Genomic DNA, 115,343 nt, shown 5'->3' on the forward strand with positions numbered 1-115,343 from the left:
CCATTCTTTTTAACATTTGAACTGTTACAGAATATACAGTTTTTTTATTCATAAGCTTTCAAATGCTGCAAAGGTAATGAATAAAGGACATTTGAGAGGTTTCAGCCTACCAAATGTCCATTACGCCTCCTTTTCCTGTAAAGGCAGCCGAACTTTTGGATTGGAAATCGTTAGCTTCGGTTAGCGATCCTATTTATTTAGAATATAAAAAAGATAACGACAATAAGACAACAGAAGGTTTAACAGCAATCCTTACAGAGACAAGAGCAAGTTCTGTAGAAGAACTACAGCGAAATATCTCTGCCATTCAAAAGGTGTTACAAAACCACGAGACCTATATACCTGTTCATTTCACCGATAAACCGGAAGAATACTCCAAGTTTTGGGCTATCCGTTCGGGCATCTTCCCTGCCGTTGGAGGGACTCGCAAGCCGGGAACAACCTGTTTGATAGAGGATGTAGCATTTCATATAGAAGATTTACCGAACGCAACAGCCGACTTACAGCAACTACTCACCCGACATGGCTATGATGATGCATGTATCTATGGACATTCCTTAGAAGGGAACTATCATTTCATTATCAATCAGTCTTTTGAATCGGAAGATGAGGTTAACCGCTATGAAAAGCTAATGACAGAAGTAAAAACGTTAGTGGTCGACAAGTACGATGGCTCTTTGAAAGCAGAACATGGAACTGGACGTAATATGGCTCCTTTTGTTCGTTATGAATGGGGAGATGACGCATTCGAGATAATGAAAGAAGTAAAACATTTGTTCGATCCGAATAACTTGTTGAATCCCGGAGTCATATTCAATGACGATCCGAAGTGTTATGTCAAAAACTTCAAACCGTTACCACTTATTCCACTTCCACAAGATAATCCTGTATCAAAAGTAAATCGTTGCATCGAATGCGGATTCTGTGAAGTCAACTGTGTATCATGCGGATTTACCCTATCATCTCGTCAACGAATTGTTATTCAAAGAGAAATTTCTCGGTTAAAACAAAGTGGGGAGAATCCGGACCGAGTTACGCTACTGGAGAAACAATTTGATTACTCGGGCAATCAGACTTGTGCAGGAGACGGTCTATGCTCTATGTCTTGTCCAATGGGCATTAATGTAGGCGACCTAACACACCTGATTCGAGAACAGCATCTGCCAAAGAATAGTTTCGGATATAAGATAGGTAATTATTTTGGAGTTCATCTATCCGAAATAAAAGGAGCACTACGCCCGATTCTTTCGTTGGCCAATTTCGGACATACTGTCATCGGGACGAAAACCATGACAGATATTACCAAAGGAATGCATCATTTAATAGGTATTCCCCTTTGGACTTCTGCCATGCCGAAAGCCTATTATAAAAAAGAAATCCCTGTTTCAAAAACAGAACCAAATAAAGTAGTATATTTCCCAAGTTGTATTAATCAGACAATGGGATTAGCTAAAAACTCCCCTGTAAAAGAACCTCTTATTAATAAGATGGTCACCTTATTGGAAAAAGGCGGATACGAAGTTGTTTATCCAAAAGGAATGCAAAATTTATGTTGCGGAACCATTTGGGAGAGCAAAGGTATGCCGGACATAGCCGACCGCAAGACTAAAGAATTGGAAGATGCTCTTTGGACGGCCAGTGAACATGGCAAGTATCCGATACTGTGCGATCAAAGTCCATGCTTGCACCGTATGCGTAAGAAGATTACAAAAATGAAACTATATGAACCGGTAGAATTCATTTATGTCTATTTAAAAGATAAATTGGAATTCACCCAGACCAACCGACCGGTAGCTATTCATATTACTTGCTCAACTCGTGAAATGGGATTAGCCGATATGCTTATCAATCTGGCAAAACTTTGCTCAACAAAAGTTCTTATCCCCGAGGGAGTCGGTTGCTGCGCATTCGCCGGAGATAAAGGTTTTACACATCCGGAACTCAATGCATACGCTCTTCGAAAGCTCCGTCCACAAATTGAAAAAGAAAAAATTAAAATAGGCTATTCAAACAGTCGGACTTGTGAGATAGGCTTAACTACTCATTCCGGAATACCTTATATATCTATAGCTTATCTTGTAGATGAATGTACTAAAACTAAAAATAAAAATAATATATCATGAAGATTTTCCAACCTTTTTTAACCTTAATGCTATCTGTAGACTTAACCGCCCAATCGCAAAATCACAATCTTGTGGTACAAGCCAATAAGATAAACGGACCAATCCAATCTACCATGTATGGGCTCTTCTTTGAAGACATTAATTATGCGGCTGATGGTGGTATGTATGCCGAATTAGTAAAGAACCGCTCTTTTGAATTCCCACAGAACTTTATGGGTTGGGTAACCTATGGAAATGTAAAACTAATGGATGACGGTCCGTTTGAACGTAATCCACATTACATTCGCCTTGGCAATCCTGGACATCGTGAAAAATGGACCGGTGTAGAGAATGAAGGCTTCTTCGGCATTGGAATAAAGAAAGATAACGATTATCGTTTCTCTGTCTGGGCTCGTGGAGAGAACCAGAAAATTCGCGTTGAACTGATTAAAAACAACTCTATGGAAGAAAGTCAAGTAGTGGTTCAACAAGAGTTGGAAATCAATACCACAGAGTGGAAGCAATACGAAGTTATCCTTCACTCTCCTGCCACAGAGCCAAAAGCTCATTTGAGAATCTTTATGTTAAGCCGAGAAAGTACGCTCGATTTGGAACATATTTCTCTTTTCCCTGTTGATACATGGAAAAACAGAAAGAATGGATTGCGCAAAGATTTAGTTCAGGTCTTATATGATATGCATCCGGGAGTTCTCAGATTCCCGGGAGGTTGCATTGTTGAAGGCACAGACTTCAATACTCGCTATCAGTGGAAAAATACAATCGGGCAAGTTGAAAATCGTCCATTAAATGAGAATCGCTGGCATTACACTTTTCCACATCGTTTCTTCCCTGATTATTTCCAAAGTTACGGACTTGGATTCTTTGAATTCTTTCAGTTAGCAGAAGACATCGGCGCTGCTCCACTTCCTATTTTAAATGTCGGGCTTATCTGCCAATATCAAAATGAAGAGAGTGCACAACCAACTATAAATCAAATTCAACCGTTTATTCAAGATGCACTCGACTTAATTGAGTTTGCCAACGGGGATACCAATACAAAGTGGGGTAGATTTCGTGCAGAGATGGGGCACGAAGCTCCTTTCAATCTAAAATATTTAGGAATCGGGAATGAACAATGGGGGAAAATTTATCCGGAACACCTTAAACCTTTTATCGAAGCTGTTCGTAAATCCTATCCGGAGATTAAAATTATAGGAAGTTCAGGTCCAGGTTCTGAAGGCGAAGACTTTGAATATCTATGGCCACAAATGCGTAAATTAGGCGCAGACTTGGTTGATGAACACTTCTATCGTCCGGAAAAATGGTTTCTTTCTCAAGGAAACCGTTATGATAATTACGATCGTAAAGGTCCGAAAGTATTTGCCGGAGAGTATGCCTGCCATGGGACAGGGAAAAAATTCAATCACTTCCATGCCTCTTTATTAGAAGCTGCGTTCATGACAAATTTAGAACGTAATGCCGACGTCGTCCACATGGCTACGTATGCTCCGCTGTTCGCTCATGTTGAGGGCTGGCAGTGGCGTCCCGATCTTATTTGGTTTGATAATCTGAATACGGTCAAATCGTGCAGCTATTATGTTCAACAGTTGTACAGCCTGAATAAAGGGACAAATATGGTTCCGTTGACGATGAACAAAAAACCGGTTAGCGGCCAGGAAGGACAAGACGGATTATTTGCTTCTGCTGTTTGGGATAGCAATGAACATCATTATATCGTAAAAGTAGTTAACACGTCGAATAAACCTCAACAGCTGACAATCAGCTTCAATGGTTTAAAGAAAGCACAGTTAAGCAATGGCAAAGTCATTACATTCCATTCCGACAATCCGGATATAGATAACTCCTTAGAAACTCCAGATGCCGTAACTCCGAAAGAGAGCCCTATCAGCATAGAGAATAATATATTGAATACCACAATAAAAGCACAAACTTTTGCTATCTATAAGTTCAAAAAGTAGTTGGCTACAAACGTAAGTACATAAAGACATTCTTCATTCTTTGTGTACTTACGTTCCTTTTAATCTTCCCACCCCATCTCAATAGCTTTATCGTGCGGATAAGTATAATAGATAGACTGAGCTGTCGTACAGACCTCGCCTTTACCATTGATTATCTCAGCATCAATAAAGGCAAGATTCCTTTTCATCTCTACCAAATGTGCCCGAATAATAAGCTGTGGTTCTAACGTAGAAATCGGTTTTAGAAAACGAACATTCAACTGACTCGTCACCCCTGTCGTTTTTAATTTATGAGTTACTACCCAACCACAGCACTCATCAAGCAAAGTACTTTCTATACCTCCATGCAAGGTATTAATCCAACCCTGATAATATTCCGAAGAATGCCAAATACAGACTACATTCTCTCCGTCTTCATTAAACTCCATCTTCAATCCCATCGGATTATCCGGAGAACAGCCAAAACATTTATAACCTTCTTTGTGTAACCAAGGATTCCTAATCTTTTTCATCTCAAACCTTTTTTATTGCGCAAGTTACAAAAAGATTCAATCATCACCAGACTATAAGATTACTTTTGTGTTCATTTGTCCGTTATTCCCACAATCCATATCAATACCTGAGGACATTGTTAATTTATCTAAAAACATATTCATATAATCATATTCCAACATGAATTCGATGAAATATATGTAACATCCTGTCAATAATTATTCGTTGACAGGGTGCCGCAAATTTGTTATCAAAAGATTGTGAAAAGTCAATACGTATAAACTGCCCAACTCATACGCATGAACCGAGCAACTCATACGCATGAACTGAACAACTCATGCGGATCATTTTAGCAACTCATACGCATCAGTTTTCACATTCATATATATCGAAATGTCGGTCGATATTGATTGGTTTGCCAAAAGGTATATATTCGTTTAAAAAGAAGTAATGATAAACAGCTCATACGATTACTATTTTATTTCGCAGGATTTAGACTATATCATTTGAATTATACGCATATATGCTTAACTTTGTTTAAATTACGTGAAACAAATATGAATACTATCTTTTCTTACTCCGATTACCACGAGTCGTCCCAACTGTTTTACGGATTGTTAATGAATGTCATGGGAACTCGCTTGGATGCTATTCTTTTAGGTAAGGATAAAAACAAATCTATTATTTGCTGGAATTCTATAGAACAAGAAATCATACGCTTGTCTAAGATATTCAATAAATTTGATGAGAATAGTGAGCTTTTTTTTATCAATCATCGTGCCTTTTCCGATCCTCAAAAAATAAGCGATGAACTGTGGGACATATTGAAAGAATGCCAACATCACCACAAATTAACAGAAGGTTATTTTGATATAACTATAGGACACTTTAACAGCCTGATTTTTGATGATGAACATAAGGCTATCAGCTTTATGAAAGAGAACATGGAGATAGACTTGGGGGCATTTGGAAAAGGGTATGCACTGGATAAAATTCGGAAAATACTCATTGATAACGGGTTTTCTTCCTCTTTAATAAATTTCGGCAACAGTTCTGTTCTGGGATTAGGAACACATCCATACGGAAATTGTTGGCCGATAGGAATCAGTAACCCGTTTAATTCAAAAAAACAAATCGGTGTAGTGGAACTGAACAACAGTACAATGTCCACTTCGGGCAATATGCCATCACATAAAAAGCATATCATCAATCCACACACCGGAGCATATAATGAACAACGTAAATTAGTAACTGTCAGAGCAGTAAGTCCCATTGAAGCTGAAATAATTTCCACTACGCTGATGGTACTCCCTCTTGAAATGGAAGAAAAAGTTCTTTCAAATTACCATATTGACAAGTATTGGAAATACAACTTATAAAAATAATTAATTATCGGTGTTTTAATGATAGTACTTTTGTATTTTTGCAATCTAATAAAAATAATTATCGAATAAAAACATAACAGGAGACCATGAACACTCAGAAGTTATCCAGAAGAGAATTCCTGAGGGATGTAGGAATTAGTGGAGGAGTTGTCTTATCATCTTTGCCCCTGTTCAGCGCATTCGCAAAGAAACTTTCGGAAGAAGCTAAAGGAGGTAAAGCTAAAATAGCAATCATTGGAACAGGATCAAGAGGTATGTATCATATCAATCACCTTCTGCAAATTCCACAAGCCGATGTTGTTGCTATTTGTGACATTTATCAGCCTCATCTTGATGATGCCGCAAAAGCATATCCGAAAGCAAAACAATATAAGAATTATATAGACGCTATTAACGACCCGAATGTGGAAGGCGTCTTGATAGCTACTCCTTTAAATATGCATGCGCCCATCACTTTAGCCGCACTCCATGCAGGTAAACACGCATTCTGCGAAAAAGCCATGGCACGCACCATCGACGAATGCAAGGAAATATACGATACGTATAAAGAATCGGGGAAAGTTCTTTATATCGGGCTGCAGCGACTATTCGATAAAAAGTATCTGAAAGCTATCGACATCATTAATAGAGGTGAAATAGGTGAAGTGGTGGATATCCGTAATTTCTGGTATCGGAACAATGATTGGCGACGCCCTGTTCCTGAGCCTTCGCTGGAGAAACTCATCAACTGGCGATTATATAAAGAATCTTCCGGTGGACTAATGACCGAGTTAGCAGCCCATCAATTGCAATTAGGAACCTGGATTTATAAAACTCTGCCTGATTATATTTGTGGATTCGGAGACATCATCTTCTGGAAAGACGGGCGTGAAGTCCCTGACAGCGTAAGTGTTATCTATCATTATCCGAACGGGAAACGAATGACATTCGAATCTATCATCTCGAACAAACGTTATGGAATGGATGAAGAAATACTCGGACATAAAGGAACAATAGAATTGGCAAAGGGCTTGCTTTACAAGGAAGAACCTGCGCCTGCCCCCGGAATTCAGCAACTCATCAATCAGATAGAGCATAAAGTGTTTGATAATGTCTCTTTTGCCGGACCAAGTTGGGTACCGGAAACAGCATCCAATACTAAGGGAGAACCTATTATGAAACATTTACAAGTCCATGATGGTTCAAATACTACAGGTGCCGATGTCGATGATGGATCAAAAGAATTAGTCGAAGCCTATTGCAATGCAGTTATTACCGGCAAATCGATGCCGATGTTGGTTGAAGAAGCATATTATTCAGGAATACTGGCATTATTGGGTAATCAGGCAATGGAACAGCGGCAGATAATAGAGTTCCCACAAGAATACAAAATCCCATATAATCACATTAAATAATGAAAAGGTGAAAGATATAAATATAAGATTAACAGTTAAAAGACAAAGAACAGAGCTTTTTATATGGTTTGTCTGTCTTGCCCTTGCTTTCGGATTGAACATATTCTCCATCATATATTATAAAACAGAATGGAAAGAATTGTTTACACAGATTTTCTGGGTCTTGGCACTCAGCTTTCTGTTTTATTTCATTTTCCTCGCATTCCGTTTAATCTTCTTTGGCATTCGCTATCTGCTCAAGAAGAAAAAGTAAATCGCATTTATAAAAGAAGAAAATATTTGTATCTTTGAGCCAATTAAATTCAAGTTAAAACCTTAAAAAGAATAGCACATGACAGTTAAATTCAAGTTGAGTTTGATGGGATGCATCCTATTAATGCTTTTTGCCGGATGCAAGAATCAGACGAATACGAAAGATCAAAAAACAAAAAAGAAACCAAAAGAAGAAGTCACCATCAGTTTGCCACGCAAACAGCCGAGTGAGAAATTCTCCCATGCCATGGAAGAGTATCTCAAAGCAGTTAAGAATATGGATGGCATGGACATTCATAGCATCATGGTACTTAAGAAAGGTAACGTGATGTATGAGAAATGGATGAGCGAAGGCAGTCCCAATAAACCACATGTACTCTGGTCGGTAAGTAAAACTTTTACTTCTATTGCTGTTGGAATGGCTATTGACGAAGGGAAACTCAATTTGAAGGATAAACTGGTTTCTTTCTTTCCTGAGGATCTTCCTGAGAATCCGAGTGAATATTTAAAAGAGATTACCGTTCGCGATTTGCTTACGATGAGCTGCGGACATGACACCGACCCAACAGGTAGTATTCTTAACGGCAAATCAGAAATAACTCAATGGAAAAAACATTTCCTTGCATATCCTGTGAAACATAAGCCGGGTACGTTCTTCTGTTATAATACGTTGGGCACATATATGCTTTCTGCTATTGTTCAGAAAGTTACCGGTATGACCATTCTCGATTATCTGGCTCCTCGTCTGTTCCTTCCGTTAGGAATAGAAAAGCCTAAGTGGGAACTTAGTCCGGAAGGCATTAACTGTGGTGGCTTTGGTCTATATTTAAAGACAGAAGATATGGCTAAGGTAGGGCAACTGCTATTACAAAAAGGAAAATGGAACGGCGAGCGCATTCTCTCCAAGAAATATATCAAAGCCATGAGCGGTAATCAAGTAAAATCTTGTCCTGCCGGAACAAGGCAAGACGAAATAGATAAAAACAGCCGAATTCAAGAAAACAGCGATTGGTTTCGAGGCTATGGATATCAGATGTGGCAATGTCGCCATGATGCATTCCGTGCTGATGGTATGCTCGGACAGTACATCATTGTCCTCCCAAAGAAAGACGCAGTTATCGTAGTTACCGCTAACGTAAACGACATGCAGAAAGAACTCAATATGATTTGGGATTATATTCTCCCTGTACTATAACTTTCAGGTATGATAAAAATATTACATTTCGCGAATAATCAAAAAAATATTTTCTATCTTTGGAAAATGAAAAACCTAATTTAATTTAGAGAACCATGGAAAACGTAAAAGAAATTAAAAAACAAAACCGATTCAAAGGTGATCTATCTCGCAGAGATTTCCTTTCTCTTTCGGCATTAGGATTGGCCAGTTTGACTATCCTTCCAAGTTGGAAAACAGCAACAGGAGAAAAAATTGCTCCGAGTGATCGAGTTGTAATGGGTTTCATTGGTTTAGGCCAGCAAGGATGTTATGACTTCCGGAGTTTCTCTGCCTGCCCCGGCATTCAAGTTGCAGCTTGCTGCGATGTTGACTCTATGAAACGCGAACGTTTCCGCCGTCATGTTGCTGCATGGCAACAGAAGACTAACCAGAACGAGCGATGCGACATGTACGAGTTCTACGAAGATCTTCTGGAGCGTAAAGATATTGATGCTATCGAAGTTGCTACTCCTGACCATTGGCATGCGCTGATAGCTATTCATGCTTGCGAAGCAGGTAAAGATGTCTATTGTCAAAAACCTCTGGCTTATACTATTACTGAAGGTTTGGCTGTTCAGAAAGCTGTTCGCGCTAACGACCGCATTCTACAGATGGGCAGTCAGCAACGCTCAAGTGCTGAATTCCAACAGGCTATTAAGTTAGTTCGCGAAAAAGCTATCGGGCACATTGATAAGGTATACGTACGTGTAGGCGATCCTCCCAAACCATTAGACTTACCGGAAATGCCTGTTCCGGCAAACTTAAACTTCAATCAATGGTTAGGTCCGTTAAACGATCCGAAGATTCATTATCATCCCGATCTTTGTCCTCCTATTTCTCTTGATCCGGAAGAGAGAGAGAAACTGTGGGGCGCATGGCGTTGGTATCAGGAAACAGGTAATGGTTATCCTGCCGATTGGGGTGCTCACATGTACGATATTGCACAAGCAGCGCTTGGCATGGATGGTTCAGGTCCTATTGAATTCATTCCTAAAGGATATGATGGACACGAACACCCAACCATGCTTTACGCTAACGGCGTAGTTATGACCGACCAACCTTTCCGCGAGGATAAACCGGACGATAAGGGTATTCAATTCATTGGCGATAAGGGTTGGCTGAAAGTTGCTCGTGGCTATATTGAGTGCTCAGATCCTTCTCTCTTAGCTAAAGAAGAAAAGAAGGTTGGCAAAGGTCAATACGAAATTAGTTCTCCACACATGCAGAACTTCATTGACGCAGTCCGTGCTCATGTCGATCCTATCGCACCGGTTGAATATGGTACAAGTACAAATACCCTTTGCTGTCTGTTCAATATTGCTCGAGAATTAAATCGCCCTGTTAAATGGAATCCGGCACTATTAAGCTTCGAGGGTGATAAGGAAGCTGCTCATCATCGACTGTACTACTACGAGTACCGTCGTCCATACAAACTCCCTTATCTGGAAACAAGAAACAATCTTTAATCAGCTATTTAAAGAAATCCCAAGGCTCAAAAAAGAGTCTTGGGATTTTTCTATTCATGAAAGATGAAACTCCATAAAAAAAATAGCAATTGAGTACGGCATCAGATATAGAATGTCATTATTGGCATGGTTCTTGCCATGATGTGAACTATTCGCCAAACCAAACTTTCTGCTCAATAAGTAACTTATGCAATTTCTCCGGATCAATGTCTCGCGGCCGAACACCATCCTTAACCGCGATAGCTGCACCGGCACCGGCTCCCTGACCGGTTACTAAGCACGTACCGATAATGCGTGCATCCTCACCAAGCTCACGTTCAAAACAGAAACAACGCCCTCCAACAATTAAATTATCAATATGTCTTGGAATAAGAGAACGATACGGAATATGCCAGAAAGGGCGTTCGCCCGGGAATACTTTCTTATTGTTATACTTCATCGTACACCACGAGCCGCGGCAATAGAAGCAGCGACTCCTGCAGGTCCGCCACCAACAACTATCACATCAGCCTTTGCAATTACTTTAATCCTTTTTGCCGGCTCAGTAACAAAATCATTATCGTCAAGAACAAGCTGCGACTGCCCACTCGAAGAATTCTTCTTCAAGTCAAAACTGATCAACGGGAATGCTCCTCCCATCATAATCACATTAGAAAGAAATTTACGTCTTTTCATCTCTTATTTTTTATCATATTCAAAAATAAAAATAATTCAAATACAAACAATTAATAACATAACATTTTATAATAAAAATCCACACTATGATGATTTTTCAAGACTTATCGTATTTCTTATAAAATAAAAAAGAAAGGTCATGCCGAACTTAATCCTTAGATAAAACGGCCTTGCAGCAGATTTAAACAGTATCTTCTTTATCTTGTCAGGCTAATTAAAGTTATCGTAAAGAGAGTAGAGAAAGTGATACGCATGAACCGTATAACTCATGCGTATGAATCGATCAACTCATCCGCATGAACCGATCAACTCGTCCGCATGAATCAACCAACTCGTCCGCATCACTTTAGCAACTCATATATATCACTTCACACATCCTCATAGACAGTTCAGTAGTTGCATACTGTTTGAACTCGTCGAACTCGTTTTCAATAGTATAACTTTTGAGAATAAGAAAAATCTTTTTTACTTTTGATCGCAAATAGAAAAATATGTTTAGATACCTCATTATAATCATTGCGCTCTTCACCATCAATGTTGGTTCATCCCAAAAGCGAAATAAAAGTCAAACAGCATTGCAGATGGAGAAGCTTGGCTTCCAAAACATCGCAGATAAGGACAGTACTATCGCCATCCGACTTATGTATGCCCGCTCCGATAATTTCACCGGAAAGGTGCTGTACACCGATTTACATGAAGCATATTTGCATCCGTATGCGATGAAAAGTCTGTTACAGGCTCAAAAGCTGCTAAAGAAATATCATCCCGGCTATCGATTAGTAGTATACGATGCTTCTCGCCCGATGCATATCCAACAAGTTATGTGGAATACGGTGAAAGGAACAAAGAAATCTCCTTATGTTTCAAACCCAAAGAATGGTGGAGGAATGCATAATTACGGATTAGCTGTTGATGTAAGTATTCTCAATGAAAAGGGGGATTCCATTCCAATGGGAACGAAAGTGGACTATATGGGTTCCGTTGCGCATATCGATAAGGAGGCATCTTTAGTACAACAAGGAAAAATTACCGGTCAAGCAAAAAAGAATCGTGAGTTACTACGTCGGGTAATGACCGAAGCCGGATTCCGTCCGCTCAGAACGGAATGGTGGCACTTCAACAGAGTAACCCGACCAGTCGCTAAAAAATACTACAAACCTATTCCTTAAACTTTAGCTGTCGAAATTTGTATTATACGCTCAAATTATAATTAACTTCATTTCTTATTATCAACAAACTTAAGTATATTTGCCTAATAAGAATCTATTATCACGAAAGATATGTATTTATTAGGCTATGATGTAGGTAGCTCATCGGTCAAAGCAAGTCTTGTCCATGAAGAAACAGGTATATGTGTCGCTTCTGAATTCTATCCCAAACAGGAAGCACCTATTAAAGCGCCACAACCGGGTTGGGCAGAACAAGACCCTGAAACTTGGTGGAGTTACTTAAAATCGGCCACACAATCGGTACTTAACAACAGCAACGTAAAGGGTGATGAGATTGACGCAATAGGCATATCCTATCAAATGCACGGTTTAGTTTGTATAGATCAGCATCGCAACATCCTTCGTCCATCTATTATCTGGTGTGATTCGCGTGCAGTCTCTTACGGAGAAAAAGCATTTCAAACTTTAGGAAAAGAACGATGCCTAAATCATTTACTTAATTCTCCCGGCAATTTCACCGCTTCAAAATTAGCATGGGTGAAAAAGAATGAACCGAGAATTTTTGATAAAATAGACAAAATCATGTTGCCCGGCGACTACATAGGAATGAAGTTGACCAATGAGGTATGTACTACGATAGAAGGTCTTTCAGAAGGAATGTTCTGGGATTTCAAAGAGAATCGTATAGCTAAGTTCCTTTTAGATTACTATGAGTTCAATCCAGAAATACTCCCTTCTATCCGCCCCACGTTCGGCGAACAAGGCAAAGTAAGCAAAGACGCAGCGAAAGAACTCGGAATAAGAGAAGGGATTCCTATCACATATCGTGCGGGTGATCAACCCAACAATGCATTATCACTTAATGTATTTAATCCCGGAGAGATTGCCTCAACAGCAGGAACATCGGGAGTAGTATATGGAGTACTCGGTGCTATCAATTATGATCCTAAATCGAGAATAAATACTTTCGCGCACGTTAACTACGGTACCGGCCAAACTCGTTTGGGCGTACTCCTCTGTATCAATGGTACAGGTATCCTGAATTCATGGATAAAACACAATATTGCCTCAGAGGAAGTATCGTATAATGAAATGAATGATGAAGCTGCAAAGATTCCTATCGGCTCGGAAGGGTTATCCATACTACCTTTCGGGAACGGTACCGAAAGAATGTTAGAGAACAAAGAGATAGCATGCTCCATTCATGGACTGAATTTTAATATACACAAAAAAGCACATTTGATGCGAGCAGCACAGGAAGGGATTGTTTTTTCTTTCCGTTACGGAATAGATATTATGAGACAAATGGGTATGAACATCAATAAGATACATGCAGGTAATGCCAACATGTTCTTAAGTCCTGTTTTTCGTGATGCATTGGCCGGTATAACCGGAGCAACTATCGAATTATATAACACAGACGGTTCGGTAGGAGCAGCCAAAGGCGCAGGCATAGGAGCCGGTATTTATAAAAACCATGAAGAGGCTTTTGCTACGCTCGAAAGAATAGCGGTCATAAAACCTAATCTTTCCGACCAGCCCAAATATGAAGAAGCATATACTCTTTGGAAAAGACATTTAAACATGTCCTAATGATACAAAATTAAAAGCAAGAACATAATAGAAATTGATAACTAAAATATATAAAATTATGGAAAGAAAAGAATATTTCCCTACAATCGGCAAGATTCAATTCGAAGGCAATAGAAGTAAGAATCCCATGGCGTTCCATTATTATGACGCTAACAAAGAGATTATAGGTAAACCCATGAAAGAATGGCTTAAGTTTGCGATGGCATGGTGGCATACACTCGGTCAGGCAAGTGGAGACCAATTTGGAGGTCAGACTCGTACTTACGAATGGGATAAAAAGAAAAATGCACTTGATCGGGCAAAAGACAAAATGGATGCCGGATTCGAGATCATGGAGAAGTTAGGCATTGAATATTTCTGCTTCCATGATGTAGACTTAATTGATCCTTCAGATGACATTGAAGAATATGAAGCCAATATGAAAGCTATCACCGACTATGCATTAGAGAAGATGAAAAGCACCAACATCAAATTACTCTGGGGGACAGCCAATGTCTTCAGCCATAAACGATACATGAACGGTGCTGCTACCAATCCGGATTTTGATGTTGTAGCACGTGCAGCTGTTCAAATTAAAAATGCGATTGACGCCACCATTAAATTAGGTGGAACCAACTACGTATTCTGGGGAGGTCGTGAAGGCTATTCTTCTATATTAAATACGGATCAAAAACGTGAGAAAGAACATTTGGCACAAATGCTTCGTATGGCTCGTGACTATGGAAGAGCTCATGGATTTAAAGGCATATTCTTGATTGAGCCAAAGCCAATGGAGCCGACAAAACATCAGTATGACGTTGATACCGAAACTGTTATTGGCTTCTTAAAAACCCATGGATTGGACAAAGACTTCAAAGTTAATATAGAAGTTAATCATGCTACTTTAGCCGGTCATACATTTGAACATGAGTTGGCTGTAGCAGTTGACAATGGAATGTTAGGGTCTATTGACGCCAACCGTGGAGATTATCAAAACGGCTGGGATACAGACCAGTTCCCCATCGACAATTTCGACCTCATTCAGGCAATGATGCAAATTATACGTAACGGAGGATTAGGCAATGGAGGAAGTAACTTCGATGCGAAGCTACGCCGTAACTCAACTGATCCGGAAGATATTTTTATCGCTCACATCTGTGGAATGGATGCTATGGCACGAGCATTAGAAAATGCAGCCGACCTGTTAGAGAATTCGCCCATAAAAGAGATGCTTGAAAAACGTTATGCTTCGTTTGATAAAGGAATAGGCAGGCAATTTGAAGATGGTAAGCTCACTATGGATGAATTAGTTGAATACGCCAAACAACATGGAGAGCCCAAACAAATAAGTGCGCAACAAGAACTCTACGAACGTATCGTAAGTTTGTATTGCTAACAAATGAACATCCTTCATCATCAGCTTCTTTCTTCGACGAAAGGAGTAGATGATGAAATTAAATCTATATCATAAAACATGGAACCCTTGAGACAAAATGAAGAAAAGATGACTAATTATCGTTGGATAATCTGCGTCATGCTTTTCTTTGCAACAACAGTGAACTATCTTGATCGCCAAGTTTTATCTTTGACATGGGATGAATTTATTAAACCTGAATTTCATTGGCGAGATACTGATTACGGAAATATCACCTCAATATTCGCCTTGGTTTATGCATTTACACAATTATTTGCAGGAAGAGTCGTCGACAAGTTAGGCACAAAAAAAGCGTATGCCATCTCCATTGCGGTCTGGTCGTTAGGTGCTTGTATCCATGCTCTTTGTGGCATTGCTACTGAAACCTATGTAGGAGCAACCAATCGTTTAGAACTTGTTCAAGCAACAGGTGATATGGCCGTTATAATTGCTACATTTAGCACTTACGCATTTATTTTTGCCCGATGCGTATTAGCGATTGGCGAAGGTGGTAACTTCCCCTCTGCCATTAAAGCCACGGCAGAATATTTCCCTAAAAAAGACCGAGCATTTGCAACTGCGATTTTCAATTCCGGTTCCTCTATTGGAGCATTAGTGGCTCCGTTAACTGTTCCCGTACTGGCTGCAGAATTTGGTTGGGAGATGGCATTCATCATTATCGGTGCATTAGGTTTCATTTGGATGTTTATCTGGATATTTGTATACAAGAAACCGAATGAAAACAATCTTGTCAATGCTGCAGAATTAAAATATATTGAGCAAGACAAACAAAGAGATGCTGTATTTGTCAAAGAAGTACAACAAAAGACATCCAACAAAAAAGTATCCATCCTTCACTTCTTCAAATACCGTCAGACTTGGGCTTTTGTCATGGGCAGATTTCTTACCGATGGTGTCTGGTGGTTCTTCCTTTTCTGGACTCCTTCTTATTTAAATACCCAGTTTGGGATCAAAACATCAGAGCCTCTCGGTATAGCTCTAATTTTTACTCTTTATCTTATATCCATGTTATCCATCATAGGAGGTAAATTGCCGGGATATTTCATGGATAGAACAGGTAAAGACCCGTATTCATGCCGTATGCGAGCAATGCTAATATACGCATTTATTCCTCTACTCGTTTTATTAGCTCAGCCACTCGGAGAATTCTCCCCTTGGTTAACCGTCATCTGCATCGGCATGGGCTGCGCAGCTCACCAATCATGGTCAGCTAACATGTATACAGTAGGTACAGATATGTTTCCCAAGCATGCCTCAGCAACTATTACAGGGATTTGCGGTATGGCCGCCGGAATCAGTTCTTTCATTTTTCAGCAAGTAGCAGGTCGTCTATTTGATTATTCTTCAGAAATCAATCTTTCTTTTATGGGATTTGAAGGCAAACCAGCCGGCTATTTCATCATCTTTTGTGTCTGTGCAGTGGCGTATTTAGTTGGTTGGACAGTAATGAAACTTTTAGTACCAAAATATAAATTAGTAGAAATATAATGAGTAGAATAAAACCTTTTATGGATGAGAATTTTCTCCTTCAAACAGAAACAGCAAGAATTCTTTATCATGAACATGCCAAAAACATGCCCATTATAGATTATCATTGCCATCTCGAACCCAAAATGATAGCTGAAGACTACCGATTCCGTTCCATAACTGAGCTTTGGTTAGGTGGCGATCATTATAAGTGGAGAGCAGAACGAACAAACGGCATAGATGAAAAATATATCACAGGTGATGCAAGTGATTGGGAGAAATTTGAAAAATGGGCGGAAACCGTTCCATACACTTTAAGAAATCCTCTTTATCATTGGACTCATTTGGAATTAAAAACAGCTTTCGGCATTTCCAAACCTCTTAATCCTATTTCTGCCAAAGAAATTTACGATGCATGTAATGAAAAATTAGCAACTAAAGAATTCAGCGCAAGAGGATTAATGCGCCATTATCATGTAGAAATAGTCTGTACAACTGACGACCCTGCTGATACGCTGGAATATCATAAAGCAATTAAAGCCAGTGGATTTGAAATAAAAGTATTACCAACCTGGCGTCCAGATAAGGCTATGGCAGTAGGAAATAGCAAAAGCTATCGTGCTTATATTGAACGACTTTCAAAAGTGAGCGGAGTTAATATCTCTACTTATAACGATCTGATTGAAGCACTACGCAAGCGGCAAGAATACTTTGCTTTACAAGGTTGCAAATTAGCTGACCATGGAATCAACTATTTCCCATGGGCAATATGTTCTACTGCAGAAACTAACCAATTATTCCAAAGAATATTGGATGGCAAAGCATTAAATAGCGAAGAAATAGAAAAGTTACAAACGTCTTTATTGCTCGACTTTGCTCGAATGAATGCCGAGAAAGGATGGGTACAACAATTCCACTATGGCGCGCAGCGTAACAACAATACCATCATGTTCAATGCACTCGGACCGGATACAGGATACGATTCGATTTTGTCATATAATTGTTCACAAAGCATGGCTCGTTTCTTGGACACATTGAATACTGAAAGCAGGTTGACAAAAACAATCCTTTACAACTTAAATCCTACAGATAATGCCGTAGTTGCTACTATGTTAGGTAACTTCCAAGATGGTTCATTCCCTGGTAAGATTCAATTTGGATCAGGATGGTGGTTCAATGATCAAATAGATGGAATGGAAAAACAAATGAACGATTTGTCGCTATTAGGTCTATTAAGCCGATTCGTCGGCATGTTAACAGATTCACGCTCATTCTTATCGTATCCTCGACACGAGTATTTTCGCCGAGTCTTATGTAATTTATTAGGAAATGACATCGAGAACGGATTAATACCGGAGAGTGAAATGCCACGAGTTTATCAAATGGTTGAAGATATCAGCTATAATAATGCTAAAAATTATTTTAATTTCTAATACCCAAATAGACAATGGAAAGAACATGGAGATGGTTTGGCAAGAAGGATAAAATAACACTTGCCATGTTAAAAGAAATAGGCGTGCAAGGAATCGTAACTGCCTTACACGACATCCCCAATGGAAACATTTGGACTAAAGAAAAGATACATGACTTAAAAACTTATATAGAGAGTTATGGCATGCGCTGGAGCGTGGTTGAAAGCCTTCCGGTATGCGAGAGCATCAAATATGCCGGACCTGACAGAGATCAGCTGATAGAAAATTATAAAATCAGTCTGAAAAACTTGTCACAAGAAGGTATTCATACTATATGCTACAATTTCATGCCGGTACTTGACTGGGCTCGCACAGATTTAGCTCACCCAAATCCAAATGGGACAACCAATCTATATTTCAGTCATGCAGCATTTGCATACTTCGATATATGTATTCTAAAACGTAAAGACGCAGAAAAGAGCTGGAATAAAGAAATCTTAGAAGAAGTAGAAAGATTAAAAAATACAATGACTCCTGCAGACGACCACAAGTTAGTTGAGAACATCATTGTTAAGACCCAGGGATTTGTCAGTGGCAATATTAAAGAAGATGATCAACATCCTGTTGAATTATTCCGTCAATTATTAAACTTATATAAAGGAAGTACAAAAGAGCAATTACGTGAAAACATGTGCTACTTCCTCGCAGCCATTATGCCAACTTGTAACGAATATGATATGTACATGTGCATGCATCCTGATGATCCTCCTTTTCAAATCTTGGGCCTGCCACGTATCGTTACAAACGATGAAGATATTAGCTGGTTCCTCCATGCTGTTGATGATCCACATAATGGATTAACATTTTGCGCAGGCAGTCTTTCTGCCAGTGTTCAAAATAATGTGGTTGATCTGGCAAGAAAATATGCTTCAAGAACCCATTTCGTTCATCTTCGCTCCTGCCATATCTTCCCTAACGGAGATTTCACGGAAGCATCTCATTTAGGTGGTCGAGCAGATATCATTGAATTAGCTCGGATATTTGAAAAAACAAATCCCAATCTGCCTATGCGTGTCGACCATGGTATGACTATGTTAGGTGATACAGAAAGAGGATATAATGCCGGTTACAGTTTCTTAGGAAGAATGTTCGCGATGGGACAGGTACAAGGCATCCTTGCAACCGTTGATAGGGAATTAGGACTTGAATATAAACAATCCGGTTTTTATGATTAATCAAAAGTATAAAACATATAAACTTATGAACAATTTATTTAATATTACAGACAAAGTTGTGGCTATTACCGGTGGGTGTGGAATTTTAGGTACTACCATAGGTAAATATCTCGCAGAGAATGGAGCAACTGTCATCATGCTCGACCGTGTTCCTGAAGAAGGAATAAAAAGAGTGAAAGCGATTGAAGATACAGGTGGAAAAGCAGATTTCTTATTAACTGACGTTTTAAATACTGACGTCGTAGAAAAGAATGTTGATGATATCATTGCTAAATATGGTCAAGTTGATGCTCTTTTAAATGCTGCCGGCGGAAACTTGAAAGGTGCTACCATTGCCCCCGATCAGACAATCTTCGATTTGAACCCGGAAGATTTTCAAAAAGTCTTAAACTTAAATTTAACCGGAACAGTAATTCCTTCCCAAGCATTCTTAAGGCCAATGGTAAAACAAAAGAAAGGTTGCATTGTCAACTTCTCTTCTATGGCTGCATTCCGTCCTTTGACGCGTGTCTGCGGCTATGCGGCAGCTAAAGCAGGCATATCGAACTTTACAGCCTACTTAGCTGCTGAATGCGCAAAGAAATTTGGTGATGGAATCCGTGTTAATGCCATTGCCCCCGGATTCTTTATTACCAATCAAAACCGTGCATTACTGACAAATCCGGATGGCACGTTAACCCCAAGAGGGCAAGATGTTATTCGCCAAACACCATTTGGCAGAATGGGAGAACCTGAAGAACTCTGTGGCACTATACATTATTTAATTAGTGATGCCGCTAAATTTGTATCCGGAATTGTTGTTCCTGTTGATGGAGGTTTCAATGCATTTTCTCTTTAAATTCTTATGACATGAGTAAAATAATTACTTTAGGTGAAATCATGCTTCGATTGTCTACTCCGGGCTATACACGTTTTGTCCAAGCTAATACATTTAACGTAACGTATGGTGGCGGAGAGGCAAACGTTGCCGTAAGTTGTGCCAATTACGGGCATGATACTTATTTTATTTCAAAACTTCCTAAGAATGAAATAGGTCAAGCCGCTCTGAATCATCTGAGACGTTTTGGGGTTCATACCGATTTTATTGCTCGAGGTGGAGAACGATTAGGTATTTATTACTTAGAATCAGGAGCTGCCATGCGACCAAGCAAAGTTATCTATGATCGGACACATTCCGCTATAGCAGAAGCAACCCCCTCTGATTTTGATTTTGATAAGATAATGGAAGGAGCAAACTGGTTTCATTGGTCGGGTATAACTCCTGCAATATCAGATAATGCTGCAGAATTGACTCGTTTAGCTTGCGAAGCGGCCAAACGTCATCATGTAACTATCTCCGTTGACTTAAATTTCCGCAAGAAATTATGGACAAGCGAAAAAGCGCAAACCATTATGCGCCCGTTAATGAAATATGTAGATGTCTGTATTGGTAATGAAGAAGATGCCCAGCTATGTCTTGGCTTTAAGCCTCAAGCGGATGTCATGAAAGGACAAACCGATGCCGAAGGATATAAAGGCATATTTACAACCATGCAGAAAGAGTTTGGCTTTAAATATGTCATCTCTACTCTTAGAGAGTCTTTTTCTGCCAGCCATAACGGTTGGAAGGCGATGATTTATGACGGTAAAGATTTCTATATCTCTAAACGATATGACATTGAACCTATTATAGATAGAGTAGGTGGAGGAGATTCTTTTTCAGGTGGTATTATTCATGGCTTTCTAACAAAGAAACCAATGGATGAGGCTCTGGAATTCGCAGTGGCTGCTTCTGCATTAAAACATACTATCAATGGCGACTTTAATATGGTTTCAGCTGAAGAAGTAGAAGCTTTGGCAGAAGGTAATGTTAGCGGTCGCGTTCAACGTTAAAAAATATATGGCAAAGTTTGATAAAATATCTGTATTGAACAAAATGGGTTCTACAGGAATGGTTCCCGTCTTTTATCATGACGATCCTAAAATAGCAAAGAAGGTGGTAAAAGCTTGCTATGACGGTGGAGTTCGAGCTTTTGAATTTACTAATCGTGGAGATTTTGCGCACGAAGTTTTTGCTGAAGTCATGAAGTTTGCTTGGAAAGAATGTCCGGATTTAGCTTTGGGAGTAGGAACGGTTGTCGACTCGGCAACAGCATCCTTATATATACAGCAAGGGGCATGCTTTGTGGTCGGTCCTTTACTGAACTCGGAAGTAGCTAAAGTATGTAACCGAAGACTAATTCCATACGCTCCGGGATGCGGAACGGTTTCCGAAATCGGTTTCGCCCAAGAAATAGGTTGCGATCTGACAAAGGTCTTCCCCGGAGATATATACAGTCCTCGATTTGTAAAAGATTTAATGGCTCCTCTGCCATGGAGTAAAATCATGGTGACGGGAGGTGTTGAACCGACCCAAGAAAATCTGAGTAGCTGGATTAAAGCGGGAGCTTTCTGTGTCGGGATGGGTTCAAAACTCTTTCAAGAAGATACCATTCAAGCCGGTAATTGGCAAGCCATTACCGACAAATGCAAAGAAGCATTAGATTATATCGCGAAAGCTAAGAATGCGTAAAATACTCCCATCTATCATCATACGAAAAGCGACCATAGAAGATTTGTCTTCTATCATGCCGCTTTTTGAACATGCTCGGCAGTACATGGTCGAAACAGGTAATTCTCATCAGTGGGTTGATGGCTATCCATCAGAGATTCTGGTAAAAGAAGAAATCAATGCCGAGCACTGTTTCGTTTGTCTAAACGAGGCACACAAAATAGTCTGTACCTTCTGCTTCATTATCGGAAAAGACCCAACCTATACGGTGATAGAAAACGGACAATGGCTAAATGACTTACCCTATGGCACTATTCACCGCATTGCTTCGGATGGAACAATAAAAAGAATGACTGATAGGTGTATAGACTGGTGCCTGAAAATAATCCCGAATATCCGAATTGATACACATGAAGACAATAAGGTAATGCAACATGTTTTGATAAGAAATGGATTTAAGCGGTGTGGTATTATCTATACTCATAATGGAACGCAAAGAATAGCGTTCCAACTTACTAAATGATATATGGTATTAAAAACATAAACAAAGCTGATAAAAGAAATCATTTCCTTCCAAAGTCGGCAGGAATCTCGCCCCACTTATTAGTCTCCCATTTCAGAAGTTGTGTGGTATATTCATTATCATTCAGCCAGTTTTCTGCTCGTTCTATAAGTTGGAACAACTTCTCTGTCTTTGCGTTCCGCGCTAATTTTGTTTTGCATTTCTTGTTCTTCACCCAAAGTAGCGCATTCCGACTATCGGAATAAATGGGCATATCCAGATTCTTTTGCTTCAATAATGCCAATCCGTGAACAATAGCAAGAAACTCTCCTATATTATTTGTTCCGAATATCGGACCGAAATGAAAAATCTCCCGTTCAGACCCTAAATACACTCCCCGATACTCCATTTGTCCGGGATTGCCACTGCATGCTGCATCCACGGCTAAGCTATTAAAATTAAAATCTTTAGGCAAACGTTTGGATAGCTCTTTCGATGTTGGAACTATTCGCTTTCCTTTTGCTGCTCGTTTCGCGGCTTGTTCTTTTAAATAAACCGCCGCGGGAATAGAAAAAGCGCGCTCCGCCTCCTCCTTTGAATTAAAAGATTGATAAAGCGCGCCTTTATAGCCTTTTACTTGGAGTTGGCAATCTGTCCACGAATCATATATCCCTGAACTAACCCCCTTCCAAACAACATAATATTTTTGTTTCCTCGCCATTAATCACATTCTGTCAGGGACTTCTATGCCTAACAGTCCCATAGCCGATTTGACAATCTTCGCAACATTGGCACTCAATGCTAAACGGAAAATCTTCTTTTGCTCATCTTTCTCATGCAATATGCTGTAATCATGATAGAACTGATTATATTCCTTCACCAAACTATACACATAATTAGCTATATCCGATGGGTTATAGTCTGTTCCCGCTTCCTCAACAACAGTTTTATAATCTGCTAAGAGTTGAATTAAAGCTTCTTCTTTACTGCTAAGCTCCACACCGGTAGGAATTACATCGGGAATCTGAATACTTTCTTCTGCAGCTTTACGTAAAACAGATTGAATACGAGCATGTGTATACTGAATAAACGGACCGGTATTACCATTAAAATCTATGGACTCCTGAGGATTAAACAACATATTCTTACGAGCATCCACTTTCAAAATGAAATATTTCAATGCGCCCAGACCAATAATTCTCGAAATGCCATCAGCCTCTTCTTGATCTAAACCGTCTAACTTACCCAATTCTGAACTGGTCTCTTTTGCTGTCTGAATCATATCAGCAATCAAATCATCAGCGTCAACAACCGTCCCTTCACGACTCTTCATCTTACCATTGGGCAACTCAACCATTCCGTATGAGAAGTGAACCAACTCTTTTCCCCACTTAAAGCCCAACTTATCTAATAGAATAGACAACACTTGGAAATGATAATTCTGTTCATTACCAACTACATAAATCATCTTATCAATTGGATAATCCTCGAAACGAAGTTTGGCGGTACCAATATCCTGAGTCATATACACAGAAGTGCCATCACTACGAAGCAATAGTTTTTGGTCGAGCCCTTCCGGAGCCAAATCACACCAAACAGAGCTATCTTCCTTCTGATAGAACAGCCCTTTCTTCAAGCCTTCAATCACCATCTTCTTGCCTTCCAAGTAAGTTTGCGATTCGTAATATATCTTATCGAAGTAGACGCCCATCATCTTATAAGTCTCATCAAATCCGGCATAAACCCATTCGTTCATTTTCGCCCAAAGAGCACGAACTTCCGAATCACCGGTCTCCCACTTACGAAGCATCGCATGTGCTTCTTTCATTAACGGAGCTTCATCTTCGGCCTTTGCCTGAGCCTGCTCCTCAGTCATACCGGCAGCTATATTCTTTGCTTTCAGTTCTGCGACTTCCGCTTTATAATGCTTATCGAACGCGACATAGAAATCACCAATCAAATGATCTCCTTTCTTTCCTGTCGATTCCGGAGTGGCCCCGTTTCCCCACTTCTGCCAAGCAAGCATGGATTTGCAAATGTGAATACCACGATCATTCACAATATTAGTACGAACAACTCTATTTCCATTAGCAGCAATAATATTGGCTAACGCATTACCTAACAAATTATTGCGAACATGACCGAGGTGCAAAGGTTTGTTTGTATTCGGCGAAGAATACTCTATCATCACCAACGGAGAATCAGCTTTCACCTCTTTCTTACCAAAATTCGAATCCGCCTGAATGCTATTCAACAATTCAATCCAATAGTCAGAAGCAATAGTCAGATTAAGAAATCCTTTAACCACATTATAGTTAGCTATCAGATTCGGTTCATTCGACTTTAAATACTCACCTATCACTTCCGCTGTCTCTTCCGGCTTCTTCTTTGTGATTTTAAGAAATGGAAAAACAACCAATGTAAGATGACCTTCAAATTCTTTTTTTGTCTTCTGCAACTGAACCATCTTAACCGGAACTTCTTGACCGAACAGTTCCTTTATGGCATTGATAACCGACGCAGTCAGCCTTTCTTCTATATTAACCATATCTTTTTCTATTAATTGAATCGCAAAGTTAAAAAAAATAGCTGAATTTATCAGCAAAGCTTTTTAATTACTTCTTTTTCAACATAAAACCGTCCAAGCCGAAAGCCGAGTAATAAAGGCTTCTCCTTTTGCAATTTTCCTTGATCGATTACTATCAACTCATTGCTTTTCAATAAACTGATAAATTAAATGCTGTTTTTACAAAGATAAGTATTTCGATTTATAATAAAAGAATATCATCCTTTCTTTAAATAACCTGCTAAACTCATCTGCGAAAGATACTTTTTTCACCGGTTCTTTTTCTGACTTTTGCTTTGTCTTCCCGAAAATTTATACATAGAAACCTTGTGCCTCACGCACGTGATACACATGATTCACGCACGTGGTGCACGTGCACCACGCAGGTGAGCCACGTGCACCACATGCGTGAACCACCTAATTTCTCCGGATGATTATACTAACTCTTTTGATGAAACATATTCATCATAAAGAGATTACGCAAAAACATCTTAATCGATCGAGAATTTCATTTCTAAAAAACTCACTATTACCTTCTTACTATTAAATATAAATAGATTTGCCTATATTTGTACAAAATATCATTGGAATGAATACACTCTCACCTTTTGCAAAACCACTGTATGTAATGCTGAAGCCTGTTGGAGCACACTGTAATTTAGCATGCGACTACTGCTATTATCTGGAGAAATTGAACCTGTATCCAAATGCGCAACACGTCATGAACGATGAACTCCTTGAGAAATTCACACAAGAATACATTGAGTCGCAGATGATGCCGGACGTTCTTTTTACATGGCATGGCGGTGAAACGCTGATGCGACCTCTTTCCTTTTATAAAAAAGCATTGGAATTTCAGAAAAAGTACGCAAAAGGAAGGAAAATAGACAACTGTATTCAAACGAACGGAACGCTTCTCACCGATGAATGGTGCCGTTTTTTTCATGACAACAACTGGCTGGTTGGAATCTCTATCGACGGACCACAGGAATTCCATGATGAATATCGAAGAACACGGCACGGACTGCCTTCGTTCCGAAAAGTAATGCATGGAATAGAGCTATTGAACAAATATCAAGTGGAATGGAACGCTATGGCAGTAGTGAATGATTTTAATGGTGACTATCCGCTTGATTTCTATCATTTCTTTAAACAGATTGGTTGTCATTATATTCAATTTACCCCAATTGTAGAACGAATCGCCAAACATTCCGACGGACGACATTTAGCTGCAGTAGAAGAAGAAAATGATGAAACAGCCGACTTCTCCGTTGCTCCTGAACAATGGGGCAGCTTTACTTGTGCTATCTTTGATGAGTGGGTGAAGAATGATGTTGGAGATTACTTTATCCAACTGTTCGACAGTACGTTGGCCAACTGGATGGGCGAGCAACCGGGAGTTTGCTCGTTGGCTAAAACCTGCGGACATGCCGGCGTAATGGAATACAACGGTGATGTGTACTCGTGCGATCACTTTGTCTTCCCACAATATAAATTAGGGAATATCTATAGGGAAACATTAGTAGAAATGATGTACAGCAGTAAACAGCAGGCATTCGGTCAAGCAAAATATACCTCACTCCCCAAGCAGTGCAAACAGTGTCCATATCTGTTTGCTTGCAACGGTGAATGTCCGAAGAATCGGTTCTGTAAAACGAAAGATGGAGAAGTAGGGCTAAACTATCTCTGCAAAGGATACCAACAATTCTTTAATCATGTGGCACCATACATGGACTTCATGAAAAACGAATTGCTGAATCAACGAGCTCCTGCCAATATTATGCAGGCCGTTAAAGAAGGAAAAATAAAATAATCAATATCCGCAGCTGCCCAGCTATCGAGATGAGCGCTGGACGTTTATCTCTGATAAAGAATAAAAGGTAACAGAAGTTTTCTCTTTTCATAGAAAATTGAGTAATATTGCAAATAAATAGAGAAAGTATGAAAAAAGAAACTCAGATTCTTGGCAAATGAACTGACGGTTCATCAGGTGAAGGCTATATGAGGATAGAGAATCATGAAACTGTTAGGCTTCGATCTTGGGGCAAACCGCATTCCATTTCAAAACATGACCGATGAAGAAGAAATGGGCATGAAGAAAGAACTGGAAGAAATCAGTTTCTTTAAACGCTGTAATAACTTTTAAACAATGAATATAAAAGCATATCTACAAAATTGGGCTGATACTTATAAAGAAGAATTGGTTACGAATATCATGCCCTTCTGGTTAAAACATGGTTTGGACAGAGTAAACGGCGGTGTTTATACTTGCCTCAATCGTGACGGTTCTTTAATGGATAGTACTAAATCTGTTTGGTTTCAAGGGAGGTTTGGGTTCATCGCAGCTTTTGCCTATAATAATATAAAAAAGAACCCTGAATGGCTCGAAGCATCAAAGAGTTGCTGCGATTTTATTATTAACCACTGTACTGACACAGACGGAAGAATGTTTTTTGAAGTAACAGCCGGCGGTACTCCGCTGCGTAAGCGTCGTTATCTTTTTTCAGAAAGTTTTGCGGCCATCGCCATGTCAGAGTATTCCATCGCTTCAGGTAATAAAAGTTATGCTTTGAAAGCATTGAAAATCTTTAAGCTGATGGTTAAGTATTTGGATACTCCGGGACTCTTGGAACCGAAATACTTACCTTCACTAAAAAGCATCAGCCATTCCATTACAATGATTTTAATTAATACCGCTTCACGCATCCGTGCAGCTATCGACGATGATTCTTTGGATGAGCAAATTGAAAAATCTCTGAAGGCTTTACACTTATTTATGCATCCGGAATTCAAAGCATTGCTTGAAATGGTCGGTCCGGAAGGAGAATTCATTGATACATGCAATGGACGGATTATTAATCCGGGACATTGCATAGAAACTTCTTGGTTTATTATGGAAGAAGCCAAACATCGCAAGTGGGATGCCGATTTAATGGTAATGGCTCTCCAAATCTTTGATTGGTCTTTCGAATGGGGTTGGGATAAAGAATATGGAGGTATTATCAACTTCCGCGACTGTCGTAATCTGCCCTCACAAGACTACTCCCAAGATATGAAGTTCTGGTGGCCACAGACGGAGACAATTATTGCCAGCCTATATGCTTATCTGGCAACGAAAGATGAGAAATATCTGGAAATTCATAAGAAAATAAGCGATTGGACTTTTGCTCACTTCCCCGATAAGGAATATGGAGAATGGTACGGCTACCTACATCGCGATGGAACTGTCGCTCAGCCGGCCAAAGGGAATATATTCAAAGGGCCTTTTCACATTCCACGCATGTTAATTAAAGGTTATATGCTATGTAACGAAATTCTAAACAATCAATAATATGATATTCTGCAGTTTACAAGACAGTGGACGAATTGAGCCACTTAATCCGTTATTTCAAAAGTTGTTCGATTATGTTAAATCACATGATTTCTCAAAGATTCCATACGGACGAATAAACATTGAAGGTGATAATCTATATATCAATTGGTCAATAGTGTCGGCAAAAACAAAAGAAGAGGCTGTTTTGGAATTCCATCACAAATATTTAGACATTCATATTCCTTTGGGACACGAGCTCTTCGGATGGAAAGCTACACGCGATATTAAACACATTTCTACTCCTTTTGATGAAGAAAAGGATTATGGCTTGTCAGATGATAAACCTACGGCATTTATTGATATTGAACCGGGACAATTCGTTATTGTTTATCCGGAGGATGCGCATGCTCCGAATATTGCTACAAAAGAATTTCCTAAGATTGTCGCGAAAGTAAGAATTTAATTTCTTATCACATATTACATTAAATAGCTTTGCTATTGAGCAACGAAGCTGTTTTTTTATTACTTTTGCAACAATATATAGTTAAAATGAAAAAACGATTTACATTCCTAAGCCTGCTCTTTGCAACTCTCTGGCTTATCTACATCTTTCAGAAGCCCTTGTTTATGCTTTATAACGGTGCACTATCTATGAGTGCATCGTCATCGTTAAAAGACTTTCTACAAGTCATGCAACATGGAGCGTCAATGGACGCTGCAATGGTCGGCTATATTATCGGACTTCCTTTCATCTGCGTACTTATCAGTATTTGGCGCAAACGATTTCCCCTAAAAAAGATTCTCATACCTTATTATATTATAGCAGCATTGCTCATTACAATAACTTTTGTGGTGGACATGGCACTCTATTCTTTTTGGGAATTCAAACTGGACGCAACCATCTTTGCTTATATAGATTCACCAAAAAATGCAGCAGCAAGCGTATCGTTAGGCTTTATCTTAATAAGAGTATTCCTGATTCTGTTACTAACGGCATTTAATTTCAAACTCATGTTGATGGTGACTCCAAAAATGTTGGAGAAAACAAAACATCGTGTCATAGGAACTATAGGAATGTTATTGATCGCCGGTATCCTTGTTCTGGTTATTCGTGGTGGCGTTGGACGATCTACTACAAATGTAGGACAGGCTTACTATTGCGAAAATCAATTCCTTAATCATTCAGCCGTAAATCCAACATTCAGTCTGCTGGCTTCAATGAGTAAATCTAAAGATTACAGCAAACAATTCAATTTCTTTGATGAAGAGAAACGTGCAGAATTATTTAACGGACTCTACTATACGTTAGACGGAGATTCTGTTCTCCAACTTTTAAATACAAAAACTCCGAATGTATTAATTCTTTTATTAGAAGGCTATGGAGCGCAGTTCATCGGAACATTGGGAGGTTATAAGGATGTAGCTCCCAATCTAAATAAATTATCAGAAGAAGGAATCTTCTTTACCAACTGTTATGCTGACAGCTATCGAACAGATAGAGGAATGGTTTGTGCTTTTAGTGGATATTTAGGACTTCCAACAGTCTCCCTCACGAAACTTCCGACAAAATGCAGTAAACTGCCTTCCATAGCAAAAGAATTAGAACAGAAAGGCTATTTTACTGATTTCATCTATGGCGGAGATATTGATTTTGCGAATATGAAAGGTTATTTAAAATCAACCGGCTTCCAACGTCTAACCTCTGCCGGTAACTTCTCTCTAAAAGAACAAACAAGTAATGCTTGGGGCGTAAACGATGAGTACACGTTCAATTATCTGTATAATGAATTAAAAAACAGAAAGTCCGGTTCATGGCATACTGCATTCCTTACACTTAGCAGTCACGAACCTTTTGAAGTTCCTTTTAATAAATTTGAAGATAAAGTAAAGAATGCATACGCATATACCGACGACTGCATAGGAAAATTCATTAATCAATTGAAAACTTCTCCTCTGTGGGATAATCTGTTGGTGGTTATTGTCCCTGACCACGGGCGCCATTACCCGGCAAATGAATATCCGAATGGTCCGAAATTCTTTCGTATCCCTATGATTTGGGTAGGCGGAGCGATAAAGCAACCGGTTAAAGTAGATAAAATCATGAATCAAAGCGATTTGCCCGCAACTCTGCTTGGGCAATTGGACATTGATCATTCCGAATTTACATTTAGTCGAAACATTTTAAGCAGTGAATATAAATATCCGTTCGCTTTCTACAGTTATAATAACGGATTTGCTTTCACTGACAGTACGGGAATCACTTTGTTTGATAATAATGCCAATGAAGTAATCATCAATCAACCATCAGCAAACGAGAATCGATTAGACCGTGGAAAAGCAATTCTCCAAAGTGTATTCGATCATCTTGCAGGAATTTAAATCTTTCAATTTGTAATCATTCACCACCTATGGAACTGCAACGACACCACAAATTCCTCTTCCCCAACCTCAATGAGTTCTACAAAATTTATCTCAATGATCAAGAAAACAAATCTCATTCCACCAATAAATAACCTGAAAACCATTGCCGTATATCTCTACGACTTGCGCAATCCGTATGTGGGTCTCGGAGAATTTGATCATCACTTAGCTGAAGAGTTGAGTTCGCGTGCTAAACAGTTGCAAAACGAACACCACATCCGCCTTTGTTTTCTGCTTCCGCCTCATAAAGTAGGCATTTATGGCAATGACGTGGACTACCTTTCATTAACGAAAATAAAAATCTATCTGCTTAATCTCTTACCCAAATGGGCTGTTTATCGCTGGTTAATGCCAAAAGTTGCTTTACTGCACCTCACACAACAGCGTGCAAAAATCACTCGTTCATTAGGCGAAAACACCTTACTCACCATTCATGACGTGAACTTTTTTCACAATAACATCAGTGTTGCGAAAATAAAAAAGAAGCAACGCAAGGTGCAACAAATGCTTAACATCGCGCACTTCGTTTCGTTTATCTCGCAATTCACACGCGATGATGTACATCAACACTTTCATGTTGCACAAACAGAACGTGTGATTCACAACGGAGCCACTAACCAAAACACACTTGAAAGCCATGCTCCTAAAGGCTTACCAACAAACAATTTCGATCTTGTACTTTCGAGCTGGGATCGCAAAAAGAATGTGGACAATATTGTTGAAATGATGCGCTTTCTTCCGGAACGTCACCTTATTGTGGCAGGAAGAGGCAAAAAACAAGATAGAAAACGCTTAGAGAATATCATTCGCACATACCATTTAAACAACGTAACGCTTTTAGGAACAGTCGGTGTGGCAGAAAAAGCTTATCTTTATCAACATTGCAAAGCTTTTTATTTTGCCTCACGCAGCGAAGGATTCGGCTTGCCAGTGATTGAAGCAATGAGTTGCGGTAAGCCTGTTTTTCTATCGCAACTCACATCTTTGCCCGAGGTAGGCGGCAACAAAGCTTATTACTTTAATAGTTTAGAACCGCAGGCTATGGCGCAAACCGTAATAAATGATATCGCTCATTGGCAACAATCGCCCAACGAAAACATACAACTCACCATGAAGCACGCCGCCCAATTCAGTTGGAAAAACATGGCTGACAAATACATTGAATATTATCTTTCAATTCTTACTGATTCTGATAAGACTTGATTTTGGGGAATACTTCTTTTCCTCTTTCAGGAAATTAAATAATTTAATTTGTAATCTTTCTTCTTAATCCAAATTAAATTAATAATTTTGTCAATAGAGCTAAAACACTCTTATCTTTAATGGTTTACGTAAACTCTGTGATAATGGTAAAGAACAAAATTAACCGCCGAAAATTCTTAGAACTGTTTAGCACTGCAACAGCCTCTACCGCAGCATTGCTGACCGGCTGTAAACAAAAGCCAAATGAACAGCAACTGATAGAAGACGAATACAAGACGCAAATTGAGCCCCCAACCAATAAGATGACTTATCGCATTAATCCCAATACAAATGACAAAGTTTCCTTATTGGGTTATGGGATGATGCGACTGCCAACTACTGATGGAAAGGCAGGACGAGAAAGTAGAGCTCCTTTAGATCAAGAAGCTATCAACCATTTAGTCGATTACGCTATAGAACATGGTGTCAACTACTTTGACACATCACCTGCCTATTGCCAAGGAAGGTCGGAAGCCGCAACGGGTATCGCTTTACATCGACATCCTCGCGAAAGTTATTTTATAGCCACAAAAATGTCTAACTTTGCACCGGCAACTTTCCCACACGATGAATCTGTCCGCCTTTTCCAAAACTCATTGAAAAACTTACAAGTTGACTATCTTGACTATTACTTGTTGCATGGTATCGGGATGGGAGGCGGAATGGAAGTTTTTAATGCCCGTTTCATTGATAACGGGATACTGGATTACTTGTTAGAGCAACGTAAAGCAGGGAAAATTCGCAACTTAGGTTTCTCTTACCACGGTGACATTAAAGTTTTCGATTTCTTATTGGAAAACCATGACAAATATCATTGGGACTTTGTTCAGATAGAGATGAACTACTTGGATTGGAGGCATGCACATGAAATAAACGAACGAAATACGAATGCAGAATACTTGTATGGCGAACTGCTGAAGCGAAATATCCCGGCGGTTATTATGGAACCTCTTTTGGGAGGCCGTCTTTCAAATATTCCTCAATATATTGTCGCGGAAATGAAACAGCGTAATCCGGAGCGTTCGGCTGCCTCATGGGCTTTCCGTTATGTAGGATCAAAGCCGAATGTTCTTACAGCTTTAAGTGGTATGACTTATATGGAACATTTAAAGGATAACTTACTTTCTTATTGTCCTTTGAAGCCATTGACCGATGAAGAAGAAAATTTTTTATATGACATTGCCCGTAAATTGGTTGGTTTGCAAACCATCCCTTGTAATGACTGCAAATATTGCATGCCATGCCCATACGGACTGGATATTCCGGGAATATTTGTCTATTATAATAAGTGTAAGAACGAAGGAACGCTTCCACAAGATACCGAAGATAAAGTATACGCAAAACTTCGCCGAAACTATTTGTTGGGAATGGACCGTAGCATCCCTAAACTACGTCAAGCAAACCACTGTGTAGGATGTAAACAATGTGAGCCACATTGTCCACAGAACATACGCATCCCCGATGAAATGCAGAAAATTGACGCACAAATAGAGACTTTAAAGCAAGAAATGTTGAAGTGATACAAATGAGTTGCCATATTTATCAGAAGATTTTTTTGTTTCATCTAAGTGAAACGAATGATTCATCCGCATGAGTTGCCAAAGTCATCCGCATGAGTTGATCGGTTCATCCGCATGAGTTGACCGGTTCATGCGTATCACTTTTCTTCGACCTCTTGATGACAAATTCGCGACATCCTGTCAACGAATAATTATTGACAGGATGTTACTTATATTTCATCGAAGTCACACTAAAATAGCACTTTATGTCTGAAGTTCATTTAAACAGATGAGGAACAAACTCTTTCAAGCAGCGTCGCCAAGTCAACCACTCGTGTGCTGTACCTTGAGAAGTATATTCGACATATTTAATTCCCGCATCATCCAAAGTCCTTACCAATTTAGCTGTTCCAATATCCTCATTTGTCCCACTTCCAATAAAGAAGTAATGAATTTTCTTGTTAAAAGTCTCAGCATCAGCCATGATGCCGTTATAATTCTTATGAATATCAAGACCAAAGACTGCCCCGCTGAACAGCCCTATATAAGAGAACAGGTCAAGATGTGGAACAACTATATCCATCGTTTGATGTCCTCCCCAAGAAAGTCCGGCCATCGCCCGATTGTCTCTGTCCGTTTTTGTACGGAAAGTTTTGTCAATCATCGGAATTAAATCATTCAGCATCACCTTATAAAAAGAAGCTCCAATCGGACTTATCTCTACTTCATTTGTTTTTGTCAGACCTTCATTCCGATTTATATCCCCACTTTCCATGACTACAATCATAGGTTGAGCTTTCCTTTCAGCAATCAGATTATCCATGATATTCTGCATATATCCTTGCGTAGACCAGCCAGTCTCATCTTCTCCTAACCCATGCTGGAGATAAAGAACCGGATAACGCTTATCCATATGCTGTTCATACTCTGCCGGCGTATAAACTCTGGCAGTACGCCATTCTTTGGTAGATTCTGCAAAATATTGAACAGAACGAACTTGTCCTTTTTCCACATTCTGCCGTGGACGATAATAATCACCTTCTGTTCCTTCCGGAACTTCAAGTGCACTCACTACTTTACTATAAGCAGCAAACGTATAGGTATTAGGATCAGCAACAGACACATCATCTATTTTCAAAAAGTAATAATGATATCCTATTGGCAACGGATCGGAAGTAACCATCCAAACGCCATCACCATTGTTTTTCATCGTATAATCCTTACCGCAGACATTAATCTTCACATCTTTGGCATTTGGAGCAACAATACGAAAAGATGCTCTGTTCTGTGCATCAATACAAGGATATTCCGCAGAAGGAATATTCCACTCTGAACGTTTAGACTGCGCATTCATTGTTAAACTCATACCCATAATCATTCCTAAAAAGAACAAAAAAGATAAATTCCTCATCGTAGTATATTTTTTCGGTTAATATCATCATAATAGATCTCACTTCTGCATATTCTCCTCTTTCCAATCACCTAACGTACCACCCTCATTATAGGTCTGATTATTAGGAAGTTCCTTATTTCCAACACCTTCTGTCATCTTAACCTTCAGATCATCTAAATAATGTTGATATACCCCACGCGGAGTTGTATGATGTTCCTTACAAATAGAAGCAGCCATACCGACTACCTCCCCCATTTCTCCTGTAGTTCGCATGACGCGAACAGTACCAAGAGCCACATGAGTTACACTAATATTCCTACCTGCCATAAACAAGTTGTCCACATTTCTGGAATACAAACAACGATAAGGAACAGAATAATAATGAATTACATTATGTGTAGTGGTTGCTTTAAAGGCTTTATCACCAGGGAATTTCTTCTCGTTTTCCGGATCCGGCCAATGAAGGTCAATACTCCATGTAGTAGTAAACGAAGCATCCTCATGCGATACATTTTTCATTAAGTCATCTTCCTTCAGTATGTAATCACCCATCAAGCGTCTTGACTCACGCTTACCCGCGATATAAGCTACCCAAGCCAATTTCCTATTCTTATACTGACTATTTTCTTTCAAATGATTCTTCAAGAAACTCCAATTTGAATAAACAACAAGCATTCCATAGTCACGGATACGCTCAAAATCAGTTATCTGATTTAAATTCATACCTGTTTCCCAAGTCCATTCTCCATTCATCACCTTTTCACAATTCTGCTCATTGAAATGTATGCCATAATCGAATTCCGGAAATCCGCATGACTTCTTATTATCTACCGAATACCATTGAACAGAAGAGCCCATTGTCATCTTATCCGCTTTATCCGGAGCAATATTTTCATTAAATTCTTCTTTGCTTTCACGTCCCATACGATAATCAGCTCCGGACAAATAACCGACCGTTCCATCTCCGGTACAATCGGAGAAAAGCGGAGCTTTGAATTCCATTTCTTCTCCTGTTTCAATATGTTTTGCAATAACAGAAGCTATCTTTGAATCCTCCTTCGTTACCTTAATAACCCGATAATTGGCAAAAAGTGTCACATTCTTCTCATTAGCGAGCCAATTCATCTTTTTCTGATCTTCATAAACAGCAGCCGGCTGAGCATTACCTCCTTTTGAAGGGGCAAACTCTTTTTGCAAATTCCCCAAATTCTTATATTTCCCTTCATTGATTCTTCCACCCAAATGAACACGAATCTCGGAACTGTTATTGCCTCCGATAATCGGACGATCGTTTATTAAAGCAACCCGGCAACCAAGACGCCCCGCACTGACAGCGGCACTTATTCCGGCTATACCAGCCCCAACTACAACCAAATCGTATCCCTTCTTTGTTAAAGGAGAGTCCGGAATATTCAGTTTCTTATGTCGAAAAGCCTCCAGATCTTTCACATCTGAAGGTGGAACAGCATGCCTATCTGTCGTGAAATAGATAGCATCGCAACGCCCATCAAATCCGCTCAGATCACGGAGCCGAAGTGTAACATTTACATCCTTTACAGTTACTTCTCCTGCAGCCTGCCATTCCCACGAACTTCCATCTGTTCCAAGAGGAGAAACAGTCTTCTGGTTGTCTACATATAAAGTAAACTTTCCGGGACCTTCTCCCTTATCCCAAGGAGAAGTCCAATTGTAAGTACGGACATACACATAATATCTGCCTTTCTCAGGAAATATCACCTGAGTAGTAGCATCAGCTACAGGCATTCCCAAGCCATGAGCAATCAAATAAGAAGACCCCATCAAGTCCATAAATTGTTGATCAACAGCCCAACCACCTTTATTCGAGAAACTTTCTGCTTCAACTAACAAATCAGCAGCATTCATAAAGCCCATGCTTACTGCCATCCATATTATTGATAAGATTAATCGTCTCATTTTAAAAATAATCATTTTGCTAAGTTAAATATTATCTTTCAGTAACCCCGCGTTTTCCAACACCTTTTTTTCATCAGTTCCATCGAAAATCAGTTAAAAACAATAATTTTTTTATTCATATTCTAACCATACAGTAGCCTTTGTCGGCTTATCTACTATAAAGCGAATCCACCGACCCAGATAATTCTTTGGAAGGATTTTATTAAAGCTCTTACCTGCAGATACTTTATAATCAGCAAATTTCATCCAAGTACCATCTCCTGTCGGATCTATTTCTATAGTAAATGTTACAGCATAAGCTCCTTCATTTTTAAGCATCAATTTCTTATTCTGATAATGACTAATTAAATAAGCATCAGATGGAATTCCAGCCTTAACATCCTCATTTATCCATGGACCGCCATGCCCTACAGGACGACCAAGTTTCCACAAGTCTTCAATCACTCCACACCAGACTTTACAATTGCCATCCTTAGACGTAACTATATGGTCATCAGCCTTTACTTCTTTTTTTAGACCTGTCATGACAAGCATTCCACGAAAAGAGGCATAGTCATTTATTTGGAGATGATGAGTACAGATTGGACGAATCTTAGCATACCCATCAGCATTTTCCGCAGGTAATTCAAAAAAGGTTCCACCTAAATCAAATAAGTCACGTTCAGTTGAAACTTCACGACAGATACGCAAAGTACCTTTTTTTATCATATTATTATATTGTTCATTATTCAAAGGCAAACGCCAACGACGACCTCTGTCATCAACAATTAAATAACTGCCTTTATCAATTATTACCATATTCTTAGGAATATTCATACGAGTCTTAATAAAAGTCTCATAAGCCTCATCTTCAACCGGTAAGAGATTTATTTCCCCATCAAGTTCATAATATCCTTTATTAATAGCAATACCATCCTTAATGACATTCGCAACAATCCCTAATTTTCTACGATTACCACCTAACCCATATAAAATACCCCCTCTCATTTCCGTATCATTAACAGATGCTATTCCTTCAAAAATAGTATCATTTTTTACTGAACGTACATTAACATCACCATATACAAAAGCAACAGTCGTCTTCGTATTCTCATCAACTGTAACCCGAATCCATTCTCCTAAAAGTTTATCTAAAGATACCATTCTCGAAGAATGCGAGGGAACACTTACTTTTATTGATTTTTCCCAATGATTATTGCCAGCTTTATCTATCTCAAAAGAATATACAACTTTACTGCTTCCGCTATTAGAAATCCATAACAAGCGACTTTTCCACCCTGCCAATAAAAATGGATCAGATGTAGTTCCTGCCGAAATTTGTTCATTTTCCCAAACCGCACCTACAGCATCACTTGTCCCGTTATGTTTCGGCTGATCAAGAGAAGTAAACCAAAGATTACTATTCGACTGTCCAGGCGCAGCAATGTTTCCTTTAGCTTTACGTATATTCAGGAATTCACTTCTTGCACTATCATCACAACCGAAAACAAGTTTACCATTCCACTCACAAAAATCACCAATTACTTTCAAATAATTAGTATAAGGACGAATTCCTGCTGTGTTATCCCATGAAAAAGTCCCTGGAAAATGCCAAAACATTCCATGCATCGTCATCAAATATTCATTACCAATACTGCGGATCCGTGGCCATTCCGTATTCCATCCATGAGCACCGTCGTAGCTATTGCTTGCTTTTGGAGCGCGGAAGAATTTCCATCCATGCTCTGCATCACGAACAGCTATAATGATAGATTTATAGTCCCATCCCAACGCCCAAATAGGGTCAATTTCAGGATTTGAATTCCCATAAATGCCTCCAGGACCTGTAACTTCTGTAAACTGATTCCGGCGAATAGTCTTCCATTCTTTCCCATCGAATTCAGACAAAGATCCTGCTTCTATCTTCGGATCATACATAGCTTTTGGAGAATCTTCGCCATTATTAGAATAAACATAGACTCCCTGACCAGAATAAAACCCTTTTCCATGTACACCTTTACAAAGAGTACGCTGATAATTCTTCGCCCCTTCATTCTTCAACAGATTCCCATCTTTAAATAAAGTCTTTACGTCAAGAGAATTAACATCTATTTCATAAAAGCCCTGCTCCATTGTTGCAATATTAATTTTATGAGTCGGATCAATTAAATTACGGGCGCACCCGGTTAATCTTCCCGGCATCTGTTCAACTCCAATGACATGAACTTTTCCTAAAGAATCAATAATATAAGGACCAATAAATAATTGGTTGCTTTCCTTATGAATCATTCTATTTGCTGGTGTTCCTCCTATACTTTCAGAACGAGTTATCTTGACAATATCGGAAGTAATCTGATATAGTTTATCCGACGATCCGAAAGGCAAATGCGGACCATAACTAATAGTCCATAGACTTCCATTCCAGGGCACCACAGCACCAGTTCCACATTCATCCTCATTATTATAATTAGCTATATATGGATAAATGCCACTGAAGCATCTATTCGTCTGTGCATAAATAGAAACTGCGAAAAGCAATGTTCCTACCAAACTATAAAATTTCTTATTCATGATTAGGTATAATAATATATTTTAAAAAAAGAACGGGTTCAAAGTTATTTTACACAATAATCCCGTTCTTTAAAATACTAAGAAGTTATTACTTTAAATAAACATCCACAATGATTCCTAATTTAATAGCCTGGATTCTGTGTCATATTCGAATTAATCTCAATTTCTGTTGTAGGTATTGGCCAAAGGTATTGACAATCATCCCACTTACGTTCCGCAGCAGAAACACACATTCCTGCATTCTCCAAAGCAGTAAAATCTGCACACCCATATTCATCAATAGTCGGAGTAATACCCCAAAACCAGTTACCTGCATCATACAAAGCTTGCATATTACTCGGATCAATCATCATATAAAGTTTACGGCTCAAAACTGTAGAAGCAATCTTCCATCGAATAATATCCGGATAGCGAAGACACTCACCAGCCAATTCCATACGACGTTCCACACGCAAATCATAACGCATCTCACTTTGTGGCTTAATTGTGAATGCTGGATACATGTCTATCTGGTTTTTATCAACACCATAGGCACGAGCTCTTACTGAATTCATAGCGTCAACTACACTCTGATCAATTTCTCCTAACTCAATCTTTGCTTCTGCATACATCAACAAAACATCAGCATAACGCATCATAATCTTCACATTATCTGCTTGATAACCATTATCAATCCAACTTTGGTCAACATATTTCCTCCAAATCAATCCGTTAAACGAAGCATAAAACTTATTAACACGGGTATCATTATTATAGACCTGAATAGTATCTGCTCCATTCAATTTTCCACAAGTCAATGCAACAGGAGAAGGATTATACTCATAACCAAGAATATAACTTCCAAATTCACAAATGCTCATTGAACAACGAGGGTCACGATTCTTAAAAGGATTATGAGGGTCAAACAACGGAGATTCATCAATAGGAAGCCCATCAATACAAGTATAAGCAGCTAATAAATCCCAAGTAGGATCATAGCAGTCCCAACCACCTTGTCCACGGATAATCATATTTCTAACATAAGAATTGTTTAAGACATTCAATTTAGCTTCAATAGAACGCGGCATAATAAAGATGAACTCCGGAGACATAGTTGTAGAAGGCAAGAACAGTTTCTCATAATTATCAGCCAAACCATAAATTCCTAAATCTATACAACTCTTTGCGGCTGCAGCTGCTGTGGCATAATCCCCATTATAGAGAGCATAACGAGCTTTGAATGCATACGCTGCACCTTTAGTTACACGCTGATCGCCGGCATAACTTATAGGAAGTAATGAAACTGCCTTATCAAAGTCTTCATATACATGCTGAAGAACTTCTGCTTTTGCAGTACGCCCCGTAGATTTTGCTGCTTCTATTTCAATATCCTCTGTATAATAAGGTACATCACCCCAATGGAAAATCAATTCTCCATAAGCTCTTGCACGGAAAAAATATGCTTCACCAACATAAGGCATAATCTTTGCCTCACTCGCTCCATTATCAATTGCACGTTGATATTTATTTATAACAGAATTCATCTTAGAAATCAGTTTGTAATTATTGATCCAGCGTTTTGTAACATATCCTGTTTGACCAGTTAATGTCCCATCCTGGAAAGCATATAGCGTTTGACGATACATGGTGTCATCACTCCAGTCAACCTGACCTTCTTCCATATCACCATCCAACAACAAAAAGTCACTTTGATAAGCCTTATTGACAGCCATACGAATCTCATCAACATTGGAATACCAGCTCTCTGTTGATCCGCTTGACAGAGGGTTCATATCTAAATCATGACATGAGCCCATAAAGAAAGCCAGTCCTATTAAGCAGATATATTTTAACATATTATATTTCATAATTCTCTTTTTTAGAAGTTAACATTTACACCAAACATTACTGATCTCATAATAGGATAACCTGAAGACGTTGATTCCGGATCAAAGCCTTTAAGACAATTGTTGATAGAGAACAAATCGTTTGCTGCTACATATAAACGCAATTTATTAATAAAAAACTTTTTAGTTAATGCTGTTGGCAATGTATAACCTAATGTGATATTCTTACAACGCAGATAATGGTTGTTATATAACCAAAAATCACAACTTGTATAATTCGTCTGCATATTTGAATAAGTCAAGCGTGGGAATATGGCCTTAGCATTCTGTGCTTCTGTATTATTCTCACTCCAATATTTACCTACGATGACACTTGGGAAATTTAACCAGTTATCACGCAAACCTAATACGGCATAAGAACTTTGGATAGCCCATTGAGATCCAACACCTTGGAATGTTACACTTGCATCAAAGTCTTTATAATCAGCATTGAAATTCAAACCATATATGAAATGCGGCTGTGAACTCTTCAAAGGAATACGGTCGTACTCTGCACTAATTTTACCATCCGGCATCCCATCCGGTCCAGAAATGTCAATAAACTTAATATCACCTACTTTGACATTATTATTAATTTTTGCAGAATTATCTACATCCTCTTGAGTCTGGAACAATCCATCAGCCTTATAACCATAGAACTGCTGAAATTCTGTACCTTCTCTTGAAATATAATTACCATTATAGAAGATAGTACCTTTTAAGCCTCCCATCGTAGAAGTTGCATCTGAAAGATTAAAACGAACACTATAATTGAAATCTTTTACATGATCACGCCATCCGGCTTCAATATCCCAACCTACAGTATGCATATCACCCGCATTAACTGATGGATTCTCATACCCTAAGAATTGAGGGATCTGAACGGCTAACAACATATCAGTTGTATTTTTACGATAAACATCAAAAGAGAAATTCAAGCGGTTCTTCAAGAACATAGCATCAAGACCGATATCCCATGATGATGTAGATTCCCAAGTTATATCATGTACGGCATAATAAACCTGTGCGGCAGAAGTAGCCGCAGTCGGTGTACCACCATTCATTAACACAATAGTATTAAAATCGATGGCTGCTTGATAAGGATAATAGCTACCAATACGCTCGTTACCTAATTCCCCCCACGAAGCACGGAATTTTAATTGATCTAACCAACCACGAGTACTATGCATGAAGTTTTCTTCTGTAAGAACCCATCCAAGAGAGACAGAAGGAAAAGTTGCCCAACGGTTATCACTGGCAAAACGAGAAGAACCATCTCTACGAATATTTGCCTCCAATAAATATCTATTTGCATACGAATAGTTGATACGTCCGAAATAAGAACGATAACTGTACTCTGCAGCATTACCGGATACTGCCTGGTAATCTTTCGGAGCAAGATCCAAAAACGGATAAGTTGTTAACTCATACTGATCACCAGAACCAGACATATTATCATACTTATAATAATAGTACTCATAACCTGCCATTAATACCAAATCATGCAAACCGAAAGTCTTATTATAGTTTATTAGAAACTGAGATGTGATATCCTGAACTTTATTTCTTTTTTCTGTCAAATTAGTTGTTGCATTGATATATCCTTTAATAGTATTAGGGTCTTCAAGATGTGTATAACCCAATTTCTTCACAAATGTCTTATAATAACTAAAATCGAAATTAGGTGCTGTAACCATAGAAATCTTAAAACCATCGAAAGGCTTAATAACAATTTCCCCCTTAAAGCCTAAATGGTTATTATCCACATGATAATCTCCAGCTTCTTTACTCATTCTTAACAAAGAGTTACTTCCATCCTTTACATCGGCATAACGGCCGTCACTCCAAATTGCAGGATATATAGCAGGAATACTTCTTCCCTCCCATCCATAAGGATCATAATTAGGACCAACTATCTTCCCTTTTCTGAAATTTACATCAACATGAGCTTCAAGATACTTATTAAAATAGAAATCATTATTTGCACGAGCCATGTAATGCTCTCTTTGATAGTTATCATACATCGCGCCCATATTATCGTAACGGAGAGAAACCTTTGACGAGGCTTTCTCACTTCCTGCCATTAAATTGACAATATGAGTCTGACGTGGAGCACTATGATTCATTAATATATTCGTCCAATCTGTGTCAGCATATAAATCCGGATTCTGTAAATGAAGACTCGTATAGTTGTCAATAATATCCTGAGTATACGCTTGATTCCATCCTCCCGATGGATTGTCATTGTATCTTAACTCATTAACCATCTTCATATAATCAACTGCATTCGTATATTTTGGTTCTGCTGTCGGGCGACTTATAGCATATTCAAAATTATAAGTTAATTTCAAATCCCCTTTTTTAGCACGCTTAGTCTGAACAAGGATAACGCCGGCAGCTGCACGTGATCCATAAATAGAAGCTGAAGCTGCATCTTTCAAAACAGAAATAGTTTCTACATCTTCTGGAGAAACGGTATTAATATCACCTGGAACACCATCGATGATAACTAATGGATCGGAAGTACTGATGGTTGTAGTACCGCGCAAACGCATCGTTCCTGTAGTTCCCGGATCACCACTACCACGAGTAACAGTCAAACCGGCAACTGCTCCCTGAAGTGCTGTACTAATATTTGTAGCATGACGCTCAGAAATTGCTTTATCATTAATTCCTGCTACAGAGCCTGTCAAATCCTTTTTCTTCAAGGTTCCGTAACCAATAACAACGACCTCATCTAAAACTTCATTATCCTCTTGAAGAACAATTGAAAGGGGATGGCTAAAACTAACATTTACCGTCTGTGTCTTATAACCAATGTAGGAAATTTCGAGAACGGCGCCCGGATTAACATTCAACGTGAAGTTTCCGTCAATATCGGTAATAATGCCATTGGTAGTACTTTTCTCAACTACTGAAGCGCCGATAACAGGTTCTCCTTTACCATCTTTAACTGATCCTTTTACCGGTTGTTTATCCAATTGCTGAGGAGCAATCTCATTCCCTCTCATCAAAGTAATCTGGCGGTCATCTATCCGATATATCACAGAACTACCGGAAAGGATCTCATTAAGAACTTGCTCTATACTTTCCCTTTTCGCTTTTACAGAAATCTTTTTAGAAGTATCAAGCAAATCATTACGATACATAAACACAAACTCACTATTATTCTCGATATACTGGAATATCGATTTAATAGAAACTTGCTCAAATGAAAAAGTAAACTTTTGCTGTTGAGCATAAGCAAGGTCATCAGCAAGACCTCCCGATGAGATTAATAAGAATCCCAATACAAGCATCACCCTCATAAAACGACCGATAATACTTGTTTCTTTTAATTTGTTTCTCATATTGATAAAAAGGTTGATAATTCAATGAATAGATTTTGACGCGTCTAACCCGACAACATTTTTTAGTTAGACTGATTTGATCTTCTGATTATGTTTTCATAAGCATTTGTCTTTTTAAGTTATATACATATCAATTACTTCTGTTTCAAATAATAATTATCTCCTAACTTGGAAACCGAAAACCTCCCGGTATCGGAAACTCTCTTCAAGGCTTCATCAACACTACATGCCAAATCTATCTTTCCGGCAATTTCAATATCCGAAATACCTTGACTGCAAGTGATGTTCACGCCGTAATAACGACTCAATCGTAAAAGAATGTCTCTCAACGGAGCAATGCCCAAGTTCATAATGCCTTGTGTCCAAAGAATATAGTCGTCTGCTTTAACCGTTGAATTCTTTATCTCACCACTTCGATGAATCTTTGCTTTTTGATTGGGGGAAAGAACAACTTCATTTCCCAAATTGCTCATTACTCGTACTTTTCCACGAACCAACACTACTTCGCTTGACTCTATAGAATGACTGTAAGCATTTACATCGAACGCCGTACCTAAAACGTTTACTTCAAAATCGGTAGTCTTAACGACGAAAGGACAATTCTCATTGTGGGCGACATCTAAATAAACCTCGCCATCGACAAAAATCTCCCTCACATTCTTAGCAAACTGTTTCGGATAAGTAACTGAAGTCCCTGCATTGACAAACATACTGGTCCCATCCGAAAGTATCAATTTGGTATATTTTCCTTTTGGGACAACTATCTTATTGTATTCATCTATAAGTGAAGATGGCTTATTTTCAGCAATTTGATTACCATCGACATGTATTCCTTCATCAGTATAAGTAACGGTAGAACCTTTATCAACGGTAACCACATCTTTTGGAGAGACATATAATTGGATTTCTTCCGATACAGAATCGTTTGGCAACTGTTGGGCAATCTGCGAGATATTTACAATTTCTTCCAGTTGAGGCAATGATTTCCGGAGATTAAACAGGAATATACATCCTGTTATTATTGCGGCTGCCGAAGTAATCAAACTAAGCATAATAACTCTTCGCCTTTTTTCCTTCTTATTTATCCCATCTTCTATGGCATACCAAACCTCTTCCTGCCCGGTAGCAGAAGATACATCACTCATTCTATAGAATAATATAACTCGATAAATAGACTTCCGTAGAAAAGATATGCGGTTTTTCATGATTGCTTTTTCTTATATAATAGGAAAAAGAGAAAAACCTACTCTGTTTTTTGAATTATTTTATAAGAAATTTTAAAATGGTACAGAAAACAACAGTTAAATAGAAAACATCTCCTCCTGTCTTGTCCATTACATCCCGCAATTTTGACAATGCCCTGTTTAAAAGATTCATGGACGACTGTGGGTTTATGTTCATCACTTCCGCAACTTCATTATGCGAAAAACCTTTCACATACCTCAAATACAACACAGATTTTTGATTAGAAGATAACTGACCGATAGCTTGAATCAATTTCTTAGCCAATAAAGTTTCTTCATCACTTTTCGGAAACATCCTGTCAAACAAATTCTCATCAATAGGAACATTAAATTCCAAATCTTCTAACGAACTAACATTCTTCTCGGATAAAATTTTATAAATCAGATTATTCCGCAATGCCTTTAGAAGATAGGAACGGGCAGAAACCACATGTTCAATCTTAATGTGGGAGTTATAAAAAATATTTATAAACAAATCTTGAATACAATCTTTTACCAAGTCCTCGTCAGGACTATATTTCAATCCATAATTATATAGCAAATCATAATTGTCCTTATATAAGAACTCAAGGGCGTACCTGTCTCCTTTTATCGATTGTCGAAACAACGATAAAGATTCTTTCTCAGATATCTTCATTTGCCTCTTTATCTTCATATACAAAAAATATAGATAATGCAAAGATAACGTTTACATTTCATTTTTTACAATATCATAAAATTTTAAATTGAGAATTATCGCCCTATTATTTCCTATATACGTTAATAATAAGCATCTTGCTACAAAATATATCTTGTAAAGAACAGATCGTAAAGTCATAGTATAAACCAGCAAAGTGATCCCGTATAAATCATCTAATTCATACGTATCACTTTTGTCTTTTCCTCTAACGGAATCATGCTTTTCAATCAATGAATTGACATTTAAAAGCAAATATACAATCCTTTAAACAAGCATTGCGAACAGTAATATTTTGTTTTATGCTTTTTATATTCTTCTTGTTTGAAAAGAATGTTGTGTAATAATACAGTAGATGTTATAAAGAATGTATTGAAAGATATTGAGTTTATAAGGTTAGTTAGGTGTTTTTTACTGTAAATTAGGTATCTCCCGCGTGACTCACGTGCATTACGCTCGTGGTTTCTTTACTTATAGAACAACTAACATATAAGGAGAAACAGCTAAGCTAATAAATAAAAGAAGTTGTCCATCCCTTTAAGAACTATACTCTGTAAATGGGATGGACAATATTGTTTATTTGGGTGGATTACCATTTATCTGTGCGGAAAGGATAAACCGGTAAGTTTGATTTACTCAACAGATTCCCAAGGATGGCATCGCCGAAACAATAGCGGACAGCAACGATTTTGTCCACTTTTAGAGAGGTAACTTCAACCTGTTTACCGTTAATAATCTCTGCTGTGGCCGGATGAAATACTTTATCTGAGCCGGCTACTTCAAATCCTGTGATATTCGGATTGGCGATGAAGCCTTTTTCATTATGTGAGAAAGAAAGGATAGCTTTATTGCCGTTAACCTTCATCGACAGATACATCGGTCCCCATGGGTCGCTGCCTTTCCAAGTATCGACCATTGACATGGCAGCTAAACGACGGCCGATGTTCAGTTTATCTCCCGGATGGATATTATAAGAAACTTCATCCGGAGAAACCAAATCGTTGGTACATATCATTCCTGCATTCGTTGATTCCAAAGCTGCTGCCAATTGTTGTTCACGCAACTTGGCTGTTTGGTCGGTATTGCTATAATTAAATGGGGCAATCTCTACAAAGTAGAAAGGCATACTGTCGTTTCCCCAATCTTTACGCCAGCCGGTAATTAAATCTTTCATTTTGTTGGCGTAATATTTATCACCTACATTTGATTCACCTTGATACCAGAGGAAGCCATAAGCGGTGTAATTCTTAATAGGATAAATCATAGCGTTATAAAGCAGACTACCTGTTTTGTTGTTCCACTTATCCTGTGATTCATAGCTAACATTATCATATTTCTTGGTGTATTCAGGAGCCAGCCATGTGTCTATGTTAGTACCTCCCCAGCAAGTGACAAGAATACCGATGGGACGACCGGTCCAGCCTGAACGATACATCGCGAAGGTGTAGGCGGTGGCACTGAAGTACGGAGTATTTTCCGGAGAAGCGACTTTCCAGTCACCATGGCATTCCTCTCGAGGAGAACCGGCACGTTCTTCTTTCACCATCAAACAGTTAACATGAAACCTGCCGGACTGTTGAATTAATGATTCAGAATGCTTGATAGGACAATCGGGTAACCATCCGCGAACAGGCATTTCCATATTGCTTTGGCCGGAGCAGATCCAAACCTCACCAATTAATACGTTATGGATGGTGTAAGCACCGTCATTGGGTTGGGAAATGGTAATGGTGTACGGAGTATAACTCGGATCGATGGTGCTGAGTTCAGTCAGCCATTTTCCTTCATTATCACTTTGCGTCTGGACCGTTTCATTATTCCATGAGCCGGTAACGGTAACAGTTACATTTTTTGAGGCGTGTCCCCAAATCTTCACTTTTGTATTGTGCTGCAAAACGCAGTTGTCACTGAATACATTCGGTACAGAAATCTGTGCAGAAATATTTATTGGGGCAAATAGAATGATCACCCCTAAAAGAATAGAATTAAAAATTCCTTTCATAGTAATATTAATTTGTTGTTAAACTCGTTATTGTTGTACAAAAGTATTTAATCTTTGTACAACATGCAATATTATCAGTGCCGAAATAGTTAAATTATTTGGATGCGATGAATCACCCGACTCATACATATAACCGAGTAAATACTATTAATAAATACCGAAACTCAACTGTATACCGGGCACAGAACGAAGCGTATAAAATGAGTTGAACACAAAAACGGCACATTGCTTTATGTCTCAAATAGTTACGAGCGTAGATAGATTATGAGCCAGTAAAACGAAACGTTTATATTGGTTTACTTTTGGTTTACATTTGACGATCATTGGAACTCAAAAAAGGTGGCGAAGGTTTACATGGGGTTCCGGATGCTTAACATAAAACTGAGATGAATGGAATTGAGGATGGATAATCTGCTCTTTTTTACTGTAAACGGATTGTAATAAAGCAATCTACGCTTATTTCGGGCGGTTCAGGGGCAATGTATAAGGACTAAGAAAGAAAGGGCGTAGAACGGCCTTAAAACGCCGTTTGAAAGGGTGGTAAAATCTGAATGGTTTTGCCACCTTTTTTTTCGTGCATTTTGGGGTGATTTTAGGCACTGGTTGTTCAGGTGTTTGTTCAAAGTGGTTGTTCATTTTTCAAAAAGTGGTTGTTCAAAAGTGGGTTTTGGAGGGGTACGATACAAGGGGGGTAAAATACTACTTTTCCTGCGATATGTTATTTTTTTGTGCCGATAGCCCCCCCCCTAAATGCCACCACTTTTTTAAGTTTTACCGTTATTAAATAACGGAATATTAGACACTTTTCTACTTTTAGGGGTATAAAAGAGGGGGGGGGGATAGATGCAAGGGGGGAATAAGGGAGAGGTGAAGTAATCCATTCATTCTTTCTTGGTTATTTCAATAATAATATGAGCAGCATTATTGGGTTTACCATATTTGTCGTAGAAAAGCGATTCCGTCTGCGAGACAGAGTTGGCAAACTTGCCACCGTTATTTACCGATAAAGCTGCAATTATTATTTTGGCAGTATTAGCAACTTGATTTATCCTTTTTTGTTTTGCTGTGCTCGTTTTCAGTTTTAATATCTGATTTTCGAGATCGAGACAATATCTTTTGAAAAAGTCCACGTAACAAATCATCAAACTCTCTTGAGTAATACACTTAGGATTGCCTATAACCTCTATTTGCCGTTGGGATAAATGCCTGTCTGGATACCTACTCTTGTATTCCTGCTCTGCCTGATTCGCAAATTCGATATAATCTTTATCTGTTGGGGGTAACAGTTCTGGCAACAACTTGGATAGAAAATTAATTCGGCTTTTGAACGTCTCAAACTTTGTCGTATTATGCAGAATGTACGCAGTCTCAAGCAATTGGAGCAACTTTCCAACATACTGTTTTCTCTTCAGCTCTCTTTGCTTGGAATTGTTCCCTAATGAAAGGAGAAAATAAAAAAGAATAACTGCAATTACAATTATATATGTTATAGCCATGATAATATAAATATTTAAGAGAAATACTAAACAAGTCGAACAAGACCGATGATGGTACTGAGTGAACGAATATCGGACTTGGGAAGTTGGAATGGTTTGAAGCGAGAGTTTTCGGAAACACAGAGGATACACTTATCGTCTTTCTCGCACTCCTCCACACGCTTGACGAGGGCACCTTGGCTGGTGTCAAGGACATAGATACTACCCCACTGAAAGAAGAGTATATCGGAAATTTTACGACAGGCAATGATGTCGCCGTTGTTGTAGAGCGGCACCATGGAGTCTCCAGACACACGGATGAGGAAGTTAGCCCCCTTTGCCTCGAACTCGGGGATGGTGTAGTGGTCGCAGTTCTCCAAATACACGCCATCGCTGTCAGCAGCGGGAAAACCTGCTATAGCATCAAGCGGGATAAGCGGGATGCCCTTTGCTGATTTTCGTGCCATCTTTTCTTGCTGAACTGCCATATTCTGTGTATCTTTGGAGATAGAAAGAGACTGTTTTTCAGCAGGTGGACTACTTGGAGTACCTTTCGTTTTGAGCATTGATCCCTTACCTGTAAGCAGCCATTCATGATTGATATCGGGCGCATAGGCAAGAAATCTCGATATATTTTCTTCGCTTATCCCATTGTTTTGCCCAAGGATGCCTCGTGTAGTCCCTGAAGCTTTATAATATTCATAATCAGAAACACCTTTTTTAGATAAATAAAGCGAGATATTTTGCTTTATTTGTGATTTTTCTTGCTTATTTTCTTGCATAGTCGAAATATCTTGTTTACCTTTGCAATGTGTTCATTAAAGAACAAGTGGTCAAATATAAGAAAAAAGGCCGAGAAATAAGAATTTAAATATTAAAGATTATGAAAAAGAAAAATCGCAACCGTTGTAATAACGGCAGAACGGAAGAACTGGTCATCAGTATTGATGTTACCCAAGAATTAAAACAAGCTCTCAGAGAGCGTCAATCAGAGGAAGCATCGTTTCCTCGGAGTGGTCGGACTGAGCATAGACTTGCTGAGCTTGAGCGGCAGCGTAAGAATCTACTTTTCTTATTATCTCGTGTTCTTCAAGCCGCCCCTGAATATAGGCTACGTCCATCAGAACTTGCAGTTGATGTCGTCGGCGACTTATCCTGTCTTTCTCAGGAGTCGGAAGCGTATCTGAGATTTCGAATGATGCGAGATTGTCCCTCTCGAACTTCCAGAGACAATATTTAGCGAACCAAACCTTGTCATCCTTTTGTTTGTCATGCTCAAACATGGTTGGCAGAATGGACATTAACAAGTTTCTAAGGGCATCGAACTGAGCTTTGAGTATGATTAAAGCAGTATCCATATTATTCCATTTAGAATTTGGCTACAAAAATAATGATAATGTTTGAATTAAATAAGTGAGATTATGGAAAAGTACATTCACATCAAGAAAGAAGACCGTGAGTTTATCGCAAAGTCATGTAAGGTTACCGAGCGCATGATTTTCTACGCCACTCATTACGAGAAGGACACGGATCTTGCGAAGAAGATACGCACGATTGCCTTACAGCGTGGCGGAATTGTAATGGTGAAAGCTCCTGAGATAGAAACCCTGCATGATGCAGACGGCTATATGAGACAGTACCTCGGTGATGTTCTGCTGGAATTTTCAAAGACGGAGCCTGTGTGCGACGTTTACCAAAAAGGTAAAAAGGTACGCCACTTTGATAACGTAATGACGAGCGACATTCAAAAAATTCAAGACTGGGCAGCAACTTTGTAAGAGGGCGATATGGAGTATTACGGTAATAAACTTTGCATATCATACGGAGAACTGATAGACGGTGGCATCGTAAGTGTTTCCAACTATCAGAATTTGACTCGTCGTAACAAAGTGGACGTAGTCCGCCGTGGTGGTGGTGCGAGTGGCTGTTGTGCTCTGATTGCTATAGATAGTTTACCATCGAAGTACAAGGAAAAGGTAGAGAAGGTATATCCCGGAGGCGACGAAGTGAGAGTGCGACACTGGATAATATCAAACTACGAAACAGACCAACAGGCGATAGCTTTTTTCAGTGATCGTGGCAAGGCTGGCATTGAACTGCCACCAGAAAAAGTAGCTGAATATACACAGAATGCCTCTGTGCTGAATACTTGCATCAAACTCTATGAACGTGCGAAAGACTATCATCGTTTGATGGGAGACAAGTACAACTGGGATATGATGGCCAAGACCATTGAAACGCTGCGCGAGAAGTTTGGACATACACTCCCAACCAGCACCCTCCGCTTCAGAAAGAAGGTGAACGAGTACAAGCGTGGGGGCTACGGCTGCCTTATCAGCGGCAAGTTCGGCAACCAGAGTGCAAGGAAGGTGGACTACAAGACTAAGAAGCTGGTTCGCAGCTTGGCAGTCCTGTCCAACAAGCCCTTTAACAGTACCGTCCATGAAATGTATATCAGTTTTGTCTGTGGCGAGCTTGACGTTTATAACCCGAAGACCGGCGAGCTGTTCAATCCCGATGACTTCACGGATAAGAACGGCGACCCGAAGTTCCTGAGCGAGAGCACCATCAATAACATTCTGAACGAGCCGGCAACCCGTATGCTGATAGAGAAGTCGCTGTCAAGCTGGAGTACCTTCATGCACGAGCAGATGCCCCACATGCACCGTCATGGCGGCGACTTCTCACTTTCGCAGATAACAATGGACGACGTGGACCTGACGCGCAAGCTGAAGGACACGAAGCAGAGAGTACACGCCTACTATGCCTACGATGTGGTAAGCCAGTGCGTGGTTGGTGCGAGCTATGCGCGTAAGAAAGACGAGAGCCTCGTTGTGGACTGCTTCCGGGATATGTTCCGCCTGATAGAAAGGCACGGCTGGGGAATGCCTGCCGGCATAGAGGTGGAGAACCACCTGATGACACAGTACAAAGACGGCTTCCTGCAAGCCGGTGTTGCCTTCCCGTTCGTACGTTTCTGCGCTCCGCAGAACTCTCAGGAGAAATATGCCGAACCATTGAACGGTGCGAAGAAGCGCAGCATCATCCACAAGAACCACGAGGGCATCGGACGCTTTTACGGCAAGGGCAAATGGCGTCAGGAGTACAAGAAAATCAGCGACGAGACCAACGAACTGTACGAGGACAAGGAATACTTCAGCTATGAGCAGCTGGTTGCCGACGATAAAGCGGACACCTACGAATGGAACCACGCCTTGCACCCTAACCAAAAGAAGTTCCCCGGAATGACGAGGTGGGACGTTCTCTGCGAGCGTATCAATCCGACGCTGCTGCCTTTGGATAAGCTGACACTGGCCCGCCATATAGGGGAACACGTCGATACGAGCATCCGAAGGAACTCGACCGTAAGGGTTGCCTATGAGGATTGGTGGCTAAGCGATACCAGCGTGTTGGAGAAACTTGCCCCTAACAACTATAAGGTAACCGCTTATTGGCTGCCCGACGAGGAAGGCAAAGCCACCGAGGTGTTCATATTTCAAGGCGACAAGTACATCGACAGGGTGGAGAAGGTGCAGACCTTCAACAGAGTGATGGCCGAGCAGACCGATGAGGACAAGGCTGCCTTTGTGAAGCAACAGAAGAAGATTGCCAAGTTTAATAAGTACATCGAGGAGAACGCCATTGACAGATTGGGAATATTGAAGCCCGTCCCCCAGACAAAGCAGGAAGCCTCCCAAGAGCTGATAGCCTCCGCCCCTCAGGAATACGAGCCGGTGATGCCGTTGCCAAGCGCATCGGACAGGGCCGTAGCCGACATATAGGAATAACATTAACAAAATTGATTATCGGCAGCATTCGGCAAAACAAGCAAGCTTGATTGCGCTCATTTGCACGATAATTAAAATGCCATTAGAATATGATTACAACAGGCAATAAACAGCGGATATTGGATGCGATAGCAGCCAACCGCAAGAACTATCCGAGCGATGCCAAACACGCATCGGCATTAGGCATCTCCGCAAGCGTTTACAACGGTTTGAAGAAGGGACAGACGGAAAAAGCCCTGAGCGATGCCAACTGGGTGAACATTGCCCGAAAGCTGGACGTGAACCTCCGTGAGACGATAGAGTGGAAAGGCGCACAGACGGAAACTTTCAAATACATCAGCCTTCAGATGGCGGCGTGTCAGGAACGCAGCCTTAGCGTGATACTCTGCGACCTGCCGAACATCGGCAAGACATACACGGCACGCTGGTATGTGAACGAACATCGCAATGCGGTATATATAGACTGCTCACAGGTGAAGACCAAGCGTGCGCTGGTGAAGAAGATTGCTCAGGAGTTTGGCGTGGGCGTGAGCGGCAAGTATCAGGACACATACGAGGACCTTGTGTATTACCTGCGCTCTATGGAGCGTCCTTTGGTAGTTCTTGACGAAGCCGGGGACCTACAGTACGAGGCATTCTTGGAGCTCAAGGCACTGTGGAACGCAACCGAGATGTGCTGCGGCTGGTATATGATGGGCGCTGACGGTCTGCGTGTCAAGATAAACCGGATGGTGGAGCATCAGAAGGTGGGTTATGCCGAGATATTCTCCCGTTATGGTGGTAAATACAGCCGTGTTACGCCTGATCAAGACGATGACCGCCGACGCTTCCTTATGGAGCAGGCGCGCGCCGTAGCGACCGTAAATGCCTTGAAAGGAACGGATATTGGTCAGATAGTACGCAAGAGCGCAGGAGGACTTAGACGAGTTTACACGGAAATTGAAAAGATAAAAAGAGGAGCATAATTATGATGACGAAGATAGAAATGGAGGCTATGAATGCCGTTATCGGTATCCGAAAGGAGATGGAAAAAGGTAACGAGGTAAATTGGGAACAGCGCAGGTATGAAATTGCAAAAGAGTGCCTTCCTATGGTTTACAAGCTGGCTTCCGAAATCGCAGTTCACGAACTCACAAGCACTCAACAGGTAGCACAGATTTGCATTTGCCTTGCTGATAATCTCATTAATGAACTGAAAACGAAAAAATAGTAATGAGCAAACGAGCGTACAGTCCGAAAGAAATTGCAGCCAAGAAATGGGTGACATTGCCGTGGGGCGAGCGGTGGAGCAAGCCATTTGGCTTCCCTGCCGAGAATGCCTCGTGGTTCATCAGCGGCGCGAGCGCACAGGGCAAGAGTTCGTTCGTTATGCAGTTGGGCAAGGAACTGTGCAAGTATGGTCCTGTTCTCTATATGAGCTACGAGGAAGGCGTGAATCAAAGTTTCCAACGCCGCATGGACTATCTGAATATGAATGAAGTACAAGGGCATTTCAGAGTTGTAACCGACGAGTCGATAGATGAACTTGCCAAGCGGCTGGCCAAGCCAAAATCGCCAAAATTCATCATTGTGGACTCCTTTCAAGTAGGGTGCTGGGACTATGGTTGGAGTTACCCTGCCGCGGTAGCATTGATGAAGAGGTTCAGGCGCAAGTGCTTTATCTTTATCAGCCAAGAGCACAAGAGCGAGCCTTCGGGCAAGCCGGCAGTGAGCCTGCGGTATATCTGCGACATGAAGGTGCGCGTGATGGGCTACAAGGCTTACTGTTTAGGCAGGTCAATCGGTGAAGCTGGCAACCATTATGTGGTCTGGAAAGAAGGTATTTTGAAAACAAGTAACAATTTATAGCTATGGCAAATAAGAGAGACGGCCTGTTGTATCGGTTGAGAAAAAAAGGAATAAAGTGCAACACGGGAAAGCGAGAGATTTATTTTCCTTATGGAAAAGATCCGATGGAGGTCGTACAGGTAAGGAGGTTGCATGATGAGTATAAATTCAATGTTCAATTTACAATATAGATAATGGGAAAGAAAGTGTATATCAGTGGCGCGATTGCGCATTACGACATGAATGAGAGAAAGGCGGTATTTAAGGCAGCCGAAGAGTTTCTGAAGGCAGAAGGTTATCACCCTGTAAATCCTTTCGAAAACGGTCTGCCTCAACCCGGAGACTGGCGAGAGCACATGCGGCGTGACATTGCGCTGTTACTGGAGTGTGACTACATCTACATGTTGGACGGCTGGTGGCAGAGCAAAGGAGCAAAGTTGGAGCTCGACGTGGCCAGTTCGTGCGGTATTGCTCCGATGTTTGAGGTCATAGAGATAAATGATGTATAAATCAATTAAAAATCAAAGTTATGGGAACAGAACGGAACTATGCGCGTTTTTACACGCTTCTGAAGAAATTGCCCGATGCGGACAAAGAGACGCTGGTGGCACAATACACGGGCGGGCGGACAACCAGTTTGAGAGAAACCACCCTTCAGGAATACAAGACGATGTGCGATGATATGCAGCAGGTGGCAGGTTACGACGAAAGGATGGCAGCTCTGCGTAAGGAACTCAGACGCAGGCGCAGTGTGTGCCTGAAACTGATGCAGCGGTTGGGCATTGACACTACCGACTGGGCAGCAATCGACAACTTTTGCATGCATCCACGAATAGCGGGCAAACTGTTCCGTCAAATATCTGCCGAAGAGTTGGATGCGCTCGCCATCAAACTACGTGCGATTGATCGTAAAGGCGGTCTCCGGAAAAAAGAATCAAGGTGTCCGAACACGTCGCTCTATTGGTTGTTGCAGTCTGACAATGCCCTTAAAAATTGAAAAAGATGGAAAAAGAGACAGACAAGATGCTTGTATTGCTTGAAAGGCAGATTTATGAAACAGTCGGGCTGTTGCCCGCCATCGAACGGGAATCTTTTTTAAAAAGCCTGATCGATTGGATAACGGAACAAACAAAAAGTATCATATAAAAAACAATCAGCTATGAGACAGAAGATAAAAGAGGTTATGAGTTATATACGCGAATGCTCGTCCGATATGAACGAGGAAGCGTATGACAGGTTCCTTGAAGAATTGGCATTTGAAATTGAAACGGAAAGGGAACTGTGTCAATGGAACGATAATACCGAAGATAATAAATAACTTAAAAAAGAAAAGCAATGGAAGAAAGAAAAATGATGGTGGAAATGACTGCTGAAGAAAAAGCCCGTTTCGAGGCTTTTCAAGTGTCAGAAGCAAAGAAAGCAGCGGAAGCGAGAGCTAAAGCCGACCGAGAGAAATATAAAGAGCTGGTAGATGAGGAGATAGAAAAGAGCATACCGATACTCCTTGATGTGAGTGAAAGCATCAAAGTGAGCAAGCAATGCGTGCAGGATAATTTTAAAACGATTTTGGAATTGAAATCGGAATTGTTCCAAACAAAGCGGGACGACCAGAAAAGTCACACGTTTACCAATTCTGACGGCAATAAACGCATAACGCTCGGTGTGTACGTGACAGACGGGTATCGGGATACGGTGGAGGAAGGCATTGACATTGTGAAAGAATACATATCATCTCTTGCCAACGACCGGAAAACAAAATCTCTCGTCAAAATGATTTTTAGACTGCTAAGCCGGGACGCGAAGGGGACGTTGAAAGCAAGCCGTATCGTGCAACTTAGAAAAATCGCGGAAGAAATTGGCAACGATCGTTTTTTAGAGGGTGTGCGTATCATTGAGGAAGCCTATCAGCCTGAAGTGAGCAAACAATTTATACGCGCGGAAATCAGAGACAAAAACGGCATGTGGAAAGCAGTGCCGTTGGGTATGACGGAATCATAAGGAGGAGAAAGGAATATGTTATATAAAGTACAATTCCAAATACACCGTAGAGGTTATCGAAAGCTCAGGCTCGAGGGGATATATGTCTTGGATGCGGAAAACGAAATGTCGGTACCCGAAATGAAACAGGACGTTACCAAATTTATCCAACGCCAGCTCATTGACAGGAACAAAGAATTTGAGAACTTCCAGGTAGAGCTGACTATTTTTAAGAAACTGAAGACCGATTTTCTGTATCGATCGACAGGGAAAGTTATAACAGATAAAAAGGAAGAAGATAATGGAACAGAGAAGTAATTCCAAAGCCCGGTATATACCCACCCGTGTGGCGGTGTGCAAGCACTGCTCAGGCAAAGGTGTCGTGTTTGAGTATGCCGATGAGGACAAAACAACCGTGTCCGGATCAAGTAAATGTCCCGTATGTCTCGGATCCGGCAGAGTAAAGGTAACCAGTTCGGTGGTAACAACCGTCAGCCCGTTTATCCCCGGAAAAGATGACAAGGCAGAGGTGATTTCCATGTAAGTCACTAAAAAACTGTCAAAGCGTTGGTAGTATCGAGATAAGTCCCTTTTATTCATCCTAAAAGTCAGCGGAAATTCTATTTTCCTGCTGACTTTCTTCATATTATGCCGCGAATGATATATCTTTGTATCAAGTAATCAACTATATATGCAGGAAAAAATCGTGATACCGTTTACTTGTCCTAAAATAGAGAAAGCCGGCAACCGTCGTGGGACACGCAAGGCTGTCTCCTTGGATGTTGCCATCACCTCCCGTCGTGACCGCCTCAAGAAGCGGAACCGGCTGCTGACTGCCCGGTATTATTATTGGACCGAGGTCAAACGCCGCCGCTTTGACGATGTTTTGAGGATCCTTTCCGATAATGAGTTTTTCGTCGAGGAGCGGACCATCAGTAACACGTTGGTTGAGCAGGATGATTTTTACAACGAACTGCTCCAATCCAAGTTATCCTCCCGCAAGCTCAAGGCGATGTTCCCCGGCTTTGACTGGCGTTAATCCATGAACTCGGTCTCGTACATTACGTTATAGACTTTCAGCCCGTCTGCCCGCTTTTCCGGCGCGCACCGGATACGGCGCATGGGGTTGAAAAGGTTCCCACCGTTCCACCACTGCAGAGCCCTGTGTATCTTCTCCAACGTATCCATGCGGCATAAGGCGTGTTCCCTTACAAGCTTCGGTGCCGCCGCATGGGTGCTTCCGGCTTTCTCGAAAGCCACCTTGAGCTGTATTTGCGCATTGATTTTTTGCGTGCCCCCCGTGTAGGTTTGGCATGACGGATAAGCAATCTCTATCAAACAGCACGGGAAAGCCACGGCAGGGCGTTCCGCTGAATTTAACTGCCCTTCCTCGGCATCTATCCATCTGAGTTGCGGCACTTCCGTTTTGAGCCGGTCGCAAACGGCCATAAAAATTTCTTTGTTCATATCTATTCTTGATTAAGTGAGTCTATATATCCCGCTATCCGGTCGTGAATTTGTTCGTTCAATTCCTTTGAGTCTCCCATGAATTCGCGCCGGGGTATACGGGCATTGCGGGTATGTGCTTTGACAAACACCTCTTTTTCCTTGGTTTTTCGGGTATGTGCCGGTACGTGTACCGCGCCCGCGAACCCCTCGTTATGCGCCCGGACATAATCCACCTTTTCGTTTCCTGCCGAGATGACCACCCGCTGTGGGGTTATCACTGCCGGCCGGATGCTGTTCATCAACGCTCCGGAGTCGATCAGCAGAGAACCGGTCTTTTTGGGTACTTTGGCCGGAGCCCACGGGTTCCCGTCAAACGCTTTATTTTTAAAGGTTGACTGGTAGTATTCCGTGGCCGTTTCCGCCACGATGTCTGCCGCGTCGGAGAGGATCTCCTCGGGGAGTGACTGCAGATATTTATTCAGTTCCTTGATGTTCATATTAAAATAATTTTATATATTTGCATTTGAAGCATGGTTTGCCGGATAATGGAATACGCAGTACCTCGCAGGTGGTGGGTGCGTATAAGACTGAGTACAGCGGCAGTACCATGTTAACCTGAAGCAGAGGCAGGACACCGGCTATCCAACCGTATGAAGCGGAACCTCCACGTGTGGATGTTCCAATAATTAGGACGGCGGACGTGAGGACCTGCCTCACGATTTATGTATGAGCAGTCCTCTCCGGTATCTCCATACAGGGTCGATCTGTCGGTTCCTCCTGCTTCTTTCTTTGATGTTGGGGTGTTGCTCAATTTCAAACCATGTCAAGACCTGGTACACTATCCCTTCTTTTACCTCACAGATGACATTGATGGCTTTTCCTTTATAGAACTTGATAAAATTCAGATTTTTGAATTTTTTCTGGTAGTTGTTCAACCAAATTTCATCGGGATTTTTAAGCACGTCCGGGATACATTCCAACAGCGGTATGCGAGCTTTCTCGTATTTCTTGGAGGTATGTCGCTCGAATACATCCTCCAAAAGCTGTACTTTCCGCCCTTGATAGTCTTCCATTGCCTGATGTGTCTGATGCCATTCGTCCGGGTCTCCGGTGAATGTTGGCACTTCCGTAGTGGCCGCTTCTAATAGCTTTTTGAAGGAATCCAGCCCGTAATCATTGTAATGCAGGTCGCCCAACAAAGCGGCTGCTTTATCGGCAAACTTGCGAACGTACTGTTGGTCTTTTGAAAACACCTCGGCGGTTATCCCTCGGTTAGAATCCCATCCTTGCGCCTCGTTCATTTTCCATTCTTTCGTTTTGAAATAGTCATCGACCATGCTTTCCATGGCACTAAAATCCACTTCCTTTGCCTCGTGCTTCATGAGTGGCACCACCCTGCACCGGCATCTCCATCCATTCGGCGGCCATATCTTGTTCCACCGCGGATTGCTTGAGTGCAAGATGACTCCGTCCAGTTGTTGGTGCTCTTTTCTTACCTTTTCATCACCTGCGGTCACATACTTCCAGTAGGGGAACAGCTTGGTTTTTCCCATCAGGCGGTGATAATTGGCGGCGGACTCCGCGGTGAGTACGGCCGTATCATACTCCGTCTTTTGCCATACCTTATTGAACTTGCCGCATATCCGCTCCGCTTTACCGGTAAATTCCTGAAAATTACCGCTTTCCCTGAACGCCTTGTTTAAAGCCTGTATTTCCGCCAGTGTTTTGCCGGCAGAAAAATGAAAGAGGTTCATTTCCATCGCGGTAATAAACGCGTCATCCTTCAGCCCGTAGGCGAACCTTTCGTCCGCGTTGCTAATTGACCGTCGGTAGGCGTTTCGGATCCCCTTTATCAAGTCGGTCGAGATAAACGAGAACAATTCGGCATCGAACTTTTTGACTTCCCCGTTGGCAATCCTCGCGGCGAGTTTTTCCGCCATCGTCGCATCATCCTTCAGCCTGATGGGGGCATTTCCATTGTATGCCCCGATTTTCGGGGCATGCACGAAAAAATCCCACAAGCGCGTTAAGAAATTACGGTCTGTATGGTTGATCATTTCCTCTTCCGTGTTCTCGCCCATCTCTGCCTGAGCTTGCGAAGTCGCGTGTCTGGCAACGGGTTCCCCATCCTTGGGCATGGGGATGGAATATTTCTCGTGCAGGTAACTCTGCGGAATCTCCATGATGTCAGAGAGTTGTACCACCTCCGCCACGGTGAGCTGTTCCGCCGCCTTGGGAAAAATAAACTTTCCTCCGGCAACGGGATATCCTCTGGCTTCCAGCATGGGAAGTACTTTCTGGTTGAGCACCCGCTGGACATACCGCAGGTCGGATCTGTTCTTACCTTCTTCTACCTCCTTGTGTATTTCGCCCAGCGATCGCGCGCCTTTCTCGCCCTGTACGGTGGTCATGGTTTGTCCGAGTATGGTAATCAGCATCTCCTCGTTGTTGGCCTGTCGGAATTCGTTGTACGATGTTCCCGATCCCGCGCCGCTCTCTTTGGTCTCCACGTCGGCCTCTTTGGGTATCACGACATAGGGCGCTGAGCCGGCTTTCTCAAAGGCTTCTTCCAACAGCCGGCGGCTCTCCGGATCATACGTGTTATATTTACCAACGCGTTGCGGCATCCCGAACAGCTCCACCCATTGGGACCAATCCCCGAAACCTCCCCGCTTGTAAATGGCATAAGGAGCGGCTTTAAGCAGCAGCCCGAAATCCCGGTCTTTACCGAGAATGAGCAGTTGGGAATCCCCCTCGTAAGGTATGCCTGTCTCATCCGTGTCCATCCGGAGGATGGTGCGGTTTCTCAGGTTGATATGCTTGGCCGGAATCGGCTCCACTTTGAACCCATCGTTGAAGGTTATCTCCACTCCGGAGCGGCCGTATATTTTCTTTTTCAGGATTTCGGTGAGCAAATCTTCCCACGCGACGGTATCCATCAGAGCCGTGATTTCCTCCACTTCTTCCCCGTCCTCGTTTTGGAAGGTAAGTTCCGAATTGGTGACCGCGTCGACGCGCTTTTGAACGGCATCGCTCAAAACACCGTCAATCATGATGTCGTCGAGCAGGTCGTACAGCTGTTTGGTTCGGCCGTTGTCCGCCGCCATGAGAGCTGTTCGCCAGTTGCCCACATCATATACTTTCCGCTGGGGAGCCTTGACCACTAACTGATGTATGACCAGCTGTTCTTTGGCTGCTGATGCCCTATTCGTCTTTTCAGCTTTTCTTCTCTTGTTCGCCATAGTTATGTATTAAAAATGTTGACTGCGTTTGGGATTGCTCCCATATATATATTCACTTGCGGTATCGGGTTTCCCGTCACCATCCTCGTCTATAACGGGCAGATCCGGTTTAATGTCTGATTTTTGCACCTGCCTGAGCCATGCCACCGCACGTTCGTAGCGATCCTGCCGGAGTTGCAGGTCGGTACCCGCGTTGCAGAGGTTTACAAAATGCCACACGGCGATGTCCTTAATAAAAATGAGGAGCAGGGCGTTTCTTTGGTCTCCCGTGGCCTCGAAAATCTTTTTGCGGTCATAGGCGCCGAGATAGCCGTATGCTTCCTGCGTGGCAGCGTCAATGGCTGCCGTGAGGATTGTTTCATCCTCTCTGCTGATAACCTCTATGTTTTCTTTGTAGAGGTGCGTTTCCAATTCTTTGGGTGTGATAAATGCCATGGTTAAAATCTTTTTTTATTGATTACACGTGTGCCCACGGTGTAGGATCCGACCGAGAGCGTGCTTATTTTCTCGTTGATAATCCATACGCCGCCTTCGACGCAGTCCACGCCGTCAGCGGGTGATTTCATCGCCCTGTTGATGAGCAGGAACTGCTCTTCCAGCCTTTTCATGTGCGGATTATCCTTTTCGTCTATGTTAAGAATGAGTTTGCCCTGCCGGTTCAGCGGCTCAAGGTTTCCCTCGATGCGATCGAACTTTTCCGGTTTCCTTCTGGTGTCCGGTATAATACCAATAAATCCGAGCTGTTTTCCTTTTTCGTTAAACAGGGGAATGAATACCTGTTCGTAGAAAGGATCCTGCAGCTTGTTATTTTCGATGTAATTATACACTTGCGTTTTTTGTCCCACGTAATCCCGGAGATAATAATACCAATTCACGTACTCCTCGTTGACCACGTGATCCAGATATCCGGTGTAAACATAGAACTTGCCGTCGTAATATCCGATAAGGAAGCAGGCTTTGAACGAGGTGGCTTTGTTTTTCGAGTTGGACGGAGCCGGATCCCCGTAAGCCACCGCGAACTGCAGTTTCGACAACGGCGGGCATTTGCCCCATGTCATTTCCTTGAACGTGTCCCCCTCGGATAGCGGGTTGTTCATGTATTCCTGCTGGAATGCCTTGGTGCTTATTTTATTCTGAATACGATTGATGTGCTTTTCCGTGTTCTTCTCCGGCCAGCTGGATTTGCCTTCCATGTCTCGAATGTTTATGATGTCCCAATGGTCGGCTTTTTCGCCTGCCCGTTTCACGCAGCAGTCAAGGGCAATCAGATTACCGCAGAACACCACCAATAAATCCTCGCTGATGGATCGGGTCGGGAACAGTGCCGCTTCGAACCACTCCCATTTTTTCTTCAGGATGTCCGGATTTCGGCAGTCCGCGTCCGTGTCGAAGTCATCCACGAGGATGGTGTCCGGACGTGCCGCGTCCTTTCTGGTGCCACGGGGGGACTCCAGCGCGCCGATTGCCCGGAACGTAGCCCCGGTAGTGAGGGTGAATTCATCTTCCGTCCAGCTTCCGAATTCCCTTAAATCGCCATAATACGCCTTGAGGATGGAATTGCCCTCAAAGGCTTTTTTATAGGGGGCTAAGAGACGAACAGCGTTGTCGTGACTGTTTGATATGAGCAGCACGTTCTTTTTCTTTTGGGTCAGTACAAGATACATGGCGCACATGAATACGATGGTGGATTTAGCCAGCTCACGTGACCACGAAAGGACTTCGTACCATTCCATATTGGTGGTGATGCGTCTGATTGCCTGTTGATGGAACTTGGTAAAGGGGTACTTGGCAAACTCCGAGAAAAAGAACAATATCCATTCGATGGCGTTCGCTTCCAGCTTTTTCAGCTTCTTTTTCCGCTCTACCGGCGAGAGGTTGTCGGCTGCTTTGTCTCTTTTAAGTGAACGGTGGTATTCAGTCCACTCCTTGTATGCCTGAATGTCATCTATTTTACCCATTTCATTTTCTCTTTAATATACGCGTCGAAATAATCGCTCAATTCTTTCGCTTTGCCAAGATCTTGTTGACGTAGCCAGTCAAGCAGTCCGCGGGACACATTGTAAATATCTCTGACGGACGCGTCCTGTTCCAACGCCTCCAGATCCGCCGTCAGTTTACGCCGGATATCGGCTTCAGCCGCTGACGGGAAACGTTTACCTTCTTCTTTTTCCGCGATGGATCGGTCAAGCTCGTCCAGCTGTGCAAGTGTGGAGCTGATGCGCTCCTCCCGTGTTTGCAGGAGGTTGAGCTTTAGATCTTCCCATTCCTTGATCCATTTGTTGATCGTGATACGGGACACCCCTATCCTGTCGGCTATTTCCTGCTGGGTGATATTCTCCTTGAGATAAATCAATTTCGCCCATTCTTTCTTTTGATTTTTTTTCAGTTCGCTTGCCATGATTCAATCATTTTAAGTTCAAAGGTAAAGCCTTGCGATAAATGAAAATAATTTGTTTGTAGCTATCAACGTTTAATCTAAAACAACAGCAGTTAAGATTGAAACGCTTACAGACAGATTTGTACAGCCCGTTTTTTACGCTGAATTTTGTCACAAAATCAAACGATTGAAATGGGAAAATTAACATTTGTCTTACATGATGAATCGGTGAACACTTACGGGTTCAGGATGCTCACCGGTGGAGCTAACTTGGAGGAATTTAAAAAGAATCCCGTGATGTTGCTGAATCATAATGATTATGATCTGCCGATTGGCCGGTGGGAAAATATCCGTGTCGATGGCGGTCAGATTTTAGCCGACGCTGTATTTGATGAGGGGGACGCCCGAGCCAAAGAAGTCATGCGTAAAGTAGAGAATGATTTTATTCGCATGGCATCCATTGGCGCGTGGCCTCCTGAGGAGAAAAGCGACGCGTATGATTTGATGATGCCTGGACAGACTCTTCCCACCGTTACCAAATGGGCGGTACGCGAGGCCAGTATCGTCACCATCGGAGCCAACCACAACGCATTGGTATTTTATGACAGAGATAGCAAACAGATTATCGACTTGAATGACAGAAACAATCTTATTCGGTTGATAGATAGTAATAACCCTAAAAAACGAATTAAAATGAGTGTACTTACAGACGTATTAAAGTTGAAAGACGCTGCTTCCGAGGTTGAAATCGTAACAGCCGTTCAGGGCATCATCGCCAATGCGGACCGCTTGGAAAAAGAGAAAAAAACACTGGCGGCTGCCATTGATGAGATGAACAAGTCCAAAAAGGAAGCCCAAAAGCAGGAGGCAATAGTCCTGACGGACGCGGCCATTAGAGACGGACGTTATGACGCGAAGGGTCGTGAGAACCTGCTGAATCTTTTTGATAAGGATTTCGAGGGAACAAAGGCCATGCTGGCCGCCATTCCACGTCGCGCCAACGTGGTTGATCAGATGGGGACTAAAGGTTCCGGCGTGACTCTTGGTGATTGGAAAGACAAATCTTGGGACGAGCTGGATAAGGCCGGTAAACTCATGGAATTGAAAGATATTTTGCCGGAATTGTATAAATCCAAGTTTAAAGAGCGTTTCGGCATCGAACCGAAGATGTAATTATTAACCATAAAACAATATAGCAATGGCAATTCAGAAAGAAATATGGATGGCAGCTATCGTGGAGGGTTTGTTTGCCTCCAATAGCTTTTTAAGTAAAGCGTTTAACGCAGACGAATACGTGAACAATGGCAAGATTGTTCATATACCGAATGCCGGCACAGCGTCCGGGACCAAGAAGAACCGGACAGAGCTACCCGCTAAGGTAACTAAACGAGCGGATATCGACGTGACATTTCCTTTGGATGAATACACCACAGATCCTGTGCTTATCCCTCAAGCTGATACCGTGGAACTCAGTTATGACAAACGGGAATCCGTCCTTCGTCAGAACAAGCTCAAGTTGCAGGATGATGTGGCTCTTGATTTTGTCTATAATTGGAGCCCCGCGAAAGACCAGTGTATTGAAACCACCGGCGCGGCTATCGAAGCATATACAGACAGTGCCACCGGCAAACGAAAAAGTATACGCAAAGATGATGTTTTGGCTTTGATGACACGATTCAATAACGACGACATCCCTCAGGAGGGACGTTATCTGTTGCTGGATGCTCAGATGTATTCCCAGCTTTTGAATTCCCTGACAGAGAATGAGAATACAGCGTTTCTCGCGTCCGCTGACGCACGGAACGGTATCCTTGGTAAATTGTTCAGCTTTAATGTCATGATGCGTAGCAAGGTTGCCCTTTACACAGGAAACAAAGCTCCCAAGGCGTGGAGTACTGCCGGTGCCACCACCGATCTTGCCGCCGGGCTTGCCTGGCATGAACAGAGTGTCTGCCGTGCGCTGGGCGAGGTGAAAGCATTTGAAAGCGTGGACGACGCGACGTATTATGGCGATATTTATTCGTTCCTTGTACGTGCCGGTGGGCGTATTATGCGCAATGACAAAAAGGGTGTAATCGCTTTAGTTCAAGGCACCGCTGAGTGATGGCAGATTTGAAATATTTGGTAATCCATTGCACCGCCACGCCTCAAGGCCGTGAAGTAACGAGTGGCGATATCAGGGCATGGCACACGAATCCGGTAAGTAAGGGCGGGCGGGGCTGGAAGCAAGTAGGATATACCGATATGTTTCATTTGGACGGGTCGATAGAACGATTGATCAGGAACAACGAAGACGCACGGGTGGATCCTTGGGAGGTTACCAATGGAGCAAAAGGGTACAATACCATTTCCCGGCACATTGTGTATGTTGGCGGCGTGTCCGCCAACGGCAAAATCCCCGAAGACACCCGTACCCCCGACCAACTGATAGCAATGGAAAATTACGTGAAAGATTTCCACCATCGTTTCCCGCGGGTAAGAATCATCGGTCATAATGAAATTGCGCCCAAAGCATGTCCGTCATTTGATGTGCAGGCATGGCTCCGAGGCATAGGCATTAATCAATAACAAAGCAAAGAAATGGACGGTCTGATAGACTTTTTAATGTTCGCCCTGCCGGGTGGTTTTATCGGAAGCTTCTTTACCTGGCTTGTAGGGCGGAGAAAGCAGGACAATGACATGTTGTCCCAACTGCAGGCCTCCATTAATATGCTCAGTAGTGAGAACCGGAAGATACTGGAAGAGAACATCCAGCTGCGCCGGGAAAATGTCGATCTGAAAGCAAATCAGGAAGAGATGATTCAAAAACTCTCCCGCCTGACCAAAGAAGTGGAGCGATTAAGAAAAGTAATCAGTAAACAAACAGGAAATGAGGAAAAAACTAATCAGAGGGGGAACCCTCGTGCTAATGATCGTTATAGTCGTCTTAAGCCTAATGGGGTGTACCACGGCGACAATAACCAAGACTCGTCAGTCGCGCATACTGACGGATCAGACGAAAAACAGCATCACCACCGAAGCAAACGGGGTACAGTCGGAAGTGAAGACGCAAAGGACGGAGGAGCTATTGCGGAATCAGAAGACCACCTCCTTGATACGGGAAGTGATTCCGGAGTCGAAAACGAAAGTGGAGGTGCCGCTGCGGAACCTCCTTAATCTGCCGGATGGCGCGGGATACGCCAATAAAGAGGGTCAGGCATCGGTCAGCGTGCAAAGACATGGCGATGACATTATGGTAATCAGCCGATGCGATTCTATTGCCAGGCAATGCCTTTTCTACGAACAGGCGGTATTTCGACAACGCAGTGAGATAGATAGTCTGGAGCAGGCTATATCCCGGATGGAGCAGATGAGGATGCTGAATAATGAGACCTACAAGGCTGAAAGCGACGCGTCTCAAAGTATGACGAAAAAGTCTCCTGCTACTAAATATCGATGGCTGTTGGCAGGTTTCCTGTTCGGACTGCTGCTGAAAGTCACTCCACTAAAGAAATTGAAAAACAGAATATTAACTTTTTTAAAATAGAGAACTATGTCAAAAGTATATGTGAATGACGGATACATGATGCTCCTTGATAGCATTTATTTTAATGGCAAAGAGATTGGAAAGATTTCGGATACCGGCATCGATTGGGGCGGTGATGCCGCAGAATATATCAAGCTGTTTGCCGCGCAAGTGCGAAATGCTCCGGTAAAGAAGATCAAGAAAAAGGATGCCACTAACCTACTAAAATTCACCCTTATTGAGTTGGTGCCTGAAAACTGTAAGGCTGTGATGGGTGGTACGGTGAGCGGAACCAAATGGGAGGCTCCTTCGGAGTCCGTATCCTTAGAGGGCGCATTGAAAATCCTTTGTGGCACCGGTCAGACCATTGAGGTGAAGCGTATGACGCTGAATGGTGTCGTGCGGGGTAAAATAGGAGGCGATGACCCGCTGGGAATTGACTGTGAGATGGAAATGCTGAATCCGTTGGATGGCAGCTCTCCTTTTAGTTTTGATGACACGGTTCCCTTTATCTCGGTTAAACCAACCTCTTTATCTTTTACCAAAGGCGGAGAAAGCAAAACGGTAGATATCGAGGCTTCAGGCGCGTTTTCCGTAGGAAAGGTTCCTACCGGTTTTAGTCTTGAGATTGTCAATGGGCGGGTTACCATCACCGCAAGTGCCAATACCGGAGCTCAAAGGACCGGAAACATAGAGTTCATCCTCGCGGCCGATAACTCCCAAAAGGCTGTACTTTCGGTGACTCAGGCTGCCGGTAATGTGTAACCCATGGAAAAGGTCGTGGAAATAGAGGCAGCGGAAGCTCTGCTTGACGTGGGAGTTTCGCTGCCTTTTTTACAGTTTAAGCTGCCTTTTCGCAAGAAACCGATAACCATTAGGTTGGTTATGAAACGTCCTTGTTTGGGTAGCCAGATACGGATTGCCAAATTATACCTGCAACTGGGCGTTACTTACGAGGAGATGGAGCGGTTCAACAAGCATGAGGAAATGGCGTTTCTGGCCATGCATGGTAAGCGTATATCGAAAATGGTAGCCCTGACCATCTGCCGTGGGGAGATTTCCGGCGTATTGTTATCCGGTATTGTGGCCTGGCTGCTCAGGTGGTTTGTACCTGACAAATACCTGCAGGGAGCCAACCAGCGTTTTATTGCCCTGCTTGGAACGAAGTCTTTTATGCGTATTATCGAATCGGTTCAGATATCCAATCCGATGAAACCGAGAACGAGCCAAAAAAGAAAGGGGAGTTAAGATCGAGATATGTCGGTTCCCATAGCCCCTTCGGTATGGTGTGGCAGATAGCCGCAGCCACGGGCTGGAGCGTGAAATACATCCTTTGGGGTGTTAATTACCAAACGCTTCGGATGATGCTTGCCGATGCCCCCCATTACGATATGGATAAAGATAAAAAGCATCCTGCCGGTAAAAAAAGCCCTAAAAGCCTTGCAGGATTTTTTCAGTCACGATTACAAAAATAATGTTATGAAACCCGTTGAGATAGAATTTATAATGCGAGACAAACTATCTGATGGTTTGAACAAAACCACCAAATCCACCGAATCGCTTGGCAAGAAAGCGGAACGGGTTTCTAAAAGCATTACGGAACGGATTGCCGCCCAAAAGGAGCAAATCAAGTATGTAGAATCCTGTCTGAAAGATTTAAAGAAGCAATATGATAAGCTTATGCCCGGCAAAGCTCAGATGGAAATGCGTGCGGAGATTAATGCCTGCACAAAAGCGTTGCAGGAGGATAAGAATTTCCTTGTCAAACTGAAGGATGAACATGATAAGGCTGCCGCGTCGTCCAGACGTCTTACGATACAACTCAGTGAGATGCAGGACGCAATGGCACGCATGCGTATGGAAGGTAAGCAAAATACCAAAGAATACCAGGATATGGCAGCAAAAGCTGCTATGTTATCCGATACCATTGGTGACTTGCGCGCTCAAACAAAAATCCTTGCCAATGACCATGCCGGCCTGAAAGGAGTCATAAGCGGAGCCAACGGACTGTCAGGAGCTTTTACAATGGCTACCGGTCTGATGAGCATATTTGCGTCTGAAAGTGAGGATTTAGTCAAAATCCAAACTCGCGTGCAGAGTGTGATGGCTGTCACTATGGGCTTGCAACAAGTCATGAACACCTTGAACAAAGACTCCGCTTTCCGTCTTGTATCCGTTGTCAGAATGAAAAAGTTGCTGACTGCGGCAAATACCAAGCTGGCTGCTTCCTTGGGATTATCCAATGCCGCCGCAAGTGCGTTGATGGCTACCCTTACGTTAGGGCTATCTGCTGTTATAACAGGCCTTATTGTTGCTTGGAATAAGTACAGCGACGCACAGACAAAAGCAATGGAGAAAGCAAAAGAACGGGTGGACATTGAGCGTGACGGACGGGCACAAATGATAAGTACCCGCTTTGAAATAGAAAATACCACGAAAAGCCTGAGAGACTTTACCGGCAGCAAAGAGCAGGAAAAGGTCAAAGTGGAAGAACTGAACCGTAAATACGGTGAGAGTTTCGGATATTACCATACCGTTGCCGAATGGTACGATGTGCTGACCCAAAAGGGTGATGCCTATATCCGAATGCTTTTTTTACAGGCAAAAGCCCAAAGTCTTGTGACTAAGGCCGTGGAAGCAGACGCGAAAGTAAATGAAGTAAAAGCCCTTAATCCTGAGGACGTGGAGGGGGCTATGGGGTGGTTTACAAAAATGGGACTTTATATAGCATCGGCTAAATCTTACGGGAAAACAGACGCTCAGGCAGAGATTGAAAAATATAATAAAACAGCCAAAGAAAAAGCGGTTAAAGCGGCAGAGGAGCAACGGGACGCCTATTTGAAGGAAGCCGAGCAACTGCGGGAAGCATCCGCCAAACTTGCAAAAGATGCCGGTATAGGCAATCATGAGGATCCGGTAGGAAATAAGTACATGGAACAACGGGCAGAGGCAATCCACAACCTTGCCAATCTGGAACTGAAAGCCCGCCAAAAAATAGAGGATCAGCGTGTCACCCTGACAAAAGAGGAATATGAGAGAGAGCGTGCGGCTGCAGCCCTAAATTTCGAGCGAGAGAAAGATCGTATCACCGCTGAAGAACAGCAGCGTATCGAGCTGTATAAGAAACTGAAAGCCGCGGGGGAAAAGGTTACTCCCGAGCAGCTTGCCAATATATCCGCTCAGGCGGCTACACAGCGCATACAGGCAGCACAGATTTATGATGTCACTGTTGCGGAAATTGACGACAAGGAAAGAAAGGATAACGAGGAGAAAAGGAAGCAGCAGCAGGCAACCCTGCAGGAACTGCTGATAAAATACCGTGACTATGAGGCACAGCGTGTGGCCATTAAGAAACAAGGTGATGATGCTATCGCCCAACTCACGGATCAGCGGACCGAGGAGAATGCGGAGGAGATTGACCGGGCGATAGCCGTAGCAAGAGAAAAGGTGAGAGAAGGCATCCAATCCATTAACGATGCCGAAGCTGAGGAAGCAAGCAAAGACAACGATTTCTTTAAAAAACTCTTCGGGGATTATTCCGCCATGTCTTTCGATTCCTTACAAAAACTTATCTCACAGGCCAAACAATTGCGGGCATATTTATCCGGTACCGGTGATATGAAAGAAATTACATTCATATCGCCTGAACAGCTAAAGAGTATAGAAAAAAGCCCGGAAAAACTTGAAAAATTAAAGACGGCCCTTGATAAACTGCTCGATTCGGCTGAAGGATCCGGAAACAAGTGGGAAAAAATCTTTAAGACATTTGAAAAAGGTTTGGCCGAACTTAAGGGAGCGAAAGGAGCCAAAGAGGTGGCCGGAGCAATCGGTACGATCAGCGGGGCGGCATCCGAGGCAGCCGGTGAGCTTGCCAACATGTTTGATCAAATGGGCAACACGGAGGTGGCTGACGCTCTGAACGAAATGCGTCAGATAATGGGTGCTATATCCAATATTGGACAAGGGTTCGCTAAGGGAGGTATCATCGGTGGCATTGGCGCGGCTGTCGGGGAGGCGACCCATTTTATCACTTCGGCTTTTACAGCGGAAGCCCGGCACAGGGAGACTCTGAAGGAGATTGAAAAGGCGAAGCTTGATTTCCAGCGGCAATACAACCTTTTACTGCTGGAGCAAAACCTTTTGCTTGAAAAGGCAGAAAACATATTTGGAGAGCGTCAGGTCACCAAGGCGGTCAATGCGATAGAAGTCTATCGGGATGCCCTGTTTAAATTGAAGAAAGAGTTATCCGGTGATGTTCCGACCATGACCTGGCTGGAGCGCATGACAGGCGATCTTGCCGGTACCTTCCGCAGGCGGCAGGAGATCTATCGTAAAGGTTTTGGCGAACTGAATAACGCGCAGATCGTGACGGGACATAAAAAAACGGGATTGTTCGGTTGGGGTAAAGGCAAGGACATTTATAGCGGAATACTTAATGTGTATCCGGAATTAATCAAGGCCAACGGAGATTTGGATGTGAAGATGCTCCAAGTGATCCTCGATACCCGCAAGATGAGCGATGAAACCCGGAACTACCTTGAGAACCTGATCCGTCTGAAAGACGCAATGGAAAAGGCGGAGCAGGCTTTGGAGGATTATTTAAAGGATACATTCGGGCACCTCGGTCAGGGAATGCTCGATTCCATTACCTCCGCTATTAAGGGGAGCGGCACGGCATTGGAGAATTTCGCGGAGCAGGCTGCCTCCGTGCTGGAGAATCTCGGAGAGCAGATCGCGTATTCCCTTTTCTTTGCTGACAAGTTCGATGATCTGCAAAAAAAGTTGAAATCGGTATATGGTAGCGGTAAGAGCGAGGAACAAATCGCAGGCGACGCTATGAACCTGATTGATAACTTTTATGACAATATCGGCAATAATGTTGATGCCGCCCAATCGTGGATGAAAGCGTGGAAAGCCAAGGCTGCGGCCATGGGGTATGCTCTTTGGACTAACGAGGAAAAAGCTATCGCCCAAAGCGGTCGCCCAGGCGCATTGCAAACTCTCACCTATGAGCAGGGTACAAAGTTGGAAGGATTGATGACCTCCCTGCAGATGCACGATGCGTCTATTGATGAGCATGTGGAAAACATATCCGAAGGACTTGGCGGGGCTTTGGAAGTCATCGATAAGATAAAGACGAATACCGATGCCCTGCCAAAGATATACGATGAGCTAAGAGATATCAAACAAAATGGTTTAAAAATGAAATGACATGGATATTTTAAAAGGACTGTTACTGATAAATGAGGTGGATGTTTTTGTAGACTTCGGGGCATTTCTTGCGGAAGAGAAAGAAGGCGATAATAAAAATTACTCCGCGCTGTTGAAAGGTTCCGCGACTAAGTCACATACGGCAGTATCTTTTCGGGAAAAAGACGGGGAAAAACTGCCATCCAAGCTTGTACCGGCTTTGGAGGCTCGTGACGTCACCCTGCATTTCGCGATTATGGCGGCAGACCGAACGCAATTCCTTTCTCGTTATGCATCTTTCCTGCGCTTTCTCAAAGCGGGGGATAAAGGATGGCTGACTATCCATCTGTCGGAACTTGGCCGTACTTTTCGGATGTATTACAAGGATTGTACGGATTACAGTCAGCTGACAGATTTTAAAGGGGAGGTTATTGCTAAATTCAGTGTGAAATTCAGAGAGCCGGTTCCTTCTTTATAATATTCAAACATCATTCAACCAACATTCAAATGGAACTTAAAATATATAACCGGCAAGGAAAATTCAAGACTTCGGTATCACCGTCAGATTCCGATCGTCATGTAAAGGAAATAATGAATGACAACATCCTGAATTTGTCATTCACCCTTTATGAGTATGTGGAGTTGAGCGCGAATGATTATGTGGATTTTGAGGGAGAACGCTTTACTTTATTGGAGGATTACAAACCGGAGCAGAAATCCACCGTTGAATATGTTTATAATTGTAAGTTTTATGGCATCGAAAGTGAGCTTAAAAAGGCCAAAGTCCTTAAGATGGTGGATGGTGACAACGAACTTACCTTTTCCTATGATGCCACGGCGGCCGAACATCTGCAGTTGGTGTGCGACAATATCAACCGTATTAAAGGTTCGAAAAATTGGGTTATCGGTGAAGTGGTATCCTCGGCCAATATAAACATAGAGTACGATAATATTTTTTGTTTCGATGCCCTGTCTGAAATAGCGAAAAACTTTAATACCGAATGGTGGATAGAAGGAACCACCATCAACCTGAGCCGTTGCGAGCATGGCACTCCTGTTACCTTGGGATATGAAATGGGATTGTTAAAATTATCCCGTGTAACCAATGAGACGGTACCTTACTTTACCCGATTATATCCTATCGGAAGCACTCGCAATATTGTAGCCTCGGATTATGGACATCGCCGTCTGCAGTTACCCTGTGGCGTACGTTATATAGAACGAAATATACACCTTGGGGTGGTGGAACAGGCGGAAAAAGCTGCTTTCGCGCATATCTACCCTAAGCGTATAGGTACTGTTTCGTCCGTAAAATCAGAGGAAGTTACCGGCGAGGACCAAAAATCGTTTACCATATATTATTTTAAGGATGACAAATTGAATTTTGATCCCAATGCTTACGAGATAGGGGGACTGACCAAACAGGTGTCTTTCCAGAGCGGTGAATTGAACGGTCGTGATTTCGAAGTGAATTTCAATTCCAAGACAAAAGAATTTGAGATTATCACGCAATTCCCCTATGAAAACCAACAACTGCCGGGCGACCTTTTAATACCGAAACAGGGTGATAAGTATGTCCTTTGGAACATACGAATGCCAAAAGAATATTATCCGTTGGCAGAAAAGGAGTTTGAGAACGCTTGTCATGAATATCTCAAAAAAATAAGTATCGACACGTCCATTTATAAGGCTCCCACAGATTATATTTATTTGGATGAGAACCATATAAAATTGACATTAGGCCGTCGTGTCCTTTTGAAAAATGATGTTTATTTCCCTTCCGGTCAGCACGAGAGCCGTGTGACCAAGATATCTCGCAGGGTGATAAGACCCACTGATATGGATATTGAATGTTCGTATGCCGTTGATTTTGGGCGTATGAATCACATTGAAAGTAGCATCGTGGATATGCAGGCAGCTTATAAAGAACAGTTGAATAAGGATATGCTGACCGTATTAAAAAGCTGGGATAGTATTGATCCGTCGGAATATAACGTGTTGTCCTCTGTTCGTACAATACGTACTATTACGAATCAATTAAGCAAGCTTGCAAAAGAGATTGAAAAAAAATACTTACATAAAGATATACCGGATACAGCCAAGTACCTAATAACCTTTTTAAGAGGCATCAATGTGAAAGAAACTGCCGACATCATGCAGCAAATTATCCGTAAGTATATCTCATCGGATAAATTTGTGTCGGGCTTTTTAGGCGAGGGATTTAGGATTTGGCAAAACGCTCAAAATGAATGGTGTGGTGAACTGGACCGCCTGACCGTTCGCAAGACTTTTTATGTCTTTGAGCTGATTGTTCAACGCATATTGCATCAAGGCGGCATGGTCATACGCTCAGCTGCCGGTGGCAAGCTCACCAAGGTAACCGATAAAGGGTCATACTGGCGTTGCGAGCACGACAGCACCGATGATTTTGACACTAATGATCAGGTGATATGCCAGACGTTTACAGGAGTGTCCTTAAAGCGGTACTGGCGACTGGTGACATCGGCAGGTCAGGGATATTTTAACCTGTCGAAAGCGGACTGCGAAAACGGCAGCGACGCACCGGCTGTGGGTGACGAAGTAGCCGTGTTAGGCAACCGTACCAATCCCGCGCGACAGAAAGCGCAGATAGACTGCGCGGTCGGTTTGGACGCGCCTTACCGTGATGACTACGCCGGTATCAATTCTTATTCACTGACCGGAAAGCTGGTCACCAGAACCGGCAACCTTACAGGTATTACAGACCCTGATTTCGGCGTGTTATCCGGTAATGGCTTATACTCTCAAAATGCTTACCTGAAAGGTACATTATGTCTAAAGAATGGCAAGACCGTGGAGACAGCCATACAAGACGGTGTAGAATCCATCGTGGTAGGCGGAAGAAACCTATTAAGCAAATCAAAGCCTACCTCCCCCATCAGTAACTCTAACTACCTGATAGCCCGCTTTTATTTGGCTTCTATCCCCGTGGAGGGTCAGGAGTACACCATCTCGATTAAGGGGCAATTAGAAGCTAATAGGACACACTTTGGCATCTTTAACACGGGCGGTATGATTACGCTGACAACGATAAAAGCCAACTCTTACGCCAATGGTATCTACAGCAGAACGTTCAAGTGGAAAAACAGCGGCAATAACACCACCGTTGAGCCGAAATACATTAATATCTATCAATATCCTAATGGTGGCACGTCCAAGTCCACCATCGAGTGGATAAAGTTGGAAGCGGGAAATAAGGCGACAGATTGGACACCGGCACCGGAAGACGCGGACACCCGCATGACGGAAATTGAAACCAATTTCGAGATACGTGAAGGACAAATCAGCTCAAAAGTGGCACAAGCTGAAACTTATGCTGCCAGGGCTGACAATAGTGCCGCGCAAGCGGCCGGCAGTGCCAATCAAGCGGCCGCAAAGTTAGTTACCATTACTCAGAAAGAAACCGGTATCACCCAGACAGCGGAACAGATTAACCAGAAAGCGTCGCAAACAGAAACGTGTGCAGCTCAAGCTGCGGCAAAATTGGCAGCCATAACGCAGAAAGAAACCAACATTAATCAGACGGCATCGCAAATAAATCTGACAGCCTCACAAGTCACCACCAAGGCAAACGAAGCGAGTAAAGCGGCCACCCTTGCCATGGCCATGAGTAAAGGAAAGATGCTGTATCGAGACCCAACCTTTGCCAAAGGGGTAAATAATATTATATTGTACACGTCTGGAATGCAGGGCATATCCAATATTACTCGCCAGACCAATATTGTTGATAACCCTAACGGCAGTTCGGCTTATTGCCTAAAGTTAGAATACAACGCCTCGGATACCTTTAATAAAGGTGGTTTTACGTTTAAAACTGCCTCACGTGCTAATGCCGTATTTGTCGTTCGTTTTGTAGGCTTATTCCCCAATCACGTCACGTTAAAGTTTACCTCCAACGCTTACGGAACAGGCGCCACGAGTTATTGGCTGACGGATAACAAAGGCACGGGAAAGTACGAGGAATACGCTTACATCATTCGCTGTGGGTCAGATGGAACATTCTCCACAACCGCTTTTGTTTATGCGCAATCGAAAAACAAATCGGCATTTTGGGCGAGAATATGTTACGCTACCGTCTTTGATATGACGGATGTTGACGACATCCCAACTCGAGAGGAGATGTCATCGGAACTTAAAGTATTGTCCGATCAAATCTCATCCAAAGTCTCCTCAGTTACGTTTAATGCCTTAACCGGCCGTGTCGGTAAAGCAGAGACGAATATCGTGCAGATGTCCAATGAGATATCGCAAAAAGCGAGCGCGACCGAAGTAAACGGCATCAACACACGGCTGAAAACGGCAGAGCAGAAAATCACTCCGGATTCGATTAAGATGACTGTCAAAGAGCAAACAAATCAGATTGTAGATGCATCTATCTCGGATATCAACGGGGTCAATTTATTGCAAAATACAGCTTTAGTGATTAATACAGATGGGTGGTCGGTCGGCTTTAACGGTCTGAAAAATGTGCAGCGAGACCCTGACATGACCTACGAGGGACGTTGTTCGTTATATATGAGTATTTATGGACAGGACAAACCCGGCTTTGCTTCTGTACAACATAGTAACGATTATACGACTGCCAAGCCGGGGGATATGTTTACAGCCTCGGTTTATGTGCGTAAAAGCGCAACTGATAGCATTGATAAAGGCTTATACTTACGCATCATGTTCTATAAAGCAGATGGCAGCTATTCAAAGTTTTTCACCCAAACCATCACCCCGTCCAAGAACGATACCTGGGAGCGTTTTACCCTAACAGCTACAGCTCCGGCTGAGACCGTTAAGGCGGCATACAGATTAACAATTGTGCAAAATGGCGGATTTTGGGCTAATGGCATGATGCTGGTTCGCGGATCAAAGTCAATAGGTTGGTCGCAATCCCCTATGGATTGCCCGACTACGGATCAAGTGAAATCGGAATTTATCCTCGACGGTAATGGCATCTCTCTGTTTGGCAAGAAACTGTCGCTGAACGGGGTTGTAACCTTTAGTTCACTCGCTGCCGACGCGCAAGGGAAGATCAATGCCGCTCAAAGTACCGCGTCATCGGCACAGACAAAGGCCGATAACGCTCAAGCGGCTGCCAATACTGCCCAGACAGCGGCAAATTCCGCTAAAGCAGCGGCTAATACCGCGCAGCAAACGGCAAACACAGCCATGACGCAGAAAATCGGCTTGGCTCGATTGGATAAGACAATCATTGACGGCGGCTACATTAAGACCACTTTAATACACGCTGACGAATTAGTTGTTTCGCATTTGTCGGGCGCGGACGGCACGTTCCGAAAACTTAACTGTATCGACCAACAAGGTAACACGGTAGCGTCATTGGCTTTTAACGCATATGGTACAGGTTGCATAGCAGTTGAAAATGGAGATCTGTTCATGCAAGGGACAAAGGATAATCGCTCGCTGCGTTTTTATTCCTCAGATTTGTGGTGCAGAGGTTTATTTGGGAGCCGAAGTCGAACACTCGTTGAAGTAAACGGAACAACCGCTTATTATTACTCCAAAGGATTGTCCGGAGCCAAAGTGTCTCTTTCGTTGCCCCCAAAGATATACAATGGCGAAACGTATTATCTTATCCCTTGTTTTGGTTCATCGGATCTTAACCTTGGAGACGCCAACGGTATGCCTGTTGATACCATCGTATTTACTTCAAAAACAAGCGCAAATTATAAGTATGATGTAAATCTGCATCAAACGCAACGAGTTTTGTTATTCAATGCCAACGATAATTACAGTAATATCGAAATCTACACGAACGGGAATAAGAAGACGTTATCGGGTGGTGAAGCCGTATTCGCTCAAAACTTGCGGCAATTCTTGTATCCTTCCCCCAACGTCAATCAGCCGGGAGCAGGTATCGTTTTCTGTTCATCTTACGACAATGATTATAAATAGTATAAACCCTAAAAAATAAAAGATATGGAACTGACTAAAAAACAAACGTTACAAAAAACATGCTACTCGTATGAAGCGGCAGGTTTTAATTATGACATCACGTCGGAGTGCGAGTTTACGGATGAAGCGTCTGCTTCCATTCCGACAGATATCGCGATCACGGTCAAAAAAGACAGCGCGCAAATAGGCTCGGCCAACTACACCGGCGGCTATAAGATGATTAATGTTGATTCTTCTCTTTCTGACGAAGAATGCAAACAAGTAAACAATACAATATTTGACATCTTTTCTTTCTTACTAACTAAAGAGTAAATATGATGAAATTAACCATTAAAGACCGATTAATCCTATTGCAGATACTTCCCCAACAGGCATCCTTAAAGAAGATGGGAAGTATTATTGAATGCTTCAATTTACTTTCGTTATCCGATGAAGAGAAAGCAGCCTGCGACTATAAGGAAGAGGGCGGAAAGATAAAGTGGAACGCTTCGTCTGATAGCGACAAAGACATACCGTTAAAACACGATCACATAAGTGTCTTAAAGGAATCTATCGAGCTGCTCGATTCGGAGCAGAAAGTTACCATTGAGCAATATGCTACATTTATAAAAATAGCGGAATTGTAAAGTTGTAAATCAAAAACCTATCGGGGGCAGGAATATAAAAAAGCCCCCGGCCTGTTAATAGTCATCTCACCTACATATTAACGCAATACGAAGTACCGCACGACCGGGGACCATATACCCTCGTTGCGGTACTTCGTATTTGCATTATGTAAGTGAGACACTACAAAAGTATAAAAAATAATCAATAATGACACTGTTTGAAATACTTTACTTTAACAGGGAGCTGATAAAAAGACTTCAAAGCGTGGGTTTTAAGCCTAATGACTGTCGTTATATTGATCTTTATAACGACTATGTCCGTATGTACAACCAAGGGGATAAAGTTACTTATATCGTTTCCTCGCTGTCCGAAAAATACAAAGTGAGCGAGCGCAAAATCTACAGTATCATCAAACGCTTCGGAACGAACTGCATGAAAGGTGCAGTATGATTTGCCGCAAAAATCTTTGGGCTTGTCGGATTTGGCGAACTTTGCAATAACCAAATCAATGAGGCAATGAGAAAGCAATATCTATCGGCACCGCTTCCATTTCAGGGGCAGAAGCGAATGTTCGCAAAGGAGTACATCAAGGTGCTTCAACAGTTCCCTGACGGTACGACATTCGTGGACTTGTTTGGTGGCAGCGGTCTGCTGTCCCACATAACAAAGTGCCATAAACCCAATTCTGTAGTCGTGTATAATGATTTTGACGGCTACCGACAACGCTTGGAAGCGTTGCCCGTTACCAACGTCTTACTGGCAGAGTTGAGGGAAATCGTCGATGTTCCAAGACGCAAGGCTATCTTGGGACAATCAAAGGAACGTGTACTGTCCTGCATTAGAAAATATGAAAGGAAGTATGACTACATTGACTATATTACACTGTCATCGTCAGTTCTTTTCTCCATGAAGTATGCGACCAAGTTCTCTGATTTAGAAAAAGAAACCTTATACAACAACATCAAGACCTCGGATTACCCACCCTGCCCGGACTATCTTGCAGGTTTGACCATAACCACCTGCGACTACAAGACCCTTTTTGAAAAATACAAGGACGTCCCGAACGTCGTGTTCATCGTTGACCCGCCGTATCTAAGTACAGATACCAAAACCTATAAAATGTATTGGAAGCTGTCTGATTACCTTGATGTCCTGACCATACTCGCCGGACATCGTTTTATCTATTTCACGTCGAACAAATCCTCTATTGTAGAGTTGTGCGAATGGATAGGAAAACATAAACTGATTGGCAACCCGTTTGAGAACTGCCACCGCAAGAAGTTTAATGCCCACATGAATTATAGTTCTTCCTATACGGACATCATGCTTTATACAGACGTCGCTTGAACAACATTCAAATACCATTGGAATGATGAATAAATACTATCAGATACTCGGCAATGTGCTCGACAAAGGAAAGAAGCAGCACAACAAGAAAGGCGATATACGCTACCTGCTGAACGAACGGTTGTCCTTAACACCGGCCGACCTCCTCGACATCTTCGAGAGCCACGGAATCGCACGCAAGAAATTGAGAAATGAACTGGAGCTGTTTATGCAAGGTGAGCGAAATATAGAGCGATACAGGGAAGTGGGCATAAATTGGTGGGACTATTGCGGCAGCGTATTGGTAAATAGTTATCCGACATACTTTGAGAAACTACCTCCGCTCATTGAGAAGATAAACAGGGAAAAGCGCAACAGCAAGAATTACGTACTGTTTTTGGGAGAGACTGGCGCGGAAAGCAATCAGGCACCGTGTTTGAGCCTTGTTCAATTTCAGATAGATGACGGGGAACTGGTACTGTCAGCATATCAAAGAAGCAGTGATGCCAACTTGGGACTGCCTGCGGACATATACCACTTATACTTGATGACACGACAGATTGACCTACCCTTGAAGTCCATCACTTTAAACCTTGGGAACGTGCATATCTACGAAAACAATGTGGAGCGCACCAAGCAACTGCTTGCCGGTGATGAAAGCGTGAAGTTTGAACTTAATGTGTAGGACATTGACACAACTAATGATTTATAATAGATAGAAAGAAACGTTCCAAAATATAATGTTTTTGGGACGTTTCTTTGTGTGTGAAGGGAACTCCAAAAAGAACGTTTCGTTTTACTAATTGTAACGCTTCGTTCTAAATGGCACGAACATTTCGTTTTGCGGATTATATGTATCTTTTTTACAAAACGATTAGATTATTTTTGGCATATAACAAAGAAGCCCTTCCGATGTGGAAGAGCTTCTTTAAATATTGTTACGAAATAAAGTTTACGCCTTTGCCGAGGCAGTTTTATCTTCTTTAGTTTTCGTTTCCTTTGGTCTACGCTTGCCCATTACCAAGAATGCTGTTGGAGCAGCGATGAACAAAGAAGAACATGTACCGATTATAACACCGAGAATCATTGCAAATGAGAAGCTTCGGATGCTTTCACCACCAAGGATAAAGATACATAACAATACAATTAATGTACTAATTGATGTATTGATAGTACGAGCTAACGTTTGGTTCAAAGAATCATTAAACAACGTGAAGTGATCGCGTTTCGGGTATAAGTGGAAGTTTTCACGGATACGGTCAAATACAACCACCTTATCATTGATAGAGTAACCGATAGCAGTCAGGATAGCACCAATAAATGTCTGGTCAATTTCCAAAGAGAATGGAGCCCATCCGTAACATAATGAGTATGCGCCTATAATTAATAAGGTATCAACACACAATGCAATGGTCGCGCCAATACTGAAAGAGATATCACGGAATCGGATGAGGATGTACAAGCCAATGGCAATCAAGGCTAATACAACCGACCAGATAGCAGAAGTCTTAATATCTTCAGCAATACTTGGGCCAACCTTCTGGGAACTGATAATAGAACCACCTTCACGGTTATCACGGTCGATGAACTTTTCATAAGAAGTATTCTGGTCAAGTAAGTTTCCTGATGCAAGTGCGTTATATAAGAAATGCTCGATTTCAGAATCAATAGTAGGAGAATCCTCGTTGATTCGATAGTTAGTAGAAATACGAATCGTCTTATGATCGGTTCCTAATGCAATAGCCTGAACATTAGATCCCGTTGCTTGAATAGAGTCGTTTTGTGATAATAAACCACGAACAGTTTCCGGCTCAACTTGTTTTTCGAATTGAACGACAAAGTTACGACCTCCGGTGAAGTCGATACTCTGTGATAAACCACGCACAAAGAATGAGACAACGCTGATAAGAATCAGTACTCCGAAGAAAGAATAAGTACGTTTCCAGATGGCCATAAACTTATAATGCGTATTCTGCATTAAGTTCCTTGAGACATTGGTTGTGAATGTCAGGTTAATCCACTTATCTTTATTTAAGAAGTGTTCGTAAACAATGCGTGTTACGAATACAGCAGTAAAGAAAGAGCAAAGGATACCGATAATTAACGTAGTCGCAAATCCTCGAATAGGACCGGTACCGAAATTAAACAAGATTATACCGGTAATGATAGAAGTGAAGTTAGAGTCGAAGATAGCGGAGAAAGCATTAGAGTAACCAGCAGCTAATGCCGCCTTAACGCCTTTTCCGGCTTTCATCTCTTCTTTGGTACGCTCATAGATCAACACATTGGCATCGACCGCCATTCCTAACGATAAGACCATACCGGCAATACCGGACATAGTTAATGCTGCTTGGAAGGAAGTTAAAATACCTAAAGTGAAGAAGAAATTGAGAATCAAAGCTCCGTTGGCAACCATTCCCGGAATAAGACCATACATGCTGCACATGTAAATCATCAACAGAATCAATGCAACGATGAATGAAACAATACCTTGATTAATAGATTCTTGACCTAATGACGGACCAACGATATCTTCTTGAACAATACGTGCAGGTGCCGGCATCTTACCAGACTTCAAAACGTTAGCTAAGTCTTTTGTTGTTTCAATGGTGAAGTTACCGGTAATTTCAGAGCTACCGCCATTGATTTCATTCATAACATTAGGAGCACTATATACATAACCATCCAAAACGATAGCGATAGAACGGTTGATATTGTTTTTAGTCAGCTGAGCCCATCGACGAGCACCATCGTTGTTCATAGTCATACTGACTGATGGGCGACTGTGTTGATCGTATGCGTCGTGAGCATCGGTGATTACGTCACCTTCCAGAGGGGCACGACCATTGCGCTCTGTAACTTTAATACCGTAAAGTTCGAATATACGTTCCGACTTATCCCAATCAGCTGCGCTAACTCCCCATTTCAGTTTCAAATCTTTTGGAAGGATAGCTTGTGCTTCTTTAGAGTTTAAGTATTGATTGATAACTGTTGTATCTCTATAGTCGGCATAACCGGCAATAGCGCCACCCTGCTGATTGTTTAACTGCAAAATAGCAGTTAACGGATGTTCTTTCTTCATCTGTTCCAGAGCTGCTTTATCTTGAGCAGATTCTGCGGTCTTGCCTTTCAATACATTTGCAAGGCTGTCGGTGGAAGTGGTGACAGTGCTTTCTGCAGCTTTAGTCGCGTCCGCAATTGCGGCAGAATCTTTTGCCGCGATAGCTGTTGTGTCAACGGCGTTACCATTTGCGAGAGCATCATGTAAACGTGAATCGAGAGCTGTTAAGTATGGATACACCTCGCTTGGATAATAAGTCTCCCAGAACTCTAAGTTCGCGGACCCTTGTAATAGTTTTCTTACACGTTCCGGCTCTTTGATACCAGGCAATTCAACCATGATACGCCCCATACTGCCTTCCAAGTTTTGAATGTTAGGCTGTACGACACCAAAGCGGTCGATACGGGTACGCAATACGTTGAAAGAGTTGTCGACAGCAGACTTAACTTCCTCGCGTAGTACTTTTTCTACTTCAGCATCAGTACTACGTGTGTTGACTTTATCTTTCAATTGTTGAGTAGCAAAGAGTTCTGCTAATTTTGCATTGGGAGCTAAACGCTTATATTCACGTACGAATAGGGTGATAAAGTCATCTTGACTAGCTACCGATTGCTTAGAAGCATTTGCTACCGCCTGATTGAAAATAGGGTCAGCTTTATGGTCAGCCAAAGCTTTAACAACATCTGGCACAGAAACTTCGAGGATGACGTTCATACCACCTTTCAAGTCCAAGCCCAGACCAATTTCCATCTCACGACATTTTTTTAACGTATAGCCCAGAACCGGATATACTTTCTTGTTCTGCATCGAGTCCAAGTAGTGTTGTTCTCCCTGTGGGTCTTGTTTTGCCTTGTTCATCTGATAACGAGTCACGAACGAGAAGGACAGGTAGAACAAACAAACCAAGGTCAAAGCTATAGCCAAAAACTTAACAAGTCCTTTGTTTTGCATGTTACTTTGAAATTTATTATTTTACTTTTTTGATTTATTCTTTTAATCAAGGTTGCAAATATATGTTTTTTTTCACATTCAAAAGGTATAAATCTCAAATATTTAAGGTTGATATAACAAAAAAGGTTGAAAACATTCTATTTCTTCATTTATATATCATGAAAAAGATTTTTTATTCCGGTTCCGAATAGGATAACTTAAAATATGTATATCATTATTTCCTTTTAAATGGATACGCGGCTTTTAGGAAAGCCAACAGCATGCATTCGTTAAGCTGTGCATGGGAATAAGAAGAGAAATACGTATAAGCTTTTGTATTCATCAGAAGAATTTTTCGTTTCACTTATGTGAAACAAGTGAATCACATCAGTGAAACAAGTGAATCACTTATGTGAAACAATTAAATCATACGCATCACTTTTCCAAGTCTCTTGATGATAATATTAATTAATCTAACAAAAAAAAGAAAAACATCGTTTGGATATGCTATAAGAGCATTTTTAGCTTTTCTTTTGGTTCCGCGGAATTTTTCTTTTGATAGTGTAAAAATGCATTTGAATAAACTATAATTATATATAGCATAAGGTGAAAAATGAACTAATCGTCCAATTGATCTCAATCCGAGGCATTTTTCTTCTTGATATAACACCATACAGGATAATGATCGGAACATTTAGCCGATCGGTCGACGGTGCATTGATAAGTTTTAAATCCTTTACTAACGAGGATATGATCAATGCGGACATACATTCCACTTTTGTTGTAGCTTACTCCAATTCCATTTCCGGAGTTGACGAAGGCATCAATAAGCCCTTTTCCCACTATGCGACGATGTACATAGGATAAGGGCGAATCGTTAAAATCACCACAAACAATTTTATTTTTAATTTTTGATTCGGTAATGAATTTAGCTACGGAGTCTGCTTGTAAAGCACGGAGCGCAGAGGCTTTGGCCAATTTATTGATAAGTAGTTTAGCCCCTGACTCCACGGTCTTTGACTTAGGATTAAGAACCATATCCTTATAAACCTGTTTGTCTTTTGAAGAGAGTTTGTTTGATTCGAAGTGGTTGTTAATTAATAAAATAGTATCGCCCTTTATATCCAATGTGTAGGCAATAGAACAGTTGTTTGCACTTTTATAGTGAACTGGCTCAATACTGAGTATCTTGAATCTGGAGAAGATACCAAGTCCATTGTGTGCTCCGAAATCGTAGTAAGCCCTATATTTATACTTCTTCATTGCTTTCTCAACCACATCTTTAGTCAGCTTCCCTTGAAAGATACATTCTTGCAGACAGATGATATCCGCGTCACTTTCCTGCAAATAAACAAGAACTTCATTCGGATCTCCATTTTTTTTATATTGATAATTGTTGAATCCTTCTGTGTTGAATGTCAGGAATTTAATACTTCCTACCGGAGCTTTCGGATTGGATAGGTGAAAGGGAATATAGGTATAAATTGGATTGGCACAAAGAACTATTGCAAGTAAAGAAATGATGAAAAATTTCCTTATAACGAATAGCCAAAAAACGAGAAACGCAACTGTTCCTAATAATAGGAAAGGGAAGAATAAATGAGAAATCGACCAAACGGAATGAAGTGAAGGGTTGATGCGCGAACTGTATCCACTGATTATTAATCCACAACAAATCAATATGTTGAGAATTAATAGTATAAGTCGGAGGAGTTTTCCTATAATGCGCATGCTACTTCTTTCCCGCATTGAACAAATGCTTCTTCTCTTCGTCTGTCAGACTTTCATATCCCGATTGCTTTAGCTTATCTAAAATACGGTCAGTCTCATCATTTTGTTGTTTTTTCTTCGTATTATGATGAGAGTTTTGCCGATGCTTTCCATAATGCACCTTCATTTTTGGCTTCCTGTTAGCACGAAGTGATGTCCAATTGCCTGTGCAAATATCGACGCATTTATTTATCCAAGCTGTAATATCACGTCCTTTTTGAAGTTGAGAGGTAAAAAGCCATCCGCCCAAAGCGCCACCTAAATGTGAGATATGACCGCCTGCATTGCCTGAGGTAATCATCATTAAATCGGTAACAACCAGTATAAGTGCGATATATTTAAGTCGGACTGTTCCGATAAACATAAAGTTCACTTTATATTCAGGCGACTTTACGGCAACAGCAATAGAGACTGCCAAAACAGAGGCTGAAGCACCTAATAAATAGGAATAATCTATCGAATCTTTGAAATAAGGGAAAATGTTATAGGCAAGAATGTAAAAAAGTCCGCCAACTATTCCTCCGAAGAAATATAATCCGCGTAAATGTCGGGCTGAGAAAAATAAGAGGAATAGTCGTCCAAAGCAATATAGCCAAAGTATATTGAATAGCAGATGCATCAGGTTTGCGTGCATGAACATGTATGTTATCAGTGTCCAAGGTTGATAGCAGAGCCAGATTATTGAAGCAGGCAACTCCAACCACCGAAAGATGCCTGCGCCGTTTAAATTGAACAAGGCAAGTGCTATGCTAACGAGTGCGGTAACCAAGAAGACGCCTACATTTATAAAAATAAATCGCAAGCTTGTATCGCCTTGACGGTATCGATTTTGTATTTCAGAAATTATATTGCCCAATTTGACCTTTATTTTTCCAATACTTTATTAATATGAAACCAACCAACATTCCTCCAAGGTGCGCGAAATGAGCCACACCGTCGGATGAAGTGAAGATTCCGAGGAATAATTCCAAAACAACGTATCCAACAACGAAATATTTCGCTTTAACAGGGAAAGGAATTGGAATGATAAACATTTCTGCATTTGGGAACAACATCCCAAATCCGATTAATATTCCGTATATTGCTCCGGATGCGCCAACGGTAGTCATCATGTTTAAATATTCACTCATTGGAATTGTTGATGATCCTAATGCAATAGCTTGATAATTTGATAAGACTGCTTCATATTGGACAAACTGCACTATCTCTTGAATCACTCCTGCGCCGATACCACAGAGTAAGTAGTAAATCAAATATCTTTTTGACCCCCAGACAGATTCTAATGTACGTCCAAACATCCAAAGAGCGAACATATTAAAGAAGATATGTTCAAAGTTAGCGTGCATGAACATGTAAGTAATTATCTGTATGGGATTAAATTGTGAAGCCAAGAAGAAATGCAGACCTAAAAACTCAGTTAAGTCTATTCCATATTTTTGAGCAGCAAACATTCCGAGGAAGCATAGCGCATTAATAATCAAAAGATTTTTAGTAATAGGTGGTAAGTTGTTCATAACAAATTTATTATCTTTGTTTATCAATTGATGCCGGCAAATTTACAATTTTATTCTGTTAAAAAGCAGAAAAACGTTGTTATATTACTTTTTTTATGCCTTTATCTTACTTTTTTGTCTTAAGAATTTGTTTTGTGAAATTGAAAGTTTATATTTGTCAGTGAATTACTAAATTAAATTTTCAGAATATTAATTATTAATCGTTTTCACTATGAACAAAGCAGAACTTATCAGTGCTATTGCAGCTGAGGCTGGTTTAACAAAAGCCGACGCAAAAAAATCAGTTGACGCTATCGTCAAGGTTGTTACTAAAGCACTTAAAGATGGTGATAAAGTAACTTTGGTAGGTTTTGGAACATTCTCTGTTAATAAGAGAGCATCTAGAACAGGTATCAATCCTTCTACAAAGAAGCCTATCAAGATTGCTGCTAAGAACGTTGCTAAGTTTAAAGCTGGTGCTGAATTGGCAAAGGCTGTTAAATAAGCAAAATTTAAGACTTATAGGGGGCGCCATTTATTAGCGCCCTTTTTTATTAAATATTATTGCCATGAACTTAAAAGGTAAAAGACTATTTTATTTTATTTTGGGAGCTATACTTTGTTGGCTGCCCTTTAGTATTGCTATTGCGAATGATCTTCCTTACTGGAAAGATGTTAGCATAACTTCAGTTAATAAAGTACCGGCTCGCTCTGCGTTCATGACTTATCCGGATAAAGTTGCCGCATTGAAAGGAACTTATGCAACAAGTCCGTATTATAAATTACTGAATGGTACATGGAACTTTTATTATGTCGATGGTTATAAAGATCTGCCGGTGGATATAGAGAAGCCGGAAACATCAATTAATTGGAAAACAATAAAGGTTCCGGGAAACTGGGAAGTGCAAGGATATGGAGTTGCAATTTATGTCAATCAGCCTTATGATTTTCAACCGCGTAATCCGCAACCTCCACAGTTACCTGAAGCAAATCCCGTGGGAGTTTATCAGCGTGAGTTCGAAGTTCCTGCTAATTGGGAAGGACGGAATGTCTATCTCCATTTGGAAGGAGCAAAGTCTGGTGTATATGTATATGTAAATGGAAAAGAAGTTGGGTATAACGAAGATTCAAAGAATCCTGCTGAATATCTGATTAATGACTATCTGACGAGAGGGAAAAACTATCTCGTTATAAAATGCTTCCGTTATAGTACCGGTTCTTATTTGGAATGCCAAGATTTTTGGCGTATGAATGGCATTGAGCGCGATGTCTATTTGTTCTCTCAGCCGAAAGTCGCTATTCAGGACTTTAAAGTAGTGTCTACGTTGGACGATTCTTATCGTGATGGCATATTTAATCTGACGGTAGATGTGAACAATCAGCATACAGATACAAGGGAGGTGAATATCTCTTATGAACTACTTGATACTTATGGAAAATCGGTTGCTTCGGGTGAGCAACAAGTGAATGTTGTAAAAGGAAATAATAAAAAGGCTGTATCATTTCATGCTAACCTTTCTTCGGTTAAAACTTGGACATCTGAGCATCCGAATCTATACAAATTACTTCTTTCTGTCAAAGAAAGGGGAAAAGTAACAGAGGTTATTCCTTTTAATGTGGGATTCCGTAAGTTTGAGATTAAGACGATTAATCAGAATGCCGAGAACGGGAAGCCGTATGTATGCTTCTTTGTCAATGGCAAGCCGTTGAAATTGAAAGGTGTTAACGTTCATGAGCATAATCCGGAGACAGGACATTACGTAACAGAGGAATTGATGCGCAAAGACTTCACTTTAATGAAGCAGCATAACATCAACACCGTTCGCCTTTGTCATTACCCGCAAGATCGTCGTTTCTATGAATTATGCGATGAATATGGACTTTATGTGTACGATGAGGCAAATATTGAAAGTCATGGAATGGGTTATAATTTGAATAAGGGACGTACACTTGGTAATAATCCCGAATGGTTAGATAAGCACATGGACCGTACAAATAATATGTATCAACGAAATAAGAATTATCCATGTGTAACAATTCTTTCTTTGGGAAATGAGGCTGGTAACGGATATAATTTCTATATGACCTATAATTTCCTCAAGGATCAAGAGAAAGAAGGAATGAATCGCCCTGTATGTTATGAGCGTGCTCAGTGGGAATGGAACACAGATATGTATGTTCCGCAATATCCTGAAGCAGAGTGGTTTGAGAAGATTGGAAAGCAAGGAAGCGATCGCCCTGTTATACCTTCGGAATATGCGCATGCCATGGGAAACTCTACAGGTGGGCTTTGGAACCAATGGCAAGCTATTTACAAATATCCAAATCTGCAGGGAGGATATATTTGGGATTGGGTTGACCAAGGCATTCTACAGAAAGATGAGAACGGAAGAGAATGGTTTGCTTACGGTGGCGACTTTGGAAAGAATGTGCCGAGCGACGCGAACTTTCTGATTAATGGTATTGTTAACCCTGACCGTACTCCGCATCCGGCAATGGAAGAAGTGAAATATGTCTATCAAAATGTTGGTTTTGAAGCTATTGATTTATTAGCCGGCAAGTTTAAAATTACAAATAGATTCTATTTTTCAAACCTGAGGGATTATGATATTACCTATATTATAAAGGAAAATGGGAATTCTGTCGGAACAGGGAAATTAAACTTGGCACTTGCTCCGCAGGAGTCGGAAGAAGTGATAATCAATACAGCTGATTTAAAACCAAAAAAGAATACAGAATATTTTATTGACTTTTCGGTTAAGAGTAAGTTAGACGCCCCATTGATTCCTGCAGGAACCAATCTGGCTAACGACCAGTTCCGTTTACCTATTGAGCCGCTGAAAGATCAGTTTGTGAAAGGAGCTGATATGAAGATGGATGAGGAAGGTGATGATATTATTTTAAAAGGTAATAATTTAACCTTTGTTTTTAATAAGAAGAGTGGAATAGTTACTTCTTATCAAGTGGGAGGAAAAGAATACATTAATAACAGTTTCGGGTTGCAACCTAATTTTTGGCGCGGACCGAACGATAATGATTATGGCAATGGAGAGCCGAGGCGGACTCATGTCTGGAAATTGTCGAGCAAGAATTTTAATGTAACTTCTACTGACTTTAGTAACAATATACTGACTGTTGTATATAAGTTGGCTGCCGGAAATACATATACCGTTGCTTACACTTTTGGTAAGAAAGGTAGCGTCCATGTCGATTGCGATTTCTCTGCTGTTGATATAAATGCAGAAATTCCACGTATCGGACTCCGTTTGCGATTGCCAAAAGAGATGAATCAAGTGACCTACTTTGGGCGAGGGCCTGAAGAAAACTACATAGACCGCAAGGCCGGCAGTTTTGTTGGTCTGTATAAAACCACTGCTGAGCAGATGTATTTTGCATACGTTCGTCCGCAGGAGAATGGACATCGGACGGATACACGATGGCTTATGTTGTCTAATAAAGGTACGGGATTGAAGTTTACTGCCGATAACTTAATAGAATTCAATGCATTGCGCAATAGTGTAGAGGATTTTGATAGCGAAGAAACCGTGAGCCGTCCGCGCCAGTGGACTAATATGTCGGCAGCAGAAGTTGCCGATCATAATGAAGAAAAGGCAAAAGATAGTATGCGCCGTCAAACTCATATTAACGATATTACTCCCCGTGACTATGTTGAAGTATGTATAGACTTACAGCAACAGGGAGTTGGAGGATATGATAGTTGGGGTTCTTTGCCGGAACCTTGGGCTCAGTTGAAACCGAATCGTAATTATAAATGGGGCTTTACTATCAGCCCGATGAAATAATTCGAGAAAATTTATCATTGCTGTCCGGTAAACCTTTTCACAAATAAAATTTAGGGCTGACATTTCTCACGAGATATCAGCCCTTTTGATTATCTTTGTTTTTAGCACAAAACAAAAGCCTGCCATTGATGCTTGATATCACTGGCAGGCTTTTTAAGATTTAACATTCCAGGAAACGAAAGACCTATAAGCGTTTCAGCCTTTTTAGGAAAAATATTTAGAAAAAGAAGAAAAATTAATAGGAATATTAAAATAATTAATATATATTTGTCTCAACATTAAATCAAGCACACAGATACTATGTAAAATTGTCAATAGTGTTTTCATTTTATTTGTTTGGATTTGATTCATGTTCTTGTTGTCGAATTATTTTGACGATGAGTTTAATCTATATTACATCTATAGTTATAGTTACTACAAGAGTAACAAAGAGTGAAAAGTGATTTTAGTTGTTTTTATGTGGTGTTTTATTGCAAGAGCGCTGTGAAGCGTTAATAATGAACAGTATATTAATTGCAATAATGTTTTAATTAAAAGGTCGTTCTTAAAGCGTTAAGAACGACCTTCTTCAATTAGATTCGTTTGGTTACAGCGGTTTCCCCGAATGGATGAAAAGGTGGGTACGATTTTCTTTCAAGAGAATTTATACCAGTTGATAAACACCTCCCGCTAAGGTGCGAATTACACCTTTCATTTCCAGTTCGAAGAGGTGTACGCTTATCTGATTAACCGGTATATTTGTTTCAATTACCAAGGTATTGATCTGCATTCCTTCAGGAGTGTTTTGCAATTTCTCAACAATGTGTTGTTCTTGCTCACTTAAGTCGGGAAACAATTGACGTTGAATGATTGGCGGTTTCTTTTCATGCTCATCCCATCCCATTGCTTTTATAAAATCCTTAGCGGAAGTAATTAAGGCGGCTTTGTTTTCTCGAATCAAATGATTGCATCCGGTAGAGAACTCATCGAATATTTTACCCGGAAAAGCAAATACATCCCTGTGATAGCTTTCTGCTATATCGGCAGTAATTAATGCTCCTCCTTTAAAAGCCGATTCGACGACAATAGTAGCGTCACTGATACCGGCAACAATGCGATTCCTTTTCACGAAATGTTGTTTATCCGGAATGCTTTTAGTCATATATTCGGTTAATAATCCGCCTTGGCTAATCATTTTGGCAGCCGTTGCTCGGTGTACATTCGGATAGATCATGTCCAAGCCGTGGGCTAATACGCAAACTGTATTATATCCGTTATCTAAAGCAGCACGATGTGAAAAAACATCTATGCCATAAGCTAATCCGCTAACAATTAATACATTTTGAATTTGTTCGGATAATTCTTTAATGAACCTGTCGCATATATCATGTCCGTATTGAGTAGCTCGACGGGTACCTACCATTGCTATAACTTTTAATGTATTTAAATCGGCGTTACCCCGATAGAATAATACAAAGGGAGCGTCGTCACATTCTCTTAATCTGGCAGGATAGCCTTCATCCTTCATGGTTAAACATTGAATCTGATGTTTTTCATTAAATATTATTTCTTTTTCTGCTCGTTGGAATGCTTCAGGGCAGTCAAGCATATCTATTATATTTCTGTTCTTTGGTAAGATTTTGTCGCGCAGTTCTTCTTTTTTTTCAAAAACAGCTTGAGCGCTCCCCATCGCTTTTATCAGATGACGTGCAGTTATCTCGCCTAATCCGGGGATGCAACTCAGAACTATACTATAAAATTGTTCGTCCATCATGATTTAAAATAAGGCGCAAAAGTTTTATCGAAAAGTTCACTGGTACTTAGTTTCCCATTGATGATACATACACATTCGACCGTTGATTTAATAACTATTTTCATGTCCGGTATCCGATAGATATCCTGATAGAAGACATATTTTATTCCTTCCTTTTGAATGTTTAATTTAGAAATGAATTCTTCACCACTGTGGAGAGGTGTTTTGAAGGACATCGTGAGTCTTGCTACTACCGGATCAATTTTTTCTTCATGCAGTTTGGCAAAACTCAGTCCCACAGATGTAAGAAACTCATGTCTTGTATGCTCGATGTAATGTTGATAGTTGGCATTATTAACTATGCCTTGAAGATCGCATTCATAATCGCGCACTTTCATTTTTAGTTCATAAATATAATCTTTCATATTGATAGTATTAATCTTTTTTATTGTTAGATTGGTAATTACGTTTTAAAAATTCATATCCGAAGCGACAGAATAAACATTTTTTCTTATCACAATATTCTTTTTTCAGTTGAATCAATGCTTGTGAATCACCTGCGTGTTCTGCAGGTAAACCGCAAGTATTCCACATTCTTATTATATAATTATTTTCGGGTTTCAGCTCCTCTAAGAATTGTTGTGCTTTACGGTAATATTTATCTTCTCCTTTATACCGACCATACGCATATAGAAATGTGATGATGGTATTGATGATTATCAGATTTAAAGAGTTATCGCTTAGTGTCTTAGGCCTACATGTTGAGTTTCCTCCGAAAGTATAATGTGTCAACCAGTATTCCGAAGTTCCGCCTCTAAACAAATCTCGAAGTTGTTTCAATGATTCTGCTTCAAGAACTTGGGCAAGTAATCCGTAGGAACGATGGTATAAACATGCTAATTGGGCAATTCGTACATGTGGAAAGTTTGATGGTCGGAGTCGAAGAAATTTCCAAAATGTTCCATCCATTGGGGTAAGTTGGAATTTGTAAGCCAAGTATTCATACTCTTTTTTCAGTTGCATATAATATTCATCCCCCTCATAGTCTTCAAGAATGCCGGCCTGACCAAAGAACATGGCTTCTATTTGGAATAAATTATCGTGGTGCTTGTTCAATATATTTAATGGTAATTTGCTTGCCCAAATTTCAAAAGCATCGCCATTTAGTCCAAATCCAAAGCTACGAGCTAATGTAATAAAGAAGGCTTCTTCCCAATCGTAGTTGAATCGCACGAGTCGTTCTTTTACCAAAGCGGTTTTTTGTTCAAAACGTTCAAATTGAAGAGTTGTCAACCAGGAATGGATAAATAGCTTGGATAGCGAAGGAATTATGCGATAGCATGGAGGAAATGCATCCGTCTTTTTTAATTCTTCATAATTCCTTTGAATAGATTCTGGGCAGTCCAGCTGCATCTGAGGAATCAGTTCTCCATTACTCCGTTTTATTTCTGCGTCCAATATCTTCACAACATGTAGAATAACAGAATCGTATGATAAATCCTTATTATGTCCATGTAAGAACCAGTCGGAGGCATGGTCATGTATTTCTACATTTCCTATCCACAGCACATTATTAATTTTTATTTTGGCATTAAAAAAATCAGGTCCGGCATTTATATTTTGTAAACCGGGATCAATTATTTCAACAGGCTGTCCGTTAGTCGTCCTCATTTTCTGAAGAGGGAAAATCTTATGTTTCCAGCAGTAGTGTAGTAGTCTTTCCATTGTTAATGAGTTGTTAATAAAGAACAAATTTAATATTTTCAAATGGAAATCACTAACTTTGCAAGTAGTATTTAAGAAAAATAGAAGGAATATGAAAATTGCCTTAATTGGATACGGAAAGATGGGACATGAGATTGAAAAAATTGCCATATCTCGAGGCCATCAAGTAGTTTGTGCAATAGATAAGGATAATCATCATGATTTTGATTCAGAAGGATTTAAGAGTGCAGATGTGGTGATTGAATTTACTTCTCCAACTACTGCTTATGACAATGTAATAAATGCTTTTGAAAGAGGAAAAAAAGTAGTTTGTGGTAGTACGGGGTGGATGGTCACTCATGCTGATGAGATGAAAAAGCTTTGCAAGGAAGAACATAAAACTTTGTTTTGGTCGTCCAATTTTAGTTTAGGTGTTTATATCTTCTCTGCGGTTAATAAATATTTGGCTCGTATTATGAATAACTTTTCCGCTTATGATGTGTCGATGACAGAGACTCATCATGTTCATAAATTAGATGCCCCAAGTGGGACAGCTATTACTTTAGCTGAGGCTATTATAAAAGAGCTTGCCCGCAAGGACAAATGGGTTAAAGGGACCTTGCAGTCTGCTGACGGATCAATTTCCGGTTCCGCGCAATGTGCGATAAACGAATTTCCGATTAATTCTATACGAAAGGGAGAAGTTCCCGGAATTCATTCTATTCGCTATGATTCTGAAGCTGACAGTATTACTATTACTCATGATGCTAAGAATAGAAAAGGATTTGCTATGGGCGCAGTTCTTGCGGCTGAGTTTACAGTTAGTCATGATGGATTTATTGGGATGGATGATTTATTTCAATTTTAAATTACTTATATATGGTTAAGCCTACAAAACGACAAATCATAAAATGTTGCATAGCTTTAGCTATCTGGCTTGTATTTATTCTTTGGATTCACAGCTTGTTGGGTCTCATTGCCGTTCCATTTATTATTGATGCTTATATTACTAAGTTTATTCCGTGGTCGTGGTGGCGGAAATCGAAAAATAAGCATATTGTATCTATTATGAGTTGGGTAGATGCTATTATTTTTGCTTTGGTGGCAGTCTATTTTGTTAACTTATATTTTTTCCAGAATTATGTTATCCCAACTTCTTCTTTGGAGAAATCTTTGCTTGTCGGAGATTATTTGTTTGTTAGTAAGATGAGCTATGGACCAAGGACTCCGCAGACACCGCTCCACATGCCTTTAACTTCGCATACCATTCCGGTTCTAAATTGTAAGTCGTTTATAGAACATCCGCAATGGGGATATAAGCGTTCTGCCGGTTTCGGTAATGTAAAGCTGAATGACATTGTGGTTTTTAATTTCCCTGTTGGAGATTCATTAGCTACCAAAGTTCCTGCAGAAGGTTTATATTTGATGGCTTACCCTATAGGAAAAGAGATTTCTCAGCCGGTAGATATGACAAATATGACTGCGGAGCAGAAGCGTACTGTTTATAATTTCTATTATGAATTCGGGAAAAAATATATTGAAGATAATTCGACAATGTATGGAGAGATTATTTCCAGGCCGGTGGATATGCGGGAGAATTATGTAAAGCGTTGTGTCGGGCTTCCTGGTCAGACATTACAGATAAAGAACCGAATAATTTATTTGAATGGAAAGGAAAACAAAGAACCGGATAATGTTCAGTATGAATATCTTGTACATGTAAAGGCTCCAATACCTAATGAATTGGCTCAGGAATTGGGTATTTCGCGGGAGGACTTATCATATTTCTATTCGAAAGAGTCTGTTTATGATATGCCACTGACAAAGAAAGCAAAAGCCGGTTTGCTGGCAAGAAAGGATATAGTTGTCAGTATTGACGATCCGGTGGAGACAACAAATTCCGATTGGCTCTATCCGTTAAATAAGGAAACAGGTTGGACAAGAGATAATTATGGTCCAATCTGGATTCCAAAGAAAGGTGCAACTGTTGATCTGTCTTTGGAGAACTTGCCCTATTACGAGCGTCCTATTCAGATTTATGAAGGTAATACGTTGAGTGTGAAAGAGGGTAAGATTTATATCAACGGAAAAGAAACGTCCAGCTATACGTTTAAGATGGATTATTATTGGATGATGGGCGATAATCGTCATAACTCTCAAGATTCCCGTTATTGGGGATTTGTTCCGGAAGATCATATCATAGGGAAACCTATATTTATTTGGTTATCATTGGATAAGGATCGCGGATGGTTTAGTGGAAAACTTCGTTTTAAACGCATGTTTACGTTAGTTGATAACATAAAATGAGGTGAAACGGCATCCTGTAGTCATAGTGCTTCGAACTTTTGTGTTAGTAGTATTTGTCGTACTGCTTTGCAAGACTTTTGTTGTTACATCTTGTACCATCCCTTCTACAGGTATGGAAAATGGTTTGTATAAGGGAGAGCGGGTACTCGTCAACAAATGGAGTTACGGTTTGCGTTTGCCTTTTTCGACAAAACGTTGGTGTGCAAGAGAAGCAAAGAGTGGGGATGTAATAGTATTTAATAATCCTAATCCGCGTGATAATACAATAAGCATATATAATAGGGATGTATTTGTTAGTCGTTGTAAAGGTGCTCCGGGAGATACATTGATGCTGAACGATGGGTTGACGATTACAAATGATGAAGTGTTCAGCCCGGATATAAAGTCTTTTTATCTTTATCCGTTAGAAGAGGAAAAAGAACTGCTTCCTGTGTTGAACAAATTAGGAATAAATGAGCAGACTTTGGTTGGTTATCAAGATGGGAATTACATTCGGAACTTAAGCCATTATGAGTGCTACCTTATCCGGCAGGAACTGAAAGGGAAGATTAATTTGACTCCTTTATATAAGGAAGATACGTTAGAAAGTCATCCTTTTGTTATTCCAAAGAAGGGATTCACGGTGAAGGTGTATCCGTGGAATGTGAAATTACTTTGTAATACGATTTCTCGGCACGAGGGTAAGAGAGCTTCTGTTAGGAATGATATGCTGTATGTTGATGGATATCCTATTTCTTTTTATACGTTTACAAAAGATTATTATTGGATGACATCCGATAACCCTGTCAATATATCTGATTCTCGTTTATTTGGTTTAGTTCCTGATACTCATTTAATAGGGAAAGTGGGAAGAGTTTGGTTTTCTACTCGTGGCGGAAGATTGTTTAAGTCAGTTAGATGATGAAGACTGTTTATTTAAGTTCAGCTTATCTGGCTCCGGTAGAATACTATACTAAGCTTTATTATGCAGATAAAGTGTATGTTGAGCGGTTTGACCATTATATGAAACAAACTTATCGTAATCGTTGTATCATTGCTTCACCCGAAGGACCGCTTTCTTTAAGCATTCCGACAGAGAAGAGTACACAGACGAAGATATTGATGAAGGAGGTGCGAGTTTCCGATCATGGAAATTGGCGTCATCTACACTGGAATGCGCTGGAAACAGCTTACGGAAACAGTCCGTTTTTTGAATATTATGCTGATGACTTCCGCCCTTTTTACGAGAAGAAGCATAAGTATCTTTACGATTATAATAAAGCACTTTGTGAGCTGATATGTCGCTTGATTGATATAGATCCGGAAATAGAAGAAACAGACGAATATAAGATGAATTTTGCTGATGACGAAGAAGATTATCGAAGTATTATTCATCCGAAAGTAAATTATGAAAAAATGGACAAATCCTTTCATCCACTTCCTTTTTATCAAGTATTTAAAGAAAAGTTCGGCTTCCTTCCTAATTTAAGTATTGTCGATTTGTTGTTCAATATGGGGCCTGAGAGCCTGCTCGTCCTTCGCGGTTCGTACAAATAACTGTTTGCAGACTAATTTCCCACTTTCTTCTGTAATGATATAGCGTTGACCTTTCTTGGTTTTGAAGTTCAACGTTTCATTTTTATATCTGATAGAGCATGGCATACCCGATTTGGATAGTATAACAGCCTTTTGGAGTTGACAGTTTTTCCAGTCTATTGCAATTTCAAAGTTGCCTCTTGCGCAAAGTCCTTTAACAGAACCGTCAGCCCATGCATCAGGTAATGCAGGGAGCAAATGGATAAATCCTATATGACTTTGTAATAACATCTCGGTGATACCTGCTGTTCCACCAAAGTTACCATCTATTTGAAATGGCGGATGAATATCCCATAGATTATTTGTCGTTCCATTCTTAAGCAGATTCTTATATAATATATATGAATGGTTTCCGTCTAATAACCGTGCCCATTGATTCAATTTCCAACCCATGCTCCATCCGGTCGCTCCATCTCCACGGTGAACGAGCACCACTTTAGCTGCTTCGGCTAACTCCGGAGTTGTGATAGGAGAAAGTGTGTGCCCCGGATGTAATCCATACAGATGGTTCACATGACGGTGTTCATCTTTCGGGTCATCTATATCTCTCGACCATTCCATCAACTGACCGTATCTGCCTATCTGATAAGGGACGATATGATTGAGAACTTCCTGCCATTGCTTTTGTTCTTTCTTGTCCACACTCAAAATTCTTGCAGCTTCTATTGCGTCTGTCAGAATCTCTTTAGCTACGGCATGAACAAAAGTGGCACCCATATCAACACCACCGTGTTCAGGCGATGTTGATGGAGCTGCCGTATAACTACCGTCAGGACGATGCCAAAGGAAATCGACAGTAAAGTTTGCCGCGCCCTTTAGTATCTCATAACCGGTATTCTTCAGGAATGATTTATCGCGTGTGTAATCGTAATAATCCCAAATGTGAGTTGCCAGCCACGGACCGGCCATTGGACAAAGATTCCATTGCATATCCTTACTTGTGACGGGTGACGCGAAACCATATATGTTCGACGAGATGGAAGTTGTCCAACCGCGAGCATTCCAATAAGATTGAGCAACCTTTTCTCCGGGTTTAATTTGTGATTTGATAAATTCTACCAATGGCGGAAAACATTCGTTTAAGTTGGTTGATGAAGCCGGCCAATAGTTCATTTGAATATTAATATTATTATGGTAATCCATGTGCCACGGACCATCTACGCCATTCGACCATATACCTTGCAGGTTTGCCGGCATGGTACCTTCGCGCGAGCTGGCAATCAACAAATAACGACCAAACTGATAATATAATTCTTCCAGATAGAAGTCTGACCGGTCATTCGTTTTGAGATTCAGTAACCGCCGGTAGGTCGGAATATCTGTCCTTGCGACTTGCGGATTCAAATGTAATTCAACTCTATTGAAAAGATTCTGATAATCTGCTATATGTCTCTTCCATAGCTCGTCTGTACTTTTATTTAATACGTTTCGCATCATAGCAGCCGTACTGTTTATCGGGTTTACTCCGACATAGGTTGTGGGATTAGAGAAATCGGGGTTGTAATTAACTTGGTAATCCGTATCGGCTGTTAGGAAAAAGTAAACGTCATTTGCGTTCTTAATGATAATCTTCCCTTCTTTTAATTGCGTCTCTCCACCATTTATTACAGGTGAAACTCGGAGCGCAAACGCTTCGTTATTATTTTTTAAATGGCCTTTGTAGAGCATCTGATTATTCTCCATTTCTGAAGTGGCTTCCATATAGGGAGTTGATTGCCAAGAAAATGTCAGGTTTTGCATTCCGGGTTTGTCGGCTATATAGTGAATTACCATGACACTGTCCGGATACGACATGTAATATTTTCGAGTGAAACGGACACCGTTCTTTTGGTATGATACCGTTACTAATGCAGAATCTAAAGACAACACTCGTTTATAATCGCTCAGTCTCACTTCATTGTGACCGGTTTCTATGTAAGCTTCGCCTAAGGAAGTATAGGTTCCAAATCTGAAAGGGTCTTCATCCCCCGTCTCATAAGGAACCAGACCGTTAAAATGGTCTGCTGTAATTTTTCCGGCCTTTTCAAAATCTCCTTCTTCAAAAGCTTTTCTTATTTCAGGAAGAAACTTAGCCGATTCTTTATTTACATTCCAATAGTCAGAAGGATTCTTTACGGAGTTCGGACCGCCAGTCCAGAGACTTTTCTCGTTTAGTGTAAGTCGCTCGGCTGAAATAGATCCAAGAATATTTGCCCCAAAACTTCCATTGCCTATCATTAATGAGTTCGCTTCCCAATTCTTATCAGTTGTCAGGTTATACCACGATTGCATACCTGTTAATTCGGTAGGCTTATCGAACCAAATGTTTAAACCTTTTTTCCCGTCAATGTCTTGTGCGCGTAAAGAAAAGGCATGAATGAAAACGAAGATTAAAAGAAGGGATTTCTTCATATTTTTATATGATTTATGTTTTTTACAAAGGTAATCTTTTTTGCACTAACAGGTTAATTTGTAGATGGATATTTTGATACGTATGAGTGCGTAAAGTGATGCGTATGAACAAGTGAAATGATACGCATGAGTTGAACGACTCATACGGATGAGTTGATCGATTCATGCGGATGAGTTTGTCTTTTTATACGTATGAAATAGGCGCTTGATACATATTGACTTAGAAATTTATCAAATTGACTTTGAAATTCTCTTTTATGAGTTTAAGAATGGACTATTTCTTTGTTTTGATTTTGATTATTACTTGAACGTAATACGCCCAACTGTAATTTTATATATCTATTTGCAATCATTATCAGAATAGAAGGAAGTTCTTTACAGCAAAGAATGTAGCCATGAATGATAAGGCTCTTTCTACTATTCATGGATAAAAGCTCATCTTTTGGGAAAATAAATCCCCAATTTTAAAAATTTTCTTTGTACGGCAGGATAAGCAAAAAAAATCTGTAATTTAGCAAACATGATATTAATTTTGTCAAATGGCAATAAATGTTCAACATAATTACTCTCTTTTGGGGCATAATACCTTTGGGATGGATGTGAGAGCAGACGAATTTATCAGCTATGATTCGGAAGATGAGTTGAAAGAGGTACTGAAGTCACATCCGAAAGAGAGACCGGTTTTTCATATCGGACAAGGTAGTAATCTTCTTTTTACAAAAGATTATAAAGGTACCATTTTGCATTCGAATATTCGTTTTATTGAACTGAAATCTATCGATGAAAAGGGCGTTTTTTGTCGAGTAGGCAGTGGATTTGTATGGGATGACTTCTGCGATGATATGGCGAAAAAGAAATTCTATGGAGTAGAAAATCTTTCGTACATTCCGGGAGAGGTGGGTGCTGCCGCTATTCAGAATATTGGCGCGTATGGCGCAGAGGTTTGCAATGTTATCAGTCAGGTTGAAGCTGTAGAAATCTCTACCGGAAAGAAAAGAATTTTTACTAATAAAGAGTGTTGCTATGGATATCGCGACAGTATTTTCAAGAATGAGTTGTGGCGACAATATATTGTGACAGCAGTATTGTTTCATCTTTCGGTTAAACCGGAAGTGAAGTTGGATTATGGGCAGTTGAAAGATTTGAAGGCGATGAATTCGGTTCCTTCAGCTGAAGAGATAAGGGAAGCGGTTATTGCGATCCGAAAGAATAAATTGCCTGACCCTTCGGTTTTAGGAAGTGCCGGTAGTTTTTTTAAGAATCCGGTTGTGTCAGTCGTAAAATATGAAGAGTTAAAGAAGAAGTACGAAGATATTCCTCATTATATTATTGATTCTGAACATATTAAAATTCCGGCAGCTTGGATGATTGAACAATGCGGCTGGAAAGGAAGGTCGATGGGAGGAGCGGCAATATACGAAAAACAGTCGTTGATTATTGTTAATCAAAACCATGCAAAGCCTGAGGATGTGATTCTTTTGGCCGAAGCTGTTCAGAAATCAGTTTATGCGAGGTTTGGAATTGAAATTTATCCGGAAGTTAATTATGTCTAATAAAAAAAGCCTATGTCATCGTTTATTGTAGAAGGGAATCATCCATTGATTGGGGAGATAGAGCCTCAAGGGGCTAAAAATGAAGCGCTTGAAGTTTTATGTGGAGTACTGTTGACAACAGATGAGGTCATTATAGATAATGTACCGGATATTCTTGATGTAAATAATCTGATTCAACTGTTTTGCGATATGGGCGTGACGGTACGACGGATGGGGAAGAACATATATAGCTTTAAGGCTGAGTATATTGACATGGAATTCATAGAAGGAGGTACATTCTTGGATAAGTGTGCCAAGTTGCGTGGGTCGGTGATGATGATCGGTCCGTTGCTTAGTCGATTAGGTAAGGTTTACTATGCTAATGCAGGAGGAGATAAGATAGGTCGGCGACGTTTAGATACCCATTTTAAGGGAATCTGTGATTTGGGAGCCGAGTTCTCGTATGATGAGGAAAAGCAGGCATACTGTTTTGAAGTGAAGAAACTATTGAGAGGGACATATATGTTGCTCGACGAGGCATCAGTAACCGGAACAGCAAATATTATTATGGCTGCCGTGATGGCTCAAGGTACAACTACCATATATAACGCTGCATGTGAGCCATATATTCAGCAACTTTGCAAGATGCTGAATAAAATGGGAGCAAAAATCTCAGGAATTGCATCGAATCTTCTGACAATTGAGGGTGTTTCATCGTTATGTGGTACATCGCATACTATACTTCCGGATATGATTGAAGTAGGAAGTTTCATTGGAATGGCTGCTATGACGTACAGCGAATTGACGATTAAAAATGTGTCATGGGATAACTTGGGTATTATTCCGGATAGCTTCCGTCGCCTTGGCTTGCAGTTAGAGAGACGCGGAGATGATTTATATATACCTCGTCATGATCATTACGAGATAGAGTGCTTTCTCGATGGTTCTATTTTGACATTGTCCGATGCTATCTGGCCGGGGTTGACACCAGACTTGCTCAGTGTGCTTTTGGTCGTCGCTACTCAGGCAAAGGGCAGTGTACTTATTCATCAGAAAATGTTCGAAAGTCGTTTGTTCTTCGTTGATAAACTGATAGATATGGGCGCACAAATTATTTTGTGCGATCCGCATCGGGCAGTAGTCATCGGACATGATCACCGCATTCGGTTGAAAGCAAACCACATGGTATCACCGGATATTCGTGCTGGTGTAGCCATGTTGATTGCAGCGATGAGTGCCGACGGAGTAAGTAGGATTGACCATATAGAACAAATTGACCGTGGATATACTCGTATAGAGGAGCGTTTAAATGCTATTGGGGCACATATTACCCGTATTGATTAAGTTAATTATTATAAGATATTTGCCTAAATAAGCATTAGCATGTCTATTATATAAATAGGAGTTACTCCCTTTTTCTATTCAGAATCAAGAAATGATGCTATTGTAGAATGAATATATGGAGAAGCGTGAATTGCTGGTAGAAGATGTATATATTGATTTTTTATTTAGATGGAAGCAAAGTAATTGGTAATTATATTGGTTTTTCTTATTCATATAACGGGAATATTTATTAGAGTTCATGATTATAAATAGATAAAATAAATAAGTTTTAAGAAAAGGACTACATTTTTTTTCATTTTTCTTTATAATAACAATAAAATTTGTATATTTGAATGCTGAAAATGTTTCATATCAAAAAAGGAGATAATATTTTTAGTTAAATCAATCTCATAATAAATTAAAAAATAATCAATTATGTCTGTATCAAGAAGAACTTTTTTAAAGACAGGGGCAGCTGCAGTCGCAGGACTTACTATTGCTCCGAGCAGTATCTTGGGTAAGAGTTTCGGTCATGTATCCCCAAGTGATAAGCTGAACATCATGGCTGTTGGTATTGGCGGTATGGGTGCTACTGATATTGGTAAAATGGACAGTCAGAATCTGATTGCTCTTGCAGATGTTGACTGGAGCTACGCAAAACCGATTTTCGATAAGTATCCAAATGCAAAGCGTTACAAAGATTATCGTAAGATGTATGAAGAGATGGGTAAATCAGCTGATGCTGTTGTTGTTGCTACAGCCGATCATACTCACGCTATTATTGCTGCTGATGCTATTACGTTAGGAAAGAACGTATACGTAGAGAAACCTTTGACACACTCTATTTATGAGGCTCGTTTGTTGAAGAACTTGGCAAAGAAGTATGGTGTAGTTACTCAGATGGGTAACTGGGGTTCATCAGGCGAAGGAACTCGTAAGGTTATTCAATGGGTACAAAGAGGTGAGATTGGAGAGGTTCGTAAGGTAGAAGCATTTACTGATCGTCCTATTTGGCCACAAGGTTTGCAACGTCCTGAAAAAGTTGATAAAGTTCCTAAGACTTTGGATTGGGATTTGTTTATCGGTCCGGCTAAGTTCCGCCCATACAACTCTATTTATCATCCTTGGAACTGGCGCGGATGGTGGGACTTCGGCACAGGCGCATTAGGTGATATGGCATGTCATATTCTGCATGCTGCATTTGTTGCTTTGAAGTTAGGTTATCCTTCTAAGTTGCAAGGTAGTTCTACTTCTTTGCTTACCGATTGTGCTCCAAGTGCTCAGTCTATTAAGTATACATTCCCTACTCGTGAAAACTTGCCTAAGCTTGCTCTTCCTGAGTGTGAAGTTTATTGGTACGATGGTGGTATTAAGCCGGAGCGTCCATTGAACTTGCCTAATGGTAAAGAGTTGAATGTTGATGGCGGTGGAGTAATCATGTATGGTACAAAGGATACGTTGGTTTATGGTTGCTATGGACACAGCCCATATCTATTGTCTGGTAGAGAGCCTGAGTATGTTCCTGGAAATCATGAAATCAAGGATTCTGAGCATCAGATGGACTTCGTTCGCGCTTGTAAGGAATCTCCGGAGAATCGTGTACCGACTTATTCTGATTTCTCAGAAGCATGCGATTTGACTGAGATGGTTGATATAGGTGTATTAGCTATTCGTTTGCAGTCATTGAATAAGGTTCTTGAATGGGATGGACAGAACATGAAGTTCTTGAATATCTCTCCAAGTGAAACAATGAGAATTATGAAGGTTGATGGCTTCTCCGTACATAATGGTCACCCAACATTCAATAAGACATTTACAGAGCCTTTCAATGCACTTGAGTTTGCGAATGAATTGGTTAAGCACAACTACCGTGAAGGTTGGAAGTTGCCTGAAATGCCGAGATAATAACTTTTGTATAATGGATTTCAATATGAAGAAGCTACTATCATTATTAATACTTTGCCTTTCGTGTTTCATGCTGAACAGTTGCAATAGCAATGAAACAAAGGCAGAGAAGCAAGGATGGAAATTGGCTATCCAGTCGTATACTTTCCATAAGTTTTCGTTTATCGAGGCTCTTGATAAGACCAAGGAATTAGGAATCAAGTATATTGAAGCTTATCCTGGTCATAAATTAGGAGGGAGATACGGAGACCAAGTGTTTGGTATGGATATGGATGATCAGTCTCGGAAAGAGATTATGGATAGTGCTGCTGTCCGTGGTATCAAGATTGTTGGAACAGGTGTCTTCACTACCGAGAACTCCGAAGATTGGGAAAAAGAATTCAAATTCGCCAAAGACATGGGGATGGAATACATTACTTGTGAACCGGAGTTGCGTGATTGGGAGATGATTGACAAGCTTTCTAAAAAATATGATATCAAGATCTCTGTTCATAACCATCCGAAACCTTCACCATATTGGGATCCTAAAAATCTTTTATTTGCTATTTCTAAGTTGAATAAGAATATCGGTTCATGTGCTGATGTTGGTCATTGGAAACGTTGTGATTTGGATCAGAAAGAATGTCTTGAACAGTTGAAAGGCCGAATTATCAGCCTTCACTTTAAAGATATTGCTGAACCGAAAGCCGATGGTACAATGGTTGATTGTATTTGGGGAACAGGCATTCTTGATGTGAAGGATATGTTGCGTATACTCAAGGATGAGAAGTTTAAAGGTTATTTTGCTATCGAATACGAAAATAATTGGAATAATTCTGTTCCCGATATAAAGCAATGCGTCGATTACTTCATTAAGTGTTGTGACGAGATTCTGTAATTCGGTTTAGAGTTTAATATTTAGGGTTTAGAGTGTCAGCTCTAAACCCTAAATTATTTTATGGAGGATAAAGTGTGTGGTATAAACTATTCCGCAAAGTCTTTGCGGTATTTTTCCGTATAAAGTTCCGTTCTTTCGAATTGTATTGATAGGATCGATGGATAAATGGATAACAAGTTATTTCTTTTTCGCTTCAAATAATACATTCGGTTTATGGAAATCGGCTTCCTTATCATCAGTCTTTTGGGCAGAATACCAGTGGACTTGTTCTCGACCGTAATAGTCGGCGCGGAATACGCCCATATAAAAAGCATTTAAATTGACTCCCAGTTTCTCTAACTCTTTTATCTCAATCCGGCCAATTAAAACGTAAGCATCCGCATCTTTCTGAGTCTTTAAGTCGAGTGTATTGAAATTCCAATCGTAATTGAACTTGCGATAATAATTACATGAATAATCCAACGTGTTTCCATTCGGATCCATCTCTGCTCCATAATATGTCTGCGTCATATTCTTATCTGGAGAGAAGAAGATTTCTACTCGGTCTTCGTTGCTTACATTTAATTCGTTTCTATAGTCACTACAAAGCGTTGGAGTATCATCTTTCACCTCAAATCGGAAATAGAAATAATCGGAAGAAAAGAAGCATTTGAATGTCGAGTTATCGCTTAATCCGTCCCAAGGAGCATATAGTTTTCTAATACTATTGGCACTCATCCATTTATTGACATCAAACATCTCGCTCAACGCTGTATTATCGCTTAAAGTAGGTATTTCAAATGGTTGTTTAAACCTATCCTTTGTACAACCGGTGAGCAGAAATGTAGATAGAAAAACGGTTAGTATTTTATTTTTTCTCATAAAATCTATTTTTTCATTGGCACAAATTCACAGTTTTCTTTTGATTTTCCGGTTCGGTATCCGGAATTTCCGGAAAGAAGTAATGACTTTGGGCATAAATAAAAACATTTACTGCTGTCCGATAAATCTATTTTTTTATCCTATTACTTCAAGAATAAAGACTGAATAAGTTCAAAGTCATTATCCGGACGAGAAGACTGCCATACAGGAACTTCTTTTGGATTTTTATACTTGCTCACCAAACTCTTAGCCTTTTCTGTATCTCCTTTATAGATAGCTTCACAACACTGAGCAACAACATCGTTAGAATACTTCATTACCCAACCGTTAACCATCTCTTCGGCGGCGGCAGCATTTCCCTGAGCCTTCAATGCTAAAGCATCCAACAAATTAGCCGATTTGAAATAAGAAGCATTCACCCCATTATTCGGCACTTCCTTATAAAGTGCCTGAGCTTTCTCCTTATTGCCCATCTTAACCTGAGCTTCGGCAGCAAGGAAAGTCTCCAAACGAGTATCATTGAACTTATCGTATGGCTTTCCGACACCTAAATTTTCCGGCCAAACACCGGCAGCGTCCACTTCTTTAAGAGCTTTAGCAGCATTTCCCGTATTCATGTAATGGACGGCCTTGTTCAAATGAGCAGTACGATATACGACACGACCTTCCGAAGCGCCCTCGTTAGGCAAAACAGTCAGGTTGTTCAACAAAGAAAGACACTTATCGTTTTGCCCTTCATTACACAAAACCTTAGCATACTTCAAGCCAAGGATGTAATTATCCGGATAAAGTTTCATATACTTCTTCCCAACAATATCAGCGTTCTTCCAATCTTTAACGTCGGAATAGTAATTAACCAAAGCTAATCCTGTACGCCAAGATTTCTGCATTTGCTCTGCTCGTTTCAAATCAGCCAATTTAGCATCACCCTCTTCTAAGGAAGCACGAGTCAAATAGAATGAAGCATCATCGGCATTATTAATTCCACTGAAGATTTTCCGAGCAATTTCTTTCTGCTGCTTACCCCAATAAATCAGCGCACAATAATAGTCAATCTTCCAATTGCTCTTCTTTTCCTTAGCCCATTCCAACGCTTTTAATGTAGAAGCACGGTGCGGGAACACCATATCAGGAGATTCATTATTAGCTTTCTCTACCAAAGCCAAAGCATCAGACGCCTTTCCTGTCCGATCTAACAGATAAGCACGTTTATAATTTGCAATAGGATAAGAATCTATCATACCAAGCAACTCGATAGCATCTTCATAATCCTTAATACTTTCATATTGGTTGGCTATCTCTACATAAACTTCATTATTCAACTCATTGCGAATAGCAGAAGTAAAATCAGACTTATTAATTATTCCGGCTTTATAAGCCTCGAAACGAACCGGATGATACAGCGGATCATCCTCTAACACTTTATTAATAAGCTCTTTTGCCTTATCAGATGCATTCGTTTTCCTATAAATTGTCATCAACAAACGCAAAGAACTAAGGTTATGAGTATTAAAATCTAAAGATCGTTCTGCAAAATGCCGAGCTTTTAAATAATCAGCTTCAGCATAAAACATTTCGGCCAGCTTCTCATAAGCAGCACTACAAACTTCCGCAGAACGGGATGCGATAGAGAAACCATCCTTTGCATCAACGATATTGCCTAATATTTGATTATTAAGTCCATACAAATAGTTTACTTTACCATCGTAGGTATTGATTGCCAGCGCCCTCTTACAAAGTTCGAGAGACTCGTTATATCTTCCCTCGTGATAATAAACAGTTGCCAAGCTATAAAGAGCCGGCATAAAGTTAGCGTCCTTTTCCAAACATTTCTTCAGATGGCTTTCGGCTGCATTATAATACTTCTGGTTCAACTCCTGATCACCTTGAGTATAAAACCCGTAAACAGAATTCCAATCAAAATCCTTCGGAGTAACTTTTGGCCGATTAGTAATATTATCACTCATCACTTCAGAATATTCCAACAAATGATTACCAATCTTAATCTTTAATGTCCCTTCATTCTGTAAAGAGCCGGTTAAAGGTAACATCTCTTCCCAAACTTTCAAGACTTCTGTTTGCAAAGGAAAAGTCTTAACCAACTTATCACCATCATAAACATATAATTCCGTATTCAACTTTTGTAATGGAGAGAATCTTATTATCAACTGCCCGTTCTCACGAGTTACATTTAGCGCGCCATAGTTATTGGCTTTCAAAACATTTCCAATTTTCTCAACCGGAAACCAATATTCTGTCCACCGATCTGTTCCCTGTGGAACAAAGTAAGTATGTTTATATGGAGTATAAGCACTATTAGCGGCAGGCTGATTAAACATTCTTCCTGCTTGAAGTTCAATATATTGTCCGTGTCCATCCGTTAGCAAATCCTCCCAAATAGCACCCGAACGAGCTGTACCCCATAAAAATATTTTCATTCCCAATTTATCGGCATAATCAGCATAATGTATCGATCCATAGTCTTTATCATGATAATAAACACCATAGAAATCATTATACTTTCCTAAGACATGATAAGAAACCGAAGGACCCTGATTATTTCCCTCGTAAGTACCAATATTATGACCGTCCTCGTCATAAGGATATGAATGAAGTTCTCCGCCGTGGCCAATATAATGGGTACCCGGATAAGTAAATTCAGCCTTCCCCTGAGAAGGATAACCAGCATTCATCCACTGATAATATGGTTCATCCATATCTGAGCTATTATGCCAAACCACATTGGTTGTGAAAAAAGCCTTATCAGCCGGAACATTCACCTCCACTGTCCACCATGTATGTGTCACCCACTCATACGAAGATACATAACAGCTGGCACTGCCATCCGATTTTTGTTTCGTAACGTAATCAACCGGCGTAGCTGTAGAAGGCACGTGTCCGATAACACCGAAATTAAACTCGATGCCACCCGAAGTCCAAGGCCCGCGCATCGCGATATTACGGAACTTCATGACATTATTTTTATAAACAAACTCTTTTCCCGTTGTCTTATCAATGGCCCCCCAAATCTTACCCCCCACTTGAGGGAACACAGAAACCTTAATATAAGGATTCTCCAATTCAACCACTTTCCAATTTTGTTCTACTCCCTTAACGGCATACCCGTCATAACGGAAATAAGGATAAATAAAATTTGAAGGTTCTGGTACAGGATTCGGATCAGAGAAAGGGTAAGTCTTAATAGACTCATTTACCTCTCTTACTGTCGCTTGTGAAAATCCTTGCATAGCAACTAAGACCAGACATAAAGTTAAAAAAATGCGTTTCATGATATATTAAATTTATTCAATTATAATCAGATACCCTTTACCTTTCGGAACATTAATAGAATCACCAACATTCCAAGTTGCCTCATTCTGAAACAAATCAACTTTTGGAGCATGCAACTTTACCTTTAGCGGATCAAGTCCTAATGCCTTCCAATCAATATCCAAGGTAATAGTTTCCCCTTCCTCTGCCCAAGTAGCAATAGAAACTAATGTTTTTTTACCTTTCTGACGATAAATAGTAGCTAAAGTCTTATTACTATTAGTTTTCACCGGATTATCTTTTACCCAATAACCAATCATTTCACTATGTTCTATTTCAAATTCATCCCAAATTTTCCAGATTGGACGATTATCCACACCTTCAGTCCACGGCATACGGGCAGTCATGCCATAGAGCATACCTCTCCATTTGTTTCCGCCATCCTGAAGCATTTCTCCCATTGTTCCCCAAGGAATACCTGAAACTTCAATAAGATAAAACTCAGGATTGAAATTATAATCGAAGTATTCTCCAAACCAAATACGATCTAAATATGGCATGTGCTCCAAATAAAGATTTGCGCTGTTGGCAAATCCGTCCGATTTATTATATTGATTCGCAGAGTGCAAGTCGATCATTGCACTCGGATTTGTTCTATTCAGTATTTTACGAACACGCTTCATTGACATACGATCGAAAGCTAAATCATCAATATATAAACCATCTATACCCACATTCTTAACTAACCAGTCGAGTCCTTCCATATAGTAATTATGCCAACGAGAAACACCTGTTGTTACGATAGCAGCATCTTTTAACTCAGGAACAAACCAAGCTCCAATATAGTCCTGATCATAATGTTCCTGTAACCATGAAAAACCTCCACCTTTTCCTTTAGAGAAAATCTCATCTCCCAAGCTGCGGAGAACAAATATTTCTGCACAGCTATTAGACAATTCACGGACTGTATTATAAATTTTCACCTTTATATTGCGTGCGTGTGCTCCATCAATGTATGCCTTCATCTCCTTCGCACGGAGGAACGGATAATTAATAAACGGATTAATAGGTGTTGCGTGATGGACATTTATAACATTAGCGCCAAACTCCTCAACTTTATCAATAAATTCATACTTATGATAGAAACGGTCTTTAAAATGCTTAGCTGTATCAATCGTACGAAAAGGAGTCACTAAGATATTAAAATAGTAATAAAGACGGTCGCCCTTCTTAACCTCACGTGTTCCGGAATAAGCTGTAATCACACCCTTATTCAAATTAATGCCACCTTTTCCATTGTTATACCATGAAACGGGCATAACCAATGGCTGCTGGTGATAAAAATTCGTATTCAATGGACGACGGTAATTATTATCATAGAAACGAAGCTGCAATCCGGCATTCACAGAACCCGCCCAAATTGCATCCTGATTTTTCTCAATATCCCATTTCCATTTTAAATCATTTGGACAATAACCACCTTTCTCTCCTAAGCCCATCATATATTCTGCAAGTCCGGGAGTTAAAGATGCCTTTAAAAGAATATCATTAACCTTACCATCTTTACGTGCAACCAAAGTAATTTTATAAGTTATATTACCATCCGATTCCAATTCCCCATCTAACTGCATCAAAAACTGGTCATTCTGATTGAGTGCAGTCCATTCTATGGCAGCCGGCTTATGCTTTACTATTTCGAAATCCAAGTTTTCCCAATTTCCTCCATCTGCCTGTAAATCCATAGGAGAAGCTAAAATAGGTTTACCTTCCTGCCCAATCTCTGTCATTGTTTCTTTAAAATAGCTCGTTATAGAAGCAGGCAATCCATTGTCAGATAATTGAATGTCTCGGCCAAGAATAGAAAATTTCTTTCCTTTAAAAGAAATGGGAGTATAAGGAGCAATCACTTCATTATCAAACCCAATAGAAGAGTTCAACCAACGAAGGCGAGTCATTCGCTCCGGTTCATTGTCTCCGTGATTAGCAATAACATTATTCGAAACATTTATTTTCACTTTGACCGTCTTAACCTCCGCATTAGCAGAAGAAACCGTAACAGTTCCCTCATAAGTTCCTGTTGATATCTGTTCTGGTATCATGGTACCCATCCATAAAGCCTGAACTTTTCCTTTCTCAACGGAACAATTCTTTTCAAAAACTGTTCCTGTCACATCTATGCCTCCGGTATTAAAACAAATAAAAGAAGAAGCTGGCAATTGTTCTCCTGTTTTTGAATTAACAAAAGAAGAAAAATCCACTTTCAACTTATTTACTGCATCTCGAACAGCCCAAACACCAAATTGGAAAGTATAGTATTCTCCCTTATCAGCTTTACCTTCAAAAGAATCGTGATGGTTGTCCTTAATCCATTTATAAGGGATATCCATAGTCATACGAATCGGATTCATACGATCTTCTGTAAACAGAATATATTTACCTTTTGGTTGTGAAGCCAATAATTTCTTTTTCTCAGCCGCTGTAGCAATAATTTCCATTGGATAAAAACTATTGAACTTATTAATAGCTTGGTACTGCACGAGACGAGCTACAGGTAATTTGGGAGCATTCTTACCGGTTAAATAATTTTTTTTCAACCATGAAACATCAGCAGTATCCTCAAACGGGGGATATTTAACTGTCGGATAATATTTACTTCCGCTCGTTACATTCTTTAAATAGTAAATATAATATTCTCCTGGAACAGTCTGTGGCTGGAAAGCTATTTCTCCTTTCTCCTGATTAACAGTAAAACGGGCTACATTGGTAATACGTTTTCCCGTTGTTGCATCAACAACAATAATATTCTTCTGATCGGGATTAGCATCACGGCGACGCCATTCCAAATTTGCCAAAACGACATCTAAAGACTTATCAACTGCAACTACTACTCTATGGTTTCCTAAAGAATCAGCATTCCAAGTTCCTGTCCCATACAAATCTTCAGTCGGAACAGTCTGAGCCGACACGATAGTTAATGGAAATAGAATAAAGAATGCAATAACGTACTTTTTCATATCATTTATATATTATTACTTATCATTATAATTACGTATTCTTTCCAACAGTTCCATCTGAGGACGTCGCTTTTCAATATCTCCCGGATCAACTTTTTCCATTTTAAACTTTCTCTTCAACCTATCATTCTCCTCCATAAACAACGTAATTTCATCCTCTGAAAAAGAACAAAGTTTATCAGAATCAGTATAAAGCTCATACCCAAGTTCTTTCAATACATTACCTGCTACAGATTCAAAAATACAAATATCATTAGGAGACATCTCTTTCAAAAACTTCTTACTATTATTCTTCAAAACAGGTTTGATGACATTCTGCCACATTTTACCAGCTATAGCCGTATGCTTCGACTCTGATGATTTATAGTAGTCCATGACTTTATTAGTATACAAAACACCTAACTTTTGGCATAAACTTCTCACAGTTCCTTCCGGATCAACTATTAATTCTTCATAACTTAAACTTATAAATCGCTTCGCTGGAACAATAGAACGCACAGCCAAAGCCGCTTCCTGATCTTTTTTCCAAACATTAGCCAAAGCATAGATATGTTTTTCCCCCACAATTGCTTTTTGGAAAGAAAGAGCTACATCTCGCCCATCACGATACAAATATAAATAAAAAGGATGAATTCCTGCATCTTCCATGGCCTTTGCATAATAAGAATTTTTCATACTCTTACATAACCAATGTGTTGCATGAGTTTGAATAGCTGCTGTTTTGTAAATAATATGAAAGACATCGAAC

The 115,343-nt window shown here is 40.7% G+C and carries 94 protein-coding genes and 3 pseudogenes (1 of these 97 running past the window's edge); 63 read left to right on the forward strand and 34 right to left on the reverse strand.

What is annotated here, in order from left to right; genetic code table 11:
* Positions 1–137: 137 nt before the first annotated feature.
* Together LO761_RS03835 and LO761_RS03840 are read left to right on the forward strand one after the other, a co-directional pair.
* Positions 138–2,123, forward strand: a pseudogene (locus LO761_RS03835) (FAD-binding and (Fe-S)-binding domain-containing protein); the annotation flags it as partial.
* Complete coding sequence (locus tag LO761_RS03840) at positions 2,120–4,081, forward strand: alpha-L-arabinofuranosidase C-terminal domain-containing protein (protein ID WP_272817010.1); 1,962 nt, start codon at positions 2,120–2,122, stop codon at positions 4,079–4,081. The pseudogene LO761_RS03835 and the gene LO761_RS03840, both read left to right, overlap by 4 nt.
* Positions 4,082–4,140: 59 nt before the next feature.
* Here the strand turns inward: LO761_RS03840 and LO761_RS03845 are convergent, their stop codons facing one another.
* Positions 4,141–4,593, reverse strand: a complete 453-nt coding sequence (locus LO761_RS03845; protein WP_272817011.1) for a PaaI family thioesterase — start codon at positions 4,591–4,593, stop codon at positions 4,141–4,143.
* A 537-nt stretch (positions 4,594–5,130) separates the two neighbouring features.
* Between LO761_RS03845 and LO761_RS03850 the strand changes: the two genes are divergently transcribed.
* The 5 genes from LO761_RS03850 (at position 5,131) to LO761_RS03870 (ending at position 10,286) form a co-directional block, all read left to right on the forward strand.
* Positions 5,131–5,952 carry an FAD:protein FMN transferase gene (locus LO761_RS03850; RefSeq protein WP_272817012.1) on the forward strand — a complete coding sequence of 274 codons (822 nt, stop codon included), beginning with the start codon at positions 5,131–5,133 and terminating at the stop codon, positions 5,950–5,952.
* A 92-nt stretch (positions 5,953–6,044) separates the two neighbouring features.
* Entirely contained in the window at positions 6,045–7,352 is a 1,308-nt protein-coding gene (locus LO761_RS03855; protein WP_272817013.1) for a Gfo/Idh/MocA family protein, read from the forward strand.
* Positions 7,353–7,481: 129 nt separating this feature from the next.
* Positions 7,482–7,643 carry a hypothetical protein gene (locus LO761_RS03860; RefSeq protein ID WP_272817014.1) on the forward strand — a complete coding sequence of 54 codons (162 nt, stop codon included), beginning with the start codon at positions 7,482–7,484 and terminating at the stop codon, positions 7,641–7,643.
* A 40-nt stretch (positions 7,644–7,683) separates the two neighbouring features.
* Positions 7,684–8,799 carry a serine hydrolase domain-containing protein gene (locus LO761_RS03865; RefSeq protein WP_272817015.1) on the forward strand — a complete coding sequence of 372 codons (1,116 nt, stop codon included), beginning with the start codon at positions 7,684–7,686 and terminating at the stop codon, positions 8,797–8,799.
* A gap of 95 nt (positions 8,800–8,894) precedes the next feature.
* Complete coding sequence (locus LO761_RS03870) at positions 8,895–10,286, forward strand: Gfo/Idh/MocA family protein (RefSeq protein WP_272817016.1); 1,392 nt, start codon at positions 8,895–8,897, stop codon at positions 10,284–10,286.
* A 148-nt stretch (positions 10,287–10,434) separates the two neighbouring features.
* Here the strand turns inward: LO761_RS03870 and LO761_RS03875 are convergent, their stop codons facing one another.
* Together LO761_RS03875 and LO761_RS03880 are read right to left on the reverse strand one after the other, a co-directional pair.
* Complete coding sequence (locus LO761_RS03875) at positions 10,435–10,725, reverse strand: FAD-dependent oxidoreductase (RefSeq protein ID WP_272817017.1); 291 nt, start codon at positions 10,723–10,725, stop codon at positions 10,435–10,437.
* Positions 10,722–10,961 carry a hypothetical protein gene (locus tag LO761_RS03880; protein ID WP_272817018.1) on the reverse strand — a complete coding sequence of 80 codons (240 nt, stop codon included), beginning with the start codon at positions 10,959–10,961 and terminating at the stop codon, positions 10,722–10,724. The genes LO761_RS03875 and LO761_RS03880 overlap by 4 nt, the downstream gene beginning before the upstream one ends.
* A 491-nt stretch (positions 10,962–11,452) precedes the next feature.
* Between LO761_RS03880 and LO761_RS03885 the strand changes: the two genes are divergently transcribed.
* From LO761_RS03885 to LO761_RS03930, 10 genes are all read left to right on the forward strand, one after another.
* The gene (locus tag LO761_RS03885) at positions 11,453–12,130 is read left to right on the forward strand and encodes a M15 family metallopeptidase (protein WP_272817019.1); all 678 of its coding nucleotides are present in this window, start codon (positions 11,453–11,455) and stop codon (positions 12,128–12,130) included.
* A 111-nt stretch (positions 12,131–12,241) separates the two neighbouring features.
* On the forward strand, positions 12,242–13,723 hold the full coding sequence (locus LO761_RS03890; protein ID WP_272817020.1) for a xylulokinase: 1,482 nt from the start codon (positions 12,242–12,244) through the stop codon (positions 13,721–13,723).
* A 58-nt stretch (positions 13,724–13,781) separates the two neighbouring features.
* Entirely contained in the window at positions 13,782–15,098 is a 1,317-nt protein-coding gene (gene xylA / locus LO761_RS03895) for a xylose isomerase (RefSeq protein WP_272817021.1), read from the forward strand.
* 78 nt (positions 15,099–15,176) lie between these two features.
* The gene (locus tag LO761_RS03900) at positions 15,177–16,625 is read left to right on the forward strand and encodes an MFS transporter (RefSeq protein WP_272817022.1); all 1,449 of its coding nucleotides are present in this window, start codon (positions 15,177–15,179) and stop codon (positions 16,623–16,625) included.
* A gap of 20 nt (positions 16,626–16,645) precedes the next feature.
* Positions 16,646–18,037 (forward strand): glucuronate isomerase, encoded by a 1,392-nt coding sequence (uxaC, locus tag LO761_RS03905; RefSeq protein WP_407951543.1) that lies wholly within the window; start codon positions 16,646–16,648, stop codon positions 18,035–18,037.
* Positions 18,038–18,051: 14 nt separating this feature from the next.
* A complete protein-coding gene (uxuA, locus tag LO761_RS03910; RefSeq protein ID WP_272817023.1) occupies positions 18,052–19,251 on the forward strand; it encodes a mannonate dehydratase in 1,200 nt (399 codons plus the stop codon).
* Between the two features lie 25 nt (positions 19,252–19,276).
* Positions 19,277–20,089, forward strand: a complete 813-nt coding sequence (locus LO761_RS03915) for an SDR family oxidoreductase (protein WP_272817024.1) — start codon at positions 19,277–19,279, stop codon at positions 20,087–20,089.
* Between the two features lie 11 nt (positions 20,090–20,100).
* Complete coding sequence (locus LO761_RS03920) at positions 20,101–21,123, forward strand: sugar kinase (protein WP_272817025.1); 1,023 nt, start codon at positions 20,101–20,103, stop codon at positions 21,121–21,123.
* Positions 21,124–21,130: 7 nt separating this feature from the next.
* Positions 21,131–21,802 (forward strand): bifunctional 4-hydroxy-2-oxoglutarate aldolase/2-dehydro-3-deoxy-phosphogluconate aldolase, encoded by a 672-nt coding sequence (locus LO761_RS03925; protein WP_272817026.1) that lies wholly within the window; start codon positions 21,131–21,133, stop codon positions 21,800–21,802.
* The gene (locus tag LO761_RS03930) at positions 21,795–22,304 is read left to right on the forward strand and encodes a GNAT family N-acetyltransferase (protein WP_272817027.1); all 510 of its coding nucleotides are present in this window, start codon (positions 21,795–21,797) and stop codon (positions 22,302–22,304) included. The genes LO761_RS03925 and LO761_RS03930 overlap by 8 nt, the downstream gene beginning before the upstream one ends.
* 40 nt (positions 22,305–22,344) lie before the next feature.
* On the opposite strand, the gene LO761_RS03935 is transcribed toward LO761_RS03930, so the two are convergent.
* Positions 22,345–23,004, reverse strand: a complete 660-nt coding sequence (locus LO761_RS03935; protein ID WP_272817028.1) for a ribonuclease H family protein — start codon at positions 23,002–23,004, stop codon at positions 22,345–22,347.
* Between the two features lie 3 nt (positions 23,005–23,007).
* Positions 23,008–24,831 (reverse strand): arginine--tRNA ligase, encoded by a 1,824-nt coding sequence (gene argS, locus LO761_RS03940; RefSeq protein WP_272817029.1) that lies wholly within the window; start codon positions 24,829–24,831, stop codon positions 23,008–23,010.
* 607 nt (positions 24,832–25,438) lie between these two features.
* On the opposite strand from argS, the gene LO761_RS03945 reads away from it, so the two are divergent.
* The 7 genes and pseudogenes from LO761_RS03945 (at position 25,439) to LO761_RS03975 (ending at position 33,345) form a co-directional block, all read left to right on the forward strand.
* Positions 25,439–26,662: an anaerobic sulfatase-maturation protein gene (locus tag LO761_RS03945; protein ID WP_272817030.1), complete on the forward strand. Its 1,224-nt coding sequence runs from the start codon at positions 25,439–25,441 to the stop codon at positions 26,660–26,662.
* Between the two features lie 198 nt (positions 26,663–26,860).
* Positions 26,861–26,995: pseudogene (locus LO761_RS03950) on the forward strand (dihydrodipicolinate synthase family protein); the annotation flags it as partial.
* 3 nt (positions 26,996–26,998) lie between these two features.
* Positions 26,999–28,180 carry an AGE family epimerase/isomerase gene (locus tag LO761_RS03955; RefSeq protein WP_272817031.1) on the forward strand — a complete coding sequence of 394 codons (1,182 nt, stop codon included), beginning with the start codon at positions 26,999–27,001 and terminating at the stop codon, positions 28,178–28,180.
* A 1-nt stretch (position 28,181) separates the two neighbouring features.
* Positions 28,182–28,625 carry a YhcH/YjgK/YiaL family protein gene (locus LO761_RS03960; protein WP_272817032.1) on the forward strand — a complete coding sequence of 148 codons (444 nt, stop codon included), beginning with the start codon at positions 28,182–28,184 and terminating at the stop codon, positions 28,623–28,625.
* Positions 28,626–28,711: 86 nt separating this feature from the next.
* Entirely contained in the window at positions 28,712–30,541 is a 1,830-nt protein-coding gene (locus LO761_RS03965) for an LTA synthase family protein (protein ID WP_272817033.1), read from the forward strand.
* Between the two features lie 96 nt (positions 30,542–30,637).
* Complete coding sequence (locus LO761_RS03970) at positions 30,638–31,786, forward strand: glycosyltransferase family 4 protein (protein ID WP_272817034.1); 1,149 nt, start codon at positions 30,638–30,640, stop codon at positions 31,784–31,786.
* A 143-nt stretch (positions 31,787–31,929) separates the two neighbouring features.
* Positions 31,930–33,345, forward strand: a complete 1,416-nt coding sequence (locus LO761_RS03975; protein ID WP_272817035.1) for an aldo/keto reductase — start codon at positions 31,930–31,932, stop codon at positions 33,343–33,345.
* A 256-nt stretch (positions 33,346–33,601) separates the two neighbouring features.
* On the opposite strand, the gene LO761_RS03980 is transcribed toward LO761_RS03975, so the two are convergent.
* The 11 genes from LO761_RS03980 to LO761_RS04030 all read right to left on the reverse strand — a co-directional run bounded on the left by LO761_RS03980 (position 33,602) and on the right by LO761_RS04030 (position 51,172).
* The gene (locus tag LO761_RS03980; RefSeq protein ID WP_272817036.1) at positions 33,602–34,735 is read right to left on the reverse strand and encodes an alpha/beta hydrolase-fold protein; all 1,134 of its coding nucleotides are present in this window, start codon (positions 34,733–34,735) and stop codon (positions 33,602–33,604) included.
* 39 nt (positions 34,736–34,774) lie between these two features.
* On the reverse strand, positions 34,775–36,622 hold the full coding sequence (locus tag LO761_RS03985; RefSeq protein WP_407951542.1) for an FAD-dependent oxidoreductase: 1,848 nt from the start codon (positions 36,620–36,622) through the stop codon (positions 34,775–34,777).
* A 141-nt stretch (positions 36,623–36,763) separates the two neighbouring features.
* The gene (locus LO761_RS03990; RefSeq protein WP_272817038.1) at positions 36,764–39,202 is read right to left on the reverse strand and encodes a hypothetical protein; all 2,439 of its coding nucleotides are present in this window, start codon (positions 39,200–39,202) and stop codon (positions 36,764–36,766) included.
* 122 nt (positions 39,203–39,324) lie between these two features.
* On the reverse strand, positions 39,325–41,049 hold the full coding sequence (locus LO761_RS03995; protein ID WP_272817039.1) for a RagB/SusD family nutrient uptake outer membrane protein: 1,725 nt from the start codon (positions 41,047–41,049) through the stop codon (positions 39,325–39,327).
* 11 nt (positions 41,050–41,060) lie between these two features.
* The gene (locus LO761_RS04000; RefSeq protein ID WP_272817040.1) at positions 41,061–44,417 is read right to left on the reverse strand and encodes a TonB-dependent receptor; all 3,357 of its coding nucleotides are present in this window, start codon (positions 44,415–44,417) and stop codon (positions 41,061–41,063) included.
* A 134-nt stretch (positions 44,418–44,551) separates the two neighbouring features.
* On the reverse strand, positions 44,552–45,622 hold the full coding sequence (locus LO761_RS04005; RefSeq protein ID WP_272817041.1) for a FecR family protein: 1,071 nt from the start codon (positions 45,620–45,622) through the stop codon (positions 44,552–44,554).
* A 55-nt stretch (positions 45,623–45,677) separates the two neighbouring features.
* Positions 45,678–46,316 carry an RNA polymerase sigma factor gene (locus tag LO761_RS04010; protein WP_272817042.1) on the reverse strand — a complete coding sequence of 213 codons (639 nt, stop codon included), beginning with the start codon at positions 46,314–46,316 and terminating at the stop codon, positions 45,678–45,680.
* Positions 46,317–46,926: 610 nt separating this feature from the next.
* Positions 46,927–48,339 carry a sialate O-acetylesterase gene (locus LO761_RS04015; protein WP_272817043.1) on the reverse strand — a complete coding sequence of 471 codons (1,413 nt, stop codon included), beginning with the start codon at positions 48,337–48,339 and terminating at the stop codon, positions 46,927–46,929.
* 881 nt (positions 48,340–49,220) lie between these two features.
* Positions 49,221–49,835 carry a hypothetical protein gene (locus LO761_RS04020; protein WP_272817044.1) on the reverse strand — a complete coding sequence of 205 codons (615 nt, stop codon included), beginning with the start codon at positions 49,833–49,835 and terminating at the stop codon, positions 49,221–49,223.
* 26 nt (positions 49,836–49,861) lie between these two features.
* Positions 49,862–50,596 carry a S24 family peptidase gene (locus LO761_RS04025; protein WP_272817045.1) on the reverse strand — a complete coding sequence of 245 codons (735 nt, stop codon included), beginning with the start codon at positions 50,594–50,596 and terminating at the stop codon, positions 49,862–49,864.
* Between the two features lie 192 nt (positions 50,597–50,788).
* A complete protein-coding gene (locus LO761_RS04030; protein WP_272817046.1) occupies positions 50,789–51,172 on the reverse strand; it encodes a M41 family metallopeptidase in 384 nt (127 codons plus the stop codon).
* 63 nt (positions 51,173–51,235) lie between these two features.
* Here LO761_RS04030 and LO761_RS04035 point away from each other — a divergent pair, with 63 nt between their 5' ends.
* The 13 genes from LO761_RS04035 (at position 51,236) to LO761_RS04095 (ending at position 58,445) form a co-directional block, all read left to right on the forward strand.
* Positions 51,236–51,592, forward strand: a complete 357-nt coding sequence (locus LO761_RS04035; protein ID WP_272817047.1) for a hypothetical protein — start codon at positions 51,236–51,238, stop codon at positions 51,590–51,592.
* A gap of 9 nt (positions 51,593–51,601) precedes the next feature.
* On the forward strand, positions 51,602–53,596 hold the full coding sequence (locus LO761_RS04040; protein WP_272817048.1) for a hypothetical protein: 1,995 nt from the start codon (positions 51,602–51,604) through the stop codon (positions 53,594–53,596).
* A gap of 95 nt (positions 53,597–53,691) precedes the next feature.
* On the forward strand, positions 53,692–54,567 hold the full coding sequence (locus LO761_RS04045; protein WP_272817049.1) for an ATP-binding protein: 876 nt from the start codon (positions 53,692–53,694) through the stop codon (positions 54,565–54,567).
* Positions 54,568–54,569: 2 nt separating this feature from the next.
* The gene (locus LO761_RS04050; protein ID WP_272817050.1) at positions 54,570–54,812 is read left to right on the forward strand and encodes a hypothetical protein; all 243 of its coding nucleotides are present in this window, start codon (positions 54,570–54,572) and stop codon (positions 54,810–54,812) included.
* A gap of 2 nt (positions 54,813–54,814) precedes the next feature.
* Positions 54,815–55,450 (forward strand): DNA repair protein RadA family protein, encoded by a 636-nt coding sequence (locus LO761_RS04055; protein WP_272817051.1) that lies wholly within the window; start codon positions 54,815–54,817, stop codon positions 55,448–55,450.
* A 173-nt stretch (positions 55,451–55,623) separates the two neighbouring features.
* Positions 55,624–55,938 (forward strand): DUF4406 domain-containing protein, encoded by a 315-nt coding sequence (locus tag LO761_RS04060; RefSeq protein ID WP_272817052.1) that lies wholly within the window; start codon positions 55,624–55,626, stop codon positions 55,936–55,938.
* 20 nt (positions 55,939–55,958) lie between these two features.
* Positions 55,959–56,426: a hypothetical protein gene (locus LO761_RS04065; protein ID WP_272817053.1), complete on the forward strand. Its 468-nt coding sequence runs from the start codon at positions 55,959–55,961 to the stop codon at positions 56,424–56,426.
* A 5-nt stretch (positions 56,427–56,431) separates the two neighbouring features.
* Positions 56,432–56,575 (forward strand): hypothetical protein, encoded by a 144-nt coding sequence (locus LO761_RS04070; RefSeq protein ID WP_272817054.1) that lies wholly within the window; start codon positions 56,432–56,434, stop codon positions 56,573–56,575.
* Positions 56,576–56,588: 13 nt separating this feature from the next.
* Complete coding sequence (locus LO761_RS04075) at positions 56,589–56,747, forward strand: hypothetical protein (protein ID WP_272817055.1); 159 nt, start codon at positions 56,589–56,591, stop codon at positions 56,745–56,747.
* A 17-nt stretch (positions 56,748–56,764) separates the two neighbouring features.
* Complete coding sequence (locus tag LO761_RS04080; protein ID WP_272817056.1) at positions 56,765–57,427, forward strand: DUF3164 family protein; 663 nt, start codon at positions 56,765–56,767, stop codon at positions 57,425–57,427.
* Positions 57,428–57,442: 15 nt separating this feature from the next.
* Positions 57,443–57,724 (forward strand): hypothetical protein, encoded by a 282-nt coding sequence (locus LO761_RS04085; RefSeq protein WP_272817057.1) that lies wholly within the window; start codon positions 57,443–57,445, stop codon positions 57,722–57,724.
* The gene (locus LO761_RS04090; RefSeq protein ID WP_272817058.1) at positions 57,708–57,950 is read left to right on the forward strand and encodes a hypothetical protein; all 243 of its coding nucleotides are present in this window, start codon (positions 57,708–57,710) and stop codon (positions 57,948–57,950) included. Before LO761_RS04085 ends, LO761_RS04090 begins: the two co-directional genes overlap by 17 nt.
* 147 nt (positions 57,951–58,097) lie before the next feature.
* Positions 58,098–58,445, forward strand: coding sequence for a hypothetical protein (locus tag LO761_RS04095; protein ID WP_272817059.1), 348 nt, complete (start codon positions 58,098–58,100; stop codon positions 58,443–58,445).
* On the opposite strand, the gene LO761_RS04100 is transcribed toward LO761_RS04095, so the two are convergent.
* From LO761_RS04100 to LO761_RS04125, 6 genes are all read right to left on the reverse strand, one after another.
* Entirely contained in the window at positions 58,442–58,873 is a 432-nt protein-coding gene (locus tag LO761_RS04100; RefSeq protein ID WP_272817060.1) for a hypothetical protein, read from the reverse strand. The genes LO761_RS04095 and LO761_RS04100 overlap by 4 nt on opposite strands.
* A 2-nt stretch (positions 58,874–58,875) precedes the next feature.
* On the reverse strand, positions 58,876–59,352 hold the full coding sequence (locus LO761_RS04105; protein WP_272817061.1) for a phage virion morphogenesis protein: 477 nt from the start codon (positions 59,350–59,352) through the stop codon (positions 58,876–58,878).
* 216 nt (positions 59,353–59,568) lie between these two features.
* Positions 59,569–62,097 carry a phage portal protein family protein gene (locus tag LO761_RS04110; RefSeq protein ID WP_272817062.1) on the reverse strand — a complete coding sequence of 843 codons (2,529 nt, stop codon included), beginning with the start codon at positions 62,095–62,097 and terminating at the stop codon, positions 59,569–59,571.
* Positions 62,098–62,106: 9 nt separating this feature from the next.
* On the reverse strand, positions 62,107–62,532 hold the full coding sequence (locus LO761_RS04115) for a phage protein Gp36 family protein (RefSeq protein ID WP_272817063.1): 426 nt from the start codon (positions 62,530–62,532) through the stop codon (positions 62,107–62,109).
* Between the two features lie 2 nt (positions 62,533–62,534).
* Positions 62,535–64,055, reverse strand: a complete 1,521-nt coding sequence (locus LO761_RS04120; RefSeq protein WP_272817064.1) for a hypothetical protein — start codon at positions 64,053–64,055, stop codon at positions 62,535–62,537.
* Positions 64,043–64,495, reverse strand: a complete 453-nt coding sequence (locus LO761_RS04125) for a helix-turn-helix domain-containing protein (protein WP_272817065.1) — start codon at positions 64,493–64,495, stop codon at positions 64,043–64,045. The genes LO761_RS04120 and LO761_RS04125 overlap by 13 nt, the downstream gene beginning before the upstream one ends.
* A 171-nt stretch (positions 64,496–64,666) precedes the next feature.
* On the opposite strand from LO761_RS04125, the gene LO761_RS04130 reads away from it, so the two are divergent.
* The 16 genes from LO761_RS04130 to LO761_RS04205 all read left to right on the forward strand — a co-directional run bounded on the left by LO761_RS04130 (position 64,667) and on the right by LO761_RS04205 (position 81,732).
* Positions 64,667–65,647, forward strand: coding sequence for an HK97 family phage prohead protease (locus LO761_RS04130; protein ID WP_272817066.1), 981 nt, complete (start codon positions 64,667–64,669; stop codon positions 65,645–65,647).
* Positions 65,648–65,672: 25 nt separating this feature from the next.
* Positions 65,673–66,578: a P22 phage major capsid protein family protein gene (locus LO761_RS04135; RefSeq protein ID WP_272817067.1), complete on the forward strand. Its 906-nt coding sequence runs from the start codon at positions 65,673–65,675 to the stop codon at positions 66,576–66,578.
* Positions 66,578–67,042: an N-acetylmuramoyl-L-alanine amidase gene (locus LO761_RS04140; protein WP_272817068.1), complete on the forward strand. Its 465-nt coding sequence runs from the start codon at positions 66,578–66,580 to the stop codon at positions 67,040–67,042. The genes LO761_RS04135 and LO761_RS04140 overlap by 1 nt, the downstream gene beginning before the upstream one ends.
* Before the next feature lie 12 nt (positions 67,043–67,054).
* Positions 67,055–67,630: a hypothetical protein gene (locus tag LO761_RS04145; RefSeq protein ID WP_272817069.1), complete on the forward strand. Its 576-nt coding sequence runs from the start codon at positions 67,055–67,057 to the stop codon at positions 67,628–67,630.
* Positions 67,608–68,000: a hypothetical protein gene (locus LO761_RS04150; RefSeq protein WP_272817070.1), complete on the forward strand. Its 393-nt coding sequence runs from the start codon at positions 67,608–67,610 to the stop codon at positions 67,998–68,000. The genes LO761_RS04145 and LO761_RS04150 overlap by 23 nt, the downstream gene beginning before the upstream one ends.
* A gap of 6 nt (positions 68,001–68,006) precedes the next feature.
* Entirely contained in the window at positions 68,007–68,744 is a 738-nt protein-coding gene (locus LO761_RS04155) for a BACON domain-containing protein (RefSeq protein WP_272817071.1), read from the forward strand.
* A gap of 3 nt (positions 68,745–68,747) precedes the next feature.
* Positions 68,748–69,227 carry a hypothetical protein gene (locus LO761_RS04160; protein ID WP_272817072.1) on the forward strand — a complete coding sequence of 160 codons (480 nt, stop codon included), beginning with the start codon at positions 68,748–68,750 and terminating at the stop codon, positions 69,225–69,227.
* 38 nt (positions 69,228–69,265) lie between these two features.
* Positions 69,266–69,454: a hypothetical protein gene (locus LO761_RS04165; RefSeq protein ID WP_336385766.1), complete on the forward strand. Its 189-nt coding sequence runs from the start codon at positions 69,266–69,268 to the stop codon at positions 69,452–69,454.
* A 4-nt stretch (positions 69,455–69,458) separates the two neighbouring features.
* Positions 69,459–73,190 (forward strand): hypothetical protein, encoded by a 3,732-nt coding sequence (locus LO761_RS04170; protein ID WP_272817074.1) that lies wholly within the window; start codon positions 69,459–69,461, stop codon positions 73,188–73,190.
* A 1-nt stretch (position 73,191) separates the two neighbouring features.
* Positions 73,192–73,647 carry a hypothetical protein gene (locus tag LO761_RS04175; protein ID WP_272817075.1) on the forward strand — a complete coding sequence of 152 codons (456 nt, stop codon included), beginning with the start codon at positions 73,192–73,194 and terminating at the stop codon, positions 73,645–73,647.
* Positions 73,648–73,676: 29 nt separating this feature from the next.
* Entirely contained in the window at positions 73,677–79,115 is a 5,439-nt protein-coding gene (locus LO761_RS04180; RefSeq protein WP_272817076.1) for a hypothetical protein, read from the forward strand.
* A gap of 24 nt (positions 79,116–79,139) precedes the next feature.
* Positions 79,140–79,427, forward strand: coding sequence for a hypothetical protein (locus tag LO761_RS04185; RefSeq protein ID WP_272817077.1), 288 nt, complete (start codon positions 79,140–79,142; stop codon positions 79,425–79,427).
* 5 nt (positions 79,428–79,432) lie between these two features.
* Positions 79,433–79,741, forward strand: a complete 309-nt coding sequence (locus LO761_RS04190) for a hypothetical protein (RefSeq protein ID WP_272817078.1) — start codon at positions 79,433–79,435, stop codon at positions 79,739–79,741.
* Between the two features lie 187 nt (positions 79,742–79,928).
* Positions 79,929–80,171: a hypothetical protein gene (locus LO761_RS04195; protein ID WP_272817079.1), complete on the forward strand. Its 243-nt coding sequence runs from the start codon at positions 79,929–79,931 to the stop codon at positions 80,169–80,171.
* A 66-nt stretch (positions 80,172–80,237) separates the two neighbouring features.
* Positions 80,238–81,068: a DNA adenine methylase gene (locus LO761_RS04200; protein WP_272817080.1), complete on the forward strand. Its 831-nt coding sequence runs from the start codon at positions 80,238–80,240 to the stop codon at positions 81,066–81,068.
* A 25-nt stretch (positions 81,069–81,093) separates the two neighbouring features.
* Positions 81,094–81,732, forward strand: coding sequence for a thymidylate synthase (locus LO761_RS04205; protein WP_272817109.1), 639 nt, complete (start codon positions 81,094–81,096; stop codon positions 81,730–81,732).
* A gap of 267 nt (positions 81,733–81,999) precedes the next feature.
* Here LO761_RS04205 and secDF read toward each other — a convergent pair whose 3' ends face one another.
* The 4 genes from secDF to LO761_RS04225 all read right to left on the reverse strand — a co-directional run bounded on the left by secDF (position 82,000) and on the right by LO761_RS04225 (position 88,322).
* Complete coding sequence (secDF, locus tag LO761_RS04210) at positions 82,000–85,059, reverse strand: protein translocase subunit SecDF (protein ID WP_272817081.1); 3,060 nt, start codon at positions 85,057–85,059, stop codon at positions 82,000–82,002.
* 615 nt (positions 85,060–85,674) lie between these two features.
* The gene (locus LO761_RS04215; RefSeq protein WP_272817082.1) at positions 85,675–86,787 is read right to left on the reverse strand and encodes an endonuclease/exonuclease/phosphatase family protein; all 1,113 of its coding nucleotides are present in this window, start codon (positions 86,785–86,787) and stop codon (positions 85,675–85,677) included.
* On the reverse strand, positions 86,771–87,664 hold the full coding sequence (locus LO761_RS04220; RefSeq protein ID WP_272817083.1) for a rhomboid family protein: 894 nt from the start codon (positions 87,662–87,664) through the stop codon (positions 86,771–86,773). Before LO761_RS04220 ends, LO761_RS04215 begins: the two co-directional genes overlap by 17 nt.
* Positions 87,645–88,322, reverse strand: coding sequence for a rhomboid family intramembrane serine protease (locus tag LO761_RS04225; protein WP_272817084.1), 678 nt, complete (start codon positions 88,320–88,322; stop codon positions 87,645–87,647). The genes LO761_RS04220 and LO761_RS04225 overlap by 20 nt, the downstream gene beginning before the upstream one ends.
* Positions 88,323–88,533: 211 nt before the next feature.
* On the opposite strand from LO761_RS04225, the gene LO761_RS04230 reads away from it, so the two are divergent.
* Together LO761_RS04230 and LO761_RS04235 are read left to right on the forward strand one after the other, a co-directional pair.
* Entirely contained in the window at positions 88,534–88,806 is a 273-nt protein-coding gene (locus LO761_RS04230) for an HU family DNA-binding protein (protein WP_272817085.1), read from the forward strand.
* 64 nt (positions 88,807–88,870) lie between these two features.
* Entirely contained in the window at positions 88,871–92,104 is a 3,234-nt protein-coding gene (locus LO761_RS04235; RefSeq protein ID WP_272817086.1) for a glycoside hydrolase family 2 TIM barrel-domain containing protein, read from the forward strand.
* Positions 92,105–92,747: 643 nt separating this feature from the next.
* On the opposite strand, the gene dprA is transcribed toward LO761_RS04235, so the two are convergent.
* Genes dprA through LO761_RS04250 form a run of 3 tightly spaced genes read right to left on the reverse strand, consistent with a single transcriptional unit; the run spans position 92,748 to position 95,561 of the window.
* Positions 92,748–93,860, reverse strand: a complete 1,113-nt coding sequence (dprA, locus tag LO761_RS04240) for a DNA-processing protein DprA (protein WP_272817110.1) — start codon at positions 93,858–93,860, stop codon at positions 92,748–92,750.
* Positions 93,854–94,261: an acyl-CoA thioesterase gene (locus LO761_RS04245; protein WP_272817087.1), complete on the reverse strand. Its 408-nt coding sequence runs from the start codon at positions 94,259–94,261 to the stop codon at positions 93,854–93,856. The genes dprA and LO761_RS04245 overlap by 7 nt, the downstream gene beginning before the upstream one ends.
* Positions 94,262–94,271: 10 nt before the next feature.
* Positions 94,272–95,561 (reverse strand): DUF2851 family protein, encoded by a 1,290-nt coding sequence (locus LO761_RS04250; protein WP_272817088.1) that lies wholly within the window; start codon positions 95,559–95,561, stop codon positions 94,272–94,274.
* Positions 95,562–95,652: 91 nt separating this feature from the next.
* Here LO761_RS04250 and dapB point away from each other — a divergent pair, with 91 nt between their 5' ends.
* The 4 genes from dapB to LO761_RS04270 are packed head-to-tail and all read left to right on the forward strand — an operon-like array spanning position 95,653 to position 99,383.
* Complete coding sequence (gene dapB, locus LO761_RS04255) at positions 95,653–96,408, forward strand: 4-hydroxy-tetrahydrodipicolinate reductase (protein WP_272817089.1); 756 nt, start codon at positions 95,653–95,655, stop codon at positions 96,406–96,408.
* 11 nt (positions 96,409–96,419) lie between these two features.
* Positions 96,420–97,847 carry a signal peptidase I gene (gene lepB / locus LO761_RS04260; protein ID WP_272817090.1) on the forward strand — a complete coding sequence of 476 codons (1,428 nt, stop codon included), beginning with the start codon at positions 96,420–96,422 and terminating at the stop codon, positions 97,845–97,847.
* A 1-nt stretch (position 97,848) separates the two neighbouring features.
* A complete protein-coding gene (lepB, locus tag LO761_RS04265; protein WP_272817091.1) occupies positions 97,849–98,748 on the forward strand; it encodes a signal peptidase I in 900 nt (299 codons plus the stop codon).
* Positions 98,745–99,383 carry a WbqC family protein gene (locus tag LO761_RS04270; RefSeq protein ID WP_272817092.1) on the forward strand — a complete coding sequence of 213 codons (639 nt, stop codon included), beginning with the start codon at positions 98,745–98,747 and terminating at the stop codon, positions 99,381–99,383. The genes lepB (LO761_RS04265) and LO761_RS04270 overlap by 4 nt, the downstream gene beginning before the upstream one ends.
* Positions 99,384–99,395: 12 nt before the next feature.
* Here LO761_RS04270 and LO761_RS04275 read toward each other — a convergent pair.
* Positions 99,396–101,813: pseudogene (locus tag LO761_RS04275) on the reverse strand (glycosyl hydrolase family 95 catalytic domain-containing protein); the annotation flags it as partial.
* Positions 101,814–102,352: 539 nt separating this feature from the next.
* On the opposite strand from LO761_RS04275, the gene murB reads away from it, so the two are divergent.
* The 4 genes from murB (at position 102,353) to LO761_RS04295 (ending at position 107,450) form a co-directional block, all read left to right on the forward strand.
* Positions 102,353–103,366, forward strand: a complete 1,014-nt coding sequence (gene murB / locus LO761_RS04280; RefSeq protein ID WP_336385765.1) for a UDP-N-acetylmuramate dehydrogenase — start codon at positions 102,353–102,355, stop codon at positions 103,364–103,366.
* A gap of 12 nt (positions 103,367–103,378) precedes the next feature.
* Entirely contained in the window at positions 103,379–104,689 is a 1,311-nt protein-coding gene (gene murA / locus LO761_RS04285) for a UDP-N-acetylglucosamine 1-carboxyvinyltransferase (protein WP_272817094.1), read from the forward strand.
* A 411-nt stretch (positions 104,690–105,100) separates the two neighbouring features.
* Entirely contained in the window at positions 105,101–106,573 is a 1,473-nt protein-coding gene (locus LO761_RS04290) for a Gfo/Idh/MocA family oxidoreductase (RefSeq protein ID WP_272817112.1), read from the forward strand.
* Positions 106,574–106,643: 70 nt separating this feature from the next.
* Positions 106,644–107,450: a sugar phosphate isomerase/epimerase family protein gene (locus LO761_RS04295; RefSeq protein WP_407951544.1), complete on the forward strand. Its 807-nt coding sequence runs from the start codon at positions 106,644–106,646 to the stop codon at positions 107,448–107,450.
* Positions 107,451–107,627: 177 nt separating this feature from the next.
* Here the strand turns inward: LO761_RS04295 and LO761_RS04300 are convergent, their stop codons facing one another.
* The 4 genes from LO761_RS04300 to LO761_RS04315 all read right to left on the reverse strand — a co-directional run.
* Positions 107,628–108,311, reverse strand: coding sequence for a sugar-binding protein (locus LO761_RS04300; RefSeq protein WP_272817096.1), 684 nt, complete (start codon positions 108,309–108,311; stop codon positions 107,628–107,630).
* Positions 108,312–108,454: 143 nt separating this feature from the next.
* Entirely contained in the window at positions 108,455–111,601 is a 3,147-nt protein-coding gene (locus LO761_RS04305) for a DUF5107 domain-containing protein (protein ID WP_272817097.1), read from the reverse strand.
* 12 nt (positions 111,602–111,613) lie between these two features.
* Positions 111,614–114,595: a glycoside hydrolase domain-containing protein gene (locus LO761_RS04310; protein WP_272817098.1), complete on the reverse strand. Its 2,982-nt coding sequence runs from the start codon at positions 114,593–114,595 to the stop codon at positions 111,614–111,616.
* Between the two features lie 15 nt (positions 114,596–114,610).
* Positions 114,611–115,343, reverse strand: partial view of a sulfotransferase family protein gene (locus LO761_RS04315; RefSeq protein ID WP_272817099.1) — the 3' portion only. It continues 284 nt past the right edge of the window; the window shows 733 of its 1,017 coding nt (coding positions 285–1,017); its start codon lies off the right edge, out of view; the stop codon is at positions 114,611–114,613.

Source organism: Phocaeicola oris (genome assembly GCF_021295095.1).
In the GTDB taxonomy this organism is placed as follows: Bacteria; Bacteroidota; Bacteroidia; order Bacteroidales; family Bacteroidaceae; genus Phocaeicola; species Phocaeicola oris.

Bases quoted from the DNA above. Each gene is read 5' to 3' on its own strand.
- LO761_RS04120 (WP_272817064.1), bottom strand. From the start codon at position 64,055: ATGGGTAAAATAGATGACATTCAGGCATACAAGGAGTGGACTGAATAC.
- LO761_RS03925 (WP_272817026.1), top strand. From the start codon at position 21,131: ATGGCAAAGTTTGATAAAATATCTGTATTGAACAAAATGGGTTCTACA.
- LO761_RS04245 (WP_272817087.1), bottom strand. From the start codon at position 94,261: ATGAAAGATTATATTTATGAACTAAAAATGAAAGTGCGCGATTATGAA.
- uxaC (WP_407951543.1), top strand. From the start codon at position 16,646: ATGGATGAGAATTTTCTCCTTCAAACAGAAACAGCAAGAATTCTTTAT.
- LO761_RS04035 (WP_272817047.1), top strand. From the start codon at position 51,236: ATGGAAAAGTACATTCACATCAAGAAAGAAGACCGTGAGTTTATCGCA.
- LO761_RS04250 (WP_272817088.1), bottom strand. From the start codon at position 95,561: ATGGAAAGACTACTACACTACTGCTGGAAACATAAGATTTTCCCTCTT.
- LO761_RS04125 (WP_272817065.1), bottom strand. From the start codon at position 64,495: ATGGCAAGCGAACTGAAAAAAAATCAAAAGAAAGAATGGGCGAAATTG.
- LO761_RS03965 (WP_272817033.1), top strand. From the start codon at position 28,712: ATGAAAAAACGATTTACATTCCTAAGCCTGCTCTTTGCAACTCTCTGG.
- LO761_RS04105 (WP_272817061.1), bottom strand. From the start codon at position 59,352: ATGAACATCAAGGAACTGAATAAATATCTGCAGTCACTCCCCGAGGAG.
- LO761_RS03995 (WP_272817039.1), bottom strand. From the start codon at position 41,049: ATGAAATATAATATGTTAAAATATATCTGCTTAATAGGACTGGCTTTC.
- LO761_RS04100 (WP_272817060.1), bottom strand. From the start codon at position 58,873: ATGAACAAAGAAATTTTTATGGCCGTTTGCGACCGGCTCAAAACGGAA.
- LO761_RS03850 (WP_272817012.1), top strand. From the start codon at position 5,131: ATGAATACTATCTTTTCTTACTCCGATTACCACGAGTCGTCCCAACTG.
- LO761_RS04065 (WP_272817053.1), top strand. From the start codon at position 55,959: ATGGGAACAGAACGGAACTATGCGCGTTTTTACACGCTTCTGAAGAAA.
- LO761_RS03870 (WP_272817016.1), top strand. From the start codon at position 8,895: ATGGAAAACGTAAAAGAAATTAAAAAACAAAACCGATTCAAAGGTGAT.
- xylA (WP_272817021.1), top strand. From the start codon at position 13,782: ATGGAAAGAAAAGAATATTTCCCTACAATCGGCAAGATTCAATTCGAA.
- LO761_RS04155 (WP_272817071.1), top strand. From the start codon at position 68,007: ATGTCAAAAGTATATGTGAATGACGGATACATGATGCTCCTTGATAGC.
- LO761_RS04080 (WP_272817056.1), top strand. From the start codon at position 56,765: ATGGAAGAAAGAAAAATGATGGTGGAAATGACTGCTGAAGAAAAAGCC.
- LO761_RS03935 (WP_272817028.1), bottom strand. From the start codon at position 23,004: ATGGCGAGGAAACAAAAATATTATGTTGTTTGGAAGGGGGTTAGTTCA.
- LO761_RS04070 (WP_272817054.1), top strand. From the start codon at position 56,432: ATGGAAAAAGAGACAGACAAGATGCTTGTATTGCTTGAAAGGCAGATT.
- argS (WP_272817029.1), bottom strand. From the start codon at position 24,831: ATGGTTAATATAGAAGAAAGGCTGACTGCGTCGGTTATCAATGCCATA.
- LO761_RS04050 (WP_272817050.1), top strand. From the start codon at position 54,570: ATGATGACGAAGATAGAAATGGAGGCTATGAATGCCGTTATCGGTATC.
- LO761_RS04005 (WP_272817041.1), bottom strand. From the start codon at position 45,622: ATGAAAAACCGCATATCTTTTCTACGGAAGTCTATTTATCGAGTTATA.
- uxuA (WP_272817023.1), top strand. From the start codon at position 18,052: ATGGAAAGAACATGGAGATGGTTTGGCAAGAAGGATAAAATAACACTT.
- LO761_RS04230 (WP_272817085.1), top strand. From the start codon at position 88,534: ATGAACAAAGCAGAACTTATCAGTGCTATTGCAGCTGAGGCTGGTTTA.
- LO761_RS04190 (WP_272817078.1), top strand. From the start codon at position 79,433: ATGAAATTAACCATTAAAGACCGATTAATCCTATTGCAGATACTTCCC.
- LO761_RS03880 (WP_272817018.1), bottom strand. From the start codon at position 10,961: ATGAAAAGACGTAAATTTCTTTCTAATGTGATTATGATGGGAGGAGCA.
- LO761_RS03900 (WP_272817022.1), top strand. From the start codon at position 15,177: ATGGAACCCTTGAGACAAAATGAAGAAAAGATGACTAATTATCGTTGG.
- LO761_RS04205 (WP_272817109.1), top strand. From the start codon at position 81,094: ATGAATAAATACTATCAGATACTCGGCAATGTGCTCGACAAAGGAAAG.
- LO761_RS04115 (WP_272817063.1), bottom strand. From the start codon at position 62,532: ATGGCATTTATCACACCCAAAGAATTGGAAACGCACCTCTACAAAGAA.
- murB (WP_336385765.1), top strand. From the start codon at position 102,353: ATGGCAATAAATGTTCAACATAATTACTCTCTTTTGGGGCATAATACC.
- LO761_RS04075 (WP_272817055.1), top strand. From the start codon at position 56,589: ATGAGACAGAAGATAAAAGAGGTTATGAGTTATATACGCGAATGCTCG.
- LO761_RS04020 (WP_272817044.1), bottom strand. From the start codon at position 49,835: ATGGCTATAACATATATAATTGTAATTGCAGTTATTCTTTTTTATTTT.
- LO761_RS04180 (WP_272817076.1), top strand. From the start codon at position 73,677: ATGGAACTTAAAATATATAACCGGCAAGGAAAATTCAAGACTTCGGTA.
- LO761_RS04135 (WP_272817067.1), top strand. From the start codon at position 65,673: ATGGCAATTCAGAAAGAAATATGGATGGCAGCTATCGTGGAGGGTTTG.
- LO761_RS03980 (WP_272817036.1), bottom strand. From the start codon at position 34,735: ATGAGGAATTTATCTTTTTTGTTCTTTTTAGGAATGATTATGGGTATG.
- LO761_RS04095 (WP_272817059.1), top strand. From the start codon at position 58,098: ATGCAGGAAAAAATCGTGATACCGTTTACTTGTCCTAAAATAGAGAAA.
- LO761_RS03845 (WP_272817011.1), bottom strand. From the start codon at position 4,593: ATGAAAAAGATTAGGAATCCTTGGTTACACAAAGAAGGTTATAAATGT.
- LO761_RS04175 (WP_272817075.1), top strand. From the start codon at position 73,192: ATGGATATTTTAAAAGGACTGTTACTGATAAATGAGGTGGATGTTTTT.
- LO761_RS03990 (WP_272817038.1), bottom strand. From the start codon at position 39,202: ATGAATAAGAAATTTTATAGTTTGGTAGGAACATTGCTTTTCGCAGTT.
- LO761_RS04310 (WP_272817098.1), bottom strand. From the start codon at position 114,595: ATGAAAAAGTACGTTATTGCATTCTTTATTCTATTTCCATTAACTATC.
- LO761_RS04200 (WP_272817080.1), top strand. From the start codon at position 80,238: ATGAGAAAGCAATATCTATCGGCACCGCTTCCATTTCAGGGGCAGAAG.
- LO761_RS04295 (WP_407951544.1), top strand. From the start codon at position 106,644: ATGCTGAACAGTTGCAATAGCAATGAAACAAAGGCAGAGAAGCAAGGA.
- LO761_RS04170 (WP_272817074.1), top strand. From the start codon at position 69,459: ATGAAACCCGTTGAGATAGAATTTATAATGCGAGACAAACTATCTGAT.
- LO761_RS04045 (WP_272817049.1), top strand. From the start codon at position 53,692: ATGATTACAACAGGCAATAAACAGCGGATATTGGATGCGATAGCAGCC.
- LO761_RS04055 (WP_272817051.1), top strand. From the start codon at position 54,815: ATGAGCAAACGAGCGTACAGTCCGAAAGAAATTGCAGCCAAGAAATGG.
- LO761_RS04185 (WP_272817077.1), top strand. From the start codon at position 79,140: ATGGAACTGACTAAAAAACAAACGTTACAAAAAACATGCTACTCGTAT.
- dapB (WP_272817089.1), top strand. From the start codon at position 95,653: ATGAAAATTGCCTTAATTGGATACGGAAAGATGGGACATGAGATTGAA.
- LO761_RS04225 (WP_272817084.1), bottom strand. From the start codon at position 88,322: ATGAACAACTTACCACCTATTACTAAAAATCTTTTGATTATTAATGCG.
- LO761_RS03955 (WP_272817031.1), top strand. From the start codon at position 26,999: ATGAATATAAAAGCATATCTACAAAATTGGGCTGATACTTATAAAGAA.
- LO761_RS03840 (WP_272817010.1), top strand. From the start codon at position 2,120: ATGAAGATTTTCCAACCTTTTTTAACCTTAATGCTATCTGTAGACTTA.
- LO761_RS04235 (WP_272817086.1), top strand. From the start codon at position 88,871: ATGAACTTAAAAGGTAAAAGACTATTTTATTTTATTTTGGGAGCTATA.
- LO761_RS04160 (WP_272817072.1), top strand. From the start codon at position 68,748: ATGGAAAAGGTCGTGGAAATAGAGGCAGCGGAAGCTCTGCTTGACGTG.
- LO761_RS03920 (WP_272817025.1), top strand. From the start codon at position 20,101: ATGAGTAAAATAATTACTTTAGGTGAAATCATGCTTCGATTGTCTACT.
- LO761_RS04215 (WP_272817082.1), bottom strand. From the start codon at position 86,787: ATGCGGGAAAGAAGTAGCATGCGCATTATAGGAAAACTCCTCCGACTT.
- LO761_RS04040 (WP_272817048.1), top strand. From the start codon at position 51,602: ATGGAGTATTACGGTAATAAACTTTGCATATCATACGGAGAACTGATA.
- LO761_RS04300 (WP_272817096.1), bottom strand. From the start codon at position 108,311: ATGAGAAAAAATAAAATACTAACCGTTTTTCTATCTACATTTCTGCTC.
- LO761_RS03970 (WP_272817034.1), top strand. From the start codon at position 30,638: ATGATCAAGAAAACAAATCTCATTCCACCAATAAATAACCTGAAAACC.
- LO761_RS03855 (WP_272817013.1), top strand. From the start codon at position 6,045: ATGAACACTCAGAAGTTATCCAGAAGAGAATTCCTGAGGGATGTAGGA.
- LO761_RS04025 (WP_272817045.1), bottom strand. From the start codon at position 50,596: ATGCAAGAAAATAAGCAAGAAAAATCACAAATAAAGCAAAATATCTCG.
- LO761_RS03860 (WP_272817014.1), top strand. From the start codon at position 7,482: ATGGAAAGAATTGTTTACACAGATTTTCTGGGTCTTGGCACTCAGCTT.
- LO761_RS03985 (WP_407951542.1), bottom strand. From the start codon at position 36,622: ATGGCAGTAAGCATGGGCTTTATGAATGCTGCTGATTTGTTAGTTGAA.
- lepB (WP_272817090.1), top strand. From the start codon at position 96,420: ATGGTTAAGCCTACAAAACGACAAATCATAAAATGTTGCATAGCTTTA.
- LO761_RS04015 (WP_272817043.1), bottom strand. From the start codon at position 48,339: ATGAAAGGAATTTTTAATTCTATTCTTTTAGGGGTGATCATTCTATTT.
- LO761_RS03975 (WP_272817035.1), top strand. From the start codon at position 31,930: ATGGTAAAGAACAAAATTAACCGCCGAAAATTCTTAGAACTGTTTAGC.
- LO761_RS04145 (WP_272817069.1), top strand. From the start codon at position 67,055: ATGGACGGTCTGATAGACTTTTTAATGTTCGCCCTGCCGGGTGGTTTT.
- LO761_RS04030 (WP_272817046.1), bottom strand. From the start codon at position 51,172: ATGGATACTGCTTTAATCATACTCAAAGCTCAGTTCGATGCCCTTAGA.
- LO761_RS03885 (WP_272817019.1), top strand. From the start codon at position 11,453: ATGTTTAGATACCTCATTATAATCATTGCGCTCTTCACCATCAATGTT.
- LO761_RS04270 (WP_272817092.1), top strand. From the start codon at position 98,745: ATGATGAAGACTGTTTATTTAAGTTCAGCTTATCTGGCTCCGGTAGAA.
- LO761_RS03875 (WP_272817017.1), bottom strand. From the start codon at position 10,725: ATGAAGTATAACAATAAGAAAGTATTCCCGGGCGAACGCCCTTTCTGG.
- LO761_RS03945 (WP_272817030.1), top strand. From the start codon at position 25,439: ATGAATACACTCTCACCTTTTGCAAAACCACTGTATGTAATGCTGAAG.
- LO761_RS04085 (WP_272817057.1), top strand. From the start codon at position 57,443: ATGTTATATAAAGTACAATTCCAAATACACCGTAGAGGTTATCGAAAG.
- secDF (WP_272817081.1), bottom strand. From the start codon at position 85,059: ATGCAAAACAAAGGACTTGTTAAGTTTTTGGCTATAGCTTTGACCTTG.
- LO761_RS03960 (WP_272817032.1), top strand. From the start codon at position 28,182: ATGATATTCTGCAGTTTACAAGACAGTGGACGAATTGAGCCACTTAAT.
- LO761_RS04060 (WP_272817052.1), top strand. From the start codon at position 55,624: ATGGGAAAGAAAGTGTATATCAGTGGCGCGATTGCGCATTACGACATG.
- LO761_RS03890 (WP_272817020.1), top strand. From the start codon at position 12,242: ATGTATTTATTAGGCTATGATGTAGGTAGCTCATCGGTCAAAGCAAGT.
- LO761_RS04140 (WP_272817068.1), top strand. From the start codon at position 66,578: ATGGCAGATTTGAAATATTTGGTAATCCATTGCACCGCCACGCCTCAA.
- LO761_RS04130 (WP_272817066.1), top strand. From the start codon at position 64,667: ATGGGAAAATTAACATTTGTCTTACATGATGAATCGGTGAACACTTAC.
- LO761_RS04010 (WP_272817042.1), bottom strand. From the start codon at position 46,316: ATGAAGATAAAGAGGCAAATGAAGATATCTGAGAAAGAATCTTTATCG.
- LO761_RS04305 (WP_272817097.1), bottom strand. From the start codon at position 111,601: ATGAAACGCATTTTTTTAACTTTATGTCTGGTCTTAGTTGCTATGCAA.
- LO761_RS04110 (WP_272817062.1), bottom strand. From the start codon at position 62,097: ATGGCGAACAAGAGAAGAAAAGCTGAAAAGACGAATAGGGCATCAGCA.
- LO761_RS04090 (WP_272817058.1), top strand. From the start codon at position 57,708: ATGGAACAGAGAAGTAATTCCAAAGCCCGGTATATACCCACCCGTGTG.
- LO761_RS03865 (WP_272817015.1), top strand. From the start codon at position 7,684: ATGACAGTTAAATTCAAGTTGAGTTTGATGGGATGCATCCTATTAATG.
- LO761_RS03930 (WP_272817027.1), top strand. From the start codon at position 21,795: ATGCGTAAAATACTCCCATCTATCATCATACGAAAAGCGACCATAGAA.
- murA (WP_272817094.1), top strand. From the start codon at position 103,379: ATGTCATCGTTTATTGTAGAAGGGAATCATCCATTGATTGGGGAGATA.
- LO761_RS03915 (WP_272817024.1), top strand. From the start codon at position 19,277: ATGAACAATTTATTTAATATTACAGACAAAGTTGTGGCTATTACCGGT.
- LO761_RS04000 (WP_272817040.1), bottom strand. From the start codon at position 44,417: ATGAGAAACAAATTAAAAGAAACAAGTATTATCGGTCGTTTTATGAGG.
- LO761_RS04195 (WP_272817079.1), top strand. From the start codon at position 79,929: ATGACACTGTTTGAAATACTTTACTTTAACAGGGAGCTGATAAAAAGA.